Source organism: Streptomyces sp. CB00316 (assembly GCF_001905595.1).
Taxonomy (GTDB): domain Bacteria; phylum Actinomycetota; class Actinomycetes; order Streptomycetales; family Streptomycetaceae; genus Streptomyces.
Genome location: NZ_LIXI01000005.1, coordinates 344,506 through 458,237, shown reverse-complemented (window position 1 = coordinate 458,237; position 113,732 = coordinate 344,506). Strand labels below are relative to the sequence as shown.

103 protein-coding genes, 2 tRNA genes, 4 pseudogenes and 1 riboswitch (2 of these 110 only partly in view) are annotated in these 113,732 nt (G+C 71.8%); of the genes and pseudogenes, 65 read left to right on the top strand and 44 right to left on the bottom strand.

Annotated features, from left to right (window positions below; all coding sequences use genetic code 11):
* Positions 1–2,158: the 5' portion of a DEAD/DEAH box helicase gene (locus AMK21_RS16630; RefSeq protein WP_073878602.1), read on the bottom strand. It extends 110 nt beyond the left edge of the window; only the first 2,158 of its 2,268 coding nucleotides appear in the window; its start codon is at positions 2,156–2,158; the stop codon falls past the left edge of the window.
* A 450-nt stretch (positions 2,159–2,608) separates the two neighbouring features.
* Between AMK21_RS16630 and AMK21_RS16625 the strand changes: the two genes are divergently transcribed.
* Positions 2,609–3,355, top strand: a complete 747-nt coding sequence (locus AMK21_RS16625) for a ferritin-like fold-containing protein (protein ID WP_073879183.1) — start codon at positions 2,609–2,611, stop codon at positions 3,353–3,355.
* 18 nt (positions 3,356–3,373) lie between these two features.
* Here AMK21_RS16625 and AMK21_RS16620 read toward each other — a convergent pair whose 3' ends face one another.
* The 4 genes from AMK21_RS16620 to AMK21_RS16605 form a co-directional block, all read right to left on the bottom strand.
* On the bottom strand, positions 3,374–3,646 hold the full coding sequence (locus tag AMK21_RS16620; protein ID WP_073878600.1) for a hypothetical protein: 273 nt from the start codon (positions 3,644–3,646) through the stop codon (positions 3,374–3,376).
* Positions 3,647–3,880: 234 nt separating this feature from the next.
* Positions 3,881–4,108, bottom strand: coding sequence for a DUF3107 domain-containing protein (locus AMK21_RS16615; RefSeq protein ID WP_010061602.1), 228 nt, complete (start codon positions 4,106–4,108; stop codon positions 3,881–3,883).
* Positions 4,109–4,282: 174 nt separating this feature from the next.
* Positions 4,283–4,924 carry a TetR/AcrR family transcriptional regulator gene (locus AMK21_RS16610; protein ID WP_073878597.1) on the bottom strand — a complete coding sequence of 214 codons (642 nt, stop codon included), beginning with the start codon at positions 4,922–4,924 and terminating at the stop codon, positions 4,283–4,285.
* A gap of 167 nt (positions 4,925–5,091) precedes the next feature.
* Positions 5,092–5,307, bottom strand: coding sequence for a hypothetical protein (locus AMK21_RS16605; protein ID WP_073878595.1), 216 nt, complete (start codon positions 5,305–5,307; stop codon positions 5,092–5,094).
* 125 nt (positions 5,308–5,432) lie between these two features.
* Between AMK21_RS16605 and AMK21_RS16600 the strand changes: the two genes are divergently transcribed.
* From AMK21_RS16600 to moeZ, 7 genes are all read left to right on the top strand, one after another.
* Positions 5,433–6,398: an alpha/beta fold hydrolase gene (locus tag AMK21_RS16600; protein ID WP_073878593.1), complete on the top strand. Its 966-nt coding sequence runs from the start codon at positions 5,433–5,435 to the stop codon at positions 6,396–6,398.
* An 8-nt stretch (positions 6,399–6,406) separates the two neighbouring features.
* Positions 6,407–7,831, top strand: coding sequence for a DUF3152 domain-containing protein (locus AMK21_RS16595; protein ID WP_073878591.1), 1,425 nt, complete (start codon positions 6,407–6,409; stop codon positions 7,829–7,831).
* A 365-nt stretch (positions 7,832–8,196) separates the two neighbouring features.
* On the top strand, positions 8,197–9,993 hold the full coding sequence (locus AMK21_RS16590) for a DUF3492 domain-containing protein (protein WP_073878589.1): 1,797 nt from the start codon (positions 8,197–8,199) through the stop codon (positions 9,991–9,993).
* Positions 9,994–10,030: 37 nt separating this feature from the next.
* Positions 10,031–11,350: a hypothetical protein gene (locus tag AMK21_RS16585; protein ID WP_234421957.1), complete on the top strand. Its 1,320-nt coding sequence runs from the start codon at positions 10,031–10,033 to the stop codon at positions 11,348–11,350.
* A 194-nt stretch (positions 11,351–11,544) separates the two neighbouring features.
* Positions 11,545–12,510, top strand: coding sequence for an NAD-dependent epimerase/dehydratase family protein (locus AMK21_RS16580; RefSeq protein ID WP_018510116.1), 966 nt, complete (start codon positions 11,545–11,547; stop codon positions 12,508–12,510).
* Positions 12,498–13,337, top strand: coding sequence for a spherulation-specific family 4 protein (locus tag AMK21_RS16575; RefSeq protein ID WP_073878587.1), 840 nt, complete (start codon positions 12,498–12,500; stop codon positions 13,335–13,337). The genes AMK21_RS16580 and AMK21_RS16575 overlap by 13 nt, the downstream gene beginning before the upstream one ends.
* A gap of 99 nt (positions 13,338–13,436) precedes the next feature.
* Positions 13,437–14,615: an adenylyltransferase/sulfurtransferase MoeZ gene (gene moeZ, locus AMK21_RS16570; RefSeq protein ID WP_073878585.1), complete on the top strand. Its 1,179-nt coding sequence runs from the start codon at positions 13,437–13,439 to the stop codon at positions 14,613–14,615.
* Between the two features lie 69 nt (positions 14,616–14,684).
* Here moeZ and AMK21_RS16565 read toward each other — a convergent pair whose 3' ends face one another.
* The 3 genes from AMK21_RS16565 to AMK21_RS16555 form a co-directional block, all read right to left on the bottom strand.
* Positions 14,685–16,265: an alpha/beta hydrolase gene (locus AMK21_RS16565; protein ID WP_073878583.1), complete on the bottom strand. Its 1,581-nt coding sequence runs from the start codon at positions 16,263–16,265 to the stop codon at positions 14,685–14,687.
* Between the two features lie 92 nt (positions 16,266–16,357).
* Positions 16,358–17,959: an alpha/beta hydrolase gene (locus AMK21_RS16560; protein ID WP_073878581.1), complete on the bottom strand. Its 1,602-nt coding sequence runs from the start codon at positions 17,957–17,959 to the stop codon at positions 16,358–16,360.
* A gap of 111 nt (positions 17,960–18,070) precedes the next feature.
* A complete protein-coding gene (locus AMK21_RS16555; RefSeq protein WP_073878579.1) occupies positions 18,071–20,851 on the bottom strand; it encodes a lysylphosphatidylglycerol synthase domain-containing protein in 2,781 nt (926 codons plus the stop codon).
* Positions 20,852–21,072: 221 nt separating this feature from the next.
* On the opposite strand from AMK21_RS16555, the gene AMK21_RS16550 reads away from it, so the two are divergent.
* The 5 genes from AMK21_RS16550 to nudC all read left to right on the top strand — a co-directional run bounded on the left by AMK21_RS16550 (position 21,073) and on the right by nudC (position 30,966).
* Positions 21,073–21,477: an MGMT family protein gene (locus AMK21_RS16550; RefSeq protein WP_073878577.1), complete on the top strand. Its 405-nt coding sequence runs from the start codon at positions 21,073–21,075 to the stop codon at positions 21,475–21,477.
* Between the two features lie 204 nt (positions 21,478–21,681).
* On the top strand, positions 21,682–25,050 hold the full coding sequence (locus AMK21_RS16545) for an ATP-dependent helicase (RefSeq protein ID WP_073878575.1): 3,369 nt from the start codon (positions 21,682–21,684) through the stop codon (positions 25,048–25,050).
* A gap of 72 nt (positions 25,051–25,122) precedes the next feature.
* The gene (locus AMK21_RS16540) at positions 25,123–28,548 is read left to right on the top strand and encodes an ATP-dependent DNA helicase (protein ID WP_073878573.1); all 3,426 of its coding nucleotides are present in this window, start codon (positions 25,123–25,125) and stop codon (positions 28,546–28,548) included.
* A gap of 10 nt (positions 28,549–28,558) precedes the next feature.
* Positions 28,559–29,956: a dipeptidase gene (locus AMK21_RS16535; RefSeq protein ID WP_073878571.1), complete on the top strand. Its 1,398-nt coding sequence runs from the start codon at positions 28,559–28,561 to the stop codon at positions 29,954–29,956.
* A gap of 53 nt (positions 29,957–30,009) precedes the next feature.
* A complete protein-coding gene (nudC, locus tag AMK21_RS16530) occupies positions 30,010–30,966 on the top strand; it encodes an NAD(+) diphosphatase (protein WP_018510106.1) in 957 nt (318 codons plus the stop codon).
* 71 nt (positions 30,967–31,037) lie between these two features.
* Here nudC and AMK21_RS16525 read toward each other — a convergent pair whose 3' ends face one another.
* The gene (locus AMK21_RS16525; RefSeq protein WP_073878569.1) at positions 31,038–31,292 is read right to left on the bottom strand and encodes a glutaredoxin domain-containing protein; all 255 of its coding nucleotides are present in this window, start codon (positions 31,290–31,292) and stop codon (positions 31,038–31,040) included.
* Between the two features lie 223 nt (positions 31,293–31,515).
* Here AMK21_RS16525 and AMK21_RS16520 point away from each other — a divergent pair, with 223 nt between their 5' ends.
* From AMK21_RS16520 to AMK21_RS16500, 5 genes are all read left to right on the top strand, one after another.
* Positions 31,516–33,735 (top strand): ATP-dependent DNA helicase UvrD2, encoded by a 2,220-nt coding sequence (locus tag AMK21_RS16520; protein WP_073878567.1) that lies wholly within the window; start codon positions 31,516–31,518, stop codon positions 33,733–33,735.
* Positions 33,736–33,902: 167 nt separating this feature from the next.
* Positions 33,903–34,232 carry a hypothetical protein gene (locus AMK21_RS16515; RefSeq protein ID WP_073878565.1) on the top strand — a complete coding sequence of 110 codons (330 nt, stop codon included), beginning with the start codon at positions 33,903–33,905 and terminating at the stop codon, positions 34,230–34,232.
* Positions 34,233–34,396: 164 nt separating this feature from the next.
* Positions 34,397–34,774, top strand: a complete 378-nt coding sequence (locus AMK21_RS16510; protein ID WP_073878563.1) for a WhiB family transcriptional regulator — start codon at positions 34,397–34,399, stop codon at positions 34,772–34,774.
* A complete protein-coding gene (locus AMK21_RS16505; RefSeq protein WP_199863210.1) occupies positions 34,771–35,130 on the top strand; it encodes a hypothetical protein in 360 nt (119 codons plus the stop codon). The genes AMK21_RS16510 and AMK21_RS16505 overlap by 4 nt, the downstream gene beginning before the upstream one ends.
* A 116-nt stretch (positions 35,131–35,246) precedes the next feature.
* Positions 35,247–35,450, top strand: a complete 204-nt coding sequence (locus tag AMK21_RS16500) for a hypothetical protein (RefSeq protein WP_018510101.1) — start codon at positions 35,247–35,249, stop codon at positions 35,448–35,450.
* Between the two features lie 6 nt (positions 35,451–35,456).
* On the opposite strand, the gene AMK21_RS16495 is transcribed toward AMK21_RS16500, so the two are convergent.
* Positions 35,457–36,836, bottom strand: a complete 1,380-nt coding sequence (locus AMK21_RS16495; RefSeq protein WP_073878561.1) for an ABC1 kinase family protein — start codon at positions 36,834–36,836, stop codon at positions 35,457–35,459.
* 64 nt (positions 36,837–36,900) lie between these two features.
* Positions 36,901–38,046 carry a ThiF family adenylyltransferase gene (locus AMK21_RS16490; protein ID WP_073879178.1) on the bottom strand — a complete coding sequence of 382 codons (1,146 nt, stop codon included), beginning with the start codon at positions 38,044–38,046 and terminating at the stop codon, positions 36,901–36,903.
* A gap of 299 nt (positions 38,047–38,345) precedes the next feature.
* Here AMK21_RS16490 and AMK21_RS16485 point away from each other — a divergent pair, with 299 nt between their 5' ends.
* The 4 genes from AMK21_RS16485 to AMK21_RS16470 all read left to right on the top strand — a co-directional run bounded on the left by AMK21_RS16485 (position 38,346) and on the right by AMK21_RS16470 (position 42,155).
* Complete coding sequence (locus AMK21_RS16485; RefSeq protein WP_199863209.1) at positions 38,346–38,927, top strand: M48 family metallopeptidase; 582 nt, start codon at positions 38,346–38,348, stop codon at positions 38,925–38,927.
* Between the two features lie 139 nt (positions 38,928–39,066).
* Positions 39,067–40,689, top strand: coding sequence for a TerD family protein (locus AMK21_RS16480; protein ID WP_073878557.1), 1,623 nt, complete (start codon positions 39,067–39,069; stop codon positions 40,687–40,689).
* Between the two features lie 12 nt (positions 40,690–40,701).
* Positions 40,702–41,382, top strand: coding sequence for an AIM24 family protein (locus tag AMK21_RS16475; RefSeq protein ID WP_073878555.1), 681 nt, complete (start codon positions 40,702–40,704; stop codon positions 41,380–41,382).
* Positions 41,383–41,399: 17 nt separating this feature from the next.
* A complete protein-coding gene (locus AMK21_RS16470) occupies positions 41,400–42,155 on the top strand; it encodes an AIM24 family protein (RefSeq protein ID WP_073878553.1) in 756 nt (251 codons plus the stop codon).
* A gap of 85 nt (positions 42,156–42,240) precedes the next feature.
* Here AMK21_RS16470 and AMK21_RS16465 read toward each other — a convergent pair whose 3' ends face one another.
* A complete protein-coding gene (locus tag AMK21_RS16465) occupies positions 42,241–42,789 on the bottom strand; it encodes an NUDIX hydrolase (RefSeq protein ID WP_073878551.1) in 549 nt (182 codons plus the stop codon).
* Positions 42,786–44,225: a zinc-dependent metalloprotease gene (locus AMK21_RS16460; protein ID WP_073878549.1), complete on the bottom strand. Its 1,440-nt coding sequence runs from the start codon at positions 44,223–44,225 to the stop codon at positions 42,786–42,788. Before AMK21_RS16460 ends, AMK21_RS16465 begins: the two co-directional genes overlap by 4 nt.
* Before the next feature lie 190 nt (positions 44,226–44,415).
* Here AMK21_RS16460 and AMK21_RS16455 point away from each other — a divergent pair, with 190 nt between their 5' ends.
* The 4 genes from AMK21_RS16455 (at position 44,416) to AMK21_RS16445 (ending at position 47,639) form a co-directional block, all read left to right on the top strand.
* On the top strand, positions 44,416–45,573 hold the full coding sequence (locus AMK21_RS16455) for an SDR family oxidoreductase (RefSeq protein ID WP_073878547.1): 1,158 nt from the start codon (positions 44,416–44,418) through the stop codon (positions 45,571–45,573).
* Between the two features lie 100 nt (positions 45,574–45,673).
* On the top strand, positions 45,674–46,135 hold the full coding sequence (locus AMK21_RS16450; RefSeq protein WP_073878545.1) for a molybdenum cofactor biosynthesis protein MoaE: 462 nt from the start codon (positions 45,674–45,676) through the stop codon (positions 46,133–46,135).
* A gap of 126 nt (positions 46,136–46,261) precedes the next feature.
* Positions 46,262–46,432 carry a hypothetical protein gene (locus AMK21_RS35425; RefSeq protein WP_199863208.1) on the top strand — a complete coding sequence of 57 codons (171 nt, stop codon included), beginning with the start codon at positions 46,262–46,264 and terminating at the stop codon, positions 46,430–46,432.
* Positions 46,433–46,535: 103 nt separating this feature from the next.
* A complete protein-coding gene (locus AMK21_RS16445; protein ID WP_073878543.1) occupies positions 46,536–47,639 on the top strand; it encodes a PDZ domain-containing protein in 1,104 nt (367 codons plus the stop codon).
* A 30-nt stretch (positions 47,640–47,669) separates the two neighbouring features.
* On the opposite strand, the gene AMK21_RS16440 is transcribed toward AMK21_RS16445, so the two are convergent.
* Positions 47,670–48,230: a PPA1309 family protein gene (locus AMK21_RS16440; protein ID WP_234421955.1), complete on the bottom strand. Its 561-nt coding sequence runs from the start codon at positions 48,228–48,230 to the stop codon at positions 47,670–47,672.
* A gap of 136 nt (positions 48,231–48,366) precedes the next feature.
* Between AMK21_RS16440 and AMK21_RS16435 the strand changes: the two genes are divergently transcribed.
* The 4 genes from AMK21_RS16435 (at position 48,367) to AMK21_RS16420 (ending at position 54,062) form a co-directional block, all read left to right on the top strand.
* Positions 48,367–51,339: a UPF0182 family protein gene (locus tag AMK21_RS16435; protein ID WP_073878540.1), complete on the top strand. Its 2,973-nt coding sequence runs from the start codon at positions 48,367–48,369 to the stop codon at positions 51,337–51,339.
* A 42-nt stretch (positions 51,340–51,381) separates the two neighbouring features.
* Positions 51,382–51,455 (top strand) — tRNA-Met (locus AMK21_RS16430).
* A gap of 210 nt (positions 51,456–51,665) precedes the next feature.
* Positions 51,666–53,864, top strand: coding sequence for a tetratricopeptide repeat protein (locus AMK21_RS16425; protein ID WP_073878538.1), 2,199 nt, complete (start codon positions 51,666–51,668; stop codon positions 53,862–53,864).
* Between the two features lie 124 nt (positions 53,865–53,988).
* Positions 53,989–54,062: transfer RNA gene (locus AMK21_RS16420), tRNA-Met, on the top strand.
* Between the two features lie 116 nt (positions 54,063–54,178).
* Here AMK21_RS16420 and AMK21_RS16415 read toward each other — a convergent pair.
* A complete protein-coding gene (locus AMK21_RS16415; RefSeq protein ID WP_073878536.1) occupies positions 54,179–54,598 on the bottom strand; it encodes a Fur family transcriptional regulator in 420 nt (139 codons plus the stop codon).
* 146 nt (positions 54,599–54,744) lie between these two features.
* Here AMK21_RS16415 and AMK21_RS16410 point away from each other — a divergent pair, with 146 nt between their 5' ends.
* Complete coding sequence (locus AMK21_RS16410) at positions 54,745–56,214, top strand: catalase (RefSeq protein ID WP_073879176.1); 1,470 nt, start codon at positions 54,745–54,747, stop codon at positions 56,212–56,214.
* Between the two features lie 116 nt (positions 56,215–56,330).
* On the opposite strand, the gene AMK21_RS16405 is transcribed toward AMK21_RS16410, so the two are convergent.
* Positions 56,331–56,738 (bottom strand): cyclic nucleotide-binding/CBS domain-containing protein, encoded by a 408-nt coding sequence (locus AMK21_RS16405; RefSeq protein ID WP_073878534.1) that lies wholly within the window; start codon positions 56,736–56,738, stop codon positions 56,331–56,333.
* A 177-nt stretch (positions 56,739–56,915) separates the two neighbouring features.
* Entirely contained in the window at positions 56,916–57,716 is an 801-nt protein-coding gene (hisN, locus tag AMK21_RS16400) for a histidinol-phosphatase (protein WP_073878532.1), read from the bottom strand.
* Between the two features lie 154 nt (positions 57,717–57,870).
* Here hisN and AMK21_RS16395 point away from each other — a divergent pair, with 154 nt between their 5' ends.
* The gene (locus tag AMK21_RS16395) at positions 57,871–58,407 is read left to right on the top strand and encodes a TetR/AcrR family transcriptional regulator (protein ID WP_073878530.1); all 537 of its coding nucleotides are present in this window, start codon (positions 57,871–57,873) and stop codon (positions 58,405–58,407) included.
* Here AMK21_RS16395 and AMK21_RS16390 read toward each other — a convergent pair.
* From AMK21_RS16390 to AMK21_RS16375, 4 genes are all read right to left on the bottom strand, one after another.
* Positions 58,364–58,687, bottom strand: a complete 324-nt coding sequence (locus AMK21_RS16390; protein ID WP_073878529.1) for a DMT family transporter — start codon at positions 58,685–58,687, stop codon at positions 58,364–58,366. The two genes, AMK21_RS16395 and AMK21_RS16390, sit on opposite strands and share 44 nt — an antisense overlap.
* A 160-nt stretch (positions 58,688–58,847) precedes the next feature.
* The gene (gene rsgA / locus AMK21_RS16385) at positions 58,848–59,864 is read right to left on the bottom strand and encodes a ribosome small subunit-dependent GTPase A (protein ID WP_073878527.1); all 1,017 of its coding nucleotides are present in this window, start codon (positions 59,862–59,864) and stop codon (positions 58,848–58,850) included.
* Between the two features lie 3 nt (positions 59,865–59,867).
* Positions 59,868–61,208, bottom strand: coding sequence for a 3-phosphoshikimate 1-carboxyvinyltransferase (gene aroA, locus AMK21_RS16380; protein WP_073878526.1), 1,341 nt, complete (start codon positions 61,206–61,208; stop codon positions 59,868–59,870).
* 124 nt (positions 61,209–61,332) lie between these two features.
* Positions 61,333–62,046, bottom strand: coding sequence for a M50 family metallopeptidase (locus tag AMK21_RS16375; protein ID WP_073878525.1), 714 nt, complete (start codon positions 62,044–62,046; stop codon positions 61,333–61,335).
* A gap of 53 nt (positions 62,047–62,099) precedes the next feature.
* Here AMK21_RS16375 and AMK21_RS16370 point away from each other — a divergent pair, with 53 nt between their 5' ends.
* From AMK21_RS16370 to AMK21_RS16340, 7 genes are all read left to right on the top strand, one after another.
* Positions 62,100–62,915, top strand: coding sequence for an SOS response-associated peptidase (locus AMK21_RS16370; protein WP_073878523.1), 816 nt, complete (start codon positions 62,100–62,102; stop codon positions 62,913–62,915).
* A gap of 25 nt (positions 62,916–62,940) precedes the next feature.
* Positions 62,941–63,582, top strand: coding sequence for an alpha/beta family hydrolase (locus AMK21_RS16365; protein ID WP_073878522.1), 642 nt, complete (start codon positions 62,941–62,943; stop codon positions 63,580–63,582).
* A gap of 273 nt (positions 63,583–63,855) precedes the next feature.
* Positions 63,856–64,512, top strand: a complete 657-nt coding sequence (locus AMK21_RS16360) for a sigma-70 family RNA polymerase sigma factor (protein WP_018510075.1) — start codon at positions 63,856–63,858, stop codon at positions 64,510–64,512.
* Positions 64,509–64,829 (top strand): mycothiol system anti-sigma-R factor, encoded by a 321-nt coding sequence (gene rsrA, locus AMK21_RS16355; protein ID WP_018510074.1) that lies wholly within the window; start codon positions 64,509–64,511, stop codon positions 64,827–64,829. The genes AMK21_RS16360 and rsrA overlap by 4 nt, the downstream gene beginning before the upstream one ends.
* Before the next feature lie 230 nt (positions 64,830–65,059).
* Complete coding sequence (locus AMK21_RS16350) at positions 65,060–66,055, top strand: tetratricopeptide repeat protein (protein WP_030561019.1); 996 nt, start codon at positions 65,060–65,062, stop codon at positions 66,053–66,055.
* A gap of 120 nt (positions 66,056–66,175) precedes the next feature.
* Positions 66,176–66,814, top strand: a complete 639-nt coding sequence (gene def / locus AMK21_RS16345; RefSeq protein WP_073878519.1) for a peptide deformylase — start codon at positions 66,176–66,178, stop codon at positions 66,812–66,814.
* A 195-nt stretch (positions 66,815–67,009) separates the two neighbouring features.
* Positions 67,010–67,747 carry a D-Ala-D-Ala carboxypeptidase family metallohydrolase gene (locus AMK21_RS16340; RefSeq protein WP_073878517.1) on the top strand — a complete coding sequence of 246 codons (738 nt, stop codon included), beginning with the start codon at positions 67,010–67,012 and terminating at the stop codon, positions 67,745–67,747.
* A 37-nt stretch (positions 67,748–67,784) separates the two neighbouring features.
* On the opposite strand, the gene AMK21_RS16335 is transcribed toward AMK21_RS16340, so the two are convergent.
* Positions 67,785–68,762: a GlxA family transcriptional regulator gene (locus AMK21_RS16335; RefSeq protein WP_073878515.1), complete on the bottom strand. Its 978-nt coding sequence runs from the start codon at positions 68,760–68,762 to the stop codon at positions 67,785–67,787.
* Between the two features lie 81 nt (positions 68,763–68,843).
* Here AMK21_RS16335 and AMK21_RS16330 point away from each other — a divergent pair, with 81 nt between their 5' ends.
* Complete coding sequence (locus AMK21_RS16330; RefSeq protein ID WP_073878513.1) at positions 68,844–69,053, top strand: hypothetical protein; 210 nt, start codon at positions 68,844–68,846, stop codon at positions 69,051–69,053.
* Positions 69,054–69,085: 32 nt separating this feature from the next.
* Here the strand turns inward: AMK21_RS16330 and AMK21_RS16325 are convergent, their stop codons facing one another.
* Positions 69,086–69,709, bottom strand: coding sequence for a TetR/AcrR family transcriptional regulator (locus AMK21_RS16325; protein WP_073878511.1), 624 nt, complete (start codon positions 69,707–69,709; stop codon positions 69,086–69,088).
* A gap of 141 nt (positions 69,710–69,850) precedes the next feature.
* On the opposite strand from AMK21_RS16325, the gene AMK21_RS16320 reads away from it, so the two are divergent.
* Positions 69,851–70,720 (top strand): class I SAM-dependent methyltransferase, encoded by an 870-nt coding sequence (locus tag AMK21_RS16320; protein WP_073878509.1) that lies wholly within the window; start codon positions 69,851–69,853, stop codon positions 70,718–70,720.
* Positions 70,721–70,815: 95 nt separating this feature from the next.
* Here AMK21_RS16320 and AMK21_RS16315 read toward each other — a convergent pair whose 3' ends face one another.
* The 5 genes from AMK21_RS16315 to AMK21_RS16295 all read right to left on the bottom strand — a co-directional run bounded on the left by AMK21_RS16315 (position 70,816) and on the right by AMK21_RS16295 (position 78,136).
* Positions 70,816–71,832 (bottom strand): ribonucleotide-diphosphate reductase subunit beta, encoded by a 1,017-nt coding sequence (locus AMK21_RS16315; protein ID WP_073878507.1) that lies wholly within the window; start codon positions 71,830–71,832, stop codon positions 70,816–70,818.
* Positions 71,832–74,246, bottom strand: a complete 2,415-nt coding sequence (locus AMK21_RS16310) for a ribonucleoside-diphosphate reductase subunit alpha (protein ID WP_073878505.1) — start codon at positions 74,244–74,246, stop codon at positions 71,832–71,834. The genes AMK21_RS16315 and AMK21_RS16310 overlap by 1 nt, the downstream gene beginning before the upstream one ends.
* A 133-nt stretch (positions 74,247–74,379) precedes the next feature.
* Positions 74,380–74,515, bottom strand: a riboswitch (cobalamin riboswitch).
* A gap of 180 nt (positions 74,516–74,695) precedes the next feature.
* The gene (locus AMK21_RS16305; RefSeq protein ID WP_073878502.1) at positions 74,696–74,899 is read right to left on the bottom strand and encodes a YbdD/YjiX family protein; all 204 of its coding nucleotides are present in this window, start codon (positions 74,897–74,899) and stop codon (positions 74,696–74,698) included.
* Entirely contained in the window at positions 74,896–77,121 is a 2,226-nt protein-coding gene (locus tag AMK21_RS16300) for a carbon starvation CstA family protein (protein ID WP_079181174.1), read from the bottom strand. Before AMK21_RS16300 ends, AMK21_RS16305 begins: the two co-directional genes overlap by 4 nt.
* 250 nt (positions 77,122–77,371) lie before the next feature.
* Entirely contained in the window at positions 77,372–78,136 is a 765-nt protein-coding gene (locus AMK21_RS16295; protein ID WP_073878501.1) for a GntR family transcriptional regulator, read from the bottom strand.
* A gap of 279 nt (positions 78,137–78,415) precedes the next feature.
* Here AMK21_RS16295 and AMK21_RS16290 point away from each other — a divergent pair, with 279 nt between their 5' ends.
* The 4 genes from AMK21_RS16290 (at position 78,416) to AMK21_RS16275 (ending at position 83,242) form a co-directional block, all read left to right on the top strand.
* Positions 78,416–79,714 carry a sugar ABC transporter substrate-binding protein gene (locus tag AMK21_RS16290; protein ID WP_073878499.1) on the top strand — a complete coding sequence of 433 codons (1,299 nt, stop codon included), beginning with the start codon at positions 78,416–78,418 and terminating at the stop codon, positions 79,712–79,714.
* A gap of 112 nt (positions 79,715–79,826) precedes the next feature.
* Positions 79,827–80,834 carry a carbohydrate ABC transporter permease gene (locus AMK21_RS16285; RefSeq protein WP_073878497.1) on the top strand — a complete coding sequence of 336 codons (1,008 nt, stop codon included), beginning with the start codon at positions 79,827–79,829 and terminating at the stop codon, positions 80,832–80,834.
* Positions 80,831–81,691, top strand: a complete 861-nt coding sequence (locus AMK21_RS16280) for a carbohydrate ABC transporter permease (protein WP_073878495.1) — start codon at positions 80,831–80,833, stop codon at positions 81,689–81,691. The genes AMK21_RS16285 and AMK21_RS16280 overlap by 4 nt, the downstream gene beginning before the upstream one ends.
* Positions 81,692–81,700: 9 nt before the next feature.
* A complete protein-coding gene (locus tag AMK21_RS16275; RefSeq protein ID WP_073878493.1) occupies positions 81,701–83,242 on the top strand; it encodes a glycoside hydrolase family 3 protein in 1,542 nt (513 codons plus the stop codon).
* Between the two features lie 195 nt (positions 83,243–83,437).
* Here the strand turns inward: AMK21_RS16275 and nagB are convergent, their stop codons facing one another.
* The gene (gene nagB, locus AMK21_RS16270; RefSeq protein WP_073878491.1) at positions 83,438–84,223 is read right to left on the bottom strand and encodes a glucosamine-6-phosphate deaminase; all 786 of its coding nucleotides are present in this window, start codon (positions 84,221–84,223) and stop codon (positions 83,438–83,440) included.
* 185 nt (positions 84,224–84,408) lie between these two features.
* Between nagB and AMK21_RS16265 the strand changes: the two genes are divergently transcribed.
* Together AMK21_RS16265 and AMK21_RS16260 are read left to right on the top strand one after the other, a co-directional pair.
* On the top strand, positions 84,409–85,491 hold the full coding sequence (locus AMK21_RS16265; protein WP_073878489.1) for an SIS domain-containing protein: 1,083 nt from the start codon (positions 84,409–84,411) through the stop codon (positions 85,489–85,491).
* Positions 85,492–85,871: 380 nt separating this feature from the next.
* A complete protein-coding gene (locus AMK21_RS16260) occupies positions 85,872–87,338 on the top strand; it encodes a sensor histidine kinase (protein ID WP_073878486.1) in 1,467 nt (488 codons plus the stop codon).
* Between the two features lie 178 nt (positions 87,339–87,516).
* On the opposite strand, the gene AMK21_RS16255 is transcribed toward AMK21_RS16260, so the two are convergent.
* Positions 87,517–87,774, bottom strand: a complete 258-nt coding sequence (locus AMK21_RS16255; protein WP_003953983.1) for a WhiB family transcriptional regulator — start codon at positions 87,772–87,774, stop codon at positions 87,517–87,519.
* A gap of 319 nt (positions 87,775–88,093) precedes the next feature.
* Positions 88,094–89,062: a diacylglycerol/lipid kinase family protein gene (locus AMK21_RS16250; RefSeq protein ID WP_073878484.1), complete on the bottom strand. Its 969-nt coding sequence runs from the start codon at positions 89,060–89,062 to the stop codon at positions 88,094–88,096.
* Between the two features lie 208 nt (positions 89,063–89,270).
* Between AMK21_RS16250 and AMK21_RS16245 the strand changes: the two genes are divergently transcribed.
* Entirely contained in the window at positions 89,271–89,720 is a 450-nt protein-coding gene (locus AMK21_RS16245; RefSeq protein WP_073878482.1) for a hypothetical protein, read from the top strand.
* A gap of 36 nt (positions 89,721–89,756) precedes the next feature.
* On the opposite strand, the gene AMK21_RS16240 is transcribed toward AMK21_RS16245, so the two are convergent.
* The 3 genes from AMK21_RS16240 to AMK21_RS16230 all read right to left on the bottom strand — a co-directional run bounded on the left by AMK21_RS16240 (position 89,757) and on the right by AMK21_RS16230 (position 91,609).
* On the bottom strand, positions 89,757–90,680 hold the full coding sequence (locus AMK21_RS16240; protein WP_073878481.1) for an RNA polymerase sigma factor SigF: 924 nt from the start codon (positions 90,678–90,680) through the stop codon (positions 89,757–89,759).
* A 23-nt stretch (positions 90,681–90,703) separates the two neighbouring features.
* On the bottom strand, positions 90,704–91,117 hold the full coding sequence (locus tag AMK21_RS16235) for an anti-sigma regulatory factor (protein WP_024492166.1): 414 nt from the start codon (positions 91,115–91,117) through the stop codon (positions 90,704–90,706).
* 231 nt (positions 91,118–91,348) lie between these two features.
* Positions 91,349–91,609 (bottom strand): UBP-type zinc finger domain-containing protein, encoded by a 261-nt coding sequence (locus AMK21_RS16230; RefSeq protein WP_073878479.1) that lies wholly within the window; start codon positions 91,607–91,609, stop codon positions 91,349–91,351.
* Positions 91,610–91,644: 35 nt separating this feature from the next.
* Here AMK21_RS16230 and AMK21_RS16225 point away from each other — a divergent pair, with 35 nt between their 5' ends.
* Positions 91,645–93,246, top strand: a complete 1,602-nt coding sequence (locus AMK21_RS16225) for a Na+/H+ antiporter (RefSeq protein WP_073878477.1) — start codon at positions 91,645–91,647, stop codon at positions 93,244–93,246.
* Here the strand turns inward: AMK21_RS16225 and AMK21_RS16220 are convergent.
* From AMK21_RS16220 to AMK21_RS16210, 3 genes are all read right to left on the bottom strand, one after another.
* A complete protein-coding gene (locus AMK21_RS16220; protein ID WP_073878475.1) occupies positions 93,222–94,154 on the bottom strand; it encodes a 1-aminocyclopropane-1-carboxylate deaminase/D-cysteine desulfhydrase in 933 nt (310 codons plus the stop codon). The two genes, AMK21_RS16225 and AMK21_RS16220, sit on opposite strands and share 25 nt — an antisense overlap.
* A 33-nt stretch (positions 94,155–94,187) precedes the next feature.
* Positions 94,188–95,384: a globin domain-containing protein gene (locus tag AMK21_RS16215; protein ID WP_073878473.1), complete on the bottom strand. Its 1,197-nt coding sequence runs from the start codon at positions 95,382–95,384 to the stop codon at positions 94,188–94,190.
* A gap of 102 nt (positions 95,385–95,486) precedes the next feature.
* On the bottom strand, positions 95,487–95,933 hold the full coding sequence (locus AMK21_RS16210) for an RrF2 family transcriptional regulator (RefSeq protein ID WP_073878471.1): 447 nt from the start codon (positions 95,931–95,933) through the stop codon (positions 95,487–95,489).
* Positions 95,934–96,108: 175 nt separating this feature from the next.
* On the opposite strand from AMK21_RS16210, the gene AMK21_RS16205 reads away from it, so the two are divergent.
* From AMK21_RS16205 to AMK21_RS16180, 6 genes are all read left to right on the top strand, one after another.
* Positions 96,109–97,515, top strand: a complete 1,407-nt coding sequence (locus AMK21_RS16205; protein WP_073878469.1) for a family 2B encapsulin nanocompartment shell protein — start codon at positions 96,109–96,111, stop codon at positions 97,513–97,515.
* 92 nt (positions 97,516–97,607) lie between these two features.
* Positions 97,608–98,651, top strand: a complete 1,044-nt coding sequence (locus AMK21_RS16200; RefSeq protein ID WP_073879172.1) for a family 2 encapsulin nanocompartment cargo protein polyprenyl transferase — start codon at positions 97,608–97,610, stop codon at positions 98,649–98,651.
* Between the two features lie 101 nt (positions 98,652–98,752).
* The gene (locus AMK21_RS16195) at positions 98,753–99,349 is read left to right on the top strand and encodes a GNAT family N-acetyltransferase (RefSeq protein ID WP_073878467.1); all 597 of its coding nucleotides are present in this window, start codon (positions 98,753–98,755) and stop codon (positions 99,347–99,349) included.
* Between the two features lie 63 nt (positions 99,350–99,412).
* Positions 99,413–100,126, top strand: a complete 714-nt coding sequence (locus AMK21_RS16190) for a DUF6304 family protein (RefSeq protein WP_073878465.1) — start codon at positions 99,413–99,415, stop codon at positions 100,124–100,126.
* Between the two features lie 165 nt (positions 100,127–100,291).
* Positions 100,292–101,263: a DUF1648 domain-containing protein gene (locus AMK21_RS16185; protein WP_073878463.1), complete on the top strand. Its 972-nt coding sequence runs from the start codon at positions 100,292–100,294 to the stop codon at positions 101,261–101,263.
* A 2-nt stretch (positions 101,264–101,265) separates the two neighbouring features.
* On the top strand, positions 101,266–101,622 hold the full coding sequence (locus AMK21_RS16180) for a GntR family transcriptional regulator (protein WP_073878461.1): 357 nt from the start codon (positions 101,266–101,268) through the stop codon (positions 101,620–101,622).
* Between the two features lie 99 nt (positions 101,623–101,721).
* Here AMK21_RS16180 and snpA read toward each other — a convergent pair whose 3' ends face one another.
* The gene (gene snpA / locus AMK21_RS16175; RefSeq protein ID WP_073878459.1) at positions 101,722–102,378 is read right to left on the bottom strand and encodes a snapalysin; all 657 of its coding nucleotides are present in this window, start codon (positions 102,376–102,378) and stop codon (positions 101,722–101,724) included.
* A 286-nt stretch (positions 102,379–102,664) separates the two neighbouring features.
* On the opposite strand from snpA, the gene AMK21_RS16170 reads away from it, so the two are divergent.
* The 5 genes from AMK21_RS16170 to AMK21_RS16150 all read left to right on the top strand — a co-directional run bounded on the left by AMK21_RS16170 (position 102,665) and on the right by AMK21_RS16150 (position 107,521).
* Positions 102,665–103,612: a LysR family transcriptional regulator gene (locus AMK21_RS16170; RefSeq protein WP_073878457.1), complete on the top strand. Its 948-nt coding sequence runs from the start codon at positions 102,665–102,667 to the stop codon at positions 103,610–103,612.
* Between the two features lie 77 nt (positions 103,613–103,689).
* Positions 103,690–104,688 (top strand): NAD-dependent epimerase/dehydratase family protein, encoded by a 999-nt coding sequence (locus AMK21_RS16165; RefSeq protein WP_234421954.1) that lies wholly within the window; start codon positions 103,690–103,692, stop codon positions 104,686–104,688.
* A 136-nt stretch (positions 104,689–104,824) separates the two neighbouring features.
* A complete protein-coding gene (locus AMK21_RS16160; RefSeq protein ID WP_324613906.1) occupies positions 104,825–106,249 on the top strand; it encodes a choice-of-anchor A family protein in 1,425 nt (474 codons plus the stop codon).
* A gap of 22 nt (positions 106,250–106,271) precedes the next feature.
* Positions 106,272–106,643, top strand: coding sequence for a DUF952 domain-containing protein (locus AMK21_RS16155; protein WP_073878452.1), 372 nt, complete (start codon positions 106,272–106,274; stop codon positions 106,641–106,643).
* Positions 106,640–107,521: an NAD(P)H-binding protein gene (locus AMK21_RS16150; RefSeq protein WP_073878450.1), complete on the top strand. Its 882-nt coding sequence runs from the start codon at positions 106,640–106,642 to the stop codon at positions 107,519–107,521. The genes AMK21_RS16155 and AMK21_RS16150 overlap by 4 nt, the downstream gene beginning before the upstream one ends.
* Positions 107,522–107,625: 104 nt before the next feature.
* Here AMK21_RS16150 and AMK21_RS16145 read toward each other — a convergent pair.
* The 4 genes and pseudogenes from AMK21_RS16145 to AMK21_RS16130 all read right to left on the bottom strand — a co-directional run.
* A pseudogene (locus tag AMK21_RS16145) lies at positions 107,626–107,865 on the bottom strand (response regulator transcription factor); the annotation flags it as partial.
* Between the two features lie 28 nt (positions 107,866–107,893).
* Positions 107,894–108,130 (bottom strand): annotated as a pseudogene (locus AMK21_RS16140) (histidine kinase dimerization/phosphoacceptor domain-containing protein); the annotation flags it as partial.
* Entirely contained in the window at positions 108,112–108,525 is a 414-nt protein-coding gene (locus tag AMK21_RS16135; protein ID WP_420712511.1) for an alpha/beta hydrolase, read from the bottom strand. The gene AMK21_RS16135 and the pseudogene AMK21_RS16140, both read right to left, overlap by 19 nt.
* Positions 108,526–108,657: 132 nt before the next feature.
* Positions 108,658–109,047 carry a DUF302 domain-containing protein gene (locus AMK21_RS16130; RefSeq protein ID WP_073878448.1) on the bottom strand — a complete coding sequence of 130 codons (390 nt, stop codon included), beginning with the start codon at positions 109,045–109,047 and terminating at the stop codon, positions 108,658–108,660.
* Between the two features lie 178 nt (positions 109,048–109,225).
* Between AMK21_RS16130 and AMK21_RS16125 the strand changes: the two genes are divergently transcribed.
* The 4 genes from AMK21_RS16125 to AMK21_RS16110 all read left to right on the top strand — a co-directional run bounded on the left by AMK21_RS16125 (position 109,226) and on the right by AMK21_RS16110 (position 112,444).
* On the top strand, positions 109,226–110,590 hold the full coding sequence (locus AMK21_RS16125; protein ID WP_073878446.1) for an MBL fold metallo-hydrolase: 1,365 nt from the start codon (positions 109,226–109,228) through the stop codon (positions 110,588–110,590).
* Positions 110,591–110,625: 35 nt separating this feature from the next.
* Positions 110,626–110,991: a rhodanese-like domain-containing protein gene (locus tag AMK21_RS16120; RefSeq protein ID WP_073878445.1), complete on the top strand. Its 366-nt coding sequence runs from the start codon at positions 110,626–110,628 to the stop codon at positions 110,989–110,991.
* Complete coding sequence (locus AMK21_RS16115; RefSeq protein ID WP_073878443.1) at positions 110,988–111,731, top strand: sulfite exporter TauE/SafE family protein; 744 nt, start codon at positions 110,988–110,990, stop codon at positions 111,729–111,731. Before AMK21_RS16120 ends, AMK21_RS16115 begins: the two co-directional genes overlap by 4 nt.
* 137 nt (positions 111,732–111,868) lie before the next feature.
* Positions 111,869–112,444, top strand: a complete 576-nt coding sequence (locus AMK21_RS16110; RefSeq protein WP_073878442.1) for a rhodanese-like domain-containing protein — start codon at positions 111,869–111,871, stop codon at positions 112,442–112,444.
* A 357-nt stretch (positions 112,445–112,801) separates the two neighbouring features.
* Here AMK21_RS16110 and AMK21_RS16105 read toward each other — a convergent pair whose 3' ends face one another.
* Entirely contained in the window at positions 112,802–113,083 is a 282-nt protein-coding gene (locus tag AMK21_RS16105) for a metal-sensitive transcriptional regulator (protein ID WP_018845516.1), read from the bottom strand.
* Positions 113,084–113,397: 314 nt separating this feature from the next.
* Positions 113,398–113,618, bottom strand: a pseudogene (locus AMK21_RS36080) (DNA mismatch repair protein MutT); the annotation flags it as partial.
* Here AMK21_RS36080 and AMK21_RS16100 point away from each other — a divergent pair.
* Positions 113,584–113,732: pseudogene (locus AMK21_RS16100) on the top strand (tyrosine-type recombinase/integrase) (its annotated part continues 179 nt past the right edge of the window); the annotation flags it as partial. The pseudogenes AMK21_RS36080 and AMK21_RS16100 overlap by 35 nt on opposite strands.

Here is a 113,732-nt window from a genome sequence, read left to right as displayed (position 1 = left end):
CAGCGGCCTCCTGGGCCGCGGTCGAGGTGACGCTGCGGGTCGCCCGGCGGCGGCGCGGCTTGGCCTCGGCCTCGACGGCGGCCGGAGCCTCCGGCGCGACGGCTTCGGCGGGGGCCGAGGCCTTCGCCCTCGACGCCCTCTTCGGCTTCGACTCGGCCTTGGGCGTCGACTCGGCAGCCGTGCCGGCTTCGGCCTTCGGCCGGCTCACCCTCTTCGCCTTGGTCTCGGCTTTGGGCTTCGACTCCGCCTTCGACTCCGCCTTCGACTCCGCCTTCGACTCCGCCTTCGGCCGGCTGGTGGCGCGGGCCGGGCGGCGGCGGGACTTCGCGTCGGGCTCCGGCTCGGAGGCCGGGGCGATCTGGAAGTCCACCTCGTCGGCGGGCTTCACGATCCGGGTGCGCCGGCGCGGCCTGGTCGCGACCGGCTCGGCGACCGGCTCCGCGATGCCCGCGGCGACGGCCACGGTCTGGAACCCGGCCTCGACCGGAGCGGCGGCGACGGGAACCTGCGCCACGGTCCCGGCCACCGGCTTCACGGCGGCGCGGCTGCGACGGCGGCGCGGCTTGGTCTCCGCGACGGTCTCCGCGACCGGCTCGGCCTCGGCGACGGCCTCGGCCACGGCCGTGGACACGGTCTCGGCGGCGGGAGCCACGGGAGCGGCAGCCGCCGGAGCCTCGGCGACCGCCACGGCCGCCTCGGTCACGGCGTCGGCAGCGCTGACCCGCGTACGGCGACGGCGGCGCGGCGTGCGGGGCCCCTCGGGGGCCTCGTCACCGGCCGGAGTGACCGGCGTGGTCTCCTGGGCGGGTGCGGGCACCGTCGCGGCGCCGCCCTCCTCCGAGGTCCCCCCACGGGTGCGGCGGCGCTGACGCGGCGTACGCGTACGGGGCTCGCGCTCCTCACGGGCCGGCGCGGGGGCGGCGGACTTGCGGCCGCGGCCACCGGTCTCGCCGAGGTCCTCGACCTCCTCCGCGCGCAGACCGGCACGGGTCCGCTCGCCACGCGGCAGGACACCCTTGGTGCCCGCCGGGATGCCGAGCTCCTCGAAGAGGTGCGGCGAGGTGGAGTAGGTCTCCGGCGGGTCCGGGAACTTCAGGTCCAGCGCCTTGTTGATCAGCTGCCAGCGCGGGATGTCGTCCCAGTCGACCAGCGTGATCGCGATGCCCTTGGCGCCCGCGCGGCCGGTGCGGCCGATGCGGTGGAGGTAGGTCTTCTCGTCCTCCGGCGACTGGTAGTTGATGACGTGGGTCACACCCTCGACGTCGATGCCGCGCGCGGCGACATCGGTGCAGACGAGGACGTCGACCTTGCCGTTGCGGAAGGCGCGCAGCGCCTGCTCGCGGGCGCCCTGGCCGAGATCGCCGTGGACCGCGCCGGATGCGAAGCCGCGCTTCTCCAGCTGCTCGGCGATGTCGGCGGCCGTCCGCTTCGTACGACAGAAGATCATCGCGAGCCCGCGGCCGTCGGCCTGGAGGATGCGGGAGAGCATCTCCGGCTTGTCCATGTTGTGCGCGCGGTAGACGTGCTGGACCGTGTTCTTGACGGTCGTGCCCTCGTCGTCGGGCGAGGTGGCGTTGATGTGGGTCGGCTGCGACATGTAGCGGCGGGCGAGGCTGATGACGGCACCGGGCATGGTGGCCGAGAACAGCATCGTCTGGCGCTTGGGCGGCAGCATCGTGATGATGCGCTCGACGTCGGGCAGGAAGCCCAGGTCCAGCATCTCGTCGGCCTCGTCGAGGACGAGCCCGCGGATGTGGGAGAGGTCGAGCTTGCGCTGGCCCGCCAGGTCCAGCAGACGGCCCGGGGTGCCGACGATCACGTCGACGCCCTTCTTGAGGGCTTCGACCTGGGGCTCGTAGGCCCGGCCGCCGTAGATCGCGAGAACGCGGACGTTACGGACCTTGCCGGCGGTCAGGAGGTCGTTGGTGACCTGCTGGCACAGCTCACGGGTGGGGACGACGACGAGCGCCTGCGGCGCGTCGGTCAGCTGCTCGGGCGTGGCACGCCCCGCCTCGACATCGGCGGGGACGGTCACGCGCTCCAGGAGGGGGAGTCCGAAGCCGAGCGTCTTGCCGGTGCCGGTCTTGGCCTGGCCGATGACGTCGGAGCCGGAGAGCGCTACGGGGAGCGTCATCTCCTGGATGGGGAAGGGGGACATGATGCCGACTGCCTCGAGGGCTTCGGCCGTCTCGGAAAGAACGCCGAGGTCGCGGAACGTAGTCAGGGTGCTGCCTCTTCTGTGAGACGCGGTCCGAGGCGAACGCTGGGGGTCGTACCGTGCCGGGGTTGGTCATCCGGCCGTGGATGGGCCGGGTGGCGCGGGACCACTGCCGTCGCTCGAGCGCTCGTGCCGCTGAGGGGCCCCTCAGCTGCAGTCGTACGTGTCGTACGCACCGCGTGGAGGGCTGTCGGGTCGGAGCCGATCGGGCCACCGACCGGGCATCCTCATTCAAAGGACGCGCCCCTGGCACAGGAAAATGCTCAGTAAGCGCAATACCACTGTACCCCGGATTCGCGCATGTGTGTTGGACGAATTCATTGGAACGGTGTGACGTCCCCTCCTCACCGGACCCTTCCGCCCCTCGTCGGGCGGGCTATTGTGCGGTTCATGGAGACGCCTGACAACGCCACTGATCACCCCGAAGAAGCGCCCGGAGCGACCGGGAACGCCGCCCGGGACTGGGCCACCGCCTCCGCGGAGCCGCAGTACCGTGCCGCGGTCGTGGACCTGCTGGGCGCCCTCGCCTACGGCGAGCTGGCGGCCTTCGAGCGCCTCGCGGAGGACGCGAAACTCGCGCCGACACTCGGGGACAAGGCGGAGCTGGCGAAGATGGCCTCCGCCGAGTTCCACCACTTCGAGCAGCTGTCCGACCGGCTCGCCGCGATCGACGAGGACCCGACCGCCGCGATGGAGCCGTTCGCCAAGGCGCTCGACGACTTCCACCGCCAGACGGCGCCGTCCGACTGGCTGGAGGGCCTGGTCAAGGCGTACGTCGGCGACTCGATCGCCAGTGACTTCTACCGGGAGGTCGCGGCCCGGCTCGACACCGACACCCGCTCCCTGGTCCTCGCTGTGCTCGACGACACGGGCCACGGGAACTTCGCCGTGGAGAAGGTGCGCGCCGCGATCGAGGCCGACCCCCGGCTCGGCGGGCGGCTCGCGCTCTGGGCCCGCCGGCTGATGGGCGAGGCGCTGTCGCAGGCCCAGCGGGTGGTCGCCGACCGCGACGCGCTCTCGACGATGCTGGTGGGCGGGGTCGCGGACGGCTTCGACCTGGCGGAGGTGGGCCGGATGTTCTCCCGGATCACCGAGGCCCACACCAAGCGCATGGCCGCGCTGGGGCTGGCCGCGTAACACCTTGTGGTGCCCGTGCTACTGGGCCGCCGCCGACCTCGTGAGGCGGCGGCCACGCGGGCGGATCAGCAGGGACAGCGTCACCGCCCCGACGGAGACGGCGCCGATCAGGGTGGCCACGCCGTGGCCGGGGCCCAGCGCGGAATGTGTGAGGAACGCCCCGAACAGCGCTCCCAGCGCACCGGTGAGATAAACAGCACGGGCGGAGGGGAGCCGGTCGGCCAGTGAGCGGACCGCCGCCCAGGACAGGGCGAGTCCGAGCACGGCGGCGCCGAAGGATTCCCAGATCACTAAGTCACCTCGCGGGGGTGTGCGGGGCGGGCAAATCGGTCGTAGGCGGTACTACCCCCGGCCCATGCCGTACAACCCTCCGCCACGCTGGGGAAACCCTTACGGGTACGGCTTCGCGCCCCACGGTGTACGGGAGCGGCCCCCGGGGCACGCGCAGGGGTCCGCAGGGCATACGGGAGCGGCCCGGCGGGAAGATCCCGCCGGGCCGCTCCCGTGCTCACCGCGTCCCGTGGACTACAGCGCGCCGAACCCCACACGCCGCGTGGTCGGCTCACCGATCTCCACGTACGCGATCCGGTCGGCCGGCACCAGGACCTTGCGGCCCTTGTCGTCCGTGAGGCTCAGCAGCTCCGCCTTGCCGCCCAGTGCGGCGGCGACCGCGCTCTCGACGTCCTCGGCGGAAAGCCCGCTCTCCAGAACGATCTCGCGGGGCGTGTGCTGCACCCCGATCTTGACCTCCACGGCTATGTCCCTCCGACGGTCAGTCCCTGCGCGGCGAACCGCGCCGTACGCAGCCACATTAGCCCGGTGGGACCACGCCTCACGGCCCGACCGGCAACGCCCGCAGCGAACACGGCGCGGTACCCGGCCGCGACAGGGCGTCGATGCCGCCCGGCGCCCGGCCGGGGTGGGGGCTCAGTGCTGCTCGACGCCGTGCAGCGGGAAGCCCGCGATACCCCGCCAGGCCAGCGAGGTGAGCAGCTGCACCGCCGTGTCGCGCGGGATGCTGGAGCCGCTGGAGAGCCAGTAGCGCGCCACCACCTGCGACACACCGCCGAGGCCCACCGCGAGGAGCATGGACTCGTCCTTGGACAGGCCCGTGTCCCCGGCGATCACGTCGGAGATCGCCTCGGCGCACTGGAGGGAGACCCGGTCGACCCGCTCGCGCACGGCGGGCTCGTTGGTCAGGTCGGACTCGAAGACCAGCCGGAAGGCGCCGCCCTCGTCCTCCACGTACGCGAAGTAGGCGTCCATCGTCGCCTCGACGCGCAGCTTGTTGTCGGTCGTCGACGCCAGCGCCGTCACGACGGCCTGGAGCAGCGACTCGCAGTGCTGGTCCAGAAGGGCCAGGTAGAGCTCCAGCTTGCCGGGGAAGTGCTGATAGAGCACCGGCTTGCTCACGCCGGCCCGCTCGGCGATGTCGTCCATCGCGGCGGAGTGGTAGCCCTGTGCGACAAAGACCTCCTGCGCGGCGCCCAGCAGCTGATTGCGTCGGGCGCGGCGGGGAAGGCGCGTGCCCCGCGGGCGCGCTGCCTCTGTCTGCTCGATGGCGCTCACGCCGCCTCCCAAATGTGTGTTCCAGCACAGCCGATCCGTACACGCTGCGCCGTACAGCCATCGTACTTTTGGGTAACCCCGGTGCGCGCGGCGCGGACGCAGAATTTCACGGACCGGACGGCTGCGGAAGCCACACTTCTCCCAGGTCGGGAGCAAAGCGGGGCGTTCTATCGGTAATCGTCCTCATCCAGCGGGATCACCCTGCGCTGTTCCGCCGCATCGGCCTCGTTGGCGGTGGCCGGATCGACGCTCTCCGCCGGTTCGTCCTCCTCCTGCCGGATGTCCGTCCGCTGCTCGGCGGCATCCGCCTCCGACGCCTCCGGGCCGGGTGCGTCCGGCTCGGTGCTCTCGAAGGTGTCCGGGTCGCTCGGGTCGACCGTCATGGTGACTCCTCATTCTTCCCTGTAGCCGCTTCCTCTGAAGCGTAGGAGCAACACACCTACCCCGCGATGCGGGCTGTGACCGCGAACACATGAACTGGTGCGTGATCGTCTCGTAACATTGCCGCATGTCTTCGACCGAGCTGCCGGGTACCCAAGCCATCGCCGCCGCGGTGGCTCCCACGGTCAGCGCCGTCCGGGTCGCCGAGGGCGAGCGGCTGCGAGCCGTGGCCCTGCCGGGGCTCAGGCTGACCGTCCGTTCGCGGCCCACCGACCGGACCGGCCTGCCGCCCGCCCTCTTCGTGCACGGTCTCGGCGGGTCCTCGCAGAACTGGTCGGCCCTGATGCCGCTGCTGGCGGACGTGGTCGACCCCGACGCCGTCGACCTGCCCGGATTCGGTGACTCGCCGCCGCCGGACGACGGCAACTACTCGATCACCGGGCACGCCCGTGCGGTGATCCGGCTGCTCGACGCGGGTGAACGCGGTCCCGTCCATCTGTTCGGCAACTCCCTGGGCGGCGCGGTCGCCACCCGGGTCGCCGCCGTCCGCCCCGACCTCGTGCGCACCCTCACCCTGATCTCGCCCGCACTGCCCGAGTGGAGGGTGCAGCGGCCCGCCGTGCCGACCGGGCTCCTGGCGGTGCCGGGGGTCGCTTCCTTGTTCGCGCGGCTCACGAAGGACTGGACGGCGGAGCAGCGGACGCGCGGAGTCATGGCACTCTGTTACGGAGATCCGGCACGGATCTCCGACGAAGCCTTCCGCCACGCGGTGGCCGAGATGGAGCGCCGCCTGGAGCTGCCGTACTTCTGGGACGCGATGACGCGTTCGGCCCGGGGCATCGTGGACGCGTACACCCTGGGCGGCCAGCACGGACTGTGGCGCCAGGCCGAGCGGGTGCTCGCACCGACCCAGCTCGTGTACGGCGGACGGGACCAGCTCGTCTCGTACCGGATGGCACGCAGGGCGTCCGCGGCCTTCCGAGACGCCCGGTTGCTGACCCTGCCCGAAGCGGGGCACGTGGCGATGATGGAGTACCCGGAGGCGGTCGCCCAGGTGTTCCGGGAACTGATCGACGATGGTGGCGGGAGCTGATCCGGGGCGTGGGACGACACAGCCGAAAGGGCGCAGAGGCCACCCGCCCGGACGCCGCAGCGGCGGATCCGGGCGGGTGGCGCGCCGTACCCCGCCCCGCCTCCGGCGGCCGGCGCAGGCGCCAGGGGCCCGTGCCCCCCGCCGACGGGCACGCACCCTTCTCCGACGCCCCCCAGGTGCGCGGTGGCCACCCCGAGCAGCACGAGCCGGGTGGCGGCTGGGGCACCGGCCCCCAGCAGACCTACGGCGGCCCTCAGACCGCCGGGCAGCCGTATCACGGCGCCACCCCCGGCAGCACGCCGTACGCGCAGCCGTACGGAGCACCGGGCCGCCCGGACCAGGACGCCGCCCGCGAACGGGCCGTTGCGCGTCAGGTCTACGCCCAGCAGGCCGCCCAGCGCGCCGCAGACGGGCGGACGGGGCGTCAGCCGGCGGCCGTCGGCCCCGAGGTGATGCCGGGCCCCCGCAGGGAGTTCGTCGACGCCTTCGACGCCGATGCGCCCGCCCCGGCCGAAGCGCCGGACACCCGCTCGGGCGCCGAGGCCGCCGGCCCCCCGGTGGAGCCGGACGACGCCCTGGACTCGGAGCCCGCCGAGCGCCGTGAGCCCAAGGGCGGCAAGGGGCGAACCTTCACCGGGATCGCCGCGGCCGCGGTGACGACCGTGCTCGCCGTCGTGGTGGCCGGACAGGTCGCCGAGGACTCCGCCGACCGGGGAGCGGCGGCGGCGCGGGCGTCCGGTGCCGACCGGGGCGGCGGCGAGGGCGCCTCGCGCTCGGACGCCCGCCCGACCCCCGAGCGCCCCGCGACGCGGGCCCCCGAGGTCAAGCCCCTGTCGTACGGCGAGAAGATGGCGCAGCCCTTCACGCTCGCCGCGGACCTGAAGGCGACCGGGAAGTTCGAGGCCGTCCCCGGACTGGCGAAGGCGCCCGGCAGGGGCCAGAAGTACCGCTACCGGATCGATGTCGAGAAGGGCCTCTCCCTCGACGCGGGCCTTTTCGCCGAAGCCGTCCAGAAGACGCTCAACGACGACCGGAGTTGGGCGCACAACGGTGCGATGACCTTCGAGCGGATCTCCTCCGGGGGCCCGGACTTCGTGATCACGCTCGCCAGTCCCGGGACGACCGGTGAATGGTGTGCGAAATCCGGTCTGGACACGACGATCGACAATGTCTCGTGCGATTCGGCCTCGACCGACCGCGTGATGATCAATGCCTATCGCTGGGCGCAGGGTTCCGCCACGTTCGGCCCGAAGAAGCTGCTGCCCTACCGTCAGATGCTTATCAACCACGAGGTCGGCCACCGGCTCGGGTACAACCATGTGAGCTGCCGCACGCCCGGCGCCCTGGCCCCGGTGATGCAGCAGCAGACCAAGTCCCTGGACATCGACGGGATCAAGTGCAAGCCCAATCCTTGGGTGTACCCCGGTAGTTGACGACGCGTTTCCGCGTACCGAGACGGCCGTCCTCGTCGAACAGAGCAGCGCCGACGAGGTGTGCGGAGACCCCCAGGACCCGTACACGAAGCAGCTGCTAACCGCGCTTCCGGCGCTCGATCCCGGTCTGGCGGCGGCTTGCCGGGCGGCCCGCGGGGAACTGGCCGCAGCCTGACTCTCCGTAACAACCGACCGCTGTAGCGCGACGGAACGCGATCGGCGCGGGAAAGTTACGACGGTTCACCCCTTTCGGTGGTGCGACGGACAACCGTCCGTCGTACCACCGGCGTATCCGCTTACGGTCGTCCCGCTGCGAGTCGCCGTTCCAACGGCGGCCGCCCACAAGGGAGATCGGGGGTGTACTCGTGCGGATCGGACTGCTCACCGACGGTGGCTATCCGTATGCGACCGGTGAGTCCAGGCTCTGGTGCGACCGGCTGGTGCGCGGGCTGCCGCAGCACGAGTTCGACCTCTTCGCGCTGAGCCGCTCCGCCCGCCAGGAGGACCAGGGCTGGGTCAGGCTGCCGCACCACGTCAGCCGCGTGCGCACCGCGCCGCTGTGGACCCCCGAGGACGGCACCCTGCGCGGCAGCGGTGAACCCCGCCTGCTCGCCAGGCTGGTGACCGGCGGGGGCGTCTCCTACGGGCGGCGCGACCGCAAGCGCTTCGCCGCCCATGTCAGGGCGCTGGCCACCGCGATCTGCGCCACCGAGGACACCGGCACGGACCCGGCCACCGGCCAGGGGCCCGGCGCGGAGCTCTTCACCGAGGGCTTCTACGGCCTGGCCGAGCTGGCCCGGGAGCGCGGAGGACTCCGCCTCGCCCTGCGCTCCGAGGCCACCGTACGGATCCTGGAGGCCGCCTCCCGCGCCCGGGGCGCCGGCCGGACCGTGCAGAGCGCCACCGTAGTGGACCACCTCGCCTTCGCCGCCGAACTGGAGCGCGTCCTGCGCCCGCTCTCGCTCGACTGGTACGAGCCGGAGAGCCTCGGCGCCGTCGATCTCTGCCACGCGGCGTCCGGCGGGGCGGCCGCCATTCCGGGGCTGCTGGCCAAACGCTTCTTCGGTGTGCCGCTGCTCGTCACCGAGCACGGCGTCCAGCTTCGTACGCACTACCTGGCCGCGCCCGACGCGTCGTTCGGTGCTCCCGTACGTGCCCTCCTCGGCACCTTCCACACGCTGCTGGCCACCGAGGTCTACCGGCAGGCCGCGCTCGTCACCGCCGGCAACACCCACGTGCGCCGCTGGCAGCAGCGGTGCGGTGCCGACCCCGCCGGGCAGCGCACGGTCCACCCGGGCATGGCCGCCGAGCGCTTCTCCGCCGTCGGCGAGCACGACGACGCGGGCGGCCCGGACACGCTGGTCTGGGTCGGCCGGACCGAGCCCGCCAAGGACCTGATCGCCCTGCTCCACGCCTTCGCCGAGGTCCGCCGCGCCGAACCGGACGCCCGGCTGCGCATCTTCGGAGCCCCGGCCGAGGGCGGCGAGGGCGCCATGTACCTCGCGCACTGCCGGGCGCTGGCCGCCCAGCTCTTCCCGGACGAGGCCACCGGCGCCCACACCGAAGGCGTCAACCCGGTCACCTTCGAGGAGATCGGCGGCCCCGAGGTCCCCGACCTCGCCGAGGCCTACGCGGCGGGCGGCGTGGTCGTGCTCTCCAGCGTGGTCGAGGGCTTCCCGATCAGCCTCGTCGAGTCGATGTTCTGCGGCCGGGCCACCGTCTCCACGGACGTCGGAGCGGTCGTCGAAGTCATCGGCGGCACCGGCCTGGTGGTGCCCCCGCGCAACCCTCGGGCGCTCGCCGACGCCTGTATCGCGCTGCTGCGCGACCCCGAGCGCCGGGCGCGACTGGGAGCGGCGGCCCGGGCCCGCGCGCTCGAACTCTTCACCGTCGAACAGAACCTCGCGGCATTTCGCGGCATCTACCTGGAGCTGATCTCGCACGCCCCGGTGCGCCGGGAGGTCGACGCCGTGGACGCCGACGGCGAGCCCCTGCTCTTCGCCGCCCCGGCGGAGGCCCGGCTGCTCGGCCCCTGGACCCAGCCGCAGCCCGCGGCCACCGGAGCCCGGGTGCCGAGACGGGCCGCCGCCGGGGCGGAGCCGGCCCCCGAGCCCGTGTGCGTCCCCGCGACGGCCTGCGGAACGGGAGACGGCGATGCGTGACCACCCGATCCGGCCCGACCACGGAGAGGCCCCCCCGATGCCCCGTCCGGAAGACGCCGCTGCGCAGGCCGGCACCCATGCCGACCCGGATGCCGCTGTGCCGGTCGCCGTGCGCCCGGCCGCTCCCGGGTCCGCCGTCGCCCCTCCCGCCGAGCCCGTCGCCGCGTCCGCCTCGGCACCCACGCCCGGAACCCGCGCCACCGCCGTACCGGACCGCCCCGCCGAGATCCTGCCCCGCCCCGCCGAGAGCCCGTCCCGCGCCGGGCGGCGCAGGCCCACCGCCCCCGCGCGCCGGGGCTCCGCCGACCCCGTGAAGTCCCTCATGCACCACCACCGCGACCTGTGCGAACGGGCCGTGAGTCCGCTGGAGATCGCCGCGGGTCTCGAAGCCCACGGCCTCACCGACCGCACCGCCGCCCGCTACCGCCACCGGGACGTGTTCGCCCTCGCCGAGGAGCTGTACGTCCGCACCCCGGCCCGGCCCACCGGACCCGCCATGGCCGCGCCCCCGTCGCCGGGCCCCGACACCGAGGCCCGCGCCGGGTGGACGCTGCTCGCCCTGCTCCCCGGCGCCGCCTGCCTCGCCACCGCCGGGCTGCTCCGGACCACCGAAGGGGTGCTCGGCGGGGGAGTGCGGGCCGCCGTGCTGGTCACCGGCGCACTCCTGGTGTGCCTGGCGCTCCGGCTCTGCCTGGGCCGGGGGCCGCTGCGCGCCCCCGAAGGAGCGGGCCGCGCCGGGATGTACGCCTGCTGGCTCCTGGGCTTCGCGGTGTACGGCGACGGGCTGATCGCCCAGGTCGTCAGCGGCGGCCCGGACGGCCCGTGGGAGGCCGGCCCCGCCCCGCTGCTCGGGCTCACCGCTGCACTCGCCCCGGCGGCCTGGTGTGCGCACCTCTTCACCGTGCGGGCCCACCGCAAACTCACCGGAAGCCGAACACTGGAGGAGTTCGGCGCAGGGGTGCGCCCCCTCCTCCTGGCGGCCGTCGCGCTCTTCGTCTGCGCCCTGCTGCCTCTGCTGTTCCTGGCCGACCTCGGCTTCGGCGGCGACGGTACGCCGGTCGCGGCCGCCGCCCTCGGCGTGCTGTTCTTCCTGGCCCGGCTGCTCGCCGCGCACGGCCTGCCCGAGCCGGGCACCGTCGCACTCGCCGCCGCCTGTGCCCTGGAGGCCGCCGCCCCCGCCCTCGTCCTCGCCGGACGGCTGCCCGGCCTCGAACCGCTGGCCCGGCCCGTCCACGTCCTCGTCGCGGCGGGCGGCACCGGAGCCGTCCCCGCCCTCGCCTGCGGAGCGGCGGCGCTCGGACTCCTGGTCCACGCCTCCGCCGCGCTCTCCCGGGCCTCGGCCCACACCAGGGCCTGAGCCCCCGACGTACCGCCGGACCACCCCCTCCCAATTGCCCCACCGCCCCACCGCACCATCCCGCGGAGCCGACGCCGCGGGCCTGTCCGACCCGCACGAACAGACCGCACGAACTGACCGACCAAGGAGTAACCCGCCATGACCCCCCAATCCCCCGCACCGGCAGCCCGCCGTCGGCACCGAGGCGGTGCGCGATGAGGGTGCTGCTGCTCGGAGCCAACGGATTCCTCGGCCGCTTCGTCGCCGACCGGCTGCTCGCCGACCCCGCTGTCCACCTCACGGCCCTCGGCCGCGGCGACGACGCCGACGTCCGGTTCGACCTCGCCGGCGGCAGCCCGGGAGCGCTCACCCGCTTCCTGGACGCCGTCCACCCCGGAGTCGTCGTCAACTGCGCGGGCGCCACCCGCGGCGGCGCCCGGGACCTCACCCGCCACAACACCGTCGCCGTCGCCACCGTCTGCGAGGCCCTGCGCCGCAGCGGCTGCGGCGCCCGGCTCGTCCAGGTCGGCTGCGCCTCCGAGTACGGCCCCTCGCAGCCCGGCTCCTCCACCGCCGAGGACGCCATCCCGCGCCCCGGCGGCCCGTACGGCGTCAGCAAGCTCGCCGCCACCGAACTGGTACTCGGCTCGGGCCTCGACGCCGTCGTGCTCCGGGTCTTCTCACCCGTCGGCCCCGGCACCCCGGCCGGCTCCCCGCTCGGCCGGCTCGCCGAGGCGATGCGCCGGGCCATGCAGTCCGGCGACGGTGAGCTCAAGCTCAGCGGCCTCGGCGTGCAGCGGGACTTCGTCGACGTACGGGATGTGGCGCGGGCGGTGCACGCCGCCTCGCTCTCCGCCGCCCAGGGCGTCGTCAACATCGGCACCGGGCGCGCCGTCCGCCTCCGCGACGCCGCCGCCGTCCTCGCGCGGGTCGCCGGATACGCGGGCGCGCTCCACGAGCTGGACTCCCCGCCCCCGCGGCTGCCGATCGGGGCTCCGCGCACCTCCGCCGAGTCGGTCATGGAGCACCTCTCGGCGACCCCGTCCCCGTACCCGGACGGCTGCGGCGTCTGGCAGCAGGCCGACGTCCGCACCGCGCGGGACCGGCTCGGCTGGCGCCCCCGGATCAATCTGGAGGAGTCCCTCGCGGACATCTGGATGGAGGCGGCGTGCCGTATCTGACCGCTCCCGCCGCCGCCCGCAGGACCGCGGGCGGCGAGCAGCTCGGCTTCGGCGTTCCCGGCTACGCCCACCCGCTGCTCGCCCCCGCCGAATGGGCCGAGCTGGTCCGCCCCGGAACCCCGCTGCACTGGGCCGTCCTCAACATCGCGGAGGGCCCCGGCACCCGGCCCGACCCGCACTGCCTCGAAGTGGCCGGCAGACTCCGTAACGCCCGGGAACGCGCCCTGCACGGCGAGGCCCCGGACGACTCCGTACGCGCCTGCGGCGGCCGGCTCCTCGGCCACCTCGATCTCGCCCACGGCAACCGGCCGTTCGGCGAGCTGATCGCGGACGCCCGGGCCTTCATCGACTGGTACCGGGTCGGCGGCTTCTACCTCGCCCGCTGCCCCGCCGAGCGGGCCGAGCTGCCCGCCGTGCGCCGTCTCACCGGCACGCTGCACGCCCTGCTGGCGGAGAGCGACAGCGCGGACGACGGTGGCCGCCTGGTCCTCGGCCACGGCACCCACCCCCACCCCGGGTACGCGGAGGCAGCCGACCAACTGGTCACCTTCCAGGGCCCCTGGACCGACTACCGCTGGTCACAGGTGGCCGAGTGGACGGCGGACCATCCGCCGGAGCGGTTCGCGCACTTCGTCCACGGGGTGCCGCGCACCCATCTCGACGAGGCGATGCGTGTCGCCCGCTGGCAGGGCGCCGGGACGATCTTCTTCACGGACCGGGGTGGACGGAGCGGCGACGGACGGAGTGGACAAAACGATCCATTCGCGGCGCTGCCCAGGTACTGGGACGAAATCGTCTCGCGGATCGGACCCGGTATCTCGGAATGAGAAGGGGCGTGGCAGTGTTACGGGAAGAACAACCGTACGTAGTCGATGTACGAGCAGTCGACGTACGTAAATCCGACCACCTGCATTGTTGAGGTTCCTGTGTCGCTGCCACCCCTGGTCGAGCCAGCCGCTGAGCTCACCGTCGACGAGGTCCGCAGGTACTCCCGCCACCTGATCATCCCGGATGTCGGGATGGACGGGCAGAAGCGCCTGAAGAACGCCAAGGTGCTCTGTGTGGGCGCCGGCGGTCTCGGCTCGCCGGCCCTGATGTACCTGGCCGCGGCCGGTGTCGGCACGCTGGGCATCGTGGAGTTCGACGAGGTCGACGAGTCGAACCTGCAGCGCCAGATCATCCACAGCCAGGCCGACATCGGCCGGTCCAAGGCGCAGTCCGCCAAGGACTCCGTGCTGGGCATCAACCCGTACGTCAACGTGGTCCTTCACGAGGAGCGGCTCGAAGCCGAGAACGTGAAGGAGATCTTCGCCCAGTACGACCTGATCGTGGACGGCACGGACAACTTCGCCACCCGCTATCTGGTCAACGACGCGGCCGTGCTGCTGAACAAGCCGTACGTATGGGGCTCGATCTACCGCTTCGACGGCCAGGCCTCCGTGTTCTGGTCCGAGCACGGCCCCTGCTACCGCTGCCTCTACCCGGAGCCCCCGCCGCCGGGCATGGTCCCCTCCTGCGCCGAGGGCGGCGTGCTGGGTGTCCTGTGCGCGTCGGTCGGCTCCATCCAGGTGACCGAGGCGATCAAGCTGCTCGCCGGCATCGGTGACCCGCTGGTCGGGCGCCTGATGATCTACGACGCCCTGGAGATGCAGTACCGCCAGGTCAAGGTCCGCAAGGACCCCGACTGCGCGGTCTGCGGCGAGAACCCGACCGTCACCGAGCTCATCGACTACGAGGCCTTCTGCGGTGTCGTGTCCGAGGAGGCCCAGGAGGCGGCGGCCGGCTCCACGATCACTCCCAAGCAGCTCAAGGAGTGGATCGACGTGGACGAGAAGATCGAGATCATCGACGTCCGCGAGCCGAACGAGTACGAGATCGTCTCGATCCCCGGCGCGAAGCTGATCCCGAAGAACGAGTTCCTCATGGGCAACGCCCTCCAGGACCTCCCGCAGGACCGCCGTATCGTCCTGCACTGCAAGACGGGTGTCCGCAGCGCCGAGGTCCTCGCGGTCCTCAAGTCGGCGGGCTTCGCCGACTCGGTGCACGTCGGCGGCGGCGTGATCGGCTGGGTCAACCAGATCGAGCCCGAGAAGCCGGTCTACTAGAACGTCACGCGGTACATAAGGAGAAGGGGCCGGTCCACCTCGTGCGGACCGGCCCCTTTCCCATGCGCGTCACCCGCAGGTCGTGCCGTCCTCCGGGACCTTCCCGTCCAGGAAGTAGCCGTCCACCGCCGCGGTCACACAGTCGCCCTCGCCGTACGCCCCGTGCCCCTCACCCTTGTTGGTGAGCATGATGCCGACGCCCTTGCCCAGCTCGTCCGCCATCCTCTGCGCCCCCTCGTACGGGGTGGCCGGGTCGCCGGTCGTCCCGATCACCAGGATCGGGCCCGCGCCCGGCGCACTGGTCTCCGGCGTCTCGTGCTCCCCGTCGACCGGCCACTGGGCGCACCAGCCCGCCGTGTCCCAGGCCAGGAACGGCCCGAACACCGGGGAGAGCCTGCGGAACTCCGGCAGCAGCGCGCGGGCCTCGTCCACCGTGGGGCGGGCCTGCGAGTCGGCGCAGGAGATAGCCCGCTGGGAGTGCGCCTGGGTGTCGTAACGCCCGTCCTCGTCGCGCCCGTTGTACGAGTCGGCGAGCCGGAGCAGCCCGTTGCCCGTGCCCTTGTTCTCCGCCTCCTCCAGCGCGGCCGTCAGCGCGGGCCAGTTGGACTGCGAGTAGAGCGGGGTGACGATGCCGGTGACGGCGAGGGACTCGGTCAGCTCGCGGCCCGAGGCGGTCGGCAGCGGCTTCCGGTCGATCCTGGCCAGCATCCGGGCGATGCGCTCCGAGCCCGCCTTCGGGTTCTCGCCGCGGTCCTTGAGGTAGTTCTCCAGGGCGCGCTGGAAGCCGGTCGCCTGGTTGCGGGCGTGCCCGATCCCGTCGGCCGTGGGGTCGACGACCGCGTCCAGGACGGTGCGTCCCACGTTCTGCGGGAAGAGGTGCGCGTACGTCCCGCCCAGCTCCGTACCGTAGGAGAAGCCGAAGTACGACAGCTTGTCGTCGCCGAGGACCTGGCGGATCAGGTCCAGGTCACGGGCGGCGTTGGACGTGCCGACGTGCGGGAGGACCTTGCCCGAGCGGCGTCGGCACCCCGCGCCGAAGTCCGCGCCGTCCTTGATGAACGCCGCCTCCTCGGCCGCCGTGTCCGGCGTCAGGTCCACGCTCCGGAAGGCCTGTTCCTGCTCCTCGTCGGTGCGGCAGTTCACCCCGGAGCTGGCCGCGACCCCGCGCGGATCGAAACCCACCAGGTCGTAGCGGGAGTTGAGCCTGTCGTACGAGGGGGCCGCGCGCGGCAGTATCTCCACGCCCGAACCTCCCGGGCCGCCGAAGTTGAACAGCATCGAGCCGAGCCGGCGGTCCTTGTCCCGGGCCTGCTTGCGGATCAGCGCGACGGCGATGGTCTCGCCGGACGGCTTCGCGTAGTCCAGGGGCACGTCGACGCTCGTGCAGCGCCAGTCGGAGCCGGGCGCGCTGCCGCCGCTCGGTGCCTCGCAGCGCTGCCAGTCGGGGCGCTGGGAGGTGAGGGCGGCGGGCAGGGGCGGGGTCCTCGGCGTCTCCTTCAGGTCCGGCGGCGGAGAGGCGGAGGCGTCACCGGGGCGGCCGTCCGCCGGCTCGCTCTTCTCCGCTTCCGTCGTCAGCAGACCGCAGCCGGCGAGCAGTCCCGCCGCCACCAGGCCCGCTCCGGTCTGTAGGACCCGTCGGTGCGCACGCATGATCCGGCTTCCCTCCCCGTGGCCCGAAGCCGGTCGTGACGCGTCGGGCGCTTGTGATGTCCCGTCATGCTAAAGGCCGGCCCGGGTGCGGATCACTCGCAGACGGTGCCCGACTTCGGCACCGTACCGTTCAGGAGATAGCCGTCGACGGCCCCCTGAACGCACGTGTTCTTACTGTTGTAGGCGCCGTGGCCCTCGCCCTTGTATGTCAGCTCGACGCCCACTCCCTCGCCGAGTTTCTCCACCATCGCCTTCGCGCCCGCGTACGGGGTCGCCGGGTCGCCGGTGTTGCCGATGACCAGGATCGGGGCGGAGCCGGGAGCGCTGACGTCGGGGGTCACCCAGGCGCCCGCGACCGGCCAGCCGGTGCAGCCCATCAGGCCCCAGCCGAGGTACTCGCCGAACATCGGTGACGCCTTGCGGAAGGCGGGCAGGGCCGCCTTCGTCTGCTCCAGGCTGAAGCGCTGCTTGTTGTCGGCGCAGTTGATCGCGATGTTGGCGGCGTTGGAGTTGTCGTACCGCCCGTCCTCCGAGCGGCCGTTCAGCGAGTCGGCCAGCGCGAGCAGCAGGGCGCCGGAGCCGCCGTCGGCCTCGTCCAGGCCCTGCTCCAGCAGGGGCCAGGTCTCCTTGGAGTAGAGCGCGGAGGCGATGCCGGTGGTGGCCAGCGTCTGCGTCAGCGCCCGGTCGCCGAGCCCGTCGATCGGCTCCTTCTCCAGCTTCGCCAGGAGGCCGGCGATCCACTCCTCGACCTCCTCGCCGGTGGCGCCGGGCAGGGAGCACTTGTCGCCGCGGTCCGCGCAGTCCTTCGTGAAGTTGTCGAAGGCGAGCTGGAACCCCTGGGCCTGGCCGAGGGATGACTGCTCGGCGTCCTTGGTGGGGTCGACCACCGCGTCGAAGACCGCCCGGCCGACCTTGTCCGGGTAGAGGTGGGCGTAGACGCCGCCGAGCTCGGTGCCGTAGGAGATGCCGAAGTAGTGCAGCTTGTCGTCGCCGAGCACCGTGCGCATCAGGTCCATGTCGCGGGCGGCGTTCGTCGTCCCCACATAGGGGAGCTCGGAGCCCGAGTTCTCCTTGCAGGTGGCGATGAAGTCCTTCTGGCCCTCGACGAACTCCTTCTCCTCGGCCGCGTCGTCCGGCGTGGAGTCCTCCTGGTACAGGGCGTCCAGCTGGGCGTCGTCCGCGCACTCCACGCCCTCGCTGCGCCCCACCCCGCGCGGGTCGAAGCTCACCAGGTCGTACCGGGTGCGGAGCCTGTCGTAGTCCGCGCCGAAGGCCGGCAGGGTCGCGACACCGGACGCGCCGGGCCCGCCGAAGTTATACACGAGCGAACCGATCCGCCGCTTCCGGTCCTTGGCCTTCCCCCGGATCAGCGCCAGCTCGATCGTCCGGCCGTCCGGCTCCGCGTAATCCAGCGGTACGTCCATGAAGGAGCACTCCCAGACCGCGCCGCCGGGCAGGGGCGAGGGCGACTCACCACCGCCCTGCGCCACGTTCGGCGCCGGACACGGCGACCAGTCCAGCCTCTGCGACGCCAGCTCCTTCGAGGTGGCGGTGGGGGAGGCGGTCGAGGCCCCGGTGGGCGTGGAACGGCCCTCTCCGCTCCCGTCGCCGCCATCCGAGCAGCCCGCCAGGGGCAGCAGCACGGCGGCGGTGGCGGCGAGGGCGGCGGCACGCAGAGCGGGGGAAGTCCTCATGCGCTCCATCGTGCGGCGGGGCGCCGGGGAGCGCGCTGGGGCGCGGTCCATGCGGGTGGTGCGCCCTTCCGGACACTGGGGGGTGATCCGGCCTGATCGGCAAGGCACCCCCTACAGCTCGCCCTTCCGGGTCAGCTGGTTGAAGGCGATCCACCCCGGCAGCACCGGCAGCCACAGCGTCATCACGCGGTACAGCAGCACCGCGGGCGCCGCGACCTCCATCGGCAGCCCGACCGCGATCAGGCCCAGCGTCAGGGCGCCCTCGACCGCGCCCATCCCGCCCGGGGTGGGCGCCGCGGAGCCGAGAGCGTTGCCCGCGAGGAAGACCACCGCGATGCTCGCGTAGCTCAGCTGCGGCACGTCCGGGCCGCTGAACGCCCGGATCGAGGCGTCCAGGCAGAGCACGAACAGGCCGGTCAGCAGCAGCATCCCGCCGATCCCGGTGACCAGCTTCTGCGGCCGCTGCACCACGTCCAGCATGCGCGGCACGACCCCGGCGAAGAGCGAGCGCACCCGGGTCACGACGAACTTCCGCAGGAACGGAATGGCCGTCACCACCAGCACCAGCACCGCGACGGTCAGCAGACCGGCGATCACCGTCCGGGAGGGGGTGAGCGAGTCCGGGGTCTTCTCCGTGCCCGTGAGATAGCCGAAGAGGGCCAGCAGCAGGATGTGGCAGCCGAGCCCGAAGAGCTGCGAGGCCCCGACGCTCGCCACGGCGAGACCGGGGCGCACTCCGGCGCGCTGGAGGAAGCGGGTGTTCAGCGCCACACCGCCCACGGCGGCCGGGGCGACGATCTTCACGAACGAGCCGGCCACCTGCGCCTGCACGGTCTTCAGGAACGGCACCCGCTCCGGCACGAAGCCCAGCAGGCTCATCGCCGCCGCCACGTAGCTGAGCCCGGAGAAGCCGAGCGCGGCGGCCACCCAGCCCCACTCCGCCTGCTCCACGAGCACGCCGAAGTCGGCCTGGGTGACCTGGGAGATCAGGAAGTACGCGGCGATGGCCCCGGCGATGAAGCTGAAGAGGGTGCGCGGCTTGATCCGCTCCAGGCGCACCGGTTCGACCGGTGCCTGCGGGCGGATCAGCAGCACCTGGCGGCGGATCTGGGCCAGCAGGTCCCCCTCCCGCGCCTCCTCCATCGCTTCGTCCACAGCCCGCTTCTCGGCCTGCTTCTCCGTCCGCAGCGACTTGCGCTCGGCCTTCTGGCCGGACCTGGGCTCGGCCCCGGCCCGCGCCGCCTCGTCCGCCGCGTCCCGCGCCCGCGCCTCCTTGGCCGCCCGCGACGTCTCCAGCACCGCATCGCGCTCCTGCTGCGACCGTTCCCGCGCGAGCCGGCGCAGCGTCGCCCGGGTGGACCGGCTCAGCGCGATCGGCTGGAGCAGCGGCAGACAGTCCGCGACGGCGTCCGGGCCGAGTACGGCCAGGGCGCCGGAGACCGAACGCTCGGCCCCCACCCGCAGCCCCAGGGTGGTCAGCAGCTGCGCCACGTCCATCCGGAGCACCAGGTCACCGGCGGCGATCTCGCCGCCGCGCAGGTCCGTCACGAACGCCTTGCCGGAACGATCCACCAGCAGCGCGTCACCGGTCAGCCTGCGGTGCGCGATCCGGCGCGACTGGAGGGCCTTCACCTGATGCCAGGCGCCGCGCACCAGGTCGTCGGTGATCTCCGCGTCCTCCATCTGGTCCAGCGTCCGGCCGCCGATGTGCTCGTAGACCAGCATCACCGCGTCCGGGCCCAGCTCGGAGGTGGCGATCAGCTTCGGCGCGTTCGCCCCGGCGGCGATCGCCGCGTACGCGAGCAGCGCCTCCTGCTCCAGCGCCTGCCGCAGCGACTGGATCGAGCGGCGCTGGGTGATCCCGCGCAGCGTCAGCCGACGCCAGGCCCGGTAGAAGAACCCCTGGGCCTGCTGTTCCCGGTCGACGACCGTCACATCCAGTGGAGGCCCGTCCTCCAGGGTGACCAGATACCGCCGTCCCCGGTCGTTCTGGTCGGTGTTGTCGTTGTCGGGAGCGTCCTCGGTGCGCATCGCGGCGACCGGCCGGAAGCCGACGTGCCGCAGTCCCGCCATCAGGTGCTGGCCGGTGGGGCGGACGTTCGGGGAGCCGACCGCGTACAGCGTTCCGTACGCCACGGTCCAGCCGATCAGGACCGTCAGGATGATCGAGAACGGGGTGGTGTATCCGCCGACGAGCATCGCGAACGCGTCGAGCAGCAGCACCGCCCAGAGCACGACCCGCCAGCGCGGCCGTCTCGCCATCCCGACCGCGGTCATGTACGCGATCACGGGAGCGAGGTAGCCGTGCACCGGGTCGGTCAGTCCGGCGCCCGGCTGGGGCTGGGTCAGCGCCTCCTGGATGGTGCCGGGGGCGGAGCGCGAGACCCAGAGATCGGTGGCGAGGGTGACCCCGTGGGCGAGCACGGCGGCCAGGACGCCGTCGGCGATGCGCAGCCCGTCCCGCTTGATGAGCCGCTCGATGGCGAAGGCGACCGGCACGAGCAGCACGGCGATGCTGGAGACCAGCCCGGCCATCTTGATCAGCAGGTCGGGCGCCTGCTCGGTGCCCTTGGAGATGTCGTCCTCAAGGCCGGTGGTGGTGCCCTGGGCGAACGCGGCGATCGCGAACAGCACGGCGACGGCGGCGATGCCGATGAGCAGCCGCATCAGGTCGGAGGGGCGGTGCACCCGGGCGGGGAGCAGCGGCTCGTCGCCGGAGACCCGGTCGCTCAGGGCGGCCTCGGCGGAGGCGAGCGTGGAGCCGGTGAGGTGGCCGCTGGTGGACGCGGTGGCCGCGGCGGGACCTTCGGCCCGGACCGACTCGGCGGACTCCGGCGCACTCGGCGGGCGCTCTCCGGCATCGGAGGCGTCCGCCGCCTTCGGTGGCTGCACGCCCTGCTCCTTCGTCGCCTCTGGTTCGTCTTCGTGGTCTCGTATCACCGGTCACCACCCGGATGATGGTGGCACGGCCCGGAGACGGAGGGGGGCATCAGGGTGCGTCGCCCGGGCGCGGGAGGCGCAACATACGCCCCTTTGCACCTGCGCGCACGCTCGGTGCCCGCACCGACCCGGTTCCGGCCGCGCTGTCGGTGGCGTACGGCAGGATGGGGCGGATGAGCCAGGACGAGACAGGCTACGAGCAGTCGGCCCAGCTGCCGGAGTACGCGGAACGGGTCCTCGACGTCGCCGACCTGATCCCGCCGGGCCGGGTCATGACGTACGGCGATGTCGCGGAGTGGCTGGGCGACGGCGGCCCCCGGCAGGTCGGCCGGGTCATGGCGCTGTACGGCTCCGCCGTGCCCTGGTGGCGTGTGGTGCGGGCGGACGGGGCGCTGCTCCCGGGCCACGAGCTGCGGGCGCTGGACCACTACCGCGCGGAGGGGACCCCGCTGCGCGAGGCGTCGCACAGTGCGGACGGCCACCTTCCGCGGCTCGACATGCGCCGCGCGCGCTGGGACGGCGACGGGGGAGGCGACGGCGGCCCCACCGGCGGTGGGGGCGAGGAGACTCACAGGTGACGGCGGAGGCCGCCGCCCGCGTCCGGCAGGGCGCGGCCGGATACGTGACGAGGGACGCAGCGCACCCGCCGCCTCCCGCGCCCCCGCTGGCGTAGCGTCGTCACCGCGCGCCACGCGCGCCCCCTCTCCTCGTTCCGCAGGGATGACCTTTTTCGGTCTGTATGACCTGTACAACCCGTAAACCCACCAGGACCGGCGATCCACGTGAGCTCCTCCTCTTCCACCCGGCACAGTCCGCACCGTGAGTCACGGCCGCGGACCACGGGCGCGTACCGGCTGGTGCGCACCCCCCCGGGTTCCGTGGAGCCTCCTCTCCTGGACGCAGGCCAGCGCGCTGTGGTTGATCACGCCGACGGACCGCTGCTCGTCCTCGCGGGTCCCGGCACCGGCAAGACCACCACGCTCGTGGAGTCCGTGGCGGCCCGGGTGAACCGGGGCACCGACCCCGCCCGCATCCTCGTCCTCACCTTCAGCCGCAAGGCCGCCGTCGAGCTGCGCGACCGGATGGCGGCCCGGCTCGGCGCGGCGCGCGGTCCGCAGGCCACCACCTTCCATTCGTACTGCTACGCCCTGGTCCGCGCCCACCAGGACGCCGATCTCTTCGCCGATCCGCTGCGGCTCCTCTCCGGGCCCGAGCAGGACGTCACCGTCCGCGACCTGCTCGCCGGCCAGCTCGACCTGGAGAAGGAAGGCAAGGCCCACGTCCGCTGGCCCGACGAGCTGCGCGCCTGTCTGACCACCCGCGGCTTCGCCGACGAGGTGCGCGCCGTGCTCGCCCGCAGCCGCGACCTGGGCCTCGGCCCGGACGCGCTGGCCGCCTTCGCCCGCCGGACGGGCCGCCCGGACTGGAGCGCGGCGGCCCAGTTCCTCGCCGAGTACCTGGACGTGCTCGACGCCCAGGGCGTGCTGGACTACGCGGAGCTGGTCCACCGCGCGGTGCTGCTCGCGGAGCGCCCCGAGGTCTCGGCGCAGCTGGCCGGGGCGTACGACGCGGTGTACGTCGACGAGTACCAGGACACCGACCCGGCCCAGGTGCGCTTGCTGCACGCCCTGGCCGGGAACCCGGGGCGCGGGGCGCACACCGGAGGCGGAAGCCGGGGGCGTGGGGCGGGCGGCGGCCGGACGCTGGTGGCCTTCGGCGATCCGGACCAGTCGATCTACACGTTCCGGGGCGCCGATGTGAACGGCATCCTCGAATTCCCCGACACCTTCCGGCGGGCCGACGGCACCCCCGCACCCGTGGGCGTCCTCACCACCTCGCGGCGCTCCGGTTCCGGCCTGCTCGCGGCGACCCGCCTGCTCACCCGCCGGATGCCGCTGACCCGGCTGCCCGCCGACACCGTCCGCGCCCACCGCGACCTGCACGCCGTCCGGGAGGGCGGCCGGGTGGAGACGTACACCTACCCGACCGCCTCCACGGAGCTGGACAACATCGCGGATCTGCTGCGCCGCGCCCACCTGGAGGACGGGGTCCCGTGGCGCGAGATGGCCGTGCTGGTACGGGCCGGAGGCCGCTCGCTGCCCGCCGTCCGCCGCGCCCTCACCTCGGCGGGCGTCCCCCTGGAGGTCGACGGCGACGACCTCCCGCTCCGCCACGAACCGGCCGTCGCCCCGCTGCTGACCGCCCTGCGGACGGTGGCGACGGCGGCGCTGCGCACGGGCCGGGCCGACGAGGGGCAGGGCGACGACGGAACCGCCCTCTGGCTCGGCACCGAGACCGCCCTCACCCTCCTCACCTCCCCTCTCGGCTCCATGGACGCCGCCGACCTCCGCCGCCTCGGCCGGGCCCTGCGCGACGAGGAGCGCGCCGCCGGAATCCGGGTCCCCGCCCCCTCCGACGCTTTGCTCGCCCGAGCCCTGGCCGAGCCCGAACGCCTGGTCACCCACGATCCGGCGTACGCCCACGGCGCCCAGCGCCTCGGCGCGCTCCTGCGCACGGCCCGCGAGCTTCTCGAAGGCGGCGGGACCGCGGAGGAGGCCCTGTGGGCCCTGTGGAACGGCACCCCTTGGCCGGGCAGGCTGGAGCGGGCCGCGCTGCGCGGCGGGGCGGGCGGACGCAACGCCGACCGGGATCTCGACGCGGTGTGCGCCCTTTTCGACACGGCCGCGCGCGCCGAGGAGCGCACCGGCGGGCGCGGGGCGCTCAACTTCCTGGAAGAGGTCGACGCCCAGGACATCGCCGCCGACACCCTCTCCCGGCGGACCGCCCGCCCCGACGCCGTACGCCTGATGACCGCCCACCGCTCCAAGGGCCTCCAGTGGCGGTTCGTCGTCGTCGCCGGGGTCCAGGAAGGGCTCTGGCCCGACCTCCGCCGCCGGGGCTCCCTCCTGGAGGCGGACCTGATCGGCCGCGACGGGCTCGCCGAACCCCTCACGCCCGGCGCCCTCCTCGCCGAGGAGCGCCGCCTCTTCTACGTCGCCGCCACCCGCGCCCGCGAGCGCCTCGTCGTCACCGCCGTGAAGGCCCCCGCCGACGACGGCGACCAGCCCTCCCGCTTCCTGACCGAGCTGGGCGTCGAACCCCGCGACGTCACCGGCCGCCCGCGCCGCCCCCTCGCCGTCGCCGCACTCGTCGCCGAGCTGCGCGCCACCACCGTCGACCCGGCCGCATCCGACGCCCTGCGCGACGCCGCCGCCCACCGGCTCGCCCGGCTCGCCGCGCTCACCGACGACGAGGGCCAGGCACTGGTGCCCGCCGCCCACCCGTCCCGCTGGTGGGGCCTGGACGAACCGACCCGCTCCGCAGTCCCGCTGCGCGACCGCGACCAGCCCGTCACCCTCTCCGGCTCCGCCCTGGACCAGCTCGCCAACACCTGCGCCCTCCAGTGGTTCCTGGGCCGCGAGGTGAAGGCCGACACCCCGGCCACCGCCGCCCAGGGGTTCGGCAACGTCGTCCACGTACTCGCCGACGAGGTCGCCTCCGGCCGTACACCCGCCGACCTCGACGTCCTCATGGAGCGCCTGGACTCCGTCTGGAACGGCCTCGCCTTCGACGCCCCCTGGAAGTCCGAGCAGGAGAAGGACCAGGCCCGCGCCGCCCTGGAGCGCTTCCTGCACTGGCACGTCCTGGACCGCGGCGGCCGCACCCCCGCCGTCAGCGAGCACGACTTCGACGTGACCCTGGAGGCGGGCGCGTACGCCGTCCGCATCCGGGGCTCGATGGACCGGGTGGAGGAGGACGCCGAGGGAAGGGCGTACGTCGTCGACTTCAAGACCGGCAAGGGCGCGCCCACCAAGGACGAGGTCGCCACCCACCCGCAGCTCGCCGTCTACCAGCTGGCCGTCCGCGAGGGCGCGGTCGACGAGGTCTTCGACGGCCGGCGGCCCGAACCCGGCGGCGCCGAACTGGTCCAGCTCCGCCGACCCGCCCCCAGGAAGGAGGGCGGCGACGCGTTCCCCCAGGTGCAGGCGCAGGAACCGCTGGCCGGGGAGTGGGTCTCCGACCTGCTCGCGACGGCCGCCGGAAGGGTCCTGGACGAACGGTTCACGCCGACCACCGGCACCCACTGCACCCACTGCACCTTCCGCGCCTCGTGCAGCGCGCAGCCGGAGGGGCGGCAGGTGGTGGAGTAGCCCCTCTGGCGCGGTAGGCCCTTTCGTGGGCGTCGGCCCGGGTTGTCAGTGGCTCCGGTTACCGTTTCCCACGTGTCCTCACGCATCACCGATCCCGAGCAGCTCAAGGAGCTCCTCGGGATCCCCTTCACCCCGGAGCAGACGGCCTGCATCACCGCGCCGCCCGCCCCGCAGGTGATCGTGGCCGGAGCCGGGTCCGGGAAGACCACGGTGATGGCCGCACGCGTGGTCTGGCTGGTCGGCACCGGCCAGGTCGCCCCCGAACAGGTCCTCGGCCTCACCTTCACCAACAAGGCGGCGGGCGAGCTGGCCGAGCGCGTCCGCAAGGCGCTGATCGCCGCCGGGGTCACCGACCCCGAGGTCATCGACCCGGACAACCCGCCGGGCGAGCCCACCATCTCCACGTACCACGCGTTCGCCGGCCGCCTCCTCACCGAGCACGGCCTGCGCATCGGCCTGGAGCCGTCCACGCGCCTCCTCGCCGACGCCACGCGCTACCAGCTGGCAGCGAAGGTCCTGCGGGAGGCCCCGGGCCCGTACCCGGCGCTCACCCGCTCGTTCCCGACTCTGGTCAGCGACCTCCTGGCGCTCGACGGGGAGCTGTCCGAACACCTCGTACGACCCGGGCGCCTGGACACGTACGACACCGAGCTGCTGCGGGAGCTGGAGACGGCCAAGCTCAGCAACGCCGACCTGCGCAAGATCCCCGAGACCGCCGAGGCCCGCCGCTCCCTCCTCGGCCTCACCGAGCGCTACCGGTCCGCCAAGCGGAGCCGGGACCTCCTGGACTTCGGCGACCAGATCGCCCTCTCCGCCGAGCTGGCCCTGACCCGGCCCGAGGTGGGGGAGATCCTGCGGGACGAGTTCCGGGTGGTGCTGCTGGACGAGTACCAGGACACGTCGGTGGCCCAGCGGCTGCTGCTGTCGGCGCTGTTCGGCAGCGGTACGTCCGCCACGGCCACCGGCCACGCGGTGACCGCCGTCGGTGACCCCTGTCAGGCGATCTACGGCTGGCGCGGCGCCTCCGTCGCCAACCTGGACGACTTCCCCGAGCACTTCCCGCACGCCGACGGCACCCCCGCCACGCGCCACAGCCTCAGTGAGAACCGGCGCAGCGGCGGCCGCCTCCTCCACCTCGCCAACGGTCTCGCCGAACCCCTGCGCGCGATGCACGAGGGCGTCGAGGCGCTGCGCCCGGCGCCGGGTGCCGAGCGCGACGGGACGGTCCGCTGCGCCCTGCTGAGCACCCACACCGAGGAGATCGACTGGCTCGCGGACTCCCTCGCCCACCTCGTGCGCACCGGCACCCCGCCCGGCGAGATCGCCGTCCTGTGCCGCACCGCCGGGGACTTCGGGCAGATCCAGGCGGCCCTGGTCGCCCGGGACATCCCGGTCGAGGTGGTCGGCCTGGCCGGCCTGCTGCACCTGCCCGAGGTGGCGGACCTGGTCGCCGTCTGCGAGGTCCTCCAGGACCCGGGCGCCAACGCGTCCCTGGTCCGCCTCCTCACCGGCCCGCGCTGGCGCATCGGCCCCCGTGACCTCGCGCTCCTGGGCCGCCGCGCCCGCCTCCTGGTCCACCGGGCCGCCCAGGGGGACGACACCGACCCGGACCGGCGGCTCGCGGAGGCCGTCGAGGGCACCGACCCGGCCGAGGTGATATCGCTCGCCGACGCCCTGGACACCTTCCTGATCGCGGGGGACGCGGCGGACGACGGGCTGCCGTTCTCGGCGGAGGCGCGTGTGCGCTTCGCCCGGCTCGCCCGCGAGCTGCGCGACCTGCGCCGCTCGCTCGCGGACCCCCTGATGGACGTCCTGCACCGGGTCCTGGCCACCACCGGCCTGGAGGTCGAGCTGTCCGCGTCCCCACAGGCACTGGCCGCCCGCCGGCGCGAGACCCTCGCCAACTTCCTGGACATAGCGGCCTCCTTCGCCTCTCTGGACGGCGAGGCGTCCCTCCTCGCCTTTCTCGGCTTCCTGCGGACCGCCGCGCAGTACGAGAAGGGCCTCGACAACGCGCTGCCCGGCGGCGAGAACTCCGTCAAGGTCCTCACCGCGCACAGGTCCAAGGGGCTGGAGTGGGACGTGGTCGCCGTGCCCGGCCTGGTCACCGGCCAGTTCCCGAGCGACCGCTCCCGGGACGCCTGGACCGCGCAGGCCAAGGTGCTCCCGCACGCCCTGCGTGGCGACGCGGCGACCCTCCCGGTGCTGGGCGCGTTCGACGCCAAGGGCATGAAGGCCTTCAAGGAGGAGATGAAGGAGCACCAGCACACGGAGGAGCTGCGCCTGGGGTACGTCACCTTCACCCGCCCCCGTTCGCTGCTCCTCGGCTCCGGCCATTGGTGGGGCCCGTCCCAGAAGAGGACGCGCGGCCCGTCCGCCTTTTTGGAGGCGCTGTACGAGCACTGCGTGGCGGGCCACGGCGAGATCGAGGTCTGGGCGGACGAGCCCGCGGAGGACGAGGAGAACCCGGCCCTCGCGGCGCCCGACACCGACCTGGCCTGGCCGCTCCCGCTGGACGCCACGGCCCTCGCGCGCCGTCGCGCCGCTCGGGACACGGTGCTGGCCCACCTGGAGAGCCTGGCCGTCCGCGGGGACGAGCAGCCACCGGCGTACGCCCCCGAACCCGATGACGTACCGGCGTACGAGGACGAGCCACCGGCCGACGAGGACTGGGACTGGGACGCGCTCCCCACCGAGCGCCCCCAGGACGCCCCGGCCGAGGTGTCGGAGACCGTACGGGAGTCGGCACCGCACATCCCCGCCGCCCGCCACCCGCAGGAAGGACCGGCGGACCGCCTCACCCCCGAGGAGGCCCGCACCCTCGCCTCCTGGGACCGGGATCTCGACGCCCTCGCCGGAGAGCTCCGCCGCGCCCGCGCCACCGTGCACGACGTCCTCGTCCCCGCCGCGCTCTCCGCCACCCAGTTGCTGCGCCTGGCCGAGGACCCCGACGCCTTCGCCAAGGAGCTGGCCCGGCCCATGCCCCGGCCGCCGCAGCCCGCCGCCCGCCGGGGCACCCGCTTCCACGCCTGGGTGGAGTCCCGGTACGAGGAGCTGCCGCTGCCCATGCTCGGCCCCGACGAGCTGCCCGGGGGCGACGAGAGCGACACGGAGATCGCCGACGAGCGGGACCTCGCCGAGCTGAAGGAGGCGTTCGAGCGCACCTCGTACGCCCGGCGCACGCCGTACCGGGTGGAGACCCCGTTCCAGATCACCCTCGCGGGCCGGGTGATCCGGGGCCGTATCGACGCCGTGTACCGCACGGGTGGCCGTTACGAGATCGTCGACTGGAAGACCACCCGCCACCGCACCGCCGACCCGCTCCAGCTCGCCGTCTACCGGCTGGCCTGGGCCGAGCTGCACGATCTGCCACTCACCGAGGTCACCGCCACCTTCCTCTACGTACGCAGCGGGGAGACCGTCCGCCCGCAGGGGCTGCCCGGCCGGGCGGAGCTGGAGCGGATCCTGCTGGACGAGCCGGCCCCCGGGGACGGATAGGCTCAAGAGCATGAGCGAGACCCCGGACAGCGCCGTCCGTACGTACACCGAACAGCACCGCGCAGCCTTCCTCGACGACCTCGCCGAGTGGCTGCGCATCCCGTCCGTATCGGCGCAGCCGGAGCACGACGGGGACGTACGGCGCAGCGCCGAGTGGCTGAGCGCCAAGCTCAAGGAGACCGGCTTCCCGGTCACCGAGATCTGGGAGACGCCCGGCGCCCCGGCGGTCTTCGCCGAGTGGCCCAGCGAGGACCCGGGCGCCCCGACGGTCCTGGTCTACGGCCACCACGACGTGCAGCCCGCCGCCCGCGAGGACGGCTGGGCCACCGACCCGTTCGAGCCGGTGGTCCGGGACGGCCGGATGTACGGACGCGGCGCCGCCGACGACAAGGGCCAGGTGTTCTTCCACACCCTCGGGGTCCGCGCCCACCTCGCCGCCACCGGCCGCACCACCCCCGCCGTGAACCTCAAGCTGCTGATCGAGGGCGAGGAGGAGTCGGGCTCCCCGAACTTCCGCGCCCTGGCCGAACAGCGCGCCGCCCGCCTCGCCGCCGACGCCGTGATCGTCTCGGACACCGGCATGTGGGACGAGGAGACGCCGACCGTCTGCACCGGCATGCGCGGCCTCGCCGAGTGCGAGATCGAGCTGTACGGCCCCGCCCAGGACATCCACTCCGGATCGTTCGGGGGAGCCGTCCCCAACCCGGCCACCGAGATCGCCCGGCTGGTCGCCGCCCTCCACGACGAGGACGGCCGCGTCGCGGTCCCGGGTTTCTACGAGGGGGTCACCGAGCTCACCGACACCGAGCGGGCCCTCTTCGCCCAGCTCCCCTTCGACGAGGCGACCTGGCTGCGTACGGCGAAGTCGCAGGCCGCCTCCGGCGAGGCCGGGTACTCCACGCTGGAACGCGTCTGGGCCCGCCCCACCGCCGAGGTCAACGGCATCGGCGGCGGCTACCAGGGCGCCGGCAGCAAGACGATCATCCCGTCCTCGGCCCTGGTGAAGATCAGCTTCCGCCTGGTCGACGGCCAGGACCCCGACCGCGTTCAGGAGACCGCCCGCGCCTGGGTGGAGTCCCGCGTTCCGGCGGGCATCCGCCACCGGATCACCTTCCAGCCCGCCACCCGCCCCTGTCTGACCCCGCTGGACCACCCCGCCCTCCAGGCGGTGGCCCGCGCGATGGGCCGTGCCTTCGGCAAGAAGATCCTCTTCACCCGCGAGGGAGGCTCGGGCCCTGCCGCCGACCTCAGGGACGTTCTCGGCGCCCCCGTCCTCTTCCTCGGCATCTCCGTACCCTCCGACGGCTGGCACGCCCCCGACGAGAAGGTCGAGCTGGACCTGCTGCTCAAGGGCGTGGAGACGACCGCGTACCTGTGGGGCGAATTGGCCACGGCGCTCGGCCGATGAACCCGGCCCCACCTCCGCACACCCGATCCGCCCAGGGGGAGTAGGAAGCACCTGTGAGCACCTTCGACAACGCCACCGCAGACCGCCCGATCGGCCTCACCGCGCCCAGCGGCATCGACCGTGCGGCGCACCACCGCCTCGACGAGGCGTGGCTGGCCGTGGCGTGGAGCCACCCGACGACCCGCGTCTTCGTCGTCTCCGGCGGGCAGGTGCTGATCGACGACACCCCCGAGGGGGGCACCTCCATCGTGATGACCCCGGCCTTCGAGGCCCCGGTCACCGAGACCCACCGCTACTTCCTCGGCACCGACGAGGAGGGCGTCAGCTACTTCGCTCTCCAGAAGGACTCGCTGCCCGGCCGCATGGACCAGTCGGCCCGCCCGGCCGGACTGCGCGAGGCGGGCCTGCTGCTCGGCCCCCGTGACGCGGGCCTGATGGTGCACGCGGTCGCCCTGGAGAACTGGCAGCGCCTGCACCGCTTCTGCTCCCGCTGCGGCGAGCGCACCGTCATCGCCGCGGCCGGGCACATCCGCCGCTGCCAGGCCTGCGGCGCCGAGCACTATCCGCGCACCGACCCGGCGGTCATCATGCTCGTCACCGACGACCAGGACCGCGCGCTGCTGGGCCGCCAGGTGCACTGGCCCGAGGGCCGCTTCTCCACGCTCGCCGGGTTCGTCGAGCCGGGGGAGTCGATCGAGCAGTCCGTGGTCCGCGAGGTGTACGAGGAGGCGGGCGTCACCGTCGGCGAGGTGGAGTACATCGCCAGCCAGCCGTGGCCCTTCCCCTCCAGCCTGATGCTGGGCTTCATGGCCCGGGCGACCTCCTCGGAGATCACCGTCGACGGTGAGGAGATCGAGGAGGCCCGCTGGTTCTCCCGCGAGGACCTCACGGCCGCCTTCGAGTCCGGCGAGGTCATGCCCCCATTCGGCATCTCGATCGCCGCTCGGCTGATCGAGCTCTGGTACGGGAAGCCGCTGCCGAGGCCGGGCAGCCTGAACCGCACGAACTGAACGGGAAACACGACGGCCCCCGCCTGATGCCGGGGGCCGTCGTGCGGGTTCGATGCGCCGAGCGCTCGGCGTCAGGCGGCGAGTGCCTGCTTCACCTGGGCCAGTGACGGGTTGGTCATGACCGATTCGGTGCCGGAGGGGGAGACGATCAGCAGCGTCGGGACCGTCTGGTTTCCGCCGTTCGCCTTCTCGACGAACGCCGCCGAGTCCGCGTCGTGCTCGATGTTGACCTCGTTGTACGCGATGCCCTCGCGGTCCATCTGGCCCTTGAGCCGACGGCAGTAGCCGCACCAGGTCGTGCTGTACATCGTCACAGTGCCCGCCATGTCGGTGGCGCTCCCTTGTCTCGTCCGTCCCGCTGCGCGGCCGGCAGCGTCACATGCGGGCCGGCGGCCTGCGCCGCCTTCCCGCACCGAGTGGAACGTACGGGAGGCGGTCACCATTCCCGCAACAGCACCGGAGCCGTCATCCCCCGCATCAGTACGACGAATACCTCACCCCTGTGGACAACCGCCGCATCCGTCCCTCGGGACCTGGCAGCATGGCGGGGTGACAGCAGCAACGCACTCCACCCTCTTCCCGCAGGTTCCCGAGACCCCGGACGCCGTGCTCGACGGGCTCGACCCCGAGCAGCGCGAGGTGGCTCTCGCCCTGCACGGACCGGTGTGCGTGCTGGCAGGAGCGGGTACGGGCAAGACGCGCGCGATTACCCACCGCATCGCGTACGGGGTGCGGGCGGGCATCCTCCAGCCCGCCACGATTCTCGCCGTCACCTTCACCAACCGGGCCGCCGGCGAGATGCGCGGGCGGCTCCGGCAGCTCGGCGCGACCGGGGTCCAGGCGCGGACGTTCCACTCCGCGGCGCTCCGGCAGCTCCAGTATTTCTGGCCGAAAGCAGTCGGTGGTGAGCTGCCCCGGCTGCTGGAGCGGAAGGTGCAGCTTGTCGCCGAGGCCGCGGCCCGCTGCGAGCTCCGGCTCGACCGCAACGAGCTGCGGGACGTCACCAGCGAGATCGAGTGGGCCAAGGTCACCCAGACCGTGCCCGCCGACTATCCGGCCGCGGTCGCGAAGACCCAGCGGGACGCCCCGCGCGCCCCGGCGGTCCTCTCCCAGATCTACTCCACGTACGAGCAGCTCAAGCGCGACCGATCGGTGATCGACTTCGAGGACGTGCTGCTGCTCACCGTCGGCATCCTCCAGGACCGGCACGACATCGCCGACCACGTGCGCGGCCAGTACCAGCACTTCGTCGTCGACGAGTACCAGGACGTGAGCCCGCTCCAGCAGCGCCTGCTCGACCTCTGGGTCGGCGACCGGGACAACCTCTGCGTCGTCGGCGACGCCAGCCAGACGATCTACTCCTTCACCGGGGCCACCCCCGACCACCTGCTGAACTTCCGCACCCGCCACCCCGGCGCGACGGTGGTCAAGCTGGTGCGGGACTACCGCTCCACCCCCCAGGTCGTCCACCTCGCCAACGGCCTGCTGAGCCAGGCCCGCGGCAAGGCCGCCGACCAGCGGCTGGAGCTGGTCTCGCAGCGCGACAAGGGCCCCGAGCCCATCTACGCGGAGTATCCCGACGAGCCCCACGAGGCCGAGGCCACCGCCCGCCGCATCCGCGACCTGATCGCGGGGGGTGTCCCGGCCGGGGAGATCGCCGTTCTCTACCGGGTCAACTCCCAGTCCGAGGTCTACGAGCAGGCCCTCGCCGACGCGGGCGTGCCCTACCAGCTGCGCGGCGCCGAGCGGTTCTTCGAGCGGGCCGAGGTCCGGGAGGCGGGCACCGCCCTGCGCGGCGCCGCCCGCGCCGGGCGCAACGACTCCCTGCTCGACGGGGCGGAGGGGCTGCCGTCCCAGGTGCGGGCGGTGCTCTCCACGAAGGGCTGGACCACCCGCCCGCCCGCCGGATCGGGGGCGGTACGCGACCGCTGGGAGTCGCTGGCCGCGCTGGTGCGGCTGGCGGAGGACTTCGAGGCGGCCAAGCCGGGGGCGACCCTGACCGACCTGGTCCGGGAGCTGGACGAGCGGGCGGCCGCCCAGCACGCCCCGACGGTCCAGGGCGTCACGCTGGCCTCCCTGCACTCGGCGAAGGGCCTGGAGTGGGACGCGGTGTTCCTGGTCGGCCTGACCGAGGGCATGATGCCGATCGCGTACGCCAAGACCGACGAGCAGGTCGAGGAGGAGCGGCGCCTGTTGTACGTCGGCGTCACCCGGGCCCGTCTCCACCTCTCGCTCTCCTGGTCCCTGGCGCGTTCCCCCGGCGGACGACCGAGCCGCAGGCCCACCCGGTTCCTGAACGGGCTGCGCCCGGGCTCCACGGCGCTCGGCGCCCGGAGCGGGGCCGGAGGCGGCGGGGGAATCGACCGGGGCACCGGCCGGGCCGCGCGTGCCGAGCGGACCGAGGCCGTCGAGAGCAGGCCCCGACAGACGGCGCGGTGCCGGGTCTGCCGCCGGCCCCTCACCGACGCGGGCGAGATGAAGCTGATGCGGTGCGAGGAGTGCCCGTCCGACATGGACGAGGCGCTGTACGGGCGCCTGCTGGACTGGCGCGCCGGCCAGGCGGTCGAACTGAGTCAGCCGGACTACTGCGTCTTCACCGAGAAGACGCTGATGGCCATCGCCGAGGCGGTGCCGTCCACCGAGGGGGAGCTGGTCGTCATCGCCGGCGTCGGGAACCGGAAGCTGACCCGTTTCGGAGCCGACGTACTCGCCATCTGCGCAGGTGAGACGGTCGGTGAGGGCCCTGCAGAGGGCGACGGGGAGGGCTGAGAAAAACTCGTCCAGAAAATAGTTTGCGCCCGCACCAGTCGTCACCATAGGTTCTTAACCACGGGAACAGCGACTTCTCTGAAGCCCTGATTCAGTGCTGTACTTATCCGAATACGCAGGACCGGCTCCGGCCGGTCCCCCTGAGACGCCGAGAGGAGGCGATTGAAGTGATCAGCATCATCGAAACCCAGAAAATGACCGGTCTTTCGGTCGCTTCCGCCTGCTCGCTCGGCCTCGCCCGCTCCTCGGCTGCTTCGCTCCGCGTCACCGGTCTGTCCGGCATCTCCGCCGTCAGCCCGCTGTCCCTGGCGAGCCTCCCCGTGGTGCGGGAGCGCAATGAGCGACCGATCGAGGCACCGGCGGCAGCAGTAGCGAAGGACGCACAGGCTCAGGCCTATGCCTTTGCGGCAGCCGGTGCCGGAGCCAAGAAGCAGACGCAGCAGCACCACACGATGTGGGCCTTCCGTGGGCCTGAACCCTGGAGCGATCCAGCCTGATCCAGCATCAGGCCGGCGCCTCAGGGCCGCGGAACCCCACTCGGGATCCGCGGCCCTTTTGTTTTGTCCGAACGGACGGGACACACCGAAGGCGCCTCGGGCCAGCAGTACCAGCCGCCAACCGGCCAACCGGCCGGCACGACCAGACGAGGACACCACCCACCGTGCAACTCGAAGCGCACGCCCCGTCAGTACCGCAGTCCGACTCGATCTCCCCGCCCGGTTCCACGGAGGACTCCACCTTGCTCCCCCTCACCGCGCTCACCGCGCTCACCGCGCTCGACGACGCCATCGAGAACCTCGGCGTACCCGTCCCCTGCCGCTCGTACGACCCGGAGGTCTTCTTCGCCGAGTCCCCGGCCGACGTCGAGTACGCCAAGTCCCTCTGCCGTACCTGCCCGCTCGTCGAGGCCTGCCTCGCCGGTGCCAGGGAGCGGCGCGAGCCGTGGGGCGTCTGGGGAGGCGAGCTCTTCGTCCAGGGTGTCGTCGTGGCCCGCAAGCGGCCGCGCGGCCGTCCGCGCAAGAACCCGGTCGCAGCGTGACCGCCGAATGCGGCGCCCCCGCCCCCACACGGTGGCTGCGCCTCGGAACCATCGACCGTCCCCAGACCCATGACCCCCGGAATCAGGCACCAATGATCACCCCCACGAAGGAGCCCGTCGGCTCCGCGACCTCCGACGTCACCATCATCGGCGCGAACGACTCGCGTCAGAACAGGACCCGCGAGATGCAACTCATCCCAGAAGCCCTGGCCCGTGCGCATATGCACGACCGTCTGCGGGAGGCCGAGGTGGGCCGTCAAGCGGTGCGCCTCGTCGCCGCCCGCAAGATGCAGCGCCGAGCGGAGCGCGCCTCGCTGCGCGCCCGCCGGGCGCTGGCCATGGCCGTCATGCACTGAGAGGCCCCACCTCCGCTCCACGCCGGAGCACCACCCGACCGCGGGGCCGTCCGAACAAGGACGGCCCCGCGGTGCGTTGTGCTGCCGGGGCCCGGGCGCGGGGATATCGTCACGAGGTGGACGAGGACACGCATCCCCCCGAACAGCCGGCCGCCGGACCGGTGGTCTGTGCCCGCTGCGGCACCGCCGCCGAAGGCGACACGGCACCGGTGACCTGGCTCTCCTCCGTGGAGGACGGCCGCCGCCTTCACTTCTGCGAGACCTGTGCCCGCCTCCACATCAGAGCGATCGAGAGCCGCCTCGACTCCCTCTGGTGGTGACCCCGGCTACGCACCGCTCTCCGCGACGAACCCCGGCAGCCACGCCTCGAGTTCGTCCCGCAGCCGGACCGCCGCACCGAGCTGGCACAGCACCCCGATCGTGCTGAGCGTGACCCGGTGTATCAGGAGATAGGACGGCGGCAGGTTCAGCTGCCTGCCGAGCTGGTGGGCGGGGGAGCGCGGATCAGCTATCCGGGCCGCCTGGTCCCGCAGCCAGCCCCGGGAGAAGGCGAATTCCTCCACCTGCGCAGGTTCGATGATCGGGAGCAGGTAGTCGAGCACCTCGTCCGGCTCCAGGTCGATCGACTCCTTCACGAACCCCTCTGCGCGCAGCAGTCCGTACACCCCGGCCGCGTCGCCCTCCAGGGTCATCCGCAGGGACTCACCGATGGTCCCCGGCAGCCCGCCCGGCAGTCGGTCAACCGTGCCGAAGTCCAGCACCCCCAGCCGCCACCGACCGGCCTCGGCACCCCCTTCGTCCGAGCCATCCGGAGCGTGCGGGGCCTCCGCCGGGGGCAGCAGCCGGAAGTTGCCCGGATGCGGGTCGGCGTGGAGCAGGCCGGTACGGGCCGGGCCCGAGAAGAGGAAGCGCGCCAGCAGCTGCCCGGCCCGGTCCCGCTGCTCCGCCGTGCCCTCCGCGATGATGTCGGCCAGCGGCACCCCGTCCATCCACTCCGTCACCAGCACCTGGTCGGACTGGTGCACCACCCCCGGGATCACCACATCGGGATCGTCCGCGAACTCCTCCGTGTGGACCCGCTGGGCCTGCGCCTCCAGCTCGTAGTCCAGCTCCTCCGACACCCGGTCGCGCATCTCCTTGATGAGCGGCTTGATGTCCATCCCCGGGACCAGGGGGCCGAGCAGCCGGGCGAAGCGGCTGAGCTGGGTGAGGTCCGAGAGCAGCGCGTCGCCCGCACCGGGGTACTGCACCTTCACGGCGACCTCCCGGCCGTCGTGCCACACCCCCCGGTGCACCTGCCCGATCGAGGCGGCGGCCGACGGCTTGTCCTCGAACTCCAGGAAGTGCTCCCGCCAGTCCTCGCCGATCCGCTCGGCCAGCACCGCGTGAACCGTGGCCGCGGGCAGGGGCGGAGCGGCCTCCTGGAGCTTGGTCAGCGCGGCCCGGTAGGGGCCCGCGATCTCCTCGGGCAGCGCCGACTCGAAGACCGAGAGGGCCTGGCCCAGCTTCATGGCCCCGCCCTTCAGCTCGCCCAGGGTCTTGAACAGCTGGTCCGCCGTGCGCTGCTGCACCTCACGGGCGACCAGCTCGGCGGACCTGCCGCCGATCCGCTTGCCCAGACCCCAGGTGGCACGGCCGGCGAAGCCGAGCGGGAGCGCGGCCAGCTTGGCCGTACGCGTAACCGCCTTCCGGGGAAGATCAGACATGTGCCCCTCCAGTTCCCAGACTGCCGTGCCGCTCGGGCCGCCGGTGTCTCTCCGGCGGCGACGGTCACCCGGCCATTGTGTCCTGCGCCGGAACGGAGCCGGAGGCCCCTTCCCCCTCGGCGTGCTCGGCCGCCCCGCAGGAGCAGTCGGCATGGGGGCCGATCCGCTCGCTCCGCCAGTCCAGCAGGGGCAGCGCGGCCTCCCAGCGCGCCCCGGTGCTGGCCGGCAGTTCCCCGTCCAGGAAGGACAGGGCATGGGCCGCGGCGAGTCCGGCGACCGCCGTGGCCAGCCCCAGATCGCAGGCGGGCACCACGCCCCGCCGCCCCGAGCGCCACTGCGCCAGCATCCGGGGCCACTGCGAATCCCGGTCCGCGCGGTGCAGCTCCAGACACCCCGCGCAGCCGGTGCCGCCCGGAAGCACGAGCGGCCCGACCACTCCGGTGGCCTCGATGACTCCCGCATAGAGATGAGGAGTGCCCGACGCGATCCAGGGGGCCGCGGTGTCCGGGACCGGTGCGTACACCGAGAGGCCGTCCCGGGGTGCGACGACGATCAGCGACAGGCCGGGCTGTCCATCGCCCGCGCCCCGCTCCGCCCCCGTCGACCGGGGCGCGGGCCCGGCGGCGGCCCGGCGGACGAGCCGGCGGGCCGCCGTGTCGCGCCGTTCCCCCACGGCCGCGGCCGGAAGTCCGGCCGGTGCCACGTCCTCCGGCTCGGCCCGGCCCCCGTCCAGCACCTCCACATGGCCCACCCCCGAGCCGGACAGCACCGCGGCGATCGACGCGCCGACCCGGCCCGCGCCCCGCACCTGGACCCGCATCGCCCGCCGGGCCGCCATCCGGCGCGGTCCCTCGCCCGGCCCGGGGTGGACGACGGAGAGCGAGGCGACATCGGGACGTTGACGCTCCATCACCTCGACCCGCTGGCGCAGGACATCCGCCCGCGGGCCGGCCGCCCGCGGATCGTCGAGAAGGCCCGCCTCCGCCAGTCGCCGGACCAGGACGTCCACATGACGGTCCGACAGGTCCAGGGTCCGGGCCTCCTCCCGCAGCAGCGGCAGGCCGCGTGTCCCGTCGAGCAGCTCCAGAAAGCTCCCCGTCGCGATGTCCACCGGGCCGAGCGTCACGGCGTGGGCGGGGGTCACCCCGAATTGCACGGTGTTCCGTCCGCGCCACGCACGTCGCAGCACGGGCTTCAGCATCGGATGCAGGACTTCTCCCCCGAGACGCACGGCTTTCCCCCGATCGGTGTCGTGACCGCGTGCTCGGGAGGATTCCCGGCCGCGTCGAGCCATTGCCAGAATGCGCGCCCTCGGTGAAGCGTGCTCGGAGTTATCCACAGGTAGAGGGGTCAGTCATTCAATAATGCTGCTCATGGTGCGAAGTGAGGTGCGGGGAGTGGAGAGAACCGGTGGCGAAGGGACCCGGAGGCAGGACTTCCCCCACTGACAGCGGGTAACGTCGAGGCGTGCCCGCAGACCCGTCACCCGGCGTCGCCGGGGAGACCCCCATGCGCAGCGCCGTGAGCCATCAGCCCGGCGCGGTCGGCCGTGCGCCCCGCGCCCCGGCGACGAGCGCGGTCGAGGTCCGCAGGAGCACCCGGCGCAGGAAGTCGGTCTCCGCCTACCGGGAGGGCGGCCGCACGATCGTGCTCATCCCCGCCCGGATGTCGGAGGCGGAGGAGCGGCGCTGGGTGGGCGTGATGCTCGACAAGCTCGCCGCCCAGGAGAGCAAGAGGGTCCTCGGTGACGCCGAGCTCACGGGGCGGGCCGAGCGGCTGTCCGCCCAGTATTTCGACGGCAGGGCCCGGCCCGCATCCGTTCGCTGGGTGACCAACCAGAACACCCGCTGGGGCTCGTGCACCCCCGCCGAGGGCAGCATCCGGCTCTCGCACCGGCTCCAGGGCATGCCGGAGTACGTCGTCGACTACGTACTCCTCCATGAGCTGGCCCATCTGCTGGTCCCCGGCCACGGCCCGGGGTTCTGGCGGCTGCTGGAGGCGTATCCCCGCACCGAGCGGGCCCGCGGCTACCTCGAAGGAGTGGTGGCTGCCGATCAGCTGCCCCGACCGCCCGCCGCACGCGAGGAGTGAGACCGGCGCACGCCGCGCTCCCGGACGAGACGCGTTCGGCGATTCTGTACCGGGTCTGTACCGGCTTGGCCGGATGTCGCGGTTTGCGGTTAGCCTGACGCGACGCATTCACCTTCGGGATGGGGGACGGTCGTTACGTATGGCCAGGGAATTCCAACGAGGCCACAAGGCCAAGATCAGTGATCTCACACCGGGGACAGATCTGTACGTAGGTGTGCAGATCGCCGCCCCTGGACTGACCTTCGACATCAGCTGCTTCGGCCTGGATGCCGATGAACAGCTCTCGGACGACCGGTATTTCATCTTCTTCAACCAGCCGAAATCGCCCGAGGAGTCGATTCAGCTCCTCGGTGCGCAGTCCGGTGACACCGAGTCCTTCCGCGTCACGCTCGACCGCATCCCGGCCAGTATCCACAAGCTCTCCTTCACCGCGACGCTCGACGGTGCCGGACAGATGTCGCAGGTCGGCCCCGGGTACATCCGGATCGTCGCGGGCGGTGAGGAAGTGGTCAGATACGCCTTCACCGGCTCGGAGTTCACCACCGAGCGCGCTGTGATGCTCGGTGACTTCTACCTGAAGGACGTCTGGCGCTTCGCCGCCGTCGGCCAGGGCTTCGACGGCGGTCTCGACGCGCTCCTGAAGAACTTCGGCGGCGAGGTCGCCGAGGAGGAGGCGCCGGCCGCCCCGCAGGCGGCCCCGGGCTTCGCCCCGCCGGCCCAGGCCACCGCGGCCCCGGCCTTCGCGGCCCCGCCCGCACCGCCCGCCCCCCAGGCCCCGCAGCCCGCACCGTCCTTCGGCGCCCCGCCCGCGCCCGCGCCGCAGCAGCCGATGCATGCCGCGCCCACGATCGCGGCCCCGCTCACGCCGCAGGCGCCCCCGGCCCCGGCCCCGTACGGCCAGCCCGGTCACCAGCCCCCGCCGCCCCCGCAGCCGCAGTTCGGCCAGGTCCCCGGCCAGGGCGTTGCGCCCACACCGCCCTACGGCCAGCCCGCGCCCGCTCCCTACGGCCAGCCGGCCCCGGCACCGTACGGGCAGAACGCCCCGGCCCCCTTCGGGCAGCAGCAGCCCGTCGGTGTGCCGCAGGGCCCTCCGGCGGCCGGCGCCGGGCTCCACGCGGCCCTCCAGCTGTACAAGGAGACGCCTACCGGACAGCGCTGGACCCCGCAGAACAAGCAGCTCATGCGGGTCGACCTGACCATGGGCGGAGCCGGCGTGCTGGCCCGCCAGGGCAGCATGGTGATGTACCAGGGCAAGGTCGACTTCGGCTACAAGAGCGCCGGCTTCGTCGGACGGGCCGTCGGCAACGCCACCGGCCAGGAGATGCAGCTGATGCGCTGTACCGGCCGCGGCCAGGTCTTCCTCGCCGAGGAGGGCTCGTACCTGCACCCCATCGAGCTCCAGGGCGACGCCATCTGCGTCTCCGCCGAGAGCGTCCTCGCCTTCGACGAGTCCCTCCAGTACGAGGTCCGCCGGGTCGAGGGGCACGGCATCCCCGGCGGCGCCCTGTTCACCATGCAGTTCCAGGGCACCGGCACCGTGATCATCAAGACCCATGGCACCCCGGTCGTCCTGCCGGTCACCCCCACCACGTTCGCCGACTGCAACGCGGTGGTGGCCTGGTCGGCCGCCTCCCAGGTGATCGTCTCCAGTCAGGTCCGGCTGCGCCGCAACGCGTACCCGGGACACAGCGGGGAGACCGTGAACCTCCAGTTCCGGGGAGCCCCCGGCAACTTCATCGTCGTCCAGCCCTACGAGGTCTAGAGGGAGCCCGTCATGAACCAGCAACTCGCGGGCTTCGCCCCGACCCCCGTCACGGCCCGGATGGAGAACCACGGCTCGGCCATGCTCAAGGTCGCCATGGCCTCCGGGCAGGACCTCTACGCGCGCACCGGTTCGATGGTGGCGTACGAGGGGTTCATCCAGTACGAGCCCAATCCGCCCGCCGCCCGGCAGATCGCCTCCCAGTGGATCACCGGTGAGGGCGCACCCGTCATGAAGTGCTCCGGCGACGGACTGCTCTACCTCGCCGACTACGGCGCCGACGTGGTCGTCATCAACCTGAACAACGAGGCCATCTCGGTCAACGGCACCAACATCCTCGCCTTCGACGCGCACCTCACCTGGGGCGTCGAGAAGGTCAAGGGGATGGCCAAGTTCGCCGGACAGGGGCTGTGGAACGTCGTCGTCCAGGGCACCGGATGGGTGGCCATCACCTCCCGGGGCACCCCGATCGTCGTCGACTGCGGACGCGGTGACGACGAGACGTACGTCGACCCGGACGCCCTCGTCGCCTGGTCGACGAACCTCAAGGTCAAGGGCAAGCGCAGCTTCAAGGCCGGGGCGCTGATCGGCCGCGGCAGCGGGGAGGCGTACCAGATGGCCTTCTCCGGAGAGGGCATCGTCGTCGTCCAGCCGAGCGAGGACAGTACGGACCGCCTGCGGATCCGGAACTGAGGGGAGGGGAACACACCATGCAGAGTCCGCTTTTCAGCTACACCGAGCAGCAGTCCCAGGACCGGTACACGATCCAGAACCCGCAGCTCCTGCGGGTGGCGCTGACCGGACAGGACGACATCCTGGCCCGGAAGGGCGCCATGGTCGCCTACCAGGGACTGATGGACTTCGACGGCGAGTACCAGTCACAGGGCCAGCGGCGCGCCCGCGCGCACACCGGCGAGGGCCTCGACCTGATGCGGGTCTCCGGTCAGGGCACGGTCTACTTCGCCAACCTCGCCCAGTACATCCACGTCGTGGACGTCGACCGTGAGGGGATGACCGTGGACAGCTCCTACGTCCTCGCGCTCGACTCCTCGCTGCACACCGAGGTCATCGCGGTGGACAGCCAGTACGGGATCTCCGGCAGTGGCAAGTACCAGCTCAACATCACCGGCACCGGCAAGGTAGCCCTCATGACCTCCGGCCAGCCCTTGATGATGCAGGTCACGCCCGACAAGTACGTCAACGTGGACGCCGACGCCATCGTTGCCTGGTCCAGCGCCCTGCGGGTGCAGATGCAGGCCCAGACGCACTCCAGCGGTGTCTTCCGGCGCCGCGGCAACACCGGCGAGGGCTGGGAGCTCAGCTTCCTCGGTCAGGGCTTCGCCCTCGTCCAGCCGAGCGAGGTCATGCCCCCGCAGAACGCCCAGATCGGCCAGGGCGCCCGCGCCCAGTTCGGCGGGGGCCAGCAGGGAGCCCACGGCCAGAACCAGAACAACGCCTGGAACTGACCTCTGTCCTCCACCCGCAGGTCACAGCGGTAAGGGGCGGCCTCTCCCAAAGGCCGCCCCTTAGGCGCGTCCGTGCATCCGACGGCTACAGCCGGGCGCGGGTCGCTTCCAGCAGCCGTACGACGGAGGTGTCGGCCACTTCCGGCACGTCCTCGTAGCCGAACCAGCGCAGCTCCAGGGACTCCTCGCTGATCCGCTCCGCCGCTCCGGCCGGGGCCAGGGCGGCGTACTGGACGTCGAGGTGCCGGTTGCAGGGGGACGGAATGGGGTGCCGGTCCAACCGGACCGGCCCGCCCGGCAGCAGGGTGAGCCCCGTGATGCCGGACTCCTCCATCGCCTCACGGAGCGCCGCGGCCTCCAGGGTGGTGTCCCGCGGCTCGCAGTGCCCGCCCATCTGGAGCCACATCCGCAGCTTGCGGTGCAGGGTGAGCAGCACCTTCTCCCGCTCCGGATCGATCACCAGGGCGCTGGCCGTCAGATGCCCGGCCGCGCACGCCTTCCACATGCCGTCGTCGTGGAGTGCCAGGTGGTCCAGGTAGGCCTGGCGCAGCTCCGCCTGGCCGTCCTCAGCCCCGGCCCCGTGCTCAGGGGCGTAGCCCTTCAGTACGAGGGTGGCGTCGTCGTGCAGGGTCACTGGTCGCGGCCGTCCTTGCCGTCGTCGCCGGTGTCCTTGTCCGGGGCGTCCTTCTCCTCGGCGGGCTTCTGCGGGCCCTTCGCGGCCTCGCCGAGCATCTTGTCCAGCTCGGAGAAGTCGGCCTGCTCGTGGTGGACGAAGCCGTCAGGGTCGTCCAGGTCGTGCGCCGTCGGCAGCATGTCCGGGTGCGCCCACAGGGCGTCGCGGCCCTCCAGGCCCCGGGCGTCGGTGAGCGAGGCCCACAGCCGCGAGGCGTCCCGCAGCCGGCGCGGGCGCAGCTGGAGACCGATGAGCGTGGCGAACGTCTGCTCGGCCGGGCCGCCGGACGCACGGCGCCTGCGCATCGTCTCGCGCAGGGCGTCCGACGAGGTCAGCCGGGACTTCGCGGCCTCGTGGACCACCGCGTCCACCCAGCCCTCGACGAGCGCCAGAGCCGTCTCCAGACGGGCCAGGGAGGCCTTCTGCTCAGGCGTGTCCTCGGGCTGGAACATGCCCTGCTGAAGGGCGTCCTGCAACTGCTCGGGGTTCGAGGGGTCGAACTGGCCGACGACGTCCTCCAGCTTGCTGGTGTCGACCTTGATACCGCGTGCGTACGCCTCGACGGCACCGAACAGGTGCGAGCGAAGCCACGGCACATGGGCGAAGAGCCGCTGGTGGGCGGCCTCGCGAAGGGCCAGATACAGCCGCACCTCGTCCTGCGGGACGCTGAGGTCCTTGCCGAACTGCGCCACGTTCAGCGGGAGCAGCGCGGCCTTGCCCGCCGGGCCCAACGGCAGCCCGATGTCCGTGGAACCGACCACCTCACCGGCCAGCACGCCCACGGCCTGCCCGATCTGCTGGCCGAACATGGCGCCGCCCATCGACCGCATCATGCCGATCAGCGGGCCCGCCATGGCCTGCATCTCCTCGGGCAGCACATCGCCCATCGCCAGGCCCACCCGCTCGGCCACCGGGTCGACCAGCTGCTGCCAGGCCGGCAGGGAGGCCTCGACCCACTCCGCGCGGCTCCACGCCACGGTGGAGACCGAACCGGAGGGCATCGACGTCACACCGTCCAGCCAGAGGTCCGCCAGCCGCAGCGCCTCGTCGACCGCCGTCCGCTCGGAGGGGCCGACACTCGCGTCCTTGGTGCCGTCGGCCGTCCCCTGCGAGACGGTCTGGCGGGCGATCTGCTTGGCCATGTCCCAGTTCACGGGACCGCCCTCGTAGCTCAGCATCTGGCCGAGCTGCTGGAAGGCCGCACCGAGATCGTTCGGGTTCATCGAGCCGAACATCGCGGCGAACGGGTTGTCCCCGCCCGCCCCCGGCCCGAATCCGAACGGGCCTCCGGGCCCGCCCGCGCTCTGCCCACCCTCGGTGGGGTCCTTCTTCTTGCCCTCGTCGCCGTTCTCCGGCTCCTCCGGCGGAAGGCCGAATCCGAATGGGGTGTCACTCACGGGTTTCCTCGGCTCATAGGGCCGCCGGCTCGAACCGACGGCGACTGCCCGACATCACCATCCAGCGTAGACACCACGCCCGCTTCGGGCCTCAGTGCTCCGCCGACTCCCGGCCTGCGGCAGGATGGACGCCACCTGGTACGTACGCGTCATTCGGGTACGTACTGAAGACAACCGCTGGAGACGCCCGGTGAGTTCCCCAGATCCGCAGGTTCGCGCAGCGCGAAACCTGACCGACCCCTCGCCCGAGAGCACGCCCGAGAAGAAACACCCCAGGCCCCCCAGGAACCGGGGCCCCGTCGTCGCGGTCACCGGTGCCGCCACCGGCGTCGGTGAGCTGCTGACCGCCCGCCTCGCCGCATCCGACGAGATCAAGCAGGTCATCGCGATCGACGAACGCCGCGGAGAGGTCTCCGAGGCGACCTGGCACATCCTGGACGTACGCGATCCGGCCATCGCGGAGAAGCTGCGCGGCGCGGACGTCGTCGTGCACCTGGCGCTCGACCTCGACCTGGAGACCGACCCCGCCGCCCGTACCGCCTACAACGTACGGGGCACCCAGACCGTGCTCACCGCCGCGGCCGCCGCCGGGGTCCACCGGGTCGTGCTGTGCACCTCGGCCATGGTCTACGGCGCGCTGCCCGACAACGATGTGCCGCTCTCCGAGGACGCCGAGCTCCGCGCCACCGCCGAGGCCACCGGCGTCGGCGACCTCCTGGAGATCGAACGGCTCGGCCGCCGCGCCCCCCGCGCCCACCCCGGGCTCAACGTCACCGTCGTACGCCCCACCGTCCTGGTCGGCGGCACGGACACCGCGCTGACCCGCTACTTCGAGTCACCGCGTCTCCTGGTTGTCGCCGGTTCCCGCCCCACCTGGCAGTTCTGCCATGTCGACGACCTGGTGACGGCTCTGGAGTACGCGGCCCTGGAGAAGATCGACGGCGAGTTCGCGGTCGGCTGCGACGGCTGGCTCGAACAGGAGGAGGTCGAGGAGCTCAGCGGCGTACGCCGGATGGAGCTGCCCTCCGCCGTCGCCCTGGGAGCGGCCGCCCGGCTGCACCGCATCGGGCTCACCCCGTCCCCGGCCGGCGACCTGGCGTACACGATGCATCCTTGGGTGGTCAGCGTGAGCCGGCTGCACGACGTGGGATGGCGGCCGCGGTGGACCAACGAGGAGGTCCTCGGAGCGCTCCTCGAAGAGGTCGAGGGACGCCACACGCTCGCCGGACGCCGCCTCGGCCGCAAGGACGCCACCGCCGCCACGGCCACCGCCGCCGGCGCCACGGTCGCCCTGCTCGGTACGGCTGCCCTCGTCCGCCGGGCCCGTAAGGCCCGACGCCGCATCTGAGACGGCCGGCCGCCGTCTGTAGGAGGCTCCAACGCGGCCGCGCGTCCGCCGGTCGAACAGGCAATTCCGCGATGTCGGTGCCGTACGGCACGATGGGGGCATGGCACGCACCCAGGACCACCCCGGTGAGCAGGCGGCTTCCGACCCCATCCGGCTGCTGGCGATCCGGGAGAGCGAACTCTCCGTCGACGAGGTCTTCCGTTCCGTCGGGGACGGCGCCGCGGGCGGCATCGCCCTCTTCGTCGGCACCGTGCGCAACCACGACGCCGGACAGGACGTCGGTGCGCTCGGCTACTCCTGCCATCCCTCGGCCGAGGACGAGCTGCGCCGAGTGGCGGAGAAGGTCGTCGCCGAATTCCCGGTGCGCGGCCTCGCCGCCGTCCACCGGGTGGGTGAACTGGAGGTTGGCGATCTGGCGGTGGTCGTCGCCGTCGCCTGTCCGCACCGCGCGGAGGCCTTCGCCGCCTGCCGCAAGCTCATCGACGACCTCAAGCACGAGGTTCCGATCTGGAAGCACCAGCGTTTCTCCGACGGGACGGAGGAGTGGGTCGGGGCCTGCTGAGCGCAAACCGGACCGGAGCGCATCAGCCCCGATTTGCGTAACCGCACCCCTGCCGTGAGCGTTGGTCTTCCGGATCGTTAATCTGCAGATCGATCACTCGGTCGCTCATGGGGTAGGGAGGTCGTGATGGCGGCACTCGCTTGGCTGTTGATTCCACTTTTCGCTGCTGTCGGCGGTGCGATATGGGCGAGCTGGGCTGCTCGCAACCGCACGACCGGCGATGTCGCCGAGCTCGCCGGGTACGCCAGGTTCCGTGACGCGATGGAGAAGTCGCACTCCGGTTCCGAGGCTCTCTGAGGCCGTCGAACGCCGCGTGACCACCTTCCGCCGCGCTTCGGCCGATCCCCGGACGGACCGGCCCCGACGGTGGACGGACAGGCCCTTCCCGTACTGTCGTTCCATGCCACGCCGCACCGCGACGATGCTCGCCTCCGCCCTCATCCTCATCGTGCTGTTCTGCGCAGGCCTGCTGATCAAAGTCCCGTATGCGGAGATGTCTCCCGGGCCGACTGTGAACACCCTGGGCGAGGCGCGTGGCGAGCCCGTCCTGCGGATCACCGGTCGCAAGACCTACTCGACATCCGGGCACCTCAACATGACGACGGTGCGCGTCACCGGAGCGGACTACCGGATGAACCTGGGCCAGGCCGTGTGGGGCTGGCTGGCCCACGACAGCGTCGTCGTACCGCACGACACCCTCTACCCGGACGGCAAGACCGAGGAGCAGTCCACCCAGGAGAACGCCGAGGAGTTCAGCCAGTCCCAGGAGAGCGCCAAAGTCGCCGCCCTGAAGGAGCTGGACATCCCGGTCGCCACCCAGGTCGTGGTCTCCACCGTGGTCAAGGGCACTCCTTCCGAGGGCAAACTGCACGCGGGTGACGTGATCAAGGCCGTGGACGGCGCCGTGGTCGAGGAGCCCGCTGACGTCGCCGAGCTCGTCACCAAGCACCAGCCCGGCGAGGACGTCACCTTCACCATCGTCCCGGCGAAGGAGGCGGCCGCCGCGGAGAAGGCCGGCCGGGCACCCGAGGGCAGCCGGAAGATCACCATCACCACCGAGAAGGCGCCCCCCGCGGAGGAGGGCGGCAAGGAGCGGGCGGTCGTCGGGATCAGGGCCGGGACCGACCACACGTTCCCGTTCGACATCGACATCGAGCTCGCGGACGTCGGCGGCCCCAGCGCCGGGCTGATGTTCTCCCTGGGCATCATCGACAAGCTCACCCCCGGCAACCTGACCGGCGGAAAGTTCGTCGCGGGCACCGGAACCATCGACGACGCGGGCAAGGTCGGCCCGATCGGCGGGATCAACATGAAGCTCGTCGGGGCCCGCGAAGCGGGCGCCCGCTACTTCCTCACGCCCGACGACAACTGCGCGGCGGCCGCCTCGGACACCCCGGACGGGCTGACTCTGGTCAGGGTCAAGAACCTCGACGACGCCAGGAAGTCGCTGGAGCAGATCAGCGCCGGGAAGACCGACGCGCTGCCGAGCTGCTCGGCAGGCTGACAGCGCGTCGGGAAGCGGACGGCGGGCCCGTCAGGACTCGAACGTCGCCGCGAGGGCCTCGGCCAGCCCCGGCACCAGACCCGCACCGGTCAGCACCTCGGTGGGGGAGTCCTTCTCGCGCAGCCGCACGGCGGACTCACGCGCCCCGTCCCGCAGCACGGCCACCGTCATCCGCACCTCCTGCCGGTCGGGGTGCTTGGCGACCCACTGGGTGAGCTGCCTGTCGCTGAGCCCTTCCGGTACGGAGGCCTCGGCGGACGGCGGCAGCATCAGCCGCTCCACGGTCATGGCGCAGCCGGCCACGGAATCGGGCCAGGCGATGGTGCCGAGGAAATCGTCCAGGGCGGTACCGGCGGACAGCTCCTCCTGCTCGATCGGTGTGAGGGATGCGGTCGTCGAGGCTGCGTCGTCCAGCCCGAGCTGAGCGGCCAGACCCGGCTCCTGGACCCGCAGCCGGGCGGTGTCGACCAGGGCGAACAGCCGGGCGGGCTGGTCCCAGCCGAGAGTGGAGGCATAGGCGTCGATTTCGAGGACGGCGACGGTGAGCGGGCTCGCTGCCATCGGGGGTCCTGCGGGGGAAACGTTGGGCATGGGCAATATCCTGCCTCCTTCGGCCCCGGTATCGGGAACTAGGTAAAGCTTCAGTAAGTTGCATAGGTGGGTTCTAGGACCGCTGGGCCCGCTCCACACGACCGCGAACTTCGAGGTGCGCACGTTGGCTTTCCAGATGCCGGACCGCGGCGGAGGCCCGACCGGGCCACGGATCAGTGTCGGCCGCCCGTCCCGGCGCGTCCGCACCCTGCTCATGACCTTGGGGGTCCTGGCGGTTCTCGCCATGGCCTTCGTCATGTTCGCCGGGTTCTGGACGGACTGGCTCTGGTACCGGTCGGTCGCGTATTCCTCCGTCTTCACCACCACCCTGTGGACCAAGATCGGGCTGTTCCTCGTCTTCGGACTGGTGATGGCCCTGGCCATCGGCGTGAACATCTGGCTCGCGCACCGGCTCAGGCCGCCGCTGAGCGCGATGTCGCTGGAGCAGCAGAGCCTGGACCGCTACCGGATGAGCGTCGCCCCCTTCAAGAAGTGGGTGCTGCTCGCCGTCACCGCGCTCGTCGGACTGATCGCCGGAGCATCCGCCTCCGGCCAGTGGCGTACCTGGCTGATGTACGTCAACGGGGTGCCGTTCGGCACGAAGGACCCCCAGTTCAAGCTGGACGTCGCCTTCTACGCCTTCGACCTCCCGTGGTACCGCTTCCTGCTGGGCTTCGGCTTCGCGGCGACCGTGCTCTCGCTGATCGCCGCCGCCCTGACCCACTACCTGTACGGCGGGCTGCGCATCACCAGCCCCGGCGCCCGCGCCACCGGCGCGGCCACCGGTCACCTCTCGGTGCTGCTCGGCATCTTCGTCTCCCTGAAGGCCGTGGCCTACTGGCTCGACCGGTACGGGCTCGCGGTGAAGTCCAGTGACTTCAAGGCCGCGGAGAACTGGACGGGCCTGCGGTACGTCGACGCGAACGCCTATCTCCCGGCGAAGACCATCCTCTTCTGCATCGCGGCGATCTGCGCGGTGCTGTTCTTCGCGACGCTGTGGCGCCGCACCTGGCAGCTGCCGGTCATCGGCTTCGGCCTGATGGTCCTCTCGGCGATCCTGATCGGGGGGCTCTACCCGGCGATCGTGCAGAAGTTCCAGGTCCAGCCGAACGAGCAGGCCAAGGAAGCGCCGTTCATCCAGAAGAACATCGACGCGACACGCGATGCGTACGACATCGACGACGCGGTGATGGAGGACTACGCGGGCCAGGCCACCACGGGCGACGACACCGAGCTGCGGGCCGCCGCCAACACGGCCGCCAGCTACCGCGTGATGGACCCCAACGTCGTCTCCCCCGCCTTCCAGCAGCTCCAGCAGCGCAGGAACTACTACCAGTTCCCCAAGACGCTGGACGTCGACCGCTACAAGGGCAAGGACGGCAAGGAGCAGGACACCGTCATCGGCCTGCGTGAGCTGAACATCCAGGGCCTGCCCAAGCGGAACTGGATCAACGACCACTTCACGTACACCCACGGCTACGGCGCCATCGCGGCCCGCGGCACCACCACCGGCACCAACCCGACGGGGTCCCCGGACTTCATCGAGTCGGGTCTGCCGTCCACCGGTGAGTTCGGGAAGTACGAGCAGCGGATCTACTACGGCGAGAAGACCGAGCAGTACTCCATCGTCGGCGGGCCCCAGAAGGAGCTCGACTACGAGGAGGACGGTGAGAAGACCACCAGCTACGAGGGCGACAGCGGGGTCAGCCTCTCCAACTCCTTCAACCGCGCCGCGTACGCGGTCTCGTTCAGCGAGCCGCAGATCATGTACTCGGGAGCCATCGGTGACGGCTCGCGCATCCTGTACAACCGCACGCCCAAGGAGCGCGTCGAGGCGGTCGCCCCGTGGTTGACCATCGACGGCGACGCCTACCCGGCGGTCGTCGACGGCCGGATCCAGTGGATCGTCGACGCCTACACCACGACGAACGGCTACCCGTACGCCTCGCGGACGACGCTCGGCGACACCACGGCCGACTCGCTGACCACCAACCAGCGCGCGGTCGTCGCCCAGCAGAACCAGGTCAACTACATCCGCAACTCGGTGAAGGCCACCGTCGACGCGTACGACGGCAAGGTCAAGCTCTACGAGTGGGACACCAAGGACCCGGTCCTCAAGACCTGGCGCAAGGCGTTCCCGGGCACGGTGGAGGCCCGCTCGAAGATCCCGCAGACGCTCATGGACCACCTGCGGTACCCGCAGGACCTCTTCAAGGTCCAGCGCGAGCTGCTCACCCGCTACCACGTCGAGGACCCCGCGCAGTTCTACAGCGGCTCCGACGCGTGGCAGGTGCCGGACGACCCGACCAACAAGGAGCCCGGTTCCGTCCCGCCGTACTACCTGTCCATGAAGATGCCGGGCCAGGACCAGCAGGCGTTCTCGCTGACCACCACGTTCACCCCGAGGGGGCGCCCGAACCTCGGCGCCTTCATGGCGGTGAACGCGGACGCGGCCAGCAAGGACTACGGCACGATGAGACTGCTGCGGGTCACCTCCACGGTGAAGGGCCCGGGCCAGGTACAGAGTGAGCTCAACGGTAACGACGACGTCGCCGAGTTCGTGAGGAACCTCAAGGGCACGGACTCCGACATCGAGTACGGCAACCTGCTGACGGTGCCGCTCGAAGGCGGCTTCCTCTACATCGAGCCCGTCTACACGCGCGGTGGCACACAGAACTACCCGCTGCTGCGCAAGGTGGCCGCCTCGTACGGTTCGAAGATCGTCTTCGAGAACAACCTGGGAGACGCGCTCAACGCGGTCTTCGGGGTCGACGGCGACGCCGACACCACCCCGTCCGACCCCAGTGAGCCGCCGGGTGACACCACCAAGCCGCCGGCCACCGGCAGCGACGCGCTCAAGAGGGCCATCGCGGACGCCCAGAAGGCGTACGAGGACGGTGAGGCGGCGCTGAAGGAGCAGGACTGGCCGGCCTACGGCAAGGCCCAGGACGCGCTCCAGGAAGCTCTGGAGCGGGCGGCCAAGGCTCAGCCCGCGGGCGGTGCCGAGGGCGACAAGGCCGATACTCCGGAGAAGGACGACGGAGCCGACGCGGCCAAGAAGCCCGATGAGGGCGACGGGGCCGAGCAGGGCGGCGACCAGGGCACCTGAGAAAGCACCACCCCGCGTCGTGGTACGGTTTGAACACAACGACGCGGGGTGGAGCAGCTCGGTAGCTCGCTGGGCTCATAACCCAGAGGTCGCAGGTTCAAATCCTGTCCCCGCTACTGAAGGACGAAGGCCCGGATCCTATGGATCCGGGCCTTCGCCGTGTCGTCGTGTCTTTCTTGTTCCGTGGGCGTGAAGTGCGGTTCGCTGGGCACCAGTTGGGTTCCGACGTGTTTGACTTGTCTCTCTGTGGGCATGTCGACAAAACGCTGAAGTGACCTCACTGACCGCGATATACCAGGTGTACGCGGGTTACAGGTGGTGCGACGATGGTATTTATGGGGGACAGGGCAACTCTGTTGGAGACAGGGCGGTTTGTGCAGCGGCGCGGCCAGAAGGCGGACAAGGTGGCAGATGCGGCCTTCGCCGCCGTCATCGCCGGGGCGGCCGGAGCGAGCGCGAGCACACCCGGACCACGGGACGCCACCACCGCTGGTGAGGCAGGGCCCGCCGTCGAGGCGCCGACCAGGGGCAGGGGGCGTACCACGAGCGAGACCACCGCGACGGTGGGACACGTGCGCGCGGACGCCGCGTACGCCACCGGCGCCACGGGCGTGACCACGCCGGACGCGGGCACCACGGATGTCGACGCGGGCACCACGGACGCCGTCGACGCGGCGGACAGCGCCGAGACCGAGGCGCGCCACCGCCGGGCCGCCGAAGCCGGGGACACCGCGTCCATGAGCGTGCTGGGCGCGCTGCTGCTGCGCCGGGGCGAGCTGGACGGCGCCGAGACCTACCTCCGCGCCGCCACCGCCGACGGCGACCGGGCCGCCGCCAACAACCTGGGCGTCCTGCTGCACCAGCGGGGCTACCCGGACGAGGCCGCCGGCTGGTGGCGCATCGCGGCGGTGGCCGGATCCGCCGCCGCCGCGCACGCGCTGGGCCGCCACTTCCGCGAGCGCGGGGACGAGCCGGGCGCGGAGTACTGGCTGCGCCAGTCCGCCGAGCAGGGCCACGCGCTGGGCGCCTACGCGCTGGCCGACCTCCTGGAGCACCGCGGCGACATCGGCGCCGAGCGCTGGCTGCGCGCCGCCGCCGAGCAGGGCCACCGGGAGGCCGCCTACCGGCTGGCCCGCACTCTGGAGCGGAACGCGGTCGAGGACCCGCACGACGCCTTCGGCCTGGGCCGGGGCGCGGGGCGAACGGGCCTCGGCCTCTCTGCCGACCCGGCCGTCCCCGACGCCCTGACGACGGGCGCGAAGGGGGAGAAGGGCGGAGCCGGCGGCGACAGCCCCGTGGCCGGCCCCGCCGCGGGCCGGGTCGGTGAGGCCGAGCAGTGGTATCGCCGTGCCGCCGCCCGGGGGCACCGCCGTGCCGCCCTGCACCTCGGCGCGATCCTGGAACAGCGCGGCGAGCTCAAGGAGGCGGGCCGCTGGTACCTCACCGCCGCCAAGGACGGAGAGGCCCGCGCCGCCTGCGCGCTGGGCTTCCTGCTGCGCGACGCGGGCGACGAGGAGAGCGCCGCCGTGTGGTGGCTGCGCGCTGCCCAGGACGGTGACGGCAACGCGGCCAACGCGCTGGGCGCCCTGCACGCGGCGCGCGGCGAGCAGCAGACCGCCGAGCGCTGGTACCGGGCCGCCATGGACGCCGGTGACGTCAACGGCGCGTACAACCTCGGCCTGCTCTGCGCCGCCCAGGACCGTACACCGCAGGCCGAGCAGTGGTACCGCCGCGCCGCCTACGCCGGGCACCGGGAGGCCGCCAACGCGCTCGCCGTGCTGCTCCTCCAGGCCGGTGACCACACCGGCGCCGAGCCCTGGTTCTCCAAGGCGGCCGAGGCGGGCAGCGTGGACGCCGCCTTCAACCTCGGCATCCTGCACGCCGGGCGCGACGAGGACCGTACGGCGCTGGGCTGGTACCAGCGGGCCGCGGCGGCCGGGCACACCGACGCCGCGCTCCAGGTCGCCATGGCCCTGCTGCGCGACGGCGAGGACCGGGAGGCCGAGCGCCACCTGCGCTGCGCCGCGGGCGGCGGCAGCGCCGAGGCGGCGTTCCGGCTGGCCGGGGTGCTCGACGCCCGCCAGCCGCCGCCGGGCCCGCCCGCGCTGGGCGAGCCGGTGCCGGAGAAGACCGAGTGCGAGGAGTGGTACGAGCGGGCCGCCCAGCAGGGCCATCGCCGCGCCCAGGTCCGGGTCGGCATGCTCGCCGCCGCGCGCGGGGACGTGGAGAGCGCCGCCCACTGGTACCGGGAGGCAGCCGAGGCCGGCAGCCGCAACGGCGCCTTCAACCTGGGGCTGCTCCTGGCCCGTGAGGGCAGCGAGCGTGAGGCCGCCCTGTGGTGGAGCCGCGCCGCCAACGCCGGTCACGGGCGGGCCGCGCTGCGGCTGGCGCTGCTGGCCGCGCGCCGGGGCGAGCTCACCGAGGGCCAGCGCTGGTGCGCGCGGGCCGTGGAGCTGGGACCGGCCGAGGTGGCCGAGCGGGCGGCCCGGCTGCGCGACGCTCTCCACCAGGAGCTGACCGCGTAACGCCGGAACGCACCGCGTCATGCAGCAGCTCACCACGTAACACCGGGGGCGGACCGGTCTCTCGGAGGCCGGTGTGAAGGAATTTGCGCCGTTCGACCTGCTGACGTAATGTTGCATTCACCGACGCGGGGTGGAGCAGCTCGGTAGCTCGCTGGGCTCATAACCCAGAGGTCGCAGGTTCAAATCCTGTCCCCGCTACTGCAGAGCGAAGGCCCGGATCTCGACAGGAGATCCGGGCCTTCGTCATGTCCGGGAACGGGCCGGGGAGGATCAAAGACCCGGGCCCGCCTCAAGGGGGCGGGCCCGGCACCGGCTCACGCGGCAACGGCGCAGCCAGGACAGAGCCCCCGGTACGTCACCTCGACGCCGGAGACCGTGAAGCCGTAGCGCTCCTCCGCCGGCAGGTCCGCCAGCGGGTTGCCCGCCGGGTGCACGTCCCGGATGGCGCCGCACCGGCCGCAGATCAGGTGGTGGTGCGGGCGGTGCGCGTTCGGGTCGTACCGCTTCGCCCGGCGGTCGGTGGAGACCTCCAGCACCTCACCGAGGGACACCATCTCGCCGAGGGTGTTGTAGACGGTGGCGCGCGAGATCTCGGGCAGCTTGTCGACGGCCCTCGCGTGGACCTCGTCGGCCGTCAGGTGCACGTGGTCCCCGTCGAGGACCTCGGCCACGACACGCCGCTGTGCCGTCATGCGCCAGCCGCGTCCACGGAGTCGTTCCAGCAGGTCGCTCATGGAGCCCAGCCTAACAGTGGAGGGAGCGAGTCCCGATCGGGTGTGACTTTGGATGTTCACTTGACTTAGACATTGTCTATTGTAGGATCGGAAACGGCATTAGCCAAGGGACAGGGCTGTACAGGCAACAGAAGGCTGTGCAGGACATGACGCAGGAGGCGCACGTGACGCAGGGACCGCTCACCACGGAGGCCGGGGCTCCGGTCGCGGACAACCAGAACAGCGAGACCGCGGGCGTCGGCGGTCCCGTTCTCGTCCAGGACCAGGCGCTGCTGGAGAAGCTCGCCCACTTCAACCGGGAGCGCATCCCGGAGCGCGTCGTGCACGCCCGCGGCGCCGGCGCGTACGGCACCTTCACCCTGACCCGCGATGTGTCGCAGTGGACCCGGGCGAAGTTCCTCTCCGAGGTCGGCAAGCAGACCGAGACGTTCCTGCGCTTCTCCACCGTCGCCGGCAACCTCGGCTCCGCCGACGCCGTGCGCGACCCGCGCGGTTTCGCGCTGAAGTTCTACACCGAGGAGGGCAACTACGACCTCGTCGGTAACAACACCCCGGTGTTCTTCATCAAGGACGCCATCAAGTTCCCCGACTTCATCCACACCCAGAAGCGCGACCCGTACACCGGCTCGCAGGAGGCGGACAACGTCTGGGACTTCTGGGGCCTTTCGCCCGAGTCGACGCATCAGGTGACCTGGCTCTTCGGTGACCGCGGCATCCCGGCCACGCTGCGCCACATGAACGGGTACGGCTCGCACACCTTCCAGTGGAACAACGAGGCTGGCGAGGTCTTCTGGGTCAAGTACCACTTCAAGACCGACCAGGGGATCAAGAACCTCACCACCGAGGAGGCCGTCCGGCTCTCCGGCGTCGACCCCGACAGCCACCAGCGCGACCTGCGTGAGGCGATCGAGCGCGGCGACTTCCCGTCCTGGACGGTGCAGGTCCAGATCATGCCGGCGGCGGACGCGGCGACGTACCGCTTCAACCCGTTCGACCTCACCAAGGTGTGGCCGCACGCGGACTACCCGCCGATCGAGATCGGCAAGCTGGAGCTCAACCGCAACCCGGAGAACATCTTCGCCGAGGTCGAGCAGTCGATCTTCAGCCCCGCGCACTTCGTGCCGGGCATCGGCCCGTCCCCGGACAAGATGCTCCAGGGCCGTCTCTTCGCGTACGGCGACGCCCACCGCTACCGCGTCGGCATCAACGCCGACCACCTGCCGGTGAACCGCCCGCACGCCACCGAGGCGCGTACCAACAGCCGGGACGGCCACCTCTACGACGGCCGCCACCAGGGCGCGAAGAACTACGAGCCGAACAGCTTCGGCGGTCCCGTCCAGACGGACCGCCCGCTCTGGCAGCCCGTGCCGGTCAGCGGCACCACCGGCAACACCGAGGCCCCCGGCCACGCCGAGGATGACGACTTCGTGCAGGCCGGCAACCTCTACCGGCTCTTCTCCGAGGACGAGAAAGCCCGGCTGATCGACAACCTCGCCGGGTTCATCTCCCAGGTCTCGCGCGACGACATCGCCGAGCGCGCGATCGACAACTTCCGCCAGGCGGACGGTGACTTCGGCAAGCGGCTCGAGGCCGCGGTCCAGGCCCTTCGCGGCTGACCGGTCGCTCGCCGTCGACGGTGGGCCGGCTCCCCTCGCGGGGATCCGGCCCACCGGGCGTTCGCGGGGATGTCCCGCCTACCGGCAGGGCGCCTCCACGCCGATGCGGGACGCCCCTACGCCGACCCGGCGGCCGCCACCGCACGACGGTGGGTCGGCGCCCAGCAGCGGATGATGTCGCGCACCGACACGATGCCCACCGGCCCGTGGTCGTCCAGCACGATCAGGTGCCGGAACCCGCCGTGCGTCATGGCTTCCGCGGCCTCCTCCAGGGTCCAGGCCGGGGCGGCGAACACCACGTCGGTCGTGGTGTGGGCGGACGCGGTCTCCAGGTCGGGGTTCTGGCCCGACCCGATCGCGTTGAGGATGTCGCGCTCGGTGATGATCCCGAGCCCGCAGGTGTCCGGGTCGTGGACGACGGCCGCCCCGATACGGCGGGCCGACATCAGCCGGGCGGCCTGGCGGAGCGTATGGGTGGGGCCGATGGTGAGGACCACCGTGCTCATGGCGTCACGTACGAGCATGAAACGAGCCACCTCCTCGGTGTGCCGACTCTGTGAGTCGATTCACAAGTTCACAAGTGGGGGGACTCTCAGAGTTGCACCCCTGGGGCGGGCCGACAAGGGGTGGACCGGGCGCGCACCGGGGGAGTGCGTGAGCGCGTGCACCCTCCCCGGGCGCCCGGTGAGCAGCAGGGGGGCTCAGTAGCGCTGGTTGAGGTAGCCCAGCAGTTCGTCGTGGAGCAGGCCGTTCGACGCGGCCCCGTTGGCGCCGCCGGGCCCGTCGGTCCCGTCCAGGTCGGTGAACCGGCCGCCCGCCTCCTGGACGATGATCGCGTTCGCCGCCATGTCCCAGAGCGAGAGCTCCGGCTCCGCGCAGATGTCCACGGAACCCTCGGCGACCATCATGTACGGCCAGAAGTCCCCGTACCCCCGAGTCCGCCAGCAGGCCCGCGTCAGGTCGAGGAAGCCGTCCAGGCGGCCCTGCTCCTCCCAGCCGCTCAGCGAGGAGAACGCGAACGAGGAGTCCGCGATCGTCTCCACCTTGGACACCTGCAGCCGGGTCGCGGAGGTGAGACTGCGCCCGGAGTACGCCCCGGCGCCCTTCGCCGCCCACCAGCGCCGGTTCAGCGCCGGCGCGGAGACGACCCCGACCACCGGCTGGAAGCCGTTCTCCCCGGCCTCCATCAGCGAGATCAGCGTCGCCCACACCGGCACGCCGCGGACGTAGTTCTTGGTGCCGTCGATCGGGTCGATCACCCAGCGCCGCGGCCCGGTGCCCTCGACCCCGTACTCCTCGCCCAGAATCGCGTCACGCGGGCGGGCCCGATGCAGATGGCCGCGGATCAGCTCCTCGGCGGCCTTGTCGGCCTCGCTCACCGGCGTCATGTCCGGCTTGGTCTCCACCTTCAGGTCGAGAGCCTTGAACCGGTCCATGGTCGCCGCGTCGGCGGCGTCCGCCAGTACATGGGCGAGGCGCAGATCATCGTGGTAATCGGGCATGCCGTCACAGTATCCAGCGGTACGGGGGAGGAGCCACCGGCCCCCGGGCCTCGGCCCGAAGCCACGGACCGTACGCGGCCCCTTGACAGTCGGCATGAGCGCCTCAACTCTGAACCGCAGGCCCCTGGCACGGCCCCGGGCGTGGGAGGCGGCGATGCCGACAGCGCGAGAAGCCCTGCTGGACGCCGCCCTCAGGGCGCTCGCCGACCGGCCCTGGCGCACGGTGCGGATGGTCGACGTCGCCGCGCTGGCCGGTGTCTCGCGGCAGACCCTCTACAACGAGTTCGGCACCAAGGGCGGCCTGGCCACCGCCCTGTTACGCCAGGCCGCCGACGGCTATCTGACCGGCGTGGACCGCGCACTGACGGCTCCCGCGCCGGATCATCCGGCCGCCGTGGCGCACTGGACCGTACGGGCCGCCGGTACGGATCCGCTGGTCAAGGGACTGCTCACCGGGCTCTGGGACGAGGGGCTGCCCCGCCCGGGCCGCGATGTCCCGGGTCCGGGGGAACTGCTCGGGCTGGCCAGGAACCGCATGGCGGCCGCGTCGCATCCGAGGTCGCCGGCGGACTGCGAGAGGGCCCTGCGGCTCGCACTCTCCTACGTGATCGTGCCGTGCCCGCCCGGCGGGCGGGCGGCGCCGGGAGTCAGTGGGTGGAGCCGGACAGCTGGAGTCCGATCACTCCGATGATCACCAGCGAGATCGACACCAGCTTCAGCGTCGAGACCAGGTCACCGAGGAAGACCATGCCGTAGATCGCCGTCCCCGCGGCGCCGATGCCGGTCCAGACCGCGTACGCCGGTCCGACGTCCAGCTTCTTCAGGGCCATCGTCAGAAGGCCGAAACTGCCCAGGGCGAAAGCGGCGAACGCGATGGTCGGCCAGAGCCGGGTGAAGCCGTGCGAGAGCTTCAGGCAGACGGCGAAACCGGTCTCCAGCAGCCCGGCGACCACGACCAGCAGCCATGCCATCGTCCGTTGCCTCCTGCGTAGGTGACTGGTCGCACCGATCGGTCCCGCACGGTGCGATTATGCCTTTACCAATCGTTGAAACTGGCAAACATGCCCGGGGCGCACCGGCCGAATACCGCCAGTCCGCAGCCGGCCGAAGCCGACCGCCCCCGCCGCCGTCTCAGTCGCCCTCGCGCCGTTCGCGGGTCGAGAGCAGCCGGCGCAGGGAGTCGAGCCGCGCCGGGTCCGCGTGCCCCTCGGCCACCCAGGCGTCCAGCGCGCACTCCGGCTGGTCCTCGTCGTGGGTGCAGCCGCGCGGGCAGTTCTCGGTGCCCGGCTGGAGGTCGGGGAAGGCGTTGATGACGCGCGACGGGTCGACGTGGTGCAGCCCGAACGACCGTACGCCGGGGGTGTCGACGACCCAGCCGCGGCCGTCGGGCAGCGGCAGGGCGAGCGCGGACGTGGTGGTGTGCCGGCCGCGGCCGGTGACCGCGTTGACGATGCCGGTGGTCCGCCGCCGGTCCTTCGGCACCAGTGCGTTGACCAGGGTCGTCTTGCCGACCCCGGAGTGCCCGACGAAGGCGGTGATCTTGCCCTCCAGCTGCTCGCGCACCCGGTCCGCCGCGCCGCCGCTCTCCAGCTCCTCGCGGTTGGTCACGATGTACGGGACGCCGAGCGGGGTGTACGCCTCCAGCAGCTTGTCCGGCGAGGCCAGGTCGGACTTGGTCAGTACCAGCAGCGGGGTGAGGCCGCCGTCGTACGCCGCCACCAGACAGCGGTCGATCATGCGCGGGCGCGGCTCCGGGTCGGCCAGCGCGGTGACGATCGCGAGCTGGTCGGCGTTGGCGACGACCACGCGCTCGTAGGGATCGTCGTCGTCGGCCGTGCGGCGCAGCACCGTACGGCGCGAGGCGATGCGCACGATCCGGGCGAGGGTGTCCTTCTCGCCGGACAGATCCCCGACGATGGAGACGGTGTCGCCCACCACGGCGGCCTTGCGCCCCAGTTCGCGGGCCTTCATCGCCACCACGGTCCGGCCGTCGACGAGGCAGGTGAGCCGGCCCCGGTCGACGGTGAGGACCATGCCGTCCTCGGCGTCCTCGTGCTTGGGCCGGATGTGTGTACGCGGCCGGTTGCCCTTGCGGTTGGGGCGGACGCGGATGTCGTCCTCGTCGGGGTTCTTCCCGTAGCGGCGCATGTCCTAGACCCCGAGCATTCCGGTCCACATGTCCGGGAAGTCCGGCAGGGTCTTGGCGGTCGTGCCCACGTTCTCGATCTCCACGCCCTTCACCGCGAGGCCGATGATCGCCCCGGCGGTGGCCATGCGGTGGTCGTCGTACGTGTGGAAGACACCGCCGTGCAGCGGGCGCGGGCGGATGCGCAGCCCGTCGGCCGTCTCGGTGACGTCGCCGCCCAACTCGTTGATCTCCTTGGTGAGCGCGGCCAGCCGGTCCGTCTCGTGGAGCCGCAGGTGGGCGACGCCGCTCAGCGTGGAGGGGGAGTCGGCCAGCGCCGCGACCGCCGCGATGCCCGGGGTCAGCTCGCCGACCTCGCCGAGGTCCACGTCGATGCCGTGGATCCGGCCCGTACCGGTGAAGGTCAGACCGCGCTCGGTCAGCTCGCAGCTGCCACCCATCGCGGTGAAGATCTCCCGCAGCGCGTCACCCGGCTGGGTGGTCCGCTCGGGCCAGTCGGGGATGGTGACCTTGCCCCCGGTCACCAGCGCGGCGGCCAGGAACGGCTGGGCGTTGGAGAGGTCCGGCTCGATCGTCAGGTCCCGGCCGAGCAGCGCGGAGGGGGAGACCCGCCACACGTTCGGCTCGCCGCCCGTCTCCGGCTCGTCCACCTGCGCGCCGACGGCCCGCAGCATGTCCACGGTCATCCGGATGTGCGGCATCGAGGGGAGGACGGAGCCGGTGTGCCGGACCTCCACGCCCTGGTTGAAGCGCGGCCCCGACAGCAGCAGCGCCGAGACGAACTGCGAGGACGACGACGCGTCGATCGCCACCGGGCCGCCGTCCAGCGCCCCGCCGCCGTGCACGGTCAGCGGCAGCGCGCCGCGCCCGTCGTCCTCGATCCGCGCGCCCAGCGCCCGCAGCCCCTCGATCACGCCGGTCAGCGGCCGCTCGTAGGAACGGGGGTCGCCGTCGAAGTGGACCGGCCCGTCGGCCAGCGTGGCGACGGGCGGCAGGAAGCGCATGACGGTGCCGGCGTTGCCGACATCGACGGTGACCGGGCCGTGCAGCCCCGCCGGGATGACCCGCCAGGCCTCGCCGGAGCCGTCGGGCTCGCCCGCCACGGTGGAGCTGGAGGAGATGGTCTCCTCGATGCCGACGCCCATCGCGCGCAGCGCCTGGGCCATCAGGAGGGTGTCGCGGGAGCGCAGCGGGCGGCGGAGCCAGCCCGGCTCGGAGGCCAGCGACGCCAGTACGAGCGCCCGGTTGGTGACCGATTTGGAGCCGGGCACGGTGACGGTCGCGTCGACGGCTCCACTCGCGTGAGGTGCGGGCCAGAGGGCGGGGTGCACGGAACTCTCGGTCATGGTCCTTACTTTAGTGGCTCCCTGCCCGGCCCGGTTCGTCAACAAAAGGTCGAAAACCGTCCCGTAACGAAACAATGGTACGGACCGGAGGCACGCCTCCCCGATCCCCGGGCGCCTCCGGATCTCACCAGCCCAGCAGCCAGCGCCCGCCGCCGATCAGCGAGCACAGCGACACCGCGTGGAAGAGGAAGAGCCACAGCACAGCGGGGGCGTGCGTCAGCCGGGCCAGCTGGTCCGCGTCGGAGTCCGGGGCGCCCCCGAAGCGCCGCTTCGACTGGAGCTCGAAGGGCGGCCGCACCCCGCCCAGCAGCAGGAACCAGACCACCGCGTACGCGAACGCCGACTGCACGTCCGACGAGGTCAGCCAGGACACCAACAGGAACGCCGTGCCGGTCAGGATGACGGTGAGCGCCCCGTACACATTGCGGATCATCACCAGCATCGCGGCGAGCAGCGCCGTGGCGATCCACAGGAGCAGCGTGATCCGGCCGTTGGTCAGCAGCCAGGCGCCGCCCAGACCCAGCAGCGAGGGGGCCGTGTAGCCGGCCGCGGCGGTGAGGATCATGCCGATCCCCGTCGGCTTGCCGCGGCTCACCGTGAGGCCGCTGGTGTCCGAGTGCAGCCGGATGCCCGACAGCTGGCGCCCGGTGAGCAGGGCCACCAGGCCGTGGCCGCCCTCGTGCGCGATGGTGATGGTGTTGCGCGCGAGGCGCCATATCGGATTCGGCGCGACGGCGATGAGCGCCAGGGCGGCCGTCATCACCACCAGCCACTGCTCGGGTGCGGGCTGGGTGCCGGTGAGGCGATCCCACAGATCGCCCAGTTCGGTGCTGTTCATCGGCCGGGCGACTCCTTGCGGCAGGGGCGGGCGGTCGTGGCAGTCTGGCACTTATGTGCGGACGGTATGCGGCGAGTCGGCGGCCCGAGGACCTGACCGGACTTTTCGGGGTCGAGAAGTGGGAACCCACCGAAACCCTGGAGCCGGACTGGAACGTGGCGCCGACCAAAGAGGTCTACGCGGTACTGGAGCGTCCTGTTAAGGACGCGGACGACCAGCGTCCGGTTCGCCAGTTGCGGGCCCTGAAGTGGGGGCTCGTGCCCTCCTGGTCCAAGACCCCCGAGGGCGCGGCCCGGATGATCAACGCCCGCGCCGAGACCGTGCACGAGAAGCCGTCCTTCCGCCGTGCCTTCGCCCAGCGCCGCTGCATCCTGCCCGCCGACGGCTACTACGAGTGGGTCACCGGTGCGCAGGAGCGGCAGCTGGAGGAGGAGAAGGGCAGGAAGCGGGCGCGCAAGCAGCCCTACTTCGTGACCCCCGCCGACGGCTCGGTCTTCGCGATGGCCGGACTGTACGAGTTCTGGCGCGATCCGACCCTCCCCGGCGACCATGAGAACGCCTGGTGGGTGACGTGCTCGGTGATCACCACCGAGGCCGAGACCACCCCCTTGGCCGTCGCCCCCGCCGAAGGCCCCGGCGCGCTCGCCGACATCCACCCCAGGATGCCGCTGATGCTCACCGCGGACCGCTGGGACACCTGGCTTGACCCCTCGCACACCGGCGTGGACGAGCTGCGCGCGCTGCTGGAGCCGCCGCCCGGCGGGCTGATGCGCGCCTACCCGGTCGCCACCGCCGTCAGCAACGTCCGCAACAACGGGCCGGAACTGCTGGAGGAACTGGCCGCGCCGGAGGAGTCCACGCTGTTCTGAGCGGCGGGCGGGGGAGGATGGCGCGGTGAGCCGTCAACCACGTACGCAGAACGTCACCACCGACGCCGGTGACGCCCGGATCACCTGGGTCCGCGCGTCCGCGCCCCGCCTCGTGCTCGCCGTGGGCCACGGGGCCGGCGGCGGCATCGAGGCCCGGGACCTGAAGGCCCTCGCCGCCTTCCTGCCCGCCCACGGGGTCACCGTCGCCCTGGTGGAGCAGCCCTGGCGGGTGGCCGGCAAGAAGCTGGCCCCCGCCCCGAAGACCCTGGACACCGGGTGGCGCGGGCTGTGGCCCGCCCTGGCCGCACCCGGGTTGCCCGTCGTCGCCGGAGGCCGCAGCGCCGGGGCCCGGGTCGCCTGCCGGACCGCCACCGAGCTGGGCGCGGCGGCCGTCCTCGCCCTCAGCTTCCCGCTCCACCCGCCGGGCAGGCCGGAGAAGTCCCGGGCCGAGGAGCTGCTGGGCACGGGTGTGCCCACCCTGGTGGTCCAGGGCGGCAACGACCCGTTCGGGCGACCGGAGGAGTTCCCGCCCGGCGCGTACGAGCTGGCGGAGGTGCCGTACGGCGACCACGGCTTCGCCGTACCGAAGAAGTCCGGGCTGAGTGAGGCCCAGGCGATGGACCTCCTCACCGGAGCGGTCACCGGATGGCTCACGTCCCTCGGGTGACACGGACCACGGGAATGCGGCGTACGGGGACGCTGTTGTTCGGGACGTCGGTACAACAACGTCGTACGTGGAGAGGGAGTCCGTCGCATGGGTTCGACCATCTGCCCCAGCCGCTCGAACGCCGCTGACCTGGAGTGGACCGTGCTCCCTGCGGCGAAGACCACTCGTGAGCGGCCGACGGGCGGCGCTGATCGGCAGCCCGTCTCCAGGCAAGGTCGACTATTCTCCGAGGCGAGCGGGTCCGGTTTCGGCTCCGCCACATCGTTGGAGGAGGTGGGTCCGGTCACTGGGACCGACACAGGGACCGACGACGGCCGTGCACCGGAGACGACCGCCGAGCGCAACGCGCGCTTCGAGCGGGACGCCCTCGGCTTTCTCGACCAGATGTACTCGGCCGCGCTGCGCATGACGCGCAACCCCGCCGATGCCGAGGACCTGGTCCAGGAGACCTACGCGAAGGCGTACGGCTCCTTCCACCAGTTCCGTGAGGGCACGAACCTCAAGGCGTGGATGTACCGCATCCTCACCAACACCTTCATCAACTCGTACCGCAAGAAGCAGCGCGAGCCCCAGCGGAGTGCCGCTGAGGAGATCGAGGACTGGCAGCTGGCGCGCGCCGAGTCGCACATGTCGACCGGTCTGCGCTCCGCCGAGTCCCAGGCCCTCGACCACCTGCCGGACTCCGACGTGAAGTCGGCGCTCCAGGCGATTCCCGAAGAGTTCCGCATCGCCGTCTACCTCGCCGATGTGGAGGGCTTTGCCTACAAGGAGATCGCGGACATCATGGGGACACCCATCGGTACGGTGATGTCCCGGCTGCACCGCGGCCGCCGTCAGCTGCGCGGCATGCTGGAGGACTACGCCCGTGAGCGCGGGCTCGTCGCAGCCGGTGCCGGTGACTCGGACGATCGGAAGGGCTCGACCTCATGAGCTGCGGAGAGCCGCACGAGACGGACTGCTCGGAGGTCCTCGACCATCTCTACGAGTTCCTCGACCGGGAGATGCCCGAGGGCGACTGCACGAAGTTCGAGGTGCACTTCGAGGAGTGCTCCCCGTGCCTGGAGAAGTACGGCCTGGAGCAGGCCGTGAAGAAGCTGGTCAAGCGCTGCTGCGGTCAGGACGAGGTCCCGACCGACCTGCGCTCCAAGGTGATGGGCCGGATCGACCTGATCAGGGCCGGCGAGGCCGTGCCCGAGCAGGACATCACCGTCGGCGGCACGGACCAGGCCGCGACCGCGCGCGAATAGCCACCGGGCGGAGGGCAGCACCCCGCCCGCCCTCCGTGCCGCCGCCCTTCCCCGCGCCCCCGGTCACCCGCCGCAGCCGGCGGAGATCCTCGCGAGAGTCCTCGGCCGGGGCGGTCTGACCCGGGCCGGGGCTGGGTAACCCATGGGTAATGAGCGGGCGTCCGGCCGGGCATGGTTGGATGCGAAGCAGAGCGGAAAACGAGGGTGTCCAGTCGGGACAGGCGGGAATCGTGAGGATCTTCGGGAAGGTACGGCATCGGCCGTCCGCCTCTTGGCGGCAGGCCACGGACCGCGCGTTCACGCTGATCGGCGACGGCCGGTACGAGGACGCGGGGGCGCTGCTGACGCGTGCGGCGGATCTGGAGCCCTGGCTCTCGGAGTCCTGGTTCAATCTGGCGCTGCTGCACAAGTTCCGGCACGACTGGGAGCAGGCGCGCGCGGCGGGCCTGCGGGCGGTCGCGCTGCTGGACCGTGAGTCCGGCGCCCCGGACTGGTGGAACGTCGGCATCGCGGCCACCGCCCTCCAGGACTGGCCGCTGGCGCGCCGGGCCTGGCAGGCGTACGGCCTCAAAGTGCCCGGCTCCGGGCTGAACAGCGCGGCCACCACCGAGCCCACCGGTATGGAGCTGGGCAGCGCCGCGGTGCGGCTCTCGCCCGAGGGCGAGGCCGAGGTGGTCTGGGGGCGCCGGCTCGACCCGGCCCGGATGGAGGTCCTCTCCATCCCGCTGCCGTCCTCCGGGCGGCGCTGGGGCGAGGTCGTGCTGCACGACGGGGTGCCCAACGGCGAGCGGGTCACCGCCGCCGGACCCTCGTATCCGGTGTTCGACGAGATCGAGCTGTGGGCGCCCTCCCCGGTGCCGACCTGGGTGGTGCTGCTGGAGGCGGCCACCGAGGAGGACCGGGACGCGCTGGAGAAGCTCGCCTCGGACGCCGGGTTCGCCGCCGAGGACTGGTCCTCCTCCGTACGGCTGCTGTGCCGGGCCTGCTCGGAGAGCCGGATGGAGAGCGACGAGGGCGACGGAGAGCACCTGGACCCGCACGACCACAGCGAGCCGGGCCACCCGGGACCGCTGGGCCACCGGACCGCGGGCGCCGGTGACCTGTGGGTCCCCGAGCGCGAGTGCGGTCTCGCGGCCCCGGCCGGGCTGGTGCGCGGGTTGCTGGACGGCTGGGTCGCCGACAGTCCGGACAGCCGTGAGTGGCGGGATCTCGAAGAAGTCTGCTGACCGCTGCCCGTAGGCTGTACGCGCACCGATCGCGGTGCTGTTCCTCCCGTGGTTCCCGGGTCTCCCCAGGGTCCGGCGGGGTCACCGAGTTCAGGTTTTGCAGGAAGGCGCACGGCGGACATGTCGCAGCAGGAGACGGACGGGCGGATCGGCGTGGACGACGAGGGGTTCATCGTCGACACCGAGGACTGCGAGGAGCGCGAGGCCGCGTACCGGGCGCGCGGCACGTCGCGTCCGATCACGGTCGTGGGCAACCCGGTGCTGCACAAGGAGTGCAAGGACGTCACCGAGTTCGGCGACGAGCTGGCGCAGCTGATCGACGACATGTTCGCCAGCCAGAAGACGGCCGAGGGTGTGGGCCTGGCGGCCAACCAGATCGGCGTGGACCTCAAGGTCTTCGTCTACGACTGCCCGGACGACGACGGCAAGCGGCACACCGGTGTGGTCTGCAACCCGGTCCTGGAGGAGCTGGCACCCGAGGCGCGGGTGCTGGACGACTCCAACGAGGGGTGCCTCTCGGTCCCGACCGCCTACGCCTCCCTCGCCCGCCCCGACTACGCCGTGGTGCGCGGCCAGGACGCCCAGGGCAATCCGATCAAGGTGCGCGGCAGCGGCTACTTCGCGCGCTGCCTCCAGCACGAGACGGACCACCTGTACGGCTACCTGTACATCGACCGGCTCTCCAAGCGCGACCGCAAGGACGCGCTCCGGCAGATGGAAGAGGGCACACCGCGCTACGAGACCGTCCCGAACGACTGAGGACGCCGTACGTGTAGGTGTACGAGTACGCGTGCGTACGCCCAGGAGGGGGCCCGGCGCCGGGGATCGGGGCCGGGCCCTGGGCTTGTGCCACTGGTTGGACAACTGGCGTTTTCCGAGGGGTAGTTGACGCGCGTCGACTCCTGGGCCAGGCTCGCCTGGACACCGCCCGTGACGTTCAGAGGGAGACCCCCTGTGCTGAGACGTACCGCACGCGTTCTGCTCGGATTTGTCATGACCATTTCATTCGCACTGGGCGGGGCGGTGCTGACCGCCGGCCCCGCGCAGGCCGACGGCTGCTACACCTGGACCCGTACGCTCGCGCCGGGATCCACCGGCAACGACGTCACCCAGCTCCAGCTCCGCGTGGCCGGATGGCCCGGGTACGACTCCGTGCTCGCCATCGACGGCTCCTACGGCCCGGCCACCACCGCCGCCGTCAAGCGGTTCCAGGCGGCCTACGGGCTGGCCGCCGACGGGATCGCGGGCCCGGCCACCCAGAACAAGATCTACGCGCTCCAGGACAACGACTGCACGCCGATCCACTTCACCTATCCCGAGCTCAACCAGTGCAACAGCACCTGGGCCGGTGGTGCGGTCGCGGCGGGCACGGCCAAGGCCAACGCGCTGAGCAGCATGTGGAAGCTGGAGGCGCTGCGCCACGCGCTGGGAGACCAGTCGATCCGCGTCACCAGCGGATTCCGCTCCTACTCCTGCAACTCGGCCGTCGGCGGAGCGAGCAACAGCCGTCACCTGTACGGCGACGCGGTCGACCTCGGCGCCTCGCCCCACTCCCTGTGCACGCTGGCCAAGCAGGCCCGCTACCACGGTTTCCGGGGCATCCTCGGCCCCGGCTACTCGGGCCACAATGACCACGTGCACGTCAACCAGGGGTCCAGCCGCTTCTGGTCGGCCCCCAGCTGCGGCATCTGATCCCCCTGAAGTTGTCGGCCGTGCCCGGCGTCCGCCCTCAGGCGACGTCGGGCACGGTGCTCGCCGGTCCCCGGAAGGTCCGGCGGTAGGCGTTCGGCGTCGTCCCGAGCGTGCGCACGAACTGGTGGCGCAGGGTCGCCGCCGTCCCGAACCCCGTCTGCCCCGCGATCGTGTCGATCGTCCGGTCGGAGGTCTCCAGCAGGTGCTGGGCCAGCAGCACCCGCTGGCGCAGCAGCCAGCGGTACGGGGTCGTCCCGGTCTCCTGCTGGAAGCGGCGGGCGAAGGTACGCGGCGACATGTGCGCCAGGGCCGCCAACCGCTCCACCGTCATCTCCTGGTCCAGGTGGTGCTCCATCCACGCCAGCGTGGAGCCGACCGTGTCGCAGGCGTTCCGGGGCAGCGGGCGGCTGATGTACTGCGCCTGGCCGCCGTCCCGGTGCGGCGGCACCACCATGCGCCGGGCGATCGTGTTGGCCGCCTCCTGGCCGTACGCCTGGCGGACCAGGTGGAGGCAGGCGTCGATGCCGGAGGCGGTCCCGGCCGAGGTGATGACGGGGCCCTCGTCCACGTAGAGCACGTCCGGTTCCACGACCGCCTTCGGGTAGCGGCGGGCCAGCTCCGCCGTGTGGCGCCAGTGCGTCGTGCAGCGGCGGCCGTCCAGCAGTCCCGCCGCTCCGAGGACGTACGCGCCGGAGCAGACGCTCAGCACCCGTGCCCCGCGCTTTACGGCCCGGCGCAGGGCGTCGAGGACCTCTTCCGGGTACTCCCGCTCCATGAAGTTGCTGCCTGCCGGTACGGCGACGAGGTCGGCCTCCTCCAGCCGTTCCAGGCCGTGGGGCGTGCTGATGGTGAAGCCCGCGTGAGTCCGGAGCACCGGGCCCTCGGCGGAGACGACGGCGAAGTCGTGGACCGGCAGCCCCTCTTCACTGCGGTCGAGGCCGAAGACCTCGCTCAGCACGCCGAGTTCGAAGGGGTGGACCTCGTCGAGCAGTAGGACGGCGACGTTTTTCAGCATGGAGTCAGTGTGGCAGTAATTCGATGCTGTGTGGCAGTGCTGCCACTGACCAGAATCTTCCGGGCGGACGAAGGTGGAGCCATGAACACCTTCCTGGACTACCTCGTCGTGACCGCCCTCTTCGCTCTCGTCCTCCTCCCCGCTGTCATCGGGTCCGTCCGTGAGCGCCGCATCGACCGCCAGCTCCGCGACGCCGAACGGGAGGAGGCGGCGCCCACGGAAAGGGGGAGCGCCGCGCGGCCTGCGACGACCACGCGGCGCCTCCACTCGGGGAGTTGGGTGAACGTCTAGCGCGTCGAAGCTGTCGGCCGGAGGCGGCCTGCCTAGGCGTCCGCCGGGATCCGGCCCGGCGACCTCTGGCCGTTCTCCTCGACCAGCATCGCCACCAGGCGCGCCATGGGGAGCTGAGGGTCGGGTGTGCCCGGCCGGCTGGTCATCAGGAGGTGGTGGGCGGTGCCGACGACAGCGAGGGCCGCGATGCTCGGGTCGACGGTCTCCGCCACCCGGCCGAGCTCCTGTTCGGCCGCCAGGTAGGCGGTGATGGCCTCCTCGATCGCGGTGAAGCCGGGCGCCCCTCCCTCCAGGGCCTCACGGATCTGCAGCGTGGAGGCGGCCCGGCTCATGGCCAGGCCGGAGAGGGCCGGACCGGCGGCGTCGAACAGCGCGAGGACGACGGTGCCGAGGTTCCGCGCCACCGTGCCCTGCCCGGCGAGCTCCGACAGCGCCTGCGCCTGTGCGGCCGCCCGCGCGAACCGGTCGAGGCAGAGCTCGGCCACGAATGCGTCGAGCCCCACGAAGTGCGTGTGCAGCAGCCCTTTGGCGCATCCCGCCTCGGTGGTGACGGCCCGGCTGGTGAGCGCGCCGGGCCCGTCCCGCTCCACGACGCGCTCGGCCGCCGCGAACAGTCGCTCGCGTACGTCGGGCGTCGCCACTCCGCGCGGTGACATGGGGGCCTCTCTTCCGTTCCGGTGCCGCCGCCTTCGAACGGCGACCGCACCGTGGATGGTAACGGCGGTTGCCAGTATGGGCATCTGCCCATACTGTTTGGGCGCATGCCCATTATCCGTGATTCGCCACTGGAGGCACCCGTGCCGGACGTCGTCAACACCGAGCAGGCGCAAGCATGGAACGGCCCGGAAGGCTCACACTGGGCCCGCAACCAGGACCGCTGGAACGCCGTGAACGAGGGCTTCAACGAGCCGCTGCTCAATGCGGCCGGGATCGCCGTGGACCACCGGATCCTCGACCTCGGCTGCGGTTCCGGGCAGACCACGCGCATGGCCGCGCTCAGGGCACCCCGAGGACACGCGCTCGGCCTCGATCTCTCGGGCCCGATGCTGGCCGAGGCGCGCACCCGCGCGGAGCGGGAGGGTGTCACGAACACCTCCTTCGTGCAGGGGGACACCCAGGTGCACCCCTTCGAGGAGGGCTCGTTCGACGCGGCGGTGAGCCGCTACGGCGTGATGTTCTTCTCCGACCCGGTGGCGGCCTTCGGCAACGTCCGCCGGGCCCTGCGGCCCGGCGGACGCCTGGCATTCGTCACACCGGCGGATGCCGCGCGCAACGGCTGGGTCACGGCGATGGCGTCGCTGCGCGACTTCCTGCCCCTCGGCGACTTCGGGGCGCCCGGGCTGCCGGGCATGTTCTCCCTGGCCGCCCCGGGCCACATCCGCGCAGTGCTCGCCGCCGCCGGATTCACCGGCATCGGCACCGCCCGGACCGAGGCGTACGGGACATGGGGCCACGGCGCCGAGGACGCGGCGGCGTTCCTGCTGGACACCGGCCCAGGCCGCCACCTGATGGAGCAGGCCGACCCGGCCGCCCGCACCCGCGCCCGCCGCTCCCTCGCGGACCACCTGCGCCCCCACGAGACGGCGGACGGCACGGTACGGCTCCTCAGCACGTCATGGCTGGTCACGGCGGACCGGCCGGCCGCCCCTGCGGGGCAGGACACCTAGGCCGGGCGGGAGAAGCCCTCGGGGGCTACCGCACGACGCCGCACCACCGTGCTGGGCGCGGTGGTGCGGCGTCGAGGCTGTTGGAACCCCTCGGCCTAGAAGTCGTCGTCGAACCCGACCGAGCCCTCGACCGCCACCTGGTAGGCGGACGGGCGGCGCTCGAAGAAGTTCGTCAGCTCCTGGACGCCCTGCAACTCCATGAAGGAGAACGGGTTCTCCGAGCCGTACACCGTCGGGAAGCCCAGGCGGGCGAGCCGCTGGTCGGCGACGCACTCCAGGTACTGGCGCATCGACTCGGTGTTCATGCCCGGCAGCCCCTCGCCGCACAGGTCGCGGCCGAACTGCAGCTCCGCCTCGACGGCTTCCTTCAGCATGTCGGTGACCTGCTGCTGGAGCGCGTCGTCGAAGAGCTCCGGCTCCTCCTTGCGGACGGTGTCCACGACCTCGAACGCGAAGTTCATGTGCATCGTCTCGTCACGGAACACCCAGTTGGTGCCCGTGGCGAGACCGTGCAGCAGGCCGCGCGAGCGGAACCAGTACACGTACGCGAAGGCGCCGTAGAAGAACAGTCCCTCGATGCAGGCCGCGAAGCAGATCAGGTTCAGCAGGAAGCGGCGGCGGTCGGCCTTCGTCTCCAGCCGGTCGATCTTCTCGACCGAGTCCATCCACTTGAAGCAGAACTGGGCCTTCTCCCGGATCGAGGGGATCTCCTCGACCGCGTCGAACGCCGCCGCCCGGTCGTCCGGGTCGGGCAGATAGGTGTCCAGCAGCGTCAGGTAGAACTGGACGTGCACGGCCTCCTCGAAGAGCTGCCGCGACAGGTACAGCCGCGCCTCGGGGGAGTTGATGTGCTTGTACAGCGTCAGCACGAGGTTGTTGGAGACGATCGAGTCCCCGGTCGCGAAGAACGCCACCAGCCGGCCGATCATGTGCTGCTCACCCGGCGACAGCTTGGCGAGGTCGGCGACGTCCGAGTGGAGGTCGACCTCCTCGACGGTCCAGGTGTTCTTGATCGCGTCCCGGTAGCGCTCGTAGAAGTCCGGGTAGCGCATGGGGCGCAGGGTCAGCTCGAAGCCCGGGTCGAGCAGGTTCTTGTCTTCGTCGGAGCTCATTACTGACAGGCCTCGCAGGACTCGGGGTTCTCAAGGGAGCAGGCGATGGCGTCCGCGTCGGGAGCCGACGCCTGCTGTACGGGAATGGGGGTGGCGGCCGACGCCTGACCGGACGCGGCACGGGCGATGCGGGTCGCCGGGCGCGAACGCAGGTAGTACGTCGTCTTCAGCCCCTGCTTCCAGGCGTACGCGTACATCGAGGAGAGCTTGCCGATCGTCGGCGTCTCCAGGAACAGGTTGAGCGACTGGCTCTGGTCGAGGAACGGCGTACGGGCCGCCGCCATGTCGATCAGGCCGCGCTGCGGGATCTCCCACGCCGTGCGGTACAGCGCCCGCACGTCCTCGGGGATCCAGGCGAAGCCCTGCACCGAGCCGCTGGCCTCGCGCAGCGCCTCACGGGTGCGGGCGTCCCACACACCGAGCTTCTTCAGCTCGGCCACCAGGTAGGCGTTCACCTGAAGGAACTCACCGCTGAGCGTCTCGCGCTTGAACAGGTTGGAGACCTGCGGCTCGATGCACTCGTACACACCGGCGATCGAGGCGATCGTGGCGGTCGGCGCGATGGCGAGCAGCAGCGAGTTGCGCATACCGGTCCGCGCGACCCGGGCGCGCAGGGCCTCCCAGCGCTCCGGCCAGTTCAACTCGGTGTCGTAGTGGTCGGGGTGCAGCACGCCGCGCGCGGCCCGGGTCTCGGACCACGCGGGCAGCGGGCCGGACCGCTCGGCGAGGTCGCAGGACGCCTCGTACGCGGCCAGCATGATGCGCTCGGAGATCTTCGTCGAGAGCGCGCGGGCCTCGGGGGAGTCGAAGGGCAGGCGCAGCTGGAAGAAGACGTCCTGGAGGCCCATGGCCCCCAGGCCGACCGGCCGCCAGCGGGAGTTGGAGCGCCCGGCCTGCTCGGTCGGGTAGAAGTTGATGTCGACGACCCGGTCGAGGAAGGTGACCGCGGTGCGGACCGTGGAGTCCAGCCGGTCCCAGTCGATCGAGCCGTCTCTCACGAACGCGCCCAGGTTGACCGAACCCAGGTTGCAGACGGCCGTCTCGCCGTCGTCGGTGACTTCGAGGATCTCGGTGCACAGGTTCGAGGAGTGCACGACCCGGCCCGGCTCGGCGGTCTGGTTCGCGGTCCGGTTGGAGGCGTCCTTGAACGTCATCCAGCCCTGGCCGGTCTGCGCGAGGGTCCGCATCATCCGGCCGTACAGCTCACGCGCCGGAATCGTCTTGCGGGCCAGGCCCTTGGCCTCGGCGGCACGGTAGGCCGCGTCGAACTCGTCGCCCCACAGGTCGACCAGCTCGGGGACCTCGGCGGGGGAGAACAGCGACCAGTCCGTGTCCGCGTCGACGCGGCGCATGAACTCGTCCGGGATCCAGTGCGCCAGGTTCAGGTTGTGCGTACGGCGCTGGTCCTCACCGGTGTTGTCGCGAAGCTCCAAAAACTCCTCGATGTCCGCGTGCCAGGTCTCCAGGTAGACCGCGGCGGCGCCCTTGCGCCGGCCGCCCTGGTTCACCGCCGCGACGGAGGCGTCCAGCGTCTTGAGGAACGGCACGATGCCGTTGGAGTGCCCGTTGGTGCCCCGGATCAGCGAACCCCGGGCGCGGATGCGGGAGTACGACAGACCGATGCCGCCCGCGTGCTTGGAGAGGCGCGCCACCTGGTGGTAACGGTCGTAGATCGAGTCCAGCTCGTCCTTGGGCGAGTCCAGCAGGTAGCAGGAGGACATCTGCGGGTGCCGGGTGCCGGAGTTGAAGAGCGTGGGGGAGGAGGGGAGGTAGTCCAGCCGGCTCATCAGCCGGTAGAGCGCGGCGACCTCGTCCAGCGCGCGCACCGAGTCGTCCTCGGCGAGGCCTGCGGCCACGCGCAGCATGAAGTGCTGCGGGGTCTCGATGACCTGGCGGGTGAGCGGGTGGCGCAGCAGGTAGCGGCTGTGCAGCGTACGGAGACCGAAGTAGCCGAAGCGGTCGTCGGCACCGTCGGCCAGGGCCTGCTCGACGAGTTCGTCCAGCGCGACCGCGTGCAGCGCCACGAACTCGGCGGTGCGGTCCGCGATCAGGCCCTCGCGGTGGCCCACGGCGACGGAGGCGGAGAAGTGCGTCGCGCCCTGCCCCGCGGCCTCGTCGGCGATCGTACGGGTCAGCAGCCGGGCGGCGAGCCGGGAGTACGCCGGGTCCTCGGAGATGAGACCGGCGGCGGCCTCGGTGGCCAGCGAGCGCAGCTCGGCCTCGTCGGAGCGGGCGTTGCGCCCGCGCAGCGCGGAGGCGGCGACCCGTCCGGGGTCGGTGTCGGGCAGATCGACGGCGAGGTCGGTCAGGGTCCGCAGCAGGGCGGTCCCGGGTCCGTCGTTCCGGCCTGCTCCGGACGTGGTGGAGGCAGCGGATTCGGTGGCTGAGACCGGATCGGCGGGCGCGATGGTCACTGGGCTTTCCCTCGCTCGGCTGGGGGCCGGCGGCGAGCGGGGAGCCGGGCAGCGCGACGCCCCGCGGGGCAGCACTGCTCACGGCGTCCACCGGCCCATCCGCGAGGCCCGGACGTCTGGCGTCCGGTTCGGTCGAGCCGGACGCGCTGTCGACAGGTCGTCGGACTTCGGGTGTGCAAAAGCACACTGATCACACCGTTGCGGGACAGTTCCGGATTCGCACCGGATTCCCCTGCGGCGACAGCGAGGTCGAGCATACATGTGGGGGGCGCTCGATGAGGAAGCCCCCACATGTTGTGTCGGCGTGAACAGGTGTCGGTATGGCGGTCTGGTTTCTTCGCCCGGCTTTTCTCCGTATCGGCCGGGTGCTGACGGGCCCTTACATGGGAGCGAGAAGGGGCCGTCGCGCCCCTGGGAGGGGTGCGACGGCCCCGATCGGCCGGTGGCGCTCAGCAGCAGCGGAAGCCCTCGCGGGGGTCCGCCTCACGGGCGTCCGTGCGGCTGTGCTCGAAGGCGCGGCGCGTCATCACCGGAGTATCCGGATCGTGGACCCTCGCGTGCGCCACATAGCGGTCGTACGCCGACTCGCCGGTCAGTTCCCGGACGTACCAGCGGATCCGTCCCGCCACCCGTCGTACGTCCGCGAGGGTCATGTCCGGCTCCCCGTTCCCGCCGCCTCCTTGCGGATGCCGCCCTCGGGGCCGACGCCGGCGGCGGCCAGTTCCGCCTTCTCCTCCTTGGTGGCGATGAGCGAGGCCGGGGCGACGAGCTTGGACTCGACGTACGGCGTCTCGTGGAGCTTCACGCTCTCCGGGTCTCGGATGGCGTTGAAGCAGACCCGGCCGGCGTCCACGAGCACCACGATGATGAGGAGCGCGAAGAGGGCGCACAGCACGCCGTCGACGGTGGAGTTGGTGACCACGGTCTGCATGTCGTCCATGTTCTTGGCGGGCGGCAGCACCTCGCCCGCGTCGATGCCCGCCTGGTACTTGTCGCGCTGGGCGAAGAAACCGATCTTCACGTCCGGCGAGAAGATCTTCTGCCAGCTCGCGGTGAGCGTGACCGCCACGTCCCAGGCGAGCGGGACCGCGGTGACCCACGCCCACCTCAGCCGACCGGACTTGACGAGCAGGGTGGTGCAGACGGCCAGTGCGACGGCGGCCAGCAGCTGGTTGGCGATGCCGAAGAGCGGGAAGAGCTGGTTGATGCCGCCCAGCGGGTCGTGTACGCCGACCCAGAGGAAGTAGCCCCAACCGCCGACCACGACGGCGCTGGCGAACCAGACGCCCGGCTTCCAGCTGACCTCGCGGAACGGCTTGTAGGCGTTGCCCAGCATGTCCTGGAGCATGAAGCGCCCGACGCGGGTGCCGGCGTCCACGGTGGTGAGGATGAAGAGCGCCTCGAACATGATGGCGAAGTGGTACCAGAACGCCTTCATCGCGGTCCCGCCGATCACCGCGGAGAAGATCTCCGCCATGCCGAGCGCGAACGTCGGCGCACCGCCGGTCCGGGAGAGCAGGCTCGTCTCCTCGACGTCCTTGGCGGCCTGCGCCAGGGCCTCCGGGCTGATGGTGAAGCCGAAGTTGGCCACGGCCTGGGAGGCGGCCTGGACGCTGTCGCCGATCACTCCGGCGGGCGCGTTGATGGCGAAGTAGAGGCCCGGGTCGATGATGCAGGCCGCGATCATCGCCATGATCGCCACGAACGACTCGACCAGCATGGCGCCGTAGCCGATCATCCGGATCTGCGTCTCCTTCTGGACCATCTTCGGCGTGGTGCCGGAGGAGACCAGGGAGTGGAAGCCGGAGAGCGCGCCACAGGCGATGGTGATGAAGACGAACGGGAACATCGAGCCGGCGAAGACCGGCCCTTGGCCGTTGGTGGCGAAGTCGGTGATCGCGGGCATCTTCAGCGTCGGCAGCGCGACGATGACGCCCAGGGCCAGCAGCCCGATCGTGCCGATCTTCATGAAGGTGGAGAGGTAGTCGCGCGGGGCCAGCAGCAGCCACACGGGGAGCACGGAGGCGAGGAACCCGTACACGATCATCCAGATGACCAGCGTGCCCGGCTCCAGCGTGAAGAAGTCCGCCCACGACGATTCGGCGACCCAGCCGCCCGAGACGATCGCGAGGAGCAGCAGCGCGACGCCGATGAGGGAGACCTCACTGACCTTGCCGGGCCGCAGGATGCGCAGATAGACGCCCATGAAGAGGGCGATCGGGATCGTCATGCCGATGGAGAAGACGCCCCACGGCGAGTGGGCGAGCGCGTTCACGATGACCAGCGCGAGGACCGCGAGCAGGATGATCATGATCATGAAGACCGCGACCAGGGCGGCGATCCCGCCGACCGGCCCTATCTCGTCGCGCGCCATCTGGCCGAGCGAACGGCCGTTGCGGCGGGTCGAGAAGAAGAGCGTCACCATGTCCTGGACGGCACCGGCGAAGATGACGCCGACGACGAGCCAGATCGTGCCGGGCAGATAACCCATCTGCGCGGCGAGCACGGGGCCGACCAGCGGCCCGGCCCCCGCGATGGCGGCGAAGTGGTGGCCGAACAGGACCCGGCGGTCGGTGGGGTGGAAGTCCACACCGTTGTCCAGCCGTTCGGCCGGCGTCGCGCGGTTCTTGTCCGCCTTGAGGACCCGGTTGGCGATGAACCGGGAGTAGAAGCGGTAGGCGATGGCGTACGAGCCCAGGGCCGCCGCCAGCATCCAGGCGGCGGAGACCTCCTCACCCCGCGAGAGCGCGAGGGTGGCCCAGCCGATCGCGCCGACCAGGCCGACCAGGCTCCAGACGGCTATGGACTTCGGGGACAGTGTCCGCCGTCCCGGTGCTTGTGGAACCGGTGGTGCTGGTGTGGGCGATTCCGGCATATCGATCCGTCCCCTCGCGTGATCACTGTCGTAACGTGCGCGAAATCTAGGTGGTACAGCCGCTCTCCGGAACCCCTGTCTGCATACCGGTCGTGTATCGCCGATGTCTCCACCCACGTTCCGCAGTAGGGACACGGACGGGAGGGGCGGTCGGTTCACGCGATCCGGGCGGCAGCGCAGATGACCGAAAACAGGCGGTGGCCCGGGGAGGGGATCCCCGGGCCACCGCCTGTTCGCCTGCCGCTGTTCCTCAGTCCACCGGCCGCTTCAGGCGGGCCACGAACTTGTACCGGTCGCCCCGGTACACGGATCGCACCCACTCCACGGGTTCGCCCTGGCCATCGATCGAATGCCGGGAGAGCATCAGCATCGGCAGCCCGACATCCGTCCCCAGCAGACCCGCCTCACGCGGGGTGGCGAGCGAGGTCTCGATGGTCTCCTCGGCCTCGGCGAGGCGGACGTCGTACACCTCGGCGAGCGCGGTGTAGAGCGAGGTGTACTTCACCAGCGAGCGGCGCAGTGCCGGGAAGCGTTTGGCCGAAAGATGTGTGGTCTCGATCGCCATCGGCTCGCCGCTGGCGAGGCGCAGCCGCTCGATGCGCAGTACGCGGCCGCCCGTCGAGATGTCCAGCAGTCCGGCGAGCGTGTCGTCCGCCGTGACATAGCCGATGTCGAGCAGCTGGGACGTCGGCTCAAGCCCCTGGGCGCGCATGTCCTCGGTGTACGAGGTCAGCTGGAGCGCCTGGGAGACCTTGGGCTTGGCGACGAACGTCCCCTTGCCCTGGATGCGTTCGAGTCGGCCCTCGACGACCAGCTCCTGCAGGGCCTGGCGCACGGTGGTGCGCGAGGTGTCGAACTCGGCCGCCAAGGTGCGTTCGGGCGGCACCGGGGTGCCGGGCGGCAAGGTATCCGTCATGTCGAGGAGGTGCCGCTTGAGCCGGTAGTACTTCGGTACGCGCGCGGTGCGCGCACCGTTGCCGGTCTCACTCCCCGAACTGCCCCCGTCGGCACCCATGGCCCGCCTCTCCGACGCTTGCGTTGCTGCCGTCACCGGCTCCTCCGTCTGTCGCGGCTCACATGGTGGCACGGTCCGGTCACGGGTCGTCGCCCTCCCTTAGGTGTCGGTCCTATAACGGACGCGAGTGCACTTCTTATACACCCTTGACACCCCTAAAGGTCTAGGCCAAGCTCCCGGTACTGGTCTAAACCATTAAAGACCAGGTCCAGCCCCAGCAGAACTCGTCGAATGTCTTCGCGGTGGGTGGGGTTGCAGCATCCCTGAGGAGGGTTTGACGTGAAGCGCAAGCTCATCGCGGCTATCGGTGTCGCGGGCATGTTGGTTTCGGTCGCGGCATGCGGTACCGACGACAAGGCGTCGTCGCAGGACCCGAAGGACCGCAAGGAAAACCTGACCGTCTGGCTCATGGGGGAGGCCCAGTCCACCTGGCCCGAACTGGTCAAGGACGTCAACGCCGAGTTCAACAAGAAGTACCCCGGCGTCACGGTCAAGGTTCAATACCAGCAGTGGGCCGACAAGGTCAAGAAGCTTGACACCTCCCTCGGCGGCGACAAATTCCCGGACGTTGTCGAACTCGGCAACACCGAGACCATGCAGTACATCCTCAATGGTGCGCTCGGGGAAATCGACCCCGAGAAGTACGAGAACTCGGACACCTGGATCAAGGGTCTGAAGGACACCTGCACCTTCGAGGGCAAGACGTACTGCGTTCCTTACTACGCCAGTGCCCGTCTGGCCGTCTACAACAAGGACATGCTGAAGGCCGGTACCGGCAGCGACGTCCTCCCGCAGACCGAGGACGAGTTCCTCAAGGCGATGGACAAGGTCTCCGCCGAGCTGGGCAAGAAGGACAAGCGTGCCTCCTCGCTCTACTTCCCGGGCCGCTACTGGTACGCCGCGATGTCCTACGTCGCCGCCTACGGTGGCCAGATAGCCACGTACGACGAGGGCGCCAAGGAGTGGAAGGGCTCGCTGTCCTCCCCCGAGTCGCAGAAGGGCCTCGAGCACTTCGTCAACCTGGTCAAGAAGTACAACAAGGCCGACCAGACGAAGGACGAGCAGGACCACGCCAACGTCATGGCCAACGAGAAGGCCGCCGTGATCTACGGCCAGGCCTGGGAGGCCGGCAGCGTCACGGGTGGCGAGAACGGCAACCCGAAGCTCGAGGGCAAGATCGCCACGGCCGGTATCCCCGGCCCCGAGGGCAAGGCCCTCCCCTCCTTCATCGGCGGCTCCGACCTCGCGACGATCTCCAAGTCCAAGGTCCAGGACCTCGGCCAGGAATGGATCGCCCTCTTCACCAACGCGAAGGGCGGCGAGCTCCTCGCGTCGAAGAACGTCCTTCCGAACAACGAGAAGCAGCTCGAGCCGCTGAAGACGAAGCCGGAGACAGCCGCCATCGCCAACGCGGTGCCGGACGCCTGGTTCACGCCGATCGCGCCGGGCTGGGCCTCCATCGAGAAGGAGGAGATCCTGGAGAACGTCCTCCTGGAGATCCTCAAGGGCGCCTCCGTCGCCGACGCCTCCAAGAAGGCCGACGACAAGATCAACGCCCTGATCAACAAGAAGGCCTGACCTTCCGGTCGCCAGGCGGGGCCCGGCAGCGATGCCGGGCCTCCGCCCTTCTCGTAAGTGAACGCCGTGAATTCCGGGGCCCGCCTCGGACCCGCGATGGAAGGTCAGCCACGTGTCTGCCGCTGATACCAAGGCCGTCGGGCCGCCGGTCCCCGTACCACCCGACCCGCAGCCGACCGGGAAGTCGTCCTCCGACGACGACGCGCCCCGGGTACAGAAGAGGAAGCGGAAGAAGGGTGAACTCCTCCCCTACTTCCTGATCCTCCCGGCGATCGTGGCGATCGCCGCCGTCTACCTCTACCCGCTCGGCAAGACGGTCATCATGTCCTTCCAGGACATGGGCCGGCGCGAACTGTGGTCCGGAGAGCCCGCCCCCTGGGTGGGCTTCGAACAGTTCACCAACATCCTCGGCGACTCCGAGTTCTGGTGGGTCACCTTCCGCACGATCGTCTTCATGGCCATCTGTGTGACGCTGACGATGGGCATCGGGCTGCTGGTCGCCCTGCTCATGCGCAAGCTCTCCACCTGGGTCCGGCTCGTCCTGACGGTGGCCCTGATCGCCGCCTGGTCGATGCCGCTGATGGTCGCCGCCTCGATCTTCCGGTTCATGGCCGACTCCGACTACGGCCTGATCAACACGCTGATCGCCAAGGTCGTCGGTGAGGACTGGCTCGGGCACAACTGGTACCTCGACCCGATTCAGGGCTTCGGCATCATCACGCTGCTGGTCGTCTGGGGCGCCATCCCGTTCGTGGTCGTCACCCTGTACGCCGCCCTCACCCAGGTCCCCCAGGAGCTGGAGGAAGCGGCGGCGCTCGACGGCGCCAGCGCGTACGGCATCTACAAGTTCGTCACCTGGCCGGTCATCAAGCCGGTCTTCACCATGGTCGCCACCCTCTCCGTGATCTGGGACTTCAACGTCTTCGGCCAGATCTGGCTGCTGCGCGGCAACAAGCCCGAGCCGGAGTACGAGACCCTCGGCCTCTACTCCTACTCCAAGGCGTTCGAGTCCACCTCCTTCAGCCAGGGCACCGCGATCGCCCTCATCACGGTGGTGCTGCTGTCCGGCGTGGCCGTGTTCTACCTGCGCCAGCTCATGAAGACGGGAGAGGTCGAATGAGCAGTACGACCGAAACACAGGCGCTGCGTCCCGACCGGAAGAAGAGCCGGCTCCACCTCGACATCCTCGGCCTCGGCATCGCCGCGGTCATGGTCTTCCCGGTGTACTGGCTGGTCATCAGCGCCCTGCGGCCCAACCAGGAGATCCGCAGCTACGACCAGACCCTGTGGCCCACGTCGATCACGTTCGACAACTTCGCGCGCGCCGTCGACCAGCCGAACTTCGTCACCGCCATCCAGTCCAGCCTGATCGTCGCCGTCACCGCGGTGCTCGGCGGCATGATCATCGCTACGCTGGCGGCCCTGGCGATCGGCCGGTTCCGGTTCTTCGGCCGCAAGGCCCTGATCCTGGTCATGATCCTGGTCCAGATGCTGCCGCCGACGGCGATGCTCATCCCGATCTACGCCCAGCTCAACGCCATGGGCGGGATCGACGAGTACTGGGGCCTGATCGTCGTCTACCTGGTCTCCACGCTGCCCTTCGCCACCATCATGATCCGCGGCTTCGTCGTGAACATCCCGGTGGAGCTGGAGGAGTCGGCGATGGTGGACGGCCTCACCCGCTTCGGCGCCTTCCGTCGCGTGATCTTCCCGCTGCTCGCCCCCGGGCTCGCCGCCGCGTCGATCTTCGCCCTGGTGAACGCGTGGAACGAGTACCTCTTCGCGTACATCCTGATCAACGACAACTCCAAGTACACGCTGAACGTGTGGCTGATGACGTTCACCACCGAGCGCGGAACGGACTACGGCGCACTCATGGCGGCCTCGACCATGATCGCCCTGCCCGTCGTCGTGTTCTTCATGATCATCCAGAAGAAGATGGCCGCAGGCCTCACTTCCGGCGCTGTGAAGGGATAGTGCGGGCCCATGACCACCCTCGTTTCCACCACGGACACCCTGACGCGCGACGCGCTCGCGGTGCTCCAGCCCGGATTCACCGGAACCACCGCACCGGACTGGCTGCTGCGCCGCGTCGGTGAAGGGCTCACCTCCGTCGGGCTGTTCGGCCGCAACATCCAGTCGCCCGAGCAGCTCGCCGCCCTCACCGCGCGGCTGCGCTCCGAGCGGGACGATGTCCTCGTCGCCATCGACGAGGAGGGCGGGGACGTGACCCGCCTGGAGGTCAGGGACGGCTCCTCGTTCCCGGGCAACTTCGCCCTCGGCTCCGTCGACGACATCGACCTGACCCGGGCCGTCGCCCACGAGCTCGGTCGCCGGCTCGCCGTGTGCGGCGTCAACCTGAACTGGGCGCCGTCCGCGGACGTCAACTCCAACCCGGACAACCCGGTCATCGGCGTACGCTCCTTCGGCGCCGACACCGCTCTGGTGGCCCGGCACACCGCCGCGTACGTCGAGGGGCTCCAGGCCGCCGGCGTCGCCGCCTGCACCAAGCACTTCCCCGGCCACGGCGACACCGCGGTCGACTCGCACCTCGCGACGCCCCGCATCGATGTGGATCTCGACACTCTGCACGCCCGTGAGCTGCTGCCTTTCCGGGCGGCCATCGCAGCGGGTTCCAAATCGGTGATGAGCGCGCATATCCTGCTTCCCGCACTCGACCCGGACCGCCCGGCCACCCTGAGTCCGCGGATCCTCACCGGTCTGCTCCGTCAGGAACTGGGCTACGACGGCCTGATCGTCACCGACGGCGTGGAGATGGAAGCCATCTCCAGGACCTACGGCATCGAGCGCGGATCGGTCCTCGCGATCGCCGCGGGCGCCGACGCGATCTGCGTCGGCGGCGGGCTGGCCGACGAGGAGACGGTGCTGCGCCTGCGCGACGCCCTCGTCGCCGCGGTGCACAGCGGAGACCTGGCCGAGGAGCGGCTCGCGGATGCGGCCGCCCGTGTACGAGCCCTCGCGTCCTGGACGCAGGGGGCCCGGGGGGACGTCCCGGAGCCGGGCGCGGAAGTGCAGGAGGGGACCGCGCCCGGCACCGGAGTCAGCTCGGACATCGGCCTGGTGGCCGCCCGCCGCGCGCTGAAGGTCACCGGCACCGGCGACCGGCTGACCGGGCCGGGGTACGTCGCGGAGTTCTCCGCGGTGGCGAACATCGCGGTCGGCGACGAGACCCCCTGGGGCATCGCCGCCGGACTCACCCGGCTCCTGCCGGGCACGGAGTCGGGCCGGTACACCAGTGAGAGCGCCGACCCGGCGGCCGCGGCGGTCGCCGCGGCGGGGGAGCGGCGCATCGTCGCCGTCGTCCGTGACGAGCACCGCCACGCCTGGATGGGCGAGGCGCTGGACGCCCTGCTGGCGGCCCGCCCGGACACGATCGTGGTCGAGATGGGCGTCCCGGAATCCACGCCCCGGGGAGCCCTCCACATCGCCACCCACGGCGCGTCGAGGGTCTGCGGCCAGGCGGCCGCGGAAGCGGTGACGGACACATCCAGCCCGTCCGGCGTTTGAGGACAAGGCCGTCAGGCCGGCAGGTCGAGCCCGGCCGGCGTCAAGCCCGTCCGGCGATGGCCAAGCGTGTCGGGCGGACAAGATCAAGCCCGTCCGGCGATCGAGGAAGAGCCTCTCGCCGGACGGGCGGCACAACGGGAAGGGCCAGGACACCTCACGGTGTCCTGGCCCTTCCCGCATGTACAGGCGTACGACCTACAGCCCCTGCCACGCCGGCTTCGCCGCATACGTGGCGCGGAAGTAGTCCGCCAGCTTCAGCTTCGACGCGGCGGCCTCGTCCACCACCACCGTCGCGTGCGGATGCAGCTGGAGCGCTGAGGCCGGCACGATCGAGGCGACCGGCCCCTCCACGGTCTGGGCCACGGCCTCCGCCTTGCCCTCACCGGTGGCCAGCAGGATCGGGTGGCGGGCGTCCAGGATCGTCCCGATGCCCTGGGTGATCACGTGGTGCGGCACCTGGTCGATGTCGTCGTCGAAGAAGCGCGCGTTGTCCACCCGGGTCTGCTCGGTCAGCGTCTTGATCCGGGTGCGCGAGGCGAGCGAGGAGCACGGCTCGTTGAAGCCGATGTGCCCGTCGGTGCCGATGCCGAGCAGCTGGAGGTCGACCCCGCCGGCCTCCGCCAGCGCCCGGTCGTACGCCTCGCACGCGGCCTGGACGTCCTCGGCGGAGCCGTCCGGGCCCATGAAGGACGCCTCGGAGAGCCCGAGCGGCCGGACGACCTCACGCAGGACCACGGAGCGGTACGACTCCGGGTGGCCCGCGGGCAGCCCGACGTACTCGTCGAGCTGGCAGATGCGGGCCCGGGAGGCGTCGACGGACCCGGCGGCGACCTTGGCCGCCAGCGCGCGGTAGACGGGCAGCGGGGTGGAGCCGGTGGCAACGCCGAGCAGGGCGTCGGGCTTGCGGCTGAGCAGGGAGGCGATGGCCTCCGCGATCAGTTCGCCGCCTGCCGTGGCGTCCGGGACGATGACAACTTCCACGCTGTGCCTGCCGATCTGATGAGGGGAACTCTGTGGTATAGACCAATCGAAGGCCCAATCTAGCAGAATCGGCCGCCTGGGCGGTGAACGGCCCACGGTTCGGTCCACCCGCCCCGCCCGCTGGCGGACCCCGCGTTCGCCTGGTCGACTTGTCCGGTACGACACCGCATCGGGAGGCACCCCCCATGTCAGCCACCCCTCCGCCCGGCCCCGACTACCAGCGCGACGTGCCCGGCCGCATCATGTCCGGCGAGATGACCGAGCAGCCCGCGATGCTGCGGCGCATCCTCGACCAGGGCGCCCCCCGCATCCGCGAGGTGGCCGCAGAGATCGCCGCCAGGAAGCCCCGCTTCGTCCTGCTCACCGCGCGCGGCACCTCGGACAACGCGGCGCTGTACGCGAAGTACCTGCTGGAGATCCGGCTCGGCCTGCCCTGTGGCCTCGCCTCCATGTCCACCACGACGGCGTACGGGGCCAAGCCCGATCTGCGGGACGTCCTGATGGTCACCGTCAGCCAGTCGGGCGGATCGCCGGATCTGGTGGCCTCCACGAGGGCCGCCCGGGAGGCCGGTGCGGTCACCCTGGCGGTCACCAACAACCCGGACTCCGCCCTGGCGGCGGTCTCCGAGTTCCACATCGACATCCTGGCGGGCCCGGAGAAGGCGCTCCCGGCCACCAAGACGTACACGGCCTCCTTGCTCTCCCTCTACCTCTTCGTGGAGGGGCTGGCGGGCGCCGACGGCACGGAGGCGGCCGCGAACCTGCCCGACCTGGCGGGCGCGATCCTGGGTCGCCGGGCCGAGGTCAAGGCGCTGGCCTCCCGCTACCGCTTCGCCGAGCGCATGGTGATCACCTCGCGCGGCTACGGCTACCCCACGGCCAAGGAGGCGGCCCTGAAGCTGATGGAAACCAGCTACATCCCCGCTCTCTCCTACTCGGGCGCCGATCTGCTGCACGGCCCGCTTGCGATGGTCGACAACATCTCACCGGTGATCGCCGTGGTCACCGACGGCCGGGGCGGCGAGGCCCTCCAACCGGTGCTGGACCGGCTGCGGGGCCGCGGCGCCGACCTGTTCGTGGTCGGCCCGAAGGCCCAGGTGGAGGCGGCGTCGGCGGGCTTCTCGCTCCCGACGTCGGGGGTGCCGGAGGAGCTGCAGCCGATTCTGGAGATCCTGCCGTTGCAGATGCTGGCGTACGAGGTCACCATCGCGCGGGGCCAGGACCCCGACTCACCGCGTGCCCTCGCGAAGGTGACGGAGACCCGCTGACCCGGCCGGCCGGCCCCGGAGACACCCGCGGGCCGCGGCGCCAGGGCGGGACCCTCAGCCCGCCCGGCACCGCAGCCCGGAGCTACCTGGCCGGCGGTGTGCGGTGCCCCCGGCCACATGAGGCACCGGCGCGGTCAGGGCAGAGAGCGCCGGGTGCCTCGGTCCGCTCTCCTGTGCGGGGAGAGCGGAGGTCTTGATGAACTCATTGTGGACTAGACCAATTGCTGTGTCCATCCGTGTGCACGACATTCTCCGGCCGCACGCCACGCCCTGTCCATCGACATCCTGTGCGGCAGCGTCCCTCCCACACGGCACGGGCCGCCGGGCCGATCGGTTCGAACATCGCTGTTGACCCCGGGTACGCTCCACAGGTGCCCTCCATGAACGACCTCGTCCGCCAGCACACCGCTCTGAGCGACACCGACCTCGAGTGGCTCCACCTGCTGGTCTCGGAGTGGCAACTGCTCTCCGACCTGTCCTTCGCCGACCTCGTGCTCTGGGTCCCCACCCGCGACGGCACGCGGTACGTCTCGGTCGCCCAGATGCGGCCCAACACCGGCCCCACCTCCTACCAGGACGACATGGTCGGCCACCTGGTGCCGCGCGGCCGCCGCCCGCTGCTCGACGCGGCCCTGGACGAGGGCCGGATCGTGCGCGAGGGCGACCCGGAGTGGCGCGAGGAGGTTCCCGTGCGGGTCGAGTCCATCCCCGTACGCCGCGAGGGCCGGGTCCTCGGGGTGATCGCCCGCAACACCAACCTGCTCACCGTGCGCACCCCCTCCCGGCTGGAGCTCACCTACCTCCAGTCCGCCTCCGACCTGGCCCAGATGATCGCCGCCGGGTCCTTCCCCTTCCCCGGCCAGCAGGTCGACATGGACGCCTCCCCGCGCGTCGGTGACGGCCTGATCCGGCTGGACGCGGACGGGATCGTGCAGTACGCCAGCCCCAACGGCCTCTCCGCCTACCACCGCCTCGGCCTCGCCTCCGACCTGGTCGGCCACCACCTGGGCACCGTCACCGCCGAACTGGCGCCCTCCCGGGGCCCGGTGGACGAGGCCCTGGTCAAGGTAGCCAGCGGTTACGCGCCGCGCGAGTTCGAGGTGGAGTGCGCGGGCGGGGTGATCCAGCTGCGGGCCATCCCGCTCAAGCCCAAGGGCGTCCGCATCGGCTCGCTGGTCCTGCTCCGGGACGTCACCGAACTCCGTCGCCGCGAACGCGAGTTGATCACCAAGGACGCGACCATCCGGGAGATCCACCACCGGGTGAAGAACAACCTCCAGACCGTGGCCGCCCTGTTGCGGCTCCAGGCCCGCCGGATGGATTCCGAGCAGGGGCGCGAGGCGCTCAACGAGGCGGTGCGGCGCGTCGGTTCGATCGCGATCGTCCATGAGACGCTCTCGCAGAACCTGGACGAGCGCGTCGAGTTCGACGAGATCGCCGACCGGGTCATCGCGATGGTCTCCGAGATCTCGCCCGGCAAGGTGACCTGCCGGCGCACCGGACGCTTCGGCATCCTGGATGCCGAGGTGGCCACCCCGCTCTCCATGGTGCTGACCGAAGTCCTCCAGAACGCCCTGGAGCACGCGTTCGCCGTGGTCGATCAGGGCACGGTGGAGGTCTCAGCCGTGCGCGGTGGCTCGCCGACCGAGGGTCGGCTGCTCATCACGGTGACCGACGACGGGCGCGGTCTGCCCGAGGGGTTCGACCCGCAGCGGGCGGGCAATCTGGGCCTCCAGATCGTACGGACGCTGGTGGAGGGGGAGTTGGGCGGCACGTTCGGCATGGTCCCGGCGCCGGAGCGCGGCACCCAGGTGGTGCTGGACCTGCCGGTGCGCGGTGACAAGTAGTCACACGGGCGGGAGCACACAGCAGAGCGGGCCCGGACCGTGGTGACGGTCCGGGCCCGCTCCGTGATGCTCACGTTGCGATGCGCTCCGGGGTACTGCGCGCTGCGACTCGAAGGCGGGGCTGTGCGCACGCTCTGTACGCGCCGCCTGGCTGAGGCGTGTTCGTGGGGGGCGTCGGTCAGGCGCTGGCGTTACGCGCCCGGTTGCGAGCGGCACGGCGCTTCATCGCGCGGCGCTCGTCCTCGCTGAGGCCACCCCAGACGCCGGAGTCCTGGCCGGACTCGAGCGCCCACTGCAGGCACTGCTCCATGACGGGGCAGCGACGGCAGACGGCCTTGGCTTCCTCGATCTGCAGCAGCGCAGGACCGGTGTTGCCGATGGGGAAGAACAGCTCGGGGTCTTCCTCACGACAAACGGCGTTGTGACGCCAGTCCATGGCTGCTACCTCTCCTTGGTATTACACGCTGGTGCTTGTGAATGTGAACGCTTTCACGAATCCCCCCACGGATGACGGGCCGACTCCCAGAAGCACTGGGTGTGGTCTGTGATGGTGAGGAGGGGTTCTGGCTTTCAGTGGAGGCCGGTGTTGCGGGCCGTCCCGATCGCCATGTAGAGATTCGCAAACCTCGGCTGCGGATACAACCCCTTCTGGAAAGTTTTTTTTGATTCCTCGGTGTCGACTAGGTCACAGCCGCACTTCTAAGGGGTGGGGGCCAGGCCAAACGTTCGAGTTAAAGGACTTTCGGGCCTTCCACTCACACAATCACACGCAGTGCACGGCGTACGCCTGTGAACGTCACGCTCGTGCGCAGTCCCAGGTGGTCGCCGTCCATCTGGAAGGGTAGTGGGACCTTTGAATGCAAGGTGAAGTCCGTGAGGTCATGCAGTGAAACGGCGTGCTTCCCGCGCGGCCCTCTGTCAGGGCTCGAAGTGAGCAGCTGGGTGCCGTACAGGGCCACCGCCGAGGTCGACAGGCGCTTCAGTCCGAGGACGTCCAGAGCGGTGTCGAAGGAGGCCTTCGGAGAGGCGTACACCGGACGATTCCCCAGGTAGGTCCAGGGGGCGGTGTTGCAGATTATGGAGAGCGCGAGGTCGGTGACGGGGTCCTGTCCGGGTACGTCGAGCGTGATCGTCCCGTGTCGTCGGTGGGCCTCGTTCAGGAACTGCCGGACCACCTGGCGCACGTACAGCGCGTGCGTCGACCGCTTGCCGTGCTCGCGTTTCTGTTCGACCCGGCCGACCACTCCGGCGTCGAAGCCGAGACCGGCACAGAAAGTGAACCAGCGTTCGGGGACGGACTCGTCCTCGGTGCCCGGGGTGCCGGCCGCGAGCCCCAGGCCGACCGTGCGCTCCCTCCGGTGCTCCAGGGCGTCCAGGATCGCGCCGGTCGCCTCCACGGCGTCGTTGGGCAGCCCCAGGGCGCGCGCGAAGACATTGGTGGAACCGCCGGGGACCACGGCGAGCTTCGGCAGGCCGTCCACGTCCGGGCCCCGGTGCAGCAGCCCGTTCACGACCTCGTTCACCGTGCCGTCACCGCCGAGGGCGACCACCAGGTCGATGTCGTCGCTGTCGGCCGCCCGCCGCCCCAGGTCCCGGGCGTGACCCCGGTACTCCGTGGTCACCGCCTCCAGCTTCATCTCGCTGGCCAGGGCGTGGATGAGGACGTCACGGGTGCGTGCACTGGTGGTGGTGGCTGCCGGGTTGACCACGAGGAGTGCACGCATGCCCGCCAGAGTACCTACCAGGTGGTTCGGTACCGAAGTCGCGGTTCGCTCAGGTCAGTGCCGGTCACCCTCCGTGACGATCGCCCGTACGCGCTCCCCGGCGCCTTCCTCGCACGTGACATGCGTGCGTGACATGCGTACGTGACATGCGCCGCGCCCGCGCACCCCGGCTTCACTTCCGGGGCGCGGGGATGCCAACCTGAACGGCGTGAGCACTGAAGCGACCCCCTCCACCCCCTCGTCCGCCGCGACGGCGCGCCCGCGAAGGATCACCGCCCTCGCCGGGATCAACACCCTCGAAGGCGCCGCGCTCGCGGTCAGCGGGCTCTACCTGCTGGTCATGGGGGTGCTTGGGCGCCCCGAGAGCCCGCAGCAGGCGGAGACGGTCGGCATCACGCTGATCGCGCTGGGCGCCATCCCGCTCATCGCCGCCCGGGGCCTGCTGCTGCTGCGGAGCTGGAGCCGGGGGCCGGCGCTGATCACCCAGATCATGGCGCTGCCGGTGGCGTGGACGCTGCTGCGCTCCCAGGGCGCGCTGATCCCGGCCGGGATCGTCCTGGCGGCGGTCGCCGTGACCGGTCTGGTGTTCGTCCTGAACCCGGCGACCACCCAGATCCTGGGCCTGCGCAGGGGCGCCGGAGCGAACCCGGAGGCCTGAGCCCCGAGATCCGCGGCGCCCTGCCGGAGGGCCGTTCTACTCCTCGACGAGCAGGCGCTCGCGCAGCTGGGCCAGGGTGCGGGCCAGCAGCCTGGAGACGTGCATCTGCGAGATGCCGACCTCCTGGGCGATCTGCGACTGGGTCATGTTGCCGAAGAACCGCAGCAGCAGGATGCGCTTCTCGCGCGGCGGCAGGTCCTCCAGGAGCGGCTTGAGCGACTCCCGGTACTCCACGCCCTCCAGCGCCTCGTCCTCGGAGCCCAGCGTGTCCGCGACGGCGGGGGACTCGTCGTCCGTGTCCGGCACGTCCAGCGAGAGCGTGCTGTACGCGTTGGCCGACTCCAGGCCTTCCAGCACCTCCTCCTCGGAGATGCCGAGCCGCTCGGCCAGCTCGTGCACGGTCGGCGAGCGGCCGTGCTGCTGGGAGAGCTCGGCGGTGGCCGTGGTCAGGGAAAGCCGCAGCTCCTGGAGGCGGCGGGGCACCCGCACCGCCCAGCCCTTGTCCCGGAAGTGGCGCTTGATCTCGCCGACGACCGTGGGGGTCGCGTACGTCGAGAACTCCACGCCCCGGTCCGGGTCGAACCGGTCCACCGACTTGATCAGACCGATCGTGGCGACCTGCGTCAGGTCGTCCAGGGGCTCCCCGCGGTTGCGGAAGCGCCGGGCCAGGTGCTCCACCAGCGGCAGATGCATCCGTACCAGCCGGTTGCGCAGCTCCGCCTTCTCCGCGCTGCCGTCGGGAAGCTCCCGCAACTCGATGAACAGGGCCCGGGCCCCGCTGCGGTCGTGTGGATCGTGGTGCCCGTGCTCGCTCATCTGGCCCGCCCGCTCCTGCGCCTGCTCCACCGCGACGTTCAGCCCCTGGGGCCCGTCCGCTCCGTCCATCGGATGCGGCCGGGCCTGTTGCTCCGGGATGCCCGCTGGGCGCACCACCCCGGGTCGGATCGTCTCGTCCCGCACAGGACCGTCCCCGTTCCCGTCGCTCACGCCGGCCCGGGGCCCGCGCCGCGCTGTTTGTAGAGGCTGATGCTGACCGTACGGTCGTCGGCGACCGTCGACTCGACCTTGCCGGCCAGTGCGGAGAGCACCGTCCAGGCGAAGGTGTCACGCTCGGGTGCGCGGCCGTCCGTCGTGGGGGCCGACACCGTCACCTCGAGAGAGTCGTCGATGAGCCGGAACACGCAGCTGAGGACGGAGCCGGGCACGGCCTGCTGAAGCAGGATCGCGCAGGCCTCGTCCACCGCGATACGAAGATCCTCGATCTCGTCGAGAGTGAAGTCCAAACGCGCTGCGAGACCGGCCGTGGCCGTTCGCAGCACCGACAGGTAGGCACCCGCAGCGGGCAGCCGGACCTCTACGAAGTCCTGATTCCCGGGCTCGCCTGCGATCTGGGACACCCTCACCTCCAAGGTGGCACAAACTCTTTCGAGGTTCCGGGAAGGGTGGCCCGGAGCCATGCGGTCGGTCGACGGTTCTCAGCTCGGCGACGCTATCGGATCCATGATGCAGTGTCGCCCGCACCCCATCCCCCGGCCATCACTCATAGTAAGCCCACGAGTACACACAGTGGCTAGGGGTCTGCGGCGTCCAATTACGAAGAACCGGCGCCGGATTGACGTACCCAGACGTCAGACGATCGAACCGTCCTCGAAGCACCAGCGCCAGCTCTCGCCCGGCTCGAAGCTCCGCATCACCGGGTGACGGGTCTCCCGGAAGTGCCCGGTGGCGTGCCGCAGGGGCGAGGAATCGCAGCAGCCGACGTGCCCGCAGGCCAGGCAGAGCCGCAGCTGCACGGGGTGGGTGCCCGCGGCCAGGCACTCGGGGCAGGTGTCCCCGAGCGGTACGGGCTCGGGGCGTGGCAGATCCGCTACATGCGCACACTCGCTCATGATGGGCAGGTTACGACGTATCCGAGGACGGTGAGATGGACGCGCTGCCGCTGGTGGCGCTGGTCGCGGCCAGTGCCGCGGTCGCCGGCGCGGCGCGCCGCACCCCGGTCCCCGCCCCGCTCGTCCTGGTCGCCGTCGGCCTCGTCGCGGGCCTGGTGCCGGGCGTTCCGACGTACCACCTGGACGCGCACATCGTGCTCCCGCTGCTGCTTCCCCCGCTGCTCCACACGGCGGCCGTCGACAGCTCCTACCTGGATCTGCGGGCCAACATCCGGCCGGTCGCGCTGCTCTCCGTGGGGTACACCCTCTTCGCCACCCTCGCCGTGGGCTGGCTGGCGTACCTCGTGATCCCCGAGCTGCCGCTGACCGCCGCACTCGTTCTGGGCGCCGTGATCGCGCCGCCGGACGCCGTGACGGCCGCCGCGATCGCCCGCCGGGTCGGGCTGCCCGCCCGGGTGACGACCATCCTTCAGGGTGAGTCGCTGGTGAACGACGCCACCGCGATCACCGCCTTCCGGGTGGCGCTGGCCGCCGCGATCGGGGAGGGGATGAGCTGGGGCGAGGGGATCGCCGAGTTCCTGCTGGCCGCGGTCGGCGGGGTCGGGGTCGGTCTGCTCCTGATGGTGCCGCTGCACTGGTTGCGCACGCACCTCGAGGAGGCCCTTCTCCAGAACACGCTCTCTCTTCTGATCCCGTTCGTGGCGTACGCGGCGGCCGAGCGGGTGCACGCCTCCGGAGTCCTCGCCGTGGTCGTCGTCGCCCTCTATCTGGGACACCGTTCCTGGCAGGTCGACTTCGCCACCCGCCTCCAGGAGGCCGCGGTCTGGAAGATGGTCGCCTTCGTCCTGGAGTCCACGGTCTTCGCCCTGATCGGGCTCCAGCTGCCCTTCGTCCTCGAAGGGCTCGAAGCGGGCGGCGCGACGGAGGCGCTCGGCTACGCGGCGATCGTCTTCGTCGCGGTCGTCGTGGTCCGCTTCGTCTGGGTCTACCCGGCCACCTACCTGCCCCGATGGCTGTCCAAGCGGGTACGGGAGCGGGAACCGGGCACCGGCTGGACCGCGCCCCTGATCGTCGGCTGGGCGGGCATGCGCGGTGTCGTCTCGCTGGCCGTCGCCTTCTCCATCCCGCTGGCCACGCACGACGGCGAGCCGTTCCCGGCACGCAACCTGGTGCTGTTCCTGACCTTCACCACCGTCATCGCCACGCTGGTGATCCAGGGGCTGACCCTGCCCGTCCTCGTCCGTGTACTGAAGCTGCCGCGGCGCGACCCGCGGACCGAAACGCTCATCGAGGCGCAGGCCCAGAGCGAGGCGTCGGCGGCCGCCGAGGCGCGCCTGGAGGAGCTGCTCGCCGACCCGCACGACAGCCTGCCGCCCCCGCTGGCGGACCGCCTGCGCGGCGTGCTGGAGCGGCGCCGCAACTCCGTCTGGGAGCGGCTGGGAGCGGCGGACCCGGTCACGGGGGAGTCGGCGGACGAGACCTACCGGCGGCTCGCCCGCGAGATGATCAAGGCCGAACGGGAGGTCTTCGTCCTGCTCCGGGACGAGCGGCGCATCGACGACGAGATGATGCGGACGTTGCTGCGCCGGCTCGACCTGGAGGAGGCGGCGGCCTACCGGGAGACGGACGATTCCTGAGGCCCCGGCGCATCGGGCGTGCCCGTGATCACCCCGGTCACCCGGCTGCCCGGGGCGAACGCCCCCTCCTCGGCCAGGGCCGTCAGCGCGAACAGCAGCTTGGCGACGTAGACCCGCTCCACCGGCAGCCCGTGCCGGTGCTCGAAGTCCGCGGCGAAGGCGTCCAGTTCCGGGGTCGTACGGGCGTAGCCGCCGAAGGCGAAGCGCTCGTCCAGCGACCAGCTCCCGGCCGGACCGCCGAACGCCTCCTGCTGGAGCTCGGTCACGGTCGTCCCGAGGAAGCCGCCGCGCAGCACCGGTACGCCCAGGGCGCGCTGCCCGCCGTCCAGCCCGGCCGCGAGCCCGGCCAGGGTGCCGCCGGTCCCGCAGGCCACGGCCGCCACATCGGTGTGCCCGCGCAACTCGCGCCCCAGCGCTGCGCAGCCCTGTGCGGCGAGCGCGTTGCTGCCGCCCTCCGGGATCACCTCCACGTCCCCGAACAGGCTCAGCAGCCCCTCCAGGGCCTCGGGTGAGGCCTTCGACCGGTAGGCCGAGCGGTCCACGAAGTGCAGCCGCATGCCGTCGGCGGCACACCGGGCGAGCGAGGGGTTGAGTGGGCGGCGCGCCAGCTCGTCGCCGCGCACCACGCCGATGGTCGGGAACCCCAGCAGCCGGCCGGCCGCGGCGGTGGCGCGCAGGTGGTTGGAGTAGGCGCCGCCGAACGTCAGCACGGTCCGCCCGGCGGCCGCCTCCAGGTTGAGCGCGAGTTTGCGCCACTTGTTGCCCGGCAGATCGGGGTGGATCAGGTCGTCCCGCTTGAGGAGGAGCGTGATCCCGCGCCGGGCGAAGCGGTCGTCCCGGACCTCCTGCAGCGGGGACGGCACCCGGGGGCGCAGAAGGGTCTCGGGGTGGAGGGGCGGGCGGTTCACACGTCCATTGTGGCCCGCCCCGACGGCGCTCCCTCAGGCGCTCGCCAGCCAGAGGTCCGGGCCGAACACCTCGTAGTGGATGTCGGCCGGGCGCACCCCGGCCTCCAGCAGCCGGGTGCGGACCGTGCGCATGAAGGGGAGCGGACCGCACAGATAGGCGTGGGTGCCGGGCAGCACGGTGATGCCGTTCAGGTCGACGAGGCCGGTGCGGTGGGCGGGGTGCCCGGCCTCCGGGGTCTCGTACCAGAAGTGCGGCTCGGCCTCCGGGAGCTCCTCCGTCAGCCGGACGTGGTGGGCGCGCAGGGCGTGGTCGGCGGGGGAGCGGTCGCCGTGCACCACGGTGACCGGGCGGTCGTGGCCCTGCTCGGCCAGGTACTCCAGCATCGACAGCACGGGCGTGCAGCCGATCCCCGCCGAGGCCAGCAGCAGGGGCGCGTCCAGGCGGTCGAGGACCAGGTCCCCGTAGGGGACGGAGACGCGCAGCCGGTCGCCCGCGCGGGTGTGCTCGTGGAGGTGGAGGGAGACCTCGCCGTCGGGGGTCTCCTCTCCGCGCACCCGCTTCACGGTGATGGAGCGCAGCCGCGAGCCGGGGGATGAGGAGAGGCTGTACTGGCGTATCTGCCGGGCCCCGTCCGCCAGTTCGACCTGTACGGAGACGTACTGGCCGGGCCGGAAGGCGGGAGCGTCGCCGCCGTCCGCCGGTCGGAGGCGGAAGGTGGCGACGTCCTCGGTCTCCTCGACCCGGGCGGTGACCTCCCACTCCCGCCACACATCGCCCGCCACGACGCCCCGCTGGGCGTAGAGCCGCGCCTCGATGGTGATGAGGGCGTTCGCCATCAGCCAGTAGACCTCGTCCCAGGCCGCGGCGACCTCAGGGGTGACCGCGTCTCCCAGTACGTCGGCGATCGCGGCGAAGAGGTGGGTGTGCACCACGTCGTACTGCTCGGGGGTCACCCCCAGCGAGGCGTGCTTGTGGGCGATCCGGTTCAGCATCACGTCGGGCCGGGTGCCGGGCTGCTCGACCAGCGCGGTCGCGAACGCGGCGATGGACCCGGCCAGGGCTTTGCGCTGGTCGCCGGAGGCCTGGTTGCCCCGGTTGAACAGATCGCGCAGCAGCTCCGGATGGGCCTGGAAGAGCTTCTCGTAGAAGAGGTCGGCGATGTCCCCGATGGCCGCGCCGACGGCGGGAAGGGTGGCGCGCACGGTGGCGGTGGACCGGTCGGAGAGCATGCGAAGGGGCTCCTCTGTGTTAATTGGTATTTGCAATGCTTATTTTTGGGCGAGGTGATCCGCGCCCGGGTCGGGTGGGTCGGGAGTGTGGCGGGGTCGGGCTCAGTCCGGTGGTGGTCCGCTGCCGATGCCGAGCAGCAGGGGGCCGGTGGGGGAGGCGACGAGATCGGTGACGGTGATCGGGTCGAGCGAGGCGTAGAAGGCCTCCTGGGCCCGCCGCAGGGCGCCGCGCAGTCGGCAGTCGGAGCGCAGCGGGCAGGGGGTGTCGCCCTCGCACTCCACCACGTCGTCCGTGCCCTCCAGCTCCCGAACGAGAGCGCCGATCGAGGCGGAGTGCCCAGCGGCGGTGAGGGTGAGGCCGCCGCCCCGGCCGCGGCGGGCGTCGAGCAGGTTCAGGTGCTGGAGGCGGGCGACGACCTTGGCCGCGTGTGTGTAGGGCACCCGCATCGTGTCCGCCACCTCGCGCGTGGTGGGTGGGTCCACGCCCTCCGCGACCGCCAGCCGCATGAGCACGCGGAGCGCCACATCGGTGAATCTGGTCAGCCGCATGGCGCCACCCTAGATAAGTTGCATCCTGGATGCAACTTATGCGGTCCGCGGGGCGACGGGGAGCGACGTGCCCCGACCGAAGGCCGATTAGTCACACTCTTTTGTGTAATGGCGGACGACGTCCTCTGCTGAAAGGCTTCTCCAGCAGGTCAGCCCATGATTGAGAGGACGTCAGATGTCCGTTGGTGAAGAGGTTCGCGACACGCAGACGCCGCCGCAGCAGAGTCTGGGGACGGCGGCTGCGCGGAACCTCGCGACGACCACCAAATCCGCGCCGCAGATGCAGGAGATCACCTCACGGTGGTTGCTGAAGATGCTGCCGTGGGTGCAGGTACAGGGCGGCACGTACCGGGTGAACCGTCGACTCAGCTATTCGGTCGGTGACGGCCGGGTGACGTTCGTCCAGACCGGGGGCCGGGTGGCCGTGATCCCCGCCGAGCTGGGGGAGCTGCCCGCTCTGCGCAGTTTCGGGGACGAGGAGGTCCTCACCGAGCTCGCCCGCAGGTGCGAGCAGCGGGACGTGGCCGCGGGGGAGGTGCTCGCCGCGGCGGGGGACGCGGCGGACCGGGTCTTCCTGCTGGCGCACGGCAAGGTCGAGAAGATCGGCTCCGGTCTCTACGGGGACGAGACGGAGCTCGAAGTCCTCGCCGACGGAGCGTACTTCGGTGACCGGAGCCTGGTCGACGGCGACGCCGTCTGGGAGTACACCGCGCGGGCCGTCACCGCGTGCACGCTGCTGACGCTCAGCCGCGCGGACGTGTTCAACCTGGCGGAGCGCTCGGAGCCGCTCCGCGCCCATCTCGCCGGTCTGCTCACGATCCCGCATCAGCGGACCAACAAGTACGGCGAGGCGGAGATCGACCTCTCCGCCGGCCATGTAGGCGAGGCCGTGGTCCCGCACACCTTCGTCGACTACGACGCCGCGCCCCGCGAGTACGAGCTGAGCGTCGCCCAGACGGTGCTCAAGGTGCACAGCCGGGTCGCCGACCTCTACAACCAGCCGATGAACCAGACCGAGCAGCAGTTGCGGCTCACGGTCGAGGCGCTGCGCGAGCGCCAGGAGCACGAGCTCATCAACAACCGGGAGTTCGGCCTCCTCAACAACTGCGACTACGGCCAGCGGATCCAGCCGCACGACGGGGTGCCCAGCCCCGACGACATGGACGAACTGCTCTCGCGGCGGCGCGGATCGAAGCTCTTCCTCGCCCACCCGCGCGCCATCGCCGCCTTCGGCCGCGAGTGCAACCGGCGCGGACTGGTCCCCGAGAGCGTGGACATCGGCGGTCACCACGTGCCGGCCTGGCGCGGGGTGCCGATCTTCCCGTCCAACAAGATCCCGGTCACCGACGCCCGCACCACCTCCATCATCTGCATGAGGACCGGTGAGGCCGAGCAGGGCGTCATCGGCCTCCAGCAGACCGGCATCCCGGACGAGATCGAGCCGAGCCTCTCGGTCCGCTTCATGGGCATCGACGAGCAGGCGATCATCTCCTACCTCGTGACCGCGTACTACTCCGCCGCCATCCTGGTACCGGACGCCCTCGGCGTACTGGAGAACGTGGAGGTGAGCCGCTGGCGCTGACCCCGTGTCACCCCCGGTGGCCCGGTCGGCCGACACCGGCCGGGCCGCCGGGGCCCCGCCCCATCGCACCGCCCCAGGGAGTGACCGTGACCATGACCAGTACGGACGCAGCGACGGAAGGGCACGAGGCCGCGGCGCTGCTGGAGCGCACGCGCCGGCTCGTCGACCCGCATCTGCGATCGGCCGTGGAATCGCTGCCCGGTGGCATACGCCGGATCGCGATGTACCACTTCGGCTGGGCGAACGCCGACGGAACGCCCGCCGCCGGACAGGCGGGCAAGGCCATCCGTCCCGCGCTCGTGCTGGCCGCGGCCCGGGCGCTGGGCGGCGATCCGGAACGCGCCGTGCGCGCCGCCGTCGCCGTCGAGCTGGCGCACAACTTCACCCTCCTCCACGACGACGTCATCGACGAGGACACCACCCGCAGACACCGGCCCACCGCCTGGGCCGTCTTCGGCGTCCCGGACGCGATCATCACCGGCGACGCCATGCTGGCCCTCGCCCAGCGCCTGCTGGCCGAGGACACCCACCCGGCCGCACAGCGGGCATCCGCCCGCCTCTCCTCCTGCGTCATCGAGCTCTGCGCGGGCCAGCAGGCGGACTGCGCCTTCGAGGAGCGCGGCCCGGACGAGGTCACGCTGGACGAATGCCTGACCATGGCGACCGCCAAGACCGGCGCCCTGCTCGGCTGCGCCTGCGCGCTCGGCGCCCTCTACGCCGGGGCGGAGGACCGGGCGGTCCGTGCCATGGACGGCTTCGGGCGGGAGGCCGGCCTGTCGTTCCAGCTCATCGACGACCTGATCGGCATCTGGGGCGACCCGGCCCGCACCGGCAAGCCCGTCGGCGCCGACCTCACCGCCCACAAGAAGTCGCTGCCGGTCGTGGCGGCCCTGACCTCCGGCACGCCGGCCGCCGCCGAGCTCGCCGCGCTCTACCGGGGACCCATGACCACCTCCGCGGAGGTGGACCGCGCCGCCGACGCCGTGGACCGGGCCGGCGGCCGGGACTGGGCCCAGGTCTGCGCGGCCGACCGGATGGCCCGGGCGGTGCACCACCTCTCCCGGGCGGTCCCCGACCCCGACGGAGCCGGTGACCTGCTGGCCCTGGCCGAATTCGTCACCCGCCGCACCAGCTGACCGGCCTCACCGGGCCGGCCCGAGTCCGTCAACCCTATTATTCCGGAGGTTGGTTGAGAGCTGAGCAGCGAGAGCAGCGGGCGAAGGGGTGGAAGCCGGTCATGGGGATGCGGATTCAGCGGGCGGGCCAGGACGACAGGGGGCTGGTCGTATCGGTCCTGGAGGAGGCCTTCCACCACGACCCGGTCAGCAGCTGGGTCTTCCCCGACGAGGCGCACCGGCGGGCGGTGCACGGCTCGTTCCTCGGCGTCTTCGCCGACATCACCCTCGCCGAAGGCCGTATCGACATCGCGGACGACGGCGCCGCGGTGGCCCTGTGGCTGCCGGTGCCCGCCGGTGCGCCCGAGGAGGAGGACCCCACGCCGGCCCTGATGCGGCAGACCGCCGACCCCGACAACGAGCGGTGCGAACTGGTCGGGAGGCTGACCGGGAAGGTGCACCCGCACGACCGCGCCCACTCCTACCTGCTCATGATCGGTGTCACCCCGCAGCGCCAGGGCGAGGGAGTCGGGGCCGAGCTCATCCGGGTGGAGCTGGACCGCTGCGACCGCGACGGCGTACCCGCCTACCTGGAGGCGAGCAGCGCCCGCAGCCGTACGCTCTACGAGCGGCTCGGCTTCCGCTTCCTGGGGCGGGCCGTCGAACTGCCGGACGGCCCCTCGATGTGGCCCATGTGGCGTGAACCGCGGACGGATTGACCCGGCGGTGGAGAGGGAGGGTGGCACGGGGGCCGTGCCGGGCAGGGGCTACAGTCCCTGCTCATGACAGATGAGTCGTGGGCCGGCTGGTACCGGGACCGCAACGGTTCCGATTCCGTCGTTCTCACCACGGAGGGACAGCAGCTCCGGATCCGGATCCGGGGGGTCGACTTCGAGGGTGAGAGCTTCGACGACCTGGTTCCGGTGTCGGGCACGCCTCCGGAGAGCGGGATGTTCGCCCTTGCGGACGGCGCGCTCACCGACTGCGTACTGGAGTGGGACCTTCCGCTGCCCGTCCTCGTCGAGGGCGCCCTGCGCCAGGCCACCCTCGGCTGCCTGCTCTCCCTGCGCCGGGTCGACCCGGACCTCTACCTCACCCTCCATCTGGACGGCGCGGTCTACGAATCTGCCAGGGCCGAGAGTGACTTCGCCGCCGCGCTGGCGGCGATCCAGCGCATCCTCCCGGACGGTATCCGGCTCCAGACCTGTATCGCCTGCGCCTTCTCCGACTACTTCCCGGCCCCCGGTCGCGGCCTTTCCGGCGGCCTCGCCTGCTTCCGCGGCGCCAAGGACGCCTACCGGGCCACGGAGGGCGAGGACGCGGTGCTGGACCTGTGGGACCGGCGGACCGGCTTCGTCCAGGAGATCTGGAGCTGCAAGGAGTTCGAGGTGCGCCCGTCCCGGGGCGCCGGGACCGGCCACCGGGGGGCCTTCCCACTGGAACCCTTGGACCCCCGGGAGCCCCAGGAGTCCCTGGAGCCTCTGGGGCCCCTCTGACGCGCCTGACGGCCACGCCGTTCCCGACGGACGCCTCCTCCGCCCCGTACCGCGACTCCGGTACGGGGCGGAGCTGTTCCCGGGCCCCGCTGGCGAGCGCCGCCGGGCACACCCCATTGCCCTTCCTCTAGTTGTTCTACTAACATGCAAACAACGGAGGTTTTCATGACACGCAAGAACCTTGGCCGCGCCGCGCTCGCGGCCCTGCCCTTTGTCCTCTCCTTCCTCGTCGACCTGATCCTCTTCCTCGTCCTCAAGGACCGTCTTCCCACCCGTCTGGCCAGCCATTTCGGCGTCTCCGGAGACGTGAACGGCCATGTCGACCGCACGACCTACGTCCTGGTCACCGCCCCGGTGCTGCCCATGCTCGGCGCCCTGTGGGTGCTCATGGTGGTCGGCGGAAGGTTCTACGGGCGTGCCCACCGCCTGCTCATCGGCGGCGGCTGGGCCGTGGCCGCCTTCCTCCAGTACGTGCTGGGCGCCGCGCTGATCATCAACCTGGACGCCCTCGACGGGGCCGCGGTCGGCAGCCTCCCGCTGTGGCACCTCGCCGTGGCCTCCGGCGCGGCCGTCCTCGCCGGCGGGGTCGGACTGCTGCTGGCCCGGCTGGTCCCGGCTCCGGAGGACCCCCACGCCGGGGAGGGCCCCGCCGACCGCGAGCGGATCGCGCTCGCCGACGGCGAGGTGGCCGGCTGGGCGCGCACCACCGGCGCCTGGTGGCTGTCGCTGAGTGCCCTGGTGATCGTGGCCGCCGGCACGGGCCTCGGCTACGGGGTCAGCTGGTTCCTCGGCGCCCCCCTGCTGGTCATCGCCCTGCTGGTGCTCACCTTCAGCCGCGCCCACGTCACCGTGGACCGGCGGGGCCTCACCGTCTCCGGCCTGCTGCCCTGGACCCGGGTTCAGGTGCCGCTGGAGCGCATCGAGGCGGCGGACAGCCGACAGGTCAACGCGGTCGCGGAGTTCGGCGGCTGGGGCTACCGCGTCCGCCCGGGCCGCACCGGCTTCGTCGTCCGCTCGGGCGAGGCCATCGTGGCCAGGCAGAAGAGCGGCCGGGAATTCGCGGTCACCGTCGAGGACTCCGCGACCGGAGCCGCCCTGCTCAACACCCTCGTCGACCGGAACCGGGCGGGACGCTGACCATGCTCTTCCGGGTCGATCCCACCTCCACCGTGCCGCTCGGCGACCAGATCGCGGCCTCGGTGCGCCGCGCGGTCGCCGACGGCGCGGTGGCCCCGGGCGAGCGGCTCCCAGCAGCCCGGGTGCTCGCCGACTCCCTCGGGGTGAACGTCCACACGGTGCTGCGCGGCTACCAGCGGCTGCGCGAGGAAGGGCTGATCGAGTTGCGCCGCGGCCGCGGCGCGGTGGTCACCGAGGGCGCCTCCCCCCGCCGGGCCCATCTCCTGGAGCGGGTCCGTGAAGTGGTCGCGGACGCCCGGGAACTGGGCATGACGGAGGAGGAGTTGCTGACACTGGTCCGCGCCGAACTGGGCACCTGAGGCCACCGGCGTACGACGGCGGCTCCACAGCAGAGGGCCGTCCCGCGTCCGGAACGGCCCTCTCCTCACGCGACGCCCGGGGGCACGCGACGCCCGGAGTCAGGAGGCGGTACCCGCCAGAGCGGCGGCGAAGCCGTTCTGCCAGAGGTAGTTCACCCGCGCCCGCTCGTTGGCGTCCGGCTGGGCGTTGGTGCAGGACGGGCCGGGGCCGCCGCCGGACATCAGCTGGCTGCACGGACCGGAGTAGGTGTCCGGCAGGCCGAGCACGTGCCCGGTCTCGTGCGTGGTGACCCGGGTCGAGTTGTACTGCTGGTTCTGCCGGTAGTCCAGGAAGATGAAGCCCCGGCCGTGCCCGTTGGTCGAGGCGTACGAACCGCGCGGGTCGTTGCCCTCGCGGTAGGTGAAGTCGGCGTTGGAGCCTTCCTGGAGCCGGACGTTGCTGACCGAGCTGTTCCAGATCCGCGTGCTGTTGGCTATCTGGGCGCGGAAGCTCGGCGCTGAGGCGGCGCTGTACGTCACCGTCACGGCCAGGGCGCGCGGGTCGGCGGCCCGCTTCTCGGCCACGGACTTCATGACCGCGTCGAAGAAGGCCCGGTTCGCGGCGGCGTTCTCGCCCGACCCGTTGTACGCGGCGATGGTGGCGGGGGTGGAGACGGCAGGGGCAGGAGCGGCGGAGACCGCGGGCGCCGTGCCGAGCGCGGCGACGAGGCCGAGACCGGCGATGGCGGAGGCGATGGCGGTCCTGAGGTGTCTCATGGGGGATCTCTCCTACGGTCCGGTGAACCCGCGCCGTGGGGGTTGTCCGCTGAACGGACGGGGCGCGGGGCGGTACGGGGAGAGTGTGGGGGAGTGGACGGTAGCCGGGGATGATGCCAACCGGGGATAGCGCGGCCCTATCCCCCGCGCCCGCCCGCCGCCCGGCAGCGCCGCGCCACCCTGTCACCGCTGCCTGACGCTCCGCCCAACACCCGCTGAATTAACGCCCTTTGATGGGGTTGAGGCCGCTGGTGCAGCGGGCACGCCCGGTCGTAGTCTCCGCTTCATGGAGCTTGAGGTGAGGCACCTCAGGGCGCTGTGCGCCATCGCCGACGCGGGCAGTCTGCACCAGGCCGCCCGTCGTCTCGGCGTGAGCCAGCCCTCCCTGACCACCCAGCTGCGGCGGATCGAGAACTCGCTCGGTGCCGAGCTGTTCCGCCGCGAACGCACCGGCTGCCGCCCGACCCCCCTGGGCCGGGCCGTCCTCAGCCGGGCCCGGCCGCTCGTCGACGGGATGAGCGCCCTGGTCACCCACGCCCTGGCGGAGGCCGACGCGTCCCGGGGGCCCCGGCTGCGCATCGGCTCCACCGCGAGCCGGGTCGTCGGGAGCTGGCTCCGCAGACTGCGGGGCGCCCTGCCCGGTACGGAGATCTCCCTGCGGGTCGACGTCTCGGCCCACGCCCTCCTGCGCTCGGTCGAGGCGGGCCGGCTGGACGTCGCCTTCGTCCACGAGGTGGAGGGCTCCCCGCTGGCCCTCCCCGGCGGCCTGGACCAGCGCGTACTCCTGGACCGGGAGCCGCAGTTCATCTCCCTCTCCCGGGATCATCCCGCCGCCCGCCGCCGTGTCGTGGAGCTCGGGGAGCTGGCCGACGACCGGTGGATGGTCGATCCGACGGTGGACGGCGAGTGGGACGGGGTGCGCCGGGTGCTGGGCGCGGCCGGGATCGATCCGCCGGTCCTGCACGGGGACTACCTCACCGCCGCCTCCCTCGTCGTGCTCGGCGAGGCCGTCGCGCCCTGCCAGCCCACCTCGGGGCCGCGCGACGACATGGCGATCCGCCCGCTGCGCGGCGACCCCCTCGCGGTCCGGCTGCTCCTGGTCTCCCGGCCGGAGACGGACACCTCGGTGGTGTACGGGGAGCTGGAGGCGGCTTACGTGGAGGCGGCCCGGCGGTCGAGCGGCTACCACGCCTGGCTGCTGCGCCACCGCAGCCCGCTCGCCCGCACGCCCTGAGCCCGCCGGGAGTTCCCCGTTCTGCTGACAGCGTGCGGGTGTTCCCCGGGGGCGGCCGGGGCGGGCAGGCTCGGCCCATGAAGCTACTGATGCTGGGCGGTACGGAGTTCGTCGGACGGGCCGTCACCGAGGCCGCGCTGGAGCGGGACTGGGAGGTCACCGTCTTCCACCGAGGCCACCACGCGCCGCCGCCGGGCGTGCGCGCGCTGACGGGCGACCGTAGGGGCGGGGAGAGGGGCCTCGCGGCGCTGGCGGACCACCCGGGCGACTGGGACCTCGTGGTCGACACCTGGAGCGGGGTGCCCACCGCCGTACGGGACGCCGCCCGGCTGCTGGCGGACCGTGCGCGCCACTACACCTACGTTTCCAGCCGCTCCGTGTACGCCTACCCGGCACCTGCCGGTCTGGACGAGGACGGGCCGCTGGTGGGCGGCGCCTCCCCTGATGAGGAGGGGGACGTGCCGTACGACCGGGCCAAGCGCGGCGGCGAGCTGGCGGCCCTCGACGCCTTCGGTGACCGGGCCCTGCTGGCGCGGGCGGGGCTGATCATCGGCCCCGGCGAGAACATCGGGCGGCTGCCCTGGTGGCTCACGCGAATCGCCCGCGGCGGCCCGGTGATCGCCCCCGGCCCGCGTACCGCTCAGCTCCAGTACGTCGACGCGCGCGACCTGGCGAGCTGGATCCTGGACGCCGCGGCGGCCGGGCTGCACGGTCCGTACAACACCGTCAGCCGCCCCGGTCACACCACCATGGGTGGGTTGCTCGACGCCTGCGTCCGGGTCACCGGCTCCGGTGCCGAGCTGCGCTGGACGGACCCGGACACCCTGCTGGCCGCCGGGGTCGAGCCCTGGAGCGGGCTGCCGGTCTGGCTGCCGGAGGGGGAGCTGTACGACACGCTGTACCAGGGCGGCCATGCCAGGGCGGAGGCTGCCGGACTGCGCTGCCGACCGGTCGGCGAGACCGTCGCGGACACCTGGACCTGGCTGCGCGAGCGCGGAGGCACCGCGCCCCAGCGGCCGGACCGGCCGGCGGTGGGCCTCGATCCCCGGCTGGAGGAGAAGCTGCTGGCTCTCTGAGCGCTCCTCCGGGGCGGACACACGCCTTCCGGCCGAGACCCGCCCCCAAGCCGACACCGTCCTATAGGTCGACGCATAGGGGTAAATCCGGCGTGTCATAACAAATGACTAGCATTAAAGATGCATATTGCGCGGCATGGAACAACAGGCGCGCAGGCGCGGCAGCGCGATCCGGGCAGCAGTGACAGTGGCCACGGCCGCGGCGATGGTGGGCATGCTGGCCCCGGCCGCCGCCGCCGATCCGTTGCCGGGAGGGCTGGGTCCCTGCCTCGGCAGCGGGTGCCCGGACGTGTGGAACGAACCCAACAGCGGGCCGGTCACCGGTTACGACGAGAACATCAACATCTACGTCGGCGGGGACTTCCTGGTCCGGGAGGCCGCCGCCGAGGCCGAGGGGAAGATCGTCGCCCTCGGCCGGTTCGACATGGACAAGCGGGACAGGGCCTCGCAGATCTACAACGTCGGTGTCGCGGGCGTCGGTTCGCGGGTCCCGCCGCCGGACGGATCCGACTACCTGACGGTGGGCGGGGACATCCTCATCGCCCCCGGCAAGCGTCTTTTGGCGGAGGAGGGCGAACACTCGGGCCGGGTCGCCTACGCGGGGAGCCTCACCGGTACGGTGAACCCGCTGACGGCCCCGCGCCCCGATCCGGCGGCCGTCACCCCGTTCACCGGCCTGCGCCCGCAGCTCACCGAGGCCAGCCGGTGCTACGCGTACGACGGTGACGCGCACCGCGCGACGACCGGCAGCTGGACGCGGGCCGGCGACACGTTCACCTTCACCGGGGACAACACCTCGCCGATCCAGGTCTTCGACGTGGACGCCGACCTGGTCTCCTCGACGGGCGGCAACGCCGGGTTCACCTTCACCGGCATCCCCGCCGGTGCGACCGTCCTCGTCAACGTCTACGGGGACGCCCGCACGGTCGCCACGTTCATGGGTACCCTCCCCAACCCGGGGCTCCGCGAGCGCCTGCTGTGGAACTTCCCGGACGCGACGGACCTGACGCTGACCGGTCCTGCCCAGTTCCAGGGGAGCGTGCTGATCGGGCAGCCGGCCAGCACGACCACGCTCACCATGAGCGGTACCAACGGCCGCTTCTACACCGTCGGTTCGCTCACCCACACCTCGTCGGGCCCTTCGGGCGGCCAGGAGATCCACTCGTACCCGTTCGACGGCGACCTCCCGACCTGTGACCCGGACCCGACGCCGACGCCGACGGATCCCACTCCCACGCCGACGGATCCGACCCCGACTCCCACGGGTCCGACCCCCACCCCCACCGACCCGACGCCGACGGATCCCACTCCCACGGACCCGACCCCCACCGACCCCGCCCCGACGCCCACGGACCCGACCCCCACCCCCACCGACCCCACCCCGGATCCCACCGACACGCCGACGTGGAAGCCGACCCCCTCCCCGTCCCACCCGGGTGAACTGCCCGACACCGGATCGCGGGGCGGCGAATGGATCCTCGGCTCCATCGCGGCGGCGCTGGTGGCCGCCGGCGGGACGGTCCTCGCCGCCACCCGCAGGGCGCGCCGCCGCACCTACTAGCAGCGCCCGCTAGCGTGGTGCGATGACCGAACCGCTGCTGCACCTCGCCGAAGCACCCCTCTGGGAGGAGGCCCGCGGGAACGGGACGTACGCGATGTCCACCCGCGGCCGCACCCTTGAGGAGGAGGGCTTCATCCACCTCTCCCTGCCCAGCCAACTCCCTGGCGTGGCAAGGATGCTGTACGGGAACGAGGGCGGGGCCGGCGGCCATGACCTGGTGGTCCTGGTCGTCGACCCCGCCCGTCTCACCGCCCCCGTCCGGTACGAGGCGATGAAGCCCGGCGGCGAGGAGTTCCCGCACCTGTACGGACCGCTCCCGGTGGAGGCGGTCGTGGAGGTGCGGCGCCTTGAGGACTGGCACCACGACCGACGAGAGGAAGACGAACCCCAATGATCGGCCCCCTCACCGCGGTGACCGGAGCGAGCGGCGCCGTCGGCGGCCGGGTCGCCGGGCGCCTCGCCCGCGCCGGAGTCCCCGTACGCCTCCTGGGCCGCGACCCGGCCCGCCTGCCCGACCTGCCCGGCGCCGACCGCGCGCCCGCCGCCCCCTACGGCGACGGGGAGGCGATGCGCCGGGCCCTGGACGGGGCGCACACCCTGTTCCTGGTCTCCGCCCACGAGAGCCCCTACCGGGTGCGCGAGCACATCACCGCCGTGGACGCGGCCGTGGCGGTGGGCGTGGAGCGGATCGTCTACGTGTCCTTCCAGGGCGCCGCGCCCGACGCCACGTTCACCTTCGCCCGCGACCACTGGCACACCGAGGCCCACATCCGCACGGCCGACGTGCGCCACACGTTCCTGCGGGACAACTGGTACCTGGCGGGGCTGCCCGCGATGACCGGCGCGGACGGGGTGCTGCGCGGTCCGGGCGGCGACGGGAGGGTCGCCGCCGTCGCCCATGAGGACATCGCGGACACCGCGGCCGCCGTACTGCTGGACGGGTCGGCCGCCCACGACGGCAAGGGCTACGACCTCACCGGCCCCGAGGCGTTCACCCTCGCCGAGGCCGCCGAGGAGCTGAGCCGGGTCACCGGACGCTCCGTCCGCTATGTCCCCGAGACGCGTGAGGAGGCCTATGCCTCCCGGGCCGGGCTGGGGGCCGAGGAGTGGGAGGTGGCCGGCTGGGTCACCTCGTACGAGGCGATCGCGGCCGGCGAACTGGCCGCCGTCTCCGACGCCGTGCCCACCCTCACCGGCCACCCGGCCAAGAGCTTCGCCGCGTTCCTCGCGGAGCACCCGGACAGCTACCGCCACCTGCTGCCCGGCGTCTGACGGGCAGCCCTCAGGTTCACCGCCACGGGATGTGGCGCCAGGGACTGCCCTCGCTTGTCACGCAGCCGATCCTACGAAACGGGCCTCGCGCCCGGCCTGGGTGGTCAGAGGCCGCCCGGGCGCACCAGCCCCGACTCGTACGCGAAGACCGCCGCCTGGGTCCGGTCGCGGACGCCCAACTTGACCAGGATGCGGCCCACATGGGTCTTCACCGTCTGCTCCGCGAGGATCAGCCGCCCGGCGATCTCCGCGTTCGACAGCCCGGCCGCGATCAGGGACAGCACCTCCGTCTCCCGCTCCGTCAGATCCCCGATCCGCTCCTTCAGCGGGGCGCGCGGGGGCCCCGGCCCATCATCTGGTCGTCGGCGATCACTGCACGGAGGCGACGAGCGCGCCGAGCCGGTCGAGGCTGGGCTGCGGTGTGTGCCGGGCGCTCTGCGCGGGCGCCTCCTCCGAGCGCAGGACGCCCAGCACCCTGCGCAGTTCGGCGAGGGCCTCCAAGGCGTTCTCGCGGATACCGGTGAGGTTCTCCTTGAGCTCGTCCGAGGGGTCCTGCACCAGGTGCGGGGCCACCTGCGCCTGGATGGAGATCACCGACATGTGGTGGGCAGGGCGGCGACATCCTCGGCGCCGGTCCCGGGGCTGCCGTACAGCACGATGGGGTCGGCCGGGGTCCTGGAGGCGGCCCGGGCACAGATCACGGAGCCGTAGGAGTGGCAGAGCAGCGTGATCCTGGCCCCCGGCAGCGTGGCACCGGGCCGGTCCACCAGATGCCGCAGCCTCGGCGCGGCCTCGGCGGCCCGGCCGTCGGTCACCGAGGCCGGGCTGACGGTGGCGGGCGATCGGTACCCGAGCCAGGCGACGACCGCCCCGCCCTCCCCCAACTCCCGCTGGAGCGCCATCGCTCCGCGCCGCAGCCTCCCGTACGCGTCGAGACCGACACCGGCCCCCGGCACCAGCACCGCGACGCGCCGGGCCCCGGACAGCTCCCCGACGACCTCCACGCTCCGGCCCCCGTCCCGCCCGTCGAAGGAAGAGGAACTGCCGCCCGGGTGCGGCCATCGCCCGCAGGGAGGCCGCCCGCGCTTGAGGTACCCGTGCCCGGAGGCCACAGGCCGCCGGCCACGCGCCGGCGTTTACGTGGACAGGGCGCTCAGGGCGGCGTCCAGCCGGGCCGTGGCATCGTCGGCGACCGGCTCCAGAGCGGGCAGACCGGTGAGGGTGACCATGGTGCCCGGGTCGAGGGCTTGGACGAGCGTGGTGTCGCCGTCGCGGCGTACGACGACGTTGCAGGGCAGGAGCAGGCCGATGCTGCGGTCGGCTTCCAGGGCCTGGCGGGCCAGCGGCGGGTTGCAGGCGCCGAGGATCAGGTAGTCCTCCATGTCGTGGCCGAGTTTGGCTTTGAGGGTGGCCTTGACGTCGATCTCGGTGAGGATGCCGAAGCCCTGGTCGGCCAGGGCCTTGCGGACGGCGGTGACGGCGGTGCCGAAGTCGGCGTCGAGGCGGACGGTGCGGTCGTAGGACACGGGCACTCCCGGATAGTGCGGAACGGCTGATTCCTCTATACCCCACCGGGTACCTGTAAGAGGTCAGGCGGCGCCTTGGGTGGGGCGGCTTCACTCCGTGGAATACCCCCCCAGGTATAGCTGTTAGGGTGAGTGTCAGATACCCCCTGGGGTACACCGAACGAGAGGAGGCCTAGTCGTGTTCTTCGTCGACACCTTGGAGTTCGAGGGCCTGGGCAACCGCAGCTACCTGGCCGGCGGACCCAATGGCGCGGTGGTCATCGACCCGCCGCGCGACATCGACCAGGTCATCGCCGCGGCGGCCCGCCGAGGGGTGCGCATCGCTTTCGTGGCCGAGACCCATGTGCACAACGACTACGTCACCGGCGGTCTGGAGCTGGCCCGCCTCACCGGCGCCCAGTACCTGGTGCCGGCCGGGGCGCGCGTGTCCTTTGCCCGCACCCCGGTCGCGGACGGTGACACCGTCCCGGTGGACGCGGGCCTGGTGCTGCGCGCCATCGCCACCCCCGGGCACACCCCGCACCACACCTCCTACGCCCTGACCGAGGGCGGGCGCGGTGTGGCTGCGTTCACCGGCGGTTCGCTGCTGATCGGCACCGTGGGCCGCCCGGACCTGGTCGAGCCGCGGCTGACCGAGCAACTGGCTCGCGCCCAGCACGCCTCCGCCCACCGCCTGGCCAAGGAGCTGGATGACGAGGTGCCGGTGCTGCCCACCCACGGGTTCGGCAGCTTCTGTTCCTCATCCCAAGCCGAGGGGGACGCGACCACGATCGGCAGGGAGCGCATGAGCAACGACGCGCTGACCCTGGACGTGGACACCTTCGTCACCCAGACGCTCGCCGGGCTCGAGGACGTGCCCGCCTACTACGCGCACATGGGCCCGGCCAATGCCGCAGGCCCTGCGCCGGTCGACCTCACCCCGCCGAGGCGTGCAGACGCCGAGGAGATCGCCTCGCGGCTGGCCGCGGGGGAGTGGGTGGTGGACCTGCGCAGCCGCATGGCCTTTGCCGAGGGACACGTGGCCGGGACGTTCAACTTCGAGGGTGAGGGCAAGCTCGCCACCTACTTGGCCTGGTTGATCCCGTGGGGCAAGCCCGTCACCCTGCTCGCCGACACCCCTGAGCAGGTCAGCGATGCGCAGCGGGAGCTGACGCGGGTGGGCATCGACCGCCCGGCCGCAGCTGCCACCGGCGACCCGGCCGGCTGGGTCCGCAAGGGTGAGCAGCTCGCCTCCTTCCCCCGCGCACGCTTCGCCGACCTCGCCGCTGTGCGCAAGCGCGGCGACGAGGTTCTCGTCCTGGACGTGCGGCGGGACTCGGAGCGCGTGGGCGGCCATATCGACGGCTCGGTCCACATCCCGATCCACGAGCTGCACGGCCGCATCGGCGAGGTACCGCCCGGGACGGTGTGGGTGCACTGCGCCGGCGGGATGCGCGCGGCGATCGCCGCCTCCCTGCTGGATGCCGCCGGCCGTCACGTGGTCGCCGTCGACGACGACTTCGACGCTGCGGCGGATGCCGGGCTGTCCCTGGCCTCCGGCTGATCTCGACCGTTCCCCCGCAAGGAAAGAAGCGTGTGATGTTCCTCTTTCGCCGAAACGCGCCCCGCGTCACGGTCGACGATGCACGCAGCCGTACCAGCGGCGATCGACCTGACGCGGTCCTGCTGGACGTCCGTGAGAAGCCCGAATGGGCCGCGGGCCACGCCCCGGGCGCCGTCCACGTACCGCTGACGAAACTGGTCGCCGGCGGCGCCCTGCCCGCCGAGGCCGAGGGGCATCCGCTGGTGGTGATCTGCCGCAGCGGTCACCGCTCCCAGCAGGCGGCGAAGCTCCTCGCCGAGCGCGGGGCGCAGGCGGTGGACGTCGAGGGCGGCATGAACGCGTGGGCCGCCGCCGGGCACGCGGTCGTCGACGAACGCGGGAACACCGGCCAGATCACGTGACCGCGCTCGTTCTCGCCCTCATCGCCGGGGCCGTCATCGGTCTCGCCCTCGGAGCCCTCGGCGGCGGTGGCAGCGTCCTTGCCGTACCGGCGTTGATCTACCTGCTCGGCTTCGCGCCGGCCGCCGCCACCACGGCCAGCCTGATCATCGTCACCGCCACCTCCGCCACCGCCCTGTACGCCCACACCCGCGACGGGAACGTGGCATGGAAGACAGGGGCGCTGTTCGCCGCGGCGGGCGTTGTCCCGGCCTTTCTCGCCGGTGGCGTCGCTGGGCGCCTGCCCGAAGCGGTTCTGACGGCGGCCTTCGCGGTCATCGCCGCGTTGGCGGCCCTGCGTATGCTGCGCCCGTCCGCGTCCGAGCCGCCGGACCGGATCCGTCCCGGCAAGGCGGCCGGTGCCGGGGCCGGACTCGGCGCCGTGACAGGCTTGCTGGGAGTCGGTGGGGGATTCCTCGCCGTGCCCGCCCTGGTGAGCGTCCTGGGACTGGCCATGCGGCGGGCGGTGGGCACCAGCCTGCTCGTCATCACGGTGAACTCACTCGCCGCGCTCGCCGCTCGCACCGGCACCGGTGGCGGACTCAGCTGGGAGGTCATCGGCCCCTTCACCGGAGCCGCGATCCTCGGCGCCTGGGACGGCAAACGGCTCGCGACAAAGATCTCCGGCACCACCCTGCAGAAGATCTTCGCCAGCGTCCTGATGGCGGTGGCGGCCTTCATGCTCGTCGACGTGATCGTCTGAACACGAGGGCCGCCAACGGCTCAGGACGGGGACCGGGAGAGCCTCTTCGACCGGCCGCGCATCTCAGGACCGCCTTCAGCCCCGCTCCCGTCAGATCAGGCTCCACCACACTCCGACACACAAGGATGACATCTGCCATGACCACCCCCACGGCTTTCGCCACCCACGAGGCGCGCACCCGCCTGCACGAGCTGACCGTCATCGACGTGCGCACCCCGGGTGAATACGCCGGCGGCCACCTCCCCGGCGCGCTCAACGTCCCCCTCGACCAGATCCAGCGCGCGCTGCCCGACATACGTCACGTCGCCGAGCGCGGTGATGTCCTGGTCGTCTGCGCCTCGGGCACCCGCTCCGAGAACGCCTGCCGGATCCTCGCGGAGAACGGCGTCACCGCCGCCACCCTTTCGGGAGGCACCGGCGCCTGGGCGGCCGACGGCCACGAGCTCCGCCGGCCCCCGGGCGCCTCGCGTGCCACCTGGGGTATGGAACGGCAGGTGAGGCTCACCGCAGGAGTGATCGTGCTGCTCGGCCTGCTACTCGGGTACGTCGTCCACCCTGCCTTCCAGCTCGTCTCCGCAGGCATCGCGGGTGGTCTGGTCTTCTCCGCCCTGACCAACACCTGCGGCATGGCCGCCGTGCTCGCCAAGCTGCCCCACAACCGTCCCCGCGCCGCCGACCTCGACCACACGCTGGCCGCACTGCGCAGCCGCTGAGCCACGCGGGAAAGGGGGAGGGATCCGGATCCCTCCCCCTTTCGTATGCCAGGGGATGCGGCCAAAGGCCCGTTACGGGCCAAAGGCCCGTTAACCGTGCGCAGACGCCTCCTCTTCCGGCGACGGCTGCGGATTCCGCCCTGCCGCCGGCCGGAGCAGCACCAGCAGAGCGGCCTGCGCCCCCACAGCGGCCACGACCAGCACAACCAGCCGAGCCCGAACGGCGTCCGCCCGCGGCCTGCGCCCACCCCCGCGAACCGAAGCCCACCCCGCGATCCGGGCCGCGCCCAGGGCGATGACCGTCCACGGCGCTTCGGGACAAGCCGGGCGGGTGATCGGGTGCCAAGGCGCGACGGCTCAGGCCAGAGAAAGGAACAGCTTCTCCAGCCGGGCACGCATCTGCTCCCGATCGCCGGAGGCAGCCATGTCCGCGTCGGTCAGGCAGTGCTGCAGGCCGGTCGCGATGATCGCGAAGCCCGCCTTGTCCAGAGCCCGGGACGCCGCCGCGAGCTGCGTGACCACGTCCTCGCAGTCCCGCCCCTCCTCAATCATCTTGATCACGCCGGCGATCTGGCCCTGCGCCCGGCGCAGCCGGTTGACCACCGTCTTCAGTTCCTCAGCCGCCATCGCCAGTTCCACGACCCACACTCCTTCGAGATACCCCCTTGGGTATCCTATCGAAGGGTTAACCCCAACCGGGCAAAGAAAAGTCCCCCGTGGCACCCACCACTCGTCACCGACCTGGACGGCACCCTCCCTCGCCGGCCTGTCCGGTTGACACCACCACCGCGAGGGACCGCTCGCGGTACCGCGATGAACCCTCGGCGCGGCAGGTAGGCGTGACGGCCATCCTGGCGAGGGCGGTCAGTCCTCTCCGCCCGTCTCCTCGCCGTCGAGCCCGGCGGTGTCCGCAGGCGTCGTGCCCGCCCGATGCGTAGCACTCGCTGCTTCCCACCCTCCAGCGACACCTGGCGCCGCCCTGCGAGGGAGCGGTGAAGGGCGCCGGCGGTGGTCTCCACGAATTCCTCGAGGATGGCGTCGACGTCTACCCGGCGGACTCGGGCGTGCTTGCGCGGTTCGCGGTTCTCCGGTTCGCCGGTTCGCCGGGCCACTCGCGGGCGACGAGGGCGACGGTGAGGAATCCCGCCCGTAGGACGCTCCAGGCGGAGGAGAGTGAGGCGGCCGGACGCGAGGGCCGCAAGTCCGTCGAACTGCCGCACCTGGTGACCCACGACCTGCGGCACTTGTACGCGTCCGCGCTCATCGCGGGCGGGGCGAGCGTCAGGCA

Coding starts and splice junctions, on each gene's coding strand:
- AMK21_RS16225 (WP_073878477.1), top strand. CDS start 91,645: ATGGACGCGCTGCCGCTGGTGGCGCTGGTCGCGGCCAGTGCCGCGGTC.
- AMK21_RS16450 (WP_073878545.1), top strand. CDS start 45,674: ATGGCACGCACCCAGGACCACCCCGGTGAGCAGGCGGCTTCCGACCCC.
- AMK21_RS16435 (WP_073878540.1), top strand. CDS start 48,367: ATGCCGGACCGCGGCGGAGGCCCGACCGGGCCACGGATCAGTGTCGGC.
- AMK21_RS16280 (WP_073878495.1), top strand. CDS start 80,831: ATGAGCAGTACGACCGAAACACAGGCGCTGCGTCCCGACCGGAAGAAG.
- AMK21_RS16205 (WP_073878469.1), top strand. CDS start 96,109: ATGTCCGTTGGTGAAGAGGTTCGCGACACGCAGACGCCGCCGCAGCAG.
- AMK21_RS16560 (WP_073878581.1), bottom strand. CDS start 17,959: ATGAGGACTTCCCCCGCTCTGCGTGCCGCCGCCCTCGCCGCCACCGCC.
- AMK21_RS16585 (WP_234421957.1), top strand. CDS start 10,031: ATGCCCCGTCCGGAAGACGCCGCTGCGCAGGCCGGCACCCATGCCGAC.
- AMK21_RS16260 (WP_073878486.1), top strand. CDS start 85,872: ATGAACGACCTCGTCCGCCAGCACACCGCTCTGAGCGACACCGACCTC.
- AMK21_RS16370 (WP_073878523.1), top strand. CDS start 62,100: ATGTGCGGACGGTATGCGGCGAGTCGGCGGCCCGAGGACCTGACCGGA.
- AMK21_RS16375 (WP_073878525.1), bottom strand. CDS start 62,046: ATGAACAGCACCGAACTGGGCGATCTGTGGGATCGCCTCACCGGCACC.
- rsgA (WP_073878527.1), bottom strand. CDS start 59,864: ATGCGCCGCTACGGGAAGAACCCCGACGAGGACGACATCCGCGTCCGC.
- AMK21_RS16415 (WP_073878536.1), bottom strand. CDS start 54,598: ATGAGCGACCTGCTGGAACGACTCCGTGGACGCGGCTGGCGCATGACG.
- AMK21_RS16295 (WP_073878501.1), bottom strand. CDS start 78,136: ATGGGTGCCGACGGGGGCAGTTCGGGGAGTGAGACCGGCAACGGTGCG.
- AMK21_RS16395 (WP_073878530.1), top strand. CDS start 57,871: ATGCCGACAGCGCGAGAAGCCCTGCTGGACGCCGCCCTCAGGGCGCTC.
- aroA (WP_073878526.1), bottom strand. CDS start 61,208: ATGACCGAGAGTTCCGTGCACCCCGCCCTCTGGCCCGCACCTCACGCG.
- AMK21_RS16600 (WP_073878593.1), top strand. CDS start 5,433: ATGTCTTCGACCGAGCTGCCGGGTACCCAAGCCATCGCCGCCGCGGTG.
- AMK21_RS16565 (WP_073878583.1), bottom strand. CDS start 16,265: ATGCGTGCGCACCGACGGGTCCTACAGACCGGAGCGGGCCTGGTGGCG.
- AMK21_RS16470 (WP_073878553.1), top strand. CDS start 41,400: ATGCAGAGTCCGCTTTTCAGCTACACCGAGCAGCAGTCCCAGGACCGG.
- rsrA (WP_018510074.1), top strand. CDS start 64,509: ATGAGCTGCGGAGAGCCGCACGAGACGGACTGCTCGGAGGTCCTCGAC.
- AMK21_RS16165 (WP_234421954.1), top strand. CDS start 103,690: ATGAAGCTACTGATGCTGGGCGGTACGGAGTTCGTCGGACGGGCCGTC.
- AMK21_RS16190 (WP_073878465.1), top strand. CDS start 99,413: ATGACAGATGAGTCGTGGGCCGGCTGGTACCGGGACCGCAACGGTTCC.
- AMK21_RS16185 (WP_073878463.1), top strand. CDS start 100,292: ATGACACGCAAGAACCTTGGCCGCGCCGCGCTCGCGGCCCTGCCCTTT.
- AMK21_RS16410 (WP_073879176.1), top strand. CDS start 54,745: ATGACGCAGGAGGCGCACGTGACGCAGGGACCGCTCACCACGGAGGCC.
- AMK21_RS16210 (WP_073878471.1), bottom strand. CDS start 95,933: ATGCGGCTGACCAGATTCACCGATGTGGCGCTCCGCGTGCTCATGCGG.
- AMK21_RS16330 (WP_073878513.1), top strand. CDS start 68,844: ATGAACACCTTCCTGGACTACCTCGTCGTGACCGCCCTCTTCGCTCTC.
- AMK21_RS16425 (WP_073878538.1), top strand. CDS start 51,666: ATGGTATTTATGGGGGACAGGGCAACTCTGTTGGAGACAGGGCGGTTT.
- AMK21_RS16230 (WP_073878479.1), bottom strand. CDS start 91,609: ATGAGCGAGTGTGCGCATGTAGCGGATCTGCCACGCCCCGAGCCCGTA.
- AMK21_RS16605 (WP_073878595.1), bottom strand. CDS start 5,307: ATGACGGTCGACCCGAGCGACCCGGACACCTTCGAGAGCACCGAGCCG.
- AMK21_RS16475 (WP_073878555.1), top strand. CDS start 40,702: ATGAACCAGCAACTCGCGGGCTTCGCCCCGACCCCCGTCACGGCCCGG.
- AMK21_RS35425 (WP_199863208.1), top strand. CDS start 46,262: ATGGCGGCACTCGCTTGGCTGTTGATTCCACTTTTCGCTGCTGTCGGC.
- AMK21_RS16275 (WP_073878493.1), top strand. CDS start 81,701: ATGACCACCCTCGTTTCCACCACGGACACCCTGACGCGCGACGCGCTC.
- AMK21_RS16390 (WP_073878529.1), bottom strand. CDS start 58,687: ATGGCATGGCTGCTGGTCGTGGTCGCCGGGCTGCTGGAGACCGGTTTC.
- AMK21_RS16580 (WP_018510116.1), top strand. CDS start 11,545: ATGAGGGTGCTGCTGCTCGGAGCCAACGGATTCCTCGGCCGCTTCGTC.
- AMK21_RS16325 (WP_073878511.1), bottom strand. CDS start 69,709: ATGTCACCGCGCGGAGTGGCGACGCCCGACGTACGCGAGCGACTGTTC.
- AMK21_RS16625 (WP_073879183.1), top strand. CDS start 2,609: ATGGAGACGCCTGACAACGCCACTGATCACCCCGAAGAAGCGCCCGGA.
- AMK21_RS16150 (WP_073878450.1), top strand. CDS start 106,640: ATGATCGGCCCCCTCACCGCGGTGACCGGAGCGAGCGGCGCCGTCGGC.
- hisN (WP_073878532.1), bottom strand. CDS start 57,716: ATGCCCGATTACCACGATGATCTGCGCCTCGCCCATGTACTGGCGGAC.
- AMK21_RS16445 (WP_073878543.1), top strand. CDS start 46,536: ATGCCACGCCGCACCGCGACGATGCTCGCCTCCGCCCTCATCCTCATC.
- def (WP_073878519.1), top strand. CDS start 66,176: ATGTCGCAGCAGGAGACGGACGGGCGGATCGGCGTGGACGACGAGGGG.
- AMK21_RS16265 (WP_073878489.1), top strand. CDS start 84,409: ATGTCAGCCACCCCTCCGCCCGGCCCCGACTACCAGCGCGACGTGCCC.
- AMK21_RS16525 (WP_073878569.1), bottom strand. CDS start 31,292: ATGGCGGGCACTGTGACGATGTACAGCACGACCTGGTGCGGCTACTGC.
- AMK21_RS16255 (WP_003953983.1), bottom strand. CDS start 87,774: ATGGACTGGCGTCACAACGCCGTTTGTCGTGAGGAAGACCCCGAGCTG.
- AMK21_RS16215 (WP_073878473.1), bottom strand. CDS start 95,384: ATGCTCTCCGACCGGTCCACCGCCACCGTGCGCGCCACCCTTCCCGCC.
- AMK21_RS16405 (WP_073878534.1), bottom strand. CDS start 56,738: ATGCTCGTACGTGACGCCATGAGCACGGTGGTCCTCACCATCGGCCCC.
- AMK21_RS16160 (WP_324613906.1), top strand. CDS start 104,825: ATGGAACAACAGGCGCGCAGGCGCGGCAGCGCGATCCGGGCAGCAGTG.
- AMK21_RS16335 (WP_073878515.1), bottom strand. CDS start 68,762: ATGCTGAAAAACGTCGCCGTCCTACTGCTCGACGAGGTCCACCCCTTC.
- AMK21_RS16550 (WP_073878577.1), top strand. CDS start 21,073: ATGAGCCAGGACGAGACAGGCTACGAGCAGTCGGCCCAGCTGCCGGAG.
- AMK21_RS16180 (WP_073878461.1), top strand. CDS start 101,266: ATGCTCTTCCGGGTCGATCCCACCTCCACCGTGCCGCTCGGCGACCAG.
- AMK21_RS16305 (WP_073878502.1), bottom strand. CDS start 74,899: ATGACCCTCGCGGACGTACGACGGGTGGCGGGACGGATCCGCTGGTAC.
- snpA (WP_073878459.1), bottom strand. CDS start 102,378: ATGAGACACCTCAGGACCGCCATCGCCTCCGCCATCGCCGGTCTCGGC.
- AMK21_RS16200 (WP_073879172.1), top strand. CDS start 97,608: ATGACCAGTACGGACGCAGCGACGGAAGGGCACGAGGCCGCGGCGCTG.
- AMK21_RS16485 (WP_199863209.1), top strand. CDS start 38,346: ATGCGCAGCGCCGTGAGCCATCAGCCCGGCGCGGTCGGCCGTGCGCCC.
- AMK21_RS16480 (WP_073878557.1), top strand. CDS start 39,067: ATGGCCAGGGAATTCCAACGAGGCCACAAGGCCAAGATCAGTGATCTC.
- AMK21_RS16170 (WP_073878457.1), top strand. CDS start 102,665: ATGGAGCTTGAGGTGAGGCACCTCAGGGCGCTGTGCGCCATCGCCGAC.
- AMK21_RS16315 (WP_073878507.1), bottom strand. CDS start 71,832: ATGAGCTCCGACGAAGACAAGAACCTGCTCGACCCGGGCTTCGAGCTG.
- AMK21_RS16535 (WP_073878571.1), top strand. CDS start 28,559: ATGAGCGAGACCCCGGACAGCGCCGTCCGTACGTACACCGAACAGCAC.
- AMK21_RS16155 (WP_073878452.1), top strand. CDS start 106,272: ATGACCGAACCGCTGCTGCACCTCGCCGAAGCACCCCTCTGGGAGGAG.
- AMK21_RS16110 (WP_073878442.1), top strand. CDS start 111,869: ATGACCACCCCCACGGCTTTCGCCACCCACGAGGCGCGCACCCGCCTG.
- AMK21_RS16120 (WP_073878445.1), top strand. CDS start 110,626: ATGTTCCTCTTTCGCCGAAACGCGCCCCGCGTCACGGTCGACGATGCA.
- AMK21_RS16440 (WP_234421955.1), bottom strand. CDS start 48,230: ATGCCCAACGTTTCCCCCGCAGGACCCCCGATGGCAGCGAGCCCGCTC.
- AMK21_RS16495 (WP_073878561.1), bottom strand. CDS start 36,836: ATGTCTGATCTTCCCCGGAAGGCGGTTACGCGTACGGCCAAGCTGGCC.
- AMK21_RS16300 (WP_079181174.1), bottom strand. CDS start 77,121: ATGCCGGAATCGCCCACACCAGCACCACCGGTTCCACAAGCACCGGGA.
- AMK21_RS16195 (WP_073878467.1), top strand. CDS start 98,753: ATGGGGATGCGGATTCAGCGGGCGGGCCAGGACGACAGGGGGCTGGTC.
- AMK21_RS16250 (WP_073878484.1), bottom strand. CDS start 89,062: ATGCGTGCACTCCTCGTGGTCAACCCGGCAGCCACCACCACCAGTGCA.